The organism is Stenotrophomonas sp. STEN035, assembly GCF_056759935.1.
The window spans coordinates 1-113950 of sequence record NZ_JBRRDY010000011.1 but is presented as its reverse complement, the minus strand read 5'-3'; the positions used below and the strand labels follow the sequence as shown (position 1 = coordinate 113950).

General features: G+C 63.2%; 103 protein-coding genes and 3 tRNA genes (1 of these 106 cut by a window edge). 54 read left to right on the top strand and 52 right to left on the bottom strand.

The window, feature by feature from the left end:
- Window positions 1-1268, top strand: the 3' portion of a protein-coding gene (locus ACVOLL_RS08105) for a nuclease-related domain-containing DEAD/DEAH box helicase (protein ID WP_481512431.1). The gene continues 475 nt to the left of window position 1, outside the view; only the last 1268 of its 1743 coding nucleotides appear in the window; its start codon lies beyond the left edge, outside the window; the stop codon is at window positions 1266-1268.
- Window positions 1269-1476: 208 nt separating this feature from the next.
- Here the strand turns inward: ACVOLL_RS08105 and aceE are convergent, their stop codons facing one another.
- Window positions 1477-4164, bottom strand: a complete 2688-nt coding sequence (aceE, locus tag ACVOLL_RS08100; protein WP_303748745.1) for a pyruvate dehydrogenase (acetyl-transferring), homodimeric type — start codon at window positions 4162-4164, stop codon at window positions 1477-1479.
- 395 nt (window positions 4165-4559) lie between these two features.
- On the opposite strand from aceE, the gene ACVOLL_RS08095 reads away from it, so the two are divergent.
- On the top strand, window positions 4560-5057 hold the full coding sequence (locus ACVOLL_RS08095) for a PadR family transcriptional regulator (RefSeq protein ID WP_481512430.1): 498 nt from the start codon (window positions 4560-4562) through the stop codon (window positions 5055-5057).
- A gap of 87 nt (window positions 5058-5144) precedes the next feature.
- A complete protein-coding gene (locus ACVOLL_RS08090; RefSeq protein ID WP_481512429.1) occupies window positions 5145-5936 on the top strand; it encodes a siderophore-interacting protein in 792 nt (263 codons plus the stop codon).
- A gap of 471 nt (window positions 5937-6407) precedes the next feature.
- Here ACVOLL_RS08090 and ACVOLL_RS08085 read toward each other — a convergent pair whose 3' ends face one another.
- The gene (locus ACVOLL_RS08085; protein WP_481512428.1) at window positions 6408-7169 is read right to left on the bottom strand and encodes a porin family protein; all 762 of its coding nucleotides are present in this window, start codon (window positions 7167-7169) and stop codon (window positions 6408-6410) included.
- 52 nt (window positions 7170-7221) lie between these two features.
- Window positions 7222-8283: a linear amide C-N hydrolase gene (locus ACVOLL_RS08080; protein ID WP_481512427.1), complete on the bottom strand. Its 1062-nt coding sequence runs from the start codon at window positions 8281-8283 to the stop codon at window positions 7222-7224.
- Window positions 8284-8444: 161 nt separating this feature from the next.
- Here ACVOLL_RS08080 and ACVOLL_RS08075 point away from each other — a divergent pair, with 161 nt between their 5' ends.
- The gene (locus ACVOLL_RS08075; RefSeq protein WP_481512426.1) at window positions 8445-8771 is read left to right on the top strand and encodes a hypothetical protein; all 327 of its coding nucleotides are present in this window, start codon (window positions 8445-8447) and stop codon (window positions 8769-8771) included.
- A gap of 114 nt (window positions 8772-8885) precedes the next feature.
- On the opposite strand, the gene dcp is transcribed toward ACVOLL_RS08075, so the two are convergent.
- The 8 genes from dcp to ACVOLL_RS08035 all read right to left on the bottom strand — a co-directional run bounded on the left by dcp (window position 8886) and on the right by ACVOLL_RS08035 (window position 20014).
- Window positions 8886-11045: a peptidyl-dipeptidase Dcp gene (gene dcp / locus ACVOLL_RS08070; protein WP_481512425.1), complete on the bottom strand. Its 2160-nt coding sequence runs from the start codon at window positions 11043-11045 to the stop codon at window positions 8886-8888.
- A 113-nt stretch (window positions 11046-11158) separates the two neighbouring features.
- Window positions 11159-11761: a lysophospholipid acyltransferase family protein gene (locus ACVOLL_RS08065; protein ID WP_481512424.1), complete on the bottom strand. Its 603-nt coding sequence runs from the start codon at window positions 11759-11761 to the stop codon at window positions 11159-11161.
- A 3-nt stretch (window positions 11762-11764) separates the two neighbouring features.
- Window positions 11765-12196, bottom strand: coding sequence for an alternative ribosome rescue aminoacyl-tRNA hydrolase ArfB (gene arfB, locus ACVOLL_RS08060; protein ID WP_481512423.1), 432 nt, complete (start codon window positions 12194-12196; stop codon window positions 11765-11767).
- Window positions 12197-12830: 634 nt separating this feature from the next.
- Window positions 12831-13766, bottom strand: coding sequence for a hypothetical protein (locus ACVOLL_RS08055; protein ID WP_481512422.1), 936 nt, complete (start codon window positions 13764-13766; stop codon window positions 12831-12833).
- Window positions 13763-16123 carry an LTA synthase family protein gene (locus ACVOLL_RS08050; protein ID WP_481512421.1) on the bottom strand — a complete coding sequence of 787 codons (2361 nt, stop codon included), beginning with the start codon at window positions 16121-16123 and terminating at the stop codon, window positions 13763-13765. Before ACVOLL_RS08050 ends, ACVOLL_RS08055 begins: the two co-directional genes overlap by 4 nt.
- A gap of 14 nt (window positions 16124-16137) precedes the next feature.
- Window positions 16138-17415: a YaiO family outer membrane beta-barrel protein gene (locus tag ACVOLL_RS08045; RefSeq protein WP_481512420.1), complete on the bottom strand. Its 1278-nt coding sequence runs from the start codon at window positions 17413-17415 to the stop codon at window positions 16138-16140.
- A gap of 17 nt (window positions 17416-17432) precedes the next feature.
- Window positions 17433-18956 (bottom strand): glycosyltransferase family 2 protein, encoded by a 1524-nt coding sequence (locus ACVOLL_RS08040; protein ID WP_481512419.1) that lies wholly within the window; start codon window positions 18954-18956, stop codon window positions 17433-17435.
- Complete coding sequence (locus ACVOLL_RS08035; RefSeq protein ID WP_481512418.1) at window positions 18953-20014, bottom strand: HEAT repeat domain-containing protein; 1062 nt, start codon at window positions 20012-20014, stop codon at window positions 18953-18955. Before ACVOLL_RS08035 ends, ACVOLL_RS08040 begins: the two co-directional genes overlap by 4 nt.
- A 310-nt stretch (window positions 20015-20324) precedes the next feature.
- Between ACVOLL_RS08035 and ACVOLL_RS08030 the strand changes: the two genes are divergently transcribed.
- Window positions 20325-20849, top strand: coding sequence for a DUF2059 domain-containing protein (locus ACVOLL_RS08030; protein WP_282272241.1), 525 nt, complete (start codon window positions 20325-20327; stop codon window positions 20847-20849).
- Between the two features lie 259 nt (window positions 20850-21108).
- On the opposite strand, the gene ACVOLL_RS08025 is transcribed toward ACVOLL_RS08030, so the two are convergent.
- From ACVOLL_RS08025 to ACVOLL_RS08015, 3 genes are read right to left on the bottom strand one after another with little or no spacing between them, the layout of a single operon-like run.
- Window positions 21109-21852, bottom strand: a complete 744-nt coding sequence (locus ACVOLL_RS08025) for a pseudouridine synthase (protein WP_481512417.1) — start codon at window positions 21850-21852, stop codon at window positions 21109-21111.
- Entirely contained in the window at window positions 21849-23516 is a 1668-nt protein-coding gene (gene ubiB, locus ACVOLL_RS08020) for a ubiquinone biosynthesis regulatory protein kinase UbiB (protein ID WP_481512416.1), read from the bottom strand. The genes ACVOLL_RS08025 and ubiB overlap by 4 nt, the downstream gene beginning before the upstream one ends.
- On the bottom strand, window positions 23513-24163 hold the full coding sequence (locus ACVOLL_RS08015; RefSeq protein WP_481512415.1) for a ubiquinone biosynthesis accessory factor UbiJ: 651 nt from the start codon (window positions 24161-24163) through the stop codon (window positions 23513-23515). Before ACVOLL_RS08015 ends, ubiB begins: the two co-directional genes overlap by 4 nt.
- A 277-nt stretch (window positions 24164-24440) precedes the next feature.
- Here ACVOLL_RS08015 and ddlA point away from each other — a divergent pair, with 277 nt between their 5' ends.
- Window positions 24441-25544, top strand: a complete 1104-nt coding sequence (gene ddlA, locus ACVOLL_RS08010) for a D-alanine--D-alanine ligase (RefSeq protein WP_481512414.1) — start codon at window positions 24441-24443, stop codon at window positions 25542-25544.
- Between the two features lie 75 nt (window positions 25545-25619).
- Here ddlA and ACVOLL_RS08005 read toward each other — a convergent pair whose 3' ends face one another.
- The 4 genes from ACVOLL_RS08005 to oleC form a co-directional block, all read right to left on the bottom strand.
- Window positions 25620-25775: a DUF1328 domain-containing protein gene (locus tag ACVOLL_RS08005; protein WP_282269396.1), complete on the bottom strand. Its 156-nt coding sequence runs from the start codon at window positions 25773-25775 to the stop codon at window positions 25620-25622.
- 101 nt (window positions 25776-25876) lie between these two features.
- Window positions 25877-26863 (bottom strand): 2-alkyl-3-oxoalkanoate reductase, encoded by a 987-nt coding sequence (oleD, locus tag ACVOLL_RS08000; RefSeq protein ID WP_481512413.1) that lies wholly within the window; start codon window positions 26861-26863, stop codon window positions 25877-25879.
- Between the two features lie 260 nt (window positions 26864-27123).
- Entirely contained in the window at window positions 27124-27510 is a 387-nt protein-coding gene (locus ACVOLL_RS07995; RefSeq protein WP_481512412.1) for an endonuclease domain-containing protein, read from the bottom strand.
- A gap of 280 nt (window positions 27511-27790) precedes the next feature.
- Window positions 27791-29434 (bottom strand): olefin beta-lactone synthetase, encoded by a 1644-nt coding sequence (gene oleC / locus ACVOLL_RS07990; protein ID WP_481512411.1) that lies wholly within the window; start codon window positions 29432-29434, stop codon window positions 27791-27793.
- Window positions 29435-29538: 104 nt separating this feature from the next.
- Here oleC and ACVOLL_RS07985 point away from each other — a divergent pair, with 104 nt between their 5' ends.
- Window positions 29539-29970: a YkgJ family cysteine cluster protein gene (locus tag ACVOLL_RS07985; RefSeq protein WP_481512410.1), complete on the top strand. Its 432-nt coding sequence runs from the start codon at window positions 29539-29541 to the stop codon at window positions 29968-29970.
- A gap of 289 nt (window positions 29971-30259) precedes the next feature.
- Here ACVOLL_RS07985 and ACVOLL_RS07980 read toward each other — a convergent pair whose 3' ends face one another.
- The 5 genes from ACVOLL_RS07980 to ACVOLL_RS07960 form a co-directional block, all read right to left on the bottom strand.
- Window positions 30260-30949 (bottom strand): phospholipase D-like domain-containing protein, encoded by a 690-nt coding sequence (locus tag ACVOLL_RS07980; RefSeq protein ID WP_481512409.1) that lies wholly within the window; start codon window positions 30947-30949, stop codon window positions 30260-30262.
- Between the two features lie 367 nt (window positions 30950-31316).
- Window positions 31317-32210, bottom strand: coding sequence for an alpha/beta fold hydrolase (locus ACVOLL_RS07975; RefSeq protein ID WP_481512408.1), 894 nt, complete (start codon window positions 32208-32210; stop codon window positions 31317-31319).
- 236 nt (window positions 32211-32446) lie between these two features.
- Window positions 32447-33463 (bottom strand): 3-oxoacyl-ACP synthase III, encoded by a 1017-nt coding sequence (locus tag ACVOLL_RS07970; RefSeq protein ID WP_481512407.1) that lies wholly within the window; start codon window positions 33461-33463, stop codon window positions 32447-32449.
- A gap of 121 nt (window positions 33464-33584) precedes the next feature.
- Window positions 33585-33902 (bottom strand): DUF4156 domain-containing protein, encoded by a 318-nt coding sequence (locus ACVOLL_RS07965; RefSeq protein WP_481512406.1) that lies wholly within the window; start codon window positions 33900-33902, stop codon window positions 33585-33587.
- Between the two features lie 626 nt (window positions 33903-34528).
- Window positions 34529-37372, bottom strand: coding sequence for a M16 family metallopeptidase (locus ACVOLL_RS07960; protein WP_481512405.1), 2844 nt, complete (start codon window positions 37370-37372; stop codon window positions 34529-34531).
- A gap of 364 nt (window positions 37373-37736) precedes the next feature.
- Between ACVOLL_RS07960 and ACVOLL_RS07955 the strand changes: the two genes are divergently transcribed.
- On the top strand, window positions 37737-38141 hold the full coding sequence (locus ACVOLL_RS07955; protein ID WP_481512404.1) for a hypothetical protein: 405 nt from the start codon (window positions 37737-37739) through the stop codon (window positions 38139-38141).
- Between the two features lie 37 nt (window positions 38142-38178).
- Entirely contained in the window at window positions 38179-38658 is a 480-nt protein-coding gene (gene trmL / locus ACVOLL_RS07950; protein ID WP_481512403.1) for a tRNA (uridine(34)/cytosine(34)/5-carboxymethylaminomethyluridine(34)-2'-O)-methyltransferase TrmL, read from the top strand.
- Window positions 38659-38914: 256 nt separating this feature from the next.
- Here the strand turns inward: trmL and ACVOLL_RS07945 are convergent, their stop codons facing one another.
- Genes ACVOLL_RS07945 through ACVOLL_RS07925 form a run of 5 tightly spaced genes read right to left on the bottom strand, consistent with a single transcriptional unit; the run spans window position 38915 to window position 45707 of the window.
- Window positions 38915-40159, bottom strand: coding sequence for a CaiB/BaiF CoA transferase family protein (locus ACVOLL_RS07945; RefSeq protein ID WP_481512402.1), 1245 nt, complete (start codon window positions 40157-40159; stop codon window positions 38915-38917).
- The gene (locus ACVOLL_RS07940; RefSeq protein WP_481512401.1) at window positions 40156-41553 is read right to left on the bottom strand and encodes an amidase; all 1398 of its coding nucleotides are present in this window, start codon (window positions 41551-41553) and stop codon (window positions 40156-40158) included. The genes ACVOLL_RS07945 and ACVOLL_RS07940 overlap by 4 nt, the downstream gene beginning before the upstream one ends.
- Window positions 41554-41563: 10 nt before the next feature.
- Window positions 41564-42961, bottom strand: a complete 1398-nt coding sequence (locus ACVOLL_RS07935; protein WP_481512400.1) for a phenylacetate--CoA ligase family protein — start codon at window positions 42959-42961, stop codon at window positions 41564-41566.
- Complete coding sequence (locus tag ACVOLL_RS07930) at window positions 42958-44349, bottom strand: MmgE/PrpD family protein (protein WP_481512399.1); 1392 nt, start codon at window positions 44347-44349, stop codon at window positions 42958-42960. Before ACVOLL_RS07930 ends, ACVOLL_RS07935 begins: the two co-directional genes overlap by 4 nt.
- Window positions 44349-45707 carry an MmgE/PrpD family protein gene (locus ACVOLL_RS07925; protein ID WP_481512398.1) on the bottom strand — a complete coding sequence of 453 codons (1359 nt, stop codon included), beginning with the start codon at window positions 45705-45707 and terminating at the stop codon, window positions 44349-44351. Before ACVOLL_RS07925 ends, ACVOLL_RS07930 begins: the two co-directional genes overlap by 1 nt.
- A gap of 134 nt (window positions 45708-45841) precedes the next feature.
- On the opposite strand from ACVOLL_RS07925, the gene ACVOLL_RS07920 reads away from it, so the two are divergent.
- The 3 genes from ACVOLL_RS07920 (at window position 45842) to ACVOLL_RS07910 (ending at window position 48567) form a co-directional block, all read left to right on the top strand.
- Window positions 45842-47086, top strand: a complete 1245-nt coding sequence (locus tag ACVOLL_RS07920) for an acetyl-CoA hydrolase/transferase family protein (protein ID WP_481512397.1) — start codon at window positions 45842-45844, stop codon at window positions 47084-47086.
- Between the two features lie 16 nt (window positions 47087-47102).
- A complete protein-coding gene (locus ACVOLL_RS07915; protein ID WP_481512396.1) occupies window positions 47103-47843 on the top strand; it encodes a GntR family transcriptional regulator in 741 nt (246 codons plus the stop codon).
- Between the two features lie 307 nt (window positions 47844-48150).
- Window positions 48151-48567 (top strand): H-NS histone family protein, encoded by a 417-nt coding sequence (locus ACVOLL_RS07910; RefSeq protein ID WP_481509160.1) that lies wholly within the window; start codon window positions 48151-48153, stop codon window positions 48565-48567.
- A 534-nt stretch (window positions 48568-49101) separates the two neighbouring features.
- Here the strand turns inward: ACVOLL_RS07910 and ACVOLL_RS07905 are convergent.
- The 4 genes from ACVOLL_RS07905 to ACVOLL_RS07890 form a co-directional block, all read right to left on the bottom strand.
- Complete coding sequence (locus tag ACVOLL_RS07905; protein ID WP_481512395.1) at window positions 49102-50463, bottom strand: aminotransferase-like domain-containing protein; 1362 nt, start codon at window positions 50461-50463, stop codon at window positions 49102-49104.
- Between the two features lie 198 nt (window positions 50464-50661).
- Window positions 50662-51228 carry a DUF6436 domain-containing protein gene (locus tag ACVOLL_RS07900; RefSeq protein WP_481512394.1) on the bottom strand — a complete coding sequence of 189 codons (567 nt, stop codon included), beginning with the start codon at window positions 51226-51228 and terminating at the stop codon, window positions 50662-50664.
- Window positions 51229-51263: 35 nt separating this feature from the next.
- Window positions 51264-51548, bottom strand: a complete 285-nt coding sequence (locus ACVOLL_RS07895; RefSeq protein WP_481512393.1) for a hypothetical protein — start codon at window positions 51546-51548, stop codon at window positions 51264-51266.
- A 48-nt stretch (window positions 51549-51596) separates the two neighbouring features.
- Entirely contained in the window at window positions 51597-53009 is a 1413-nt protein-coding gene (locus tag ACVOLL_RS07890) for an aminotransferase-like domain-containing protein (protein ID WP_481512392.1), read from the bottom strand.
- Window positions 53010-53191: 182 nt separating this feature from the next.
- Here ACVOLL_RS07890 and cyoA point away from each other — a divergent pair, with 182 nt between their 5' ends.
- The 5 genes from cyoA to ACVOLL_RS07865 all read left to right on the top strand — a co-directional run bounded on the left by cyoA (window position 53192) and on the right by ACVOLL_RS07865 (window position 57790).
- Complete coding sequence (gene cyoA / locus ACVOLL_RS07885; RefSeq protein WP_481512391.1) at window positions 53192-54091, top strand: ubiquinol oxidase subunit II; 900 nt, start codon at window positions 53192-53194, stop codon at window positions 54089-54091.
- A 5-nt stretch (window positions 54092-54096) separates the two neighbouring features.
- Window positions 54097-56079 (top strand): cytochrome o ubiquinol oxidase subunit I, encoded by a 1983-nt coding sequence (cyoB, locus tag ACVOLL_RS07880; RefSeq protein WP_481512390.1) that lies wholly within the window; start codon window positions 54097-54099, stop codon window positions 56077-56079.
- Window positions 56076-56705 (top strand): cytochrome o ubiquinol oxidase subunit III, encoded by a 630-nt coding sequence (gene cyoC, locus ACVOLL_RS07875; RefSeq protein WP_481512389.1) that lies wholly within the window; start codon window positions 56076-56078, stop codon window positions 56703-56705. Before cyoB ends, cyoC begins: the two co-directional genes overlap by 4 nt.
- A gap of 2 nt (window positions 56706-56707) precedes the next feature.
- A complete protein-coding gene (gene cyoD, locus ACVOLL_RS07870; RefSeq protein ID WP_057627619.1) occupies window positions 56708-57040 on the top strand; it encodes a cytochrome o ubiquinol oxidase subunit IV in 333 nt (110 codons plus the stop codon).
- A gap of 75 nt (window positions 57041-57115) precedes the next feature.
- Entirely contained in the window at window positions 57116-57790 is a 675-nt protein-coding gene (locus ACVOLL_RS07865) for an SCO family protein (RefSeq protein ID WP_481512388.1), read from the top strand.
- Between the two features lie 125 nt (window positions 57791-57915).
- Here the strand turns inward: ACVOLL_RS07865 and ACVOLL_RS07860 are convergent, their stop codons facing one another.
- On the bottom strand, window positions 57916-59283 hold the full coding sequence (locus ACVOLL_RS07860) for an alpha/beta hydrolase (protein ID WP_481512387.1): 1368 nt from the start codon (window positions 59281-59283) through the stop codon (window positions 57916-57918).
- A 159-nt stretch (window positions 59284-59442) separates the two neighbouring features.
- Between ACVOLL_RS07860 and ACVOLL_RS07855 the strand changes: the two genes are divergently transcribed.
- The 4 genes from ACVOLL_RS07855 to ACVOLL_RS07840 all read left to right on the top strand — a co-directional run bounded on the left by ACVOLL_RS07855 (window position 59443) and on the right by ACVOLL_RS07840 (window position 65419).
- Window positions 59443-59877 (top strand): DUF2834 domain-containing protein, encoded by a 435-nt coding sequence (locus ACVOLL_RS07855; RefSeq protein WP_481512386.1) that lies wholly within the window; start codon window positions 59443-59445, stop codon window positions 59875-59877.
- Between the two features lie 318 nt (window positions 59878-60195).
- A complete protein-coding gene (locus ACVOLL_RS07850) occupies window positions 60196-61281 on the top strand; it encodes a GTP pyrophosphokinase (protein ID WP_481512385.1) in 1086 nt (361 codons plus the stop codon).
- A gap of 198 nt (window positions 61282-61479) precedes the next feature.
- Window positions 61480-63615, top strand: coding sequence for an ATP-dependent nuclease (locus ACVOLL_RS07845; protein WP_481512384.1), 2136 nt, complete (start codon window positions 61480-61482; stop codon window positions 63613-63615).
- A 1-nt stretch (window position 63616) separates the two neighbouring features.
- Complete coding sequence (locus ACVOLL_RS07840; protein WP_481512383.1) at window positions 63617-65419, top strand: UvrD-helicase domain-containing protein; 1803 nt, start codon at window positions 63617-63619, stop codon at window positions 65417-65419.
- 635 nt (window positions 65420-66054) lie between these two features.
- On the opposite strand, the gene ACVOLL_RS07835 is transcribed toward ACVOLL_RS07840, so the two are convergent.
- Entirely contained in the window at window positions 66055-67029 is a 975-nt protein-coding gene (locus ACVOLL_RS07835; protein WP_481512382.1) for a GlxA family transcriptional regulator, read from the bottom strand.
- Between the two features lie 104 nt (window positions 67030-67133).
- On the opposite strand from ACVOLL_RS07835, the gene ACVOLL_RS07830 reads away from it, so the two are divergent.
- The 8 genes from ACVOLL_RS07830 (at window position 67134) to ACVOLL_RS07795 (ending at window position 76048) form a co-directional block, all read left to right on the top strand.
- Window positions 67134-67682: a cysteine hydrolase family protein gene (locus ACVOLL_RS07830; RefSeq protein WP_481512381.1), complete on the top strand. Its 549-nt coding sequence runs from the start codon at window positions 67134-67136 to the stop codon at window positions 67680-67682.
- A 20-nt stretch (window positions 67683-67702) separates the two neighbouring features.
- Entirely contained in the window at window positions 67703-68176 is a 474-nt protein-coding gene (locus ACVOLL_RS07825; protein WP_481512380.1) for a hypothetical protein, read from the top strand.
- 303 nt (window positions 68177-68479) lie between these two features.
- Window positions 68480-69391 carry an STM4015 family protein gene (locus ACVOLL_RS07820; protein WP_481512379.1) on the top strand — a complete coding sequence of 304 codons (912 nt, stop codon included), beginning with the start codon at window positions 68480-68482 and terminating at the stop codon, window positions 69389-69391.
- A gap of 22 nt (window positions 69392-69413) precedes the next feature.
- Window positions 69414-70523: an STM4014 family protein gene (locus tag ACVOLL_RS07815; protein ID WP_481512440.1), complete on the top strand. Its 1110-nt coding sequence runs from the start codon at window positions 69414-69416 to the stop codon at window positions 70521-70523.
- Window positions 70516-71331 (top strand): STM4013/SEN3800 family hydrolase, encoded by an 816-nt coding sequence (locus tag ACVOLL_RS07810; RefSeq protein ID WP_481512378.1) that lies wholly within the window; start codon window positions 70516-70518, stop codon window positions 71329-71331. Before ACVOLL_RS07815 ends, ACVOLL_RS07810 begins: the two co-directional genes overlap by 8 nt.
- On the top strand, window positions 71328-72689 hold the full coding sequence (locus ACVOLL_RS07805) for an STM4012 family radical SAM protein (RefSeq protein WP_481512377.1): 1362 nt from the start codon (window positions 71328-71330) through the stop codon (window positions 72687-72689). Before ACVOLL_RS07810 ends, ACVOLL_RS07805 begins: the two co-directional genes overlap by 4 nt.
- A 7-nt stretch (window positions 72690-72696) precedes the next feature.
- The gene (locus tag ACVOLL_RS07800; protein ID WP_481512376.1) at window positions 72697-73542 is read left to right on the top strand and encodes an STM4011 family radical SAM protein; all 846 of its coding nucleotides are present in this window, start codon (window positions 72697-72699) and stop codon (window positions 73540-73542) included.
- Between the two features lie 460 nt (window positions 73543-74002).
- Entirely contained in the window at window positions 74003-76048 is a 2046-nt protein-coding gene (locus ACVOLL_RS07795) for an alpha/beta hydrolase domain-containing protein (RefSeq protein ID WP_481512375.1), read from the top strand.
- A gap of 78 nt (window positions 76049-76126) precedes the next feature.
- On the opposite strand, the gene ACVOLL_RS07790 is transcribed toward ACVOLL_RS07795, so the two are convergent.
- The 4 genes from ACVOLL_RS07790 to ACVOLL_RS07775 all read right to left on the bottom strand — a co-directional run bounded on the left by ACVOLL_RS07790 (window position 76127) and on the right by ACVOLL_RS07775 (window position 79146).
- Window positions 76127-77104 (bottom strand): zinc-binding dehydrogenase, encoded by a 978-nt coding sequence (locus tag ACVOLL_RS07790; protein WP_481512374.1) that lies wholly within the window; start codon window positions 77102-77104, stop codon window positions 76127-76129.
- Between the two features lie 204 nt (window positions 77105-77308).
- Entirely contained in the window at window positions 77309-77719 is a 411-nt protein-coding gene (locus ACVOLL_RS07785; protein WP_481512373.1) for an organic hydroperoxide resistance protein, read from the bottom strand.
- Window positions 77720-77828: 109 nt separating this feature from the next.
- Entirely contained in the window at window positions 77829-78506 is a 678-nt protein-coding gene (locus ACVOLL_RS07780; RefSeq protein WP_481512372.1) for a type 1 glutamine amidotransferase domain-containing protein, read from the bottom strand.
- Window positions 78507-78516: 10 nt separating this feature from the next.
- Window positions 78517-79146, bottom strand: a complete 630-nt coding sequence (locus tag ACVOLL_RS07775) for a TetR/AcrR family transcriptional regulator (protein ID WP_481512371.1) — start codon at window positions 79144-79146, stop codon at window positions 78517-78519.
- Window positions 79147-79793: 647 nt separating this feature from the next.
- Between ACVOLL_RS07775 and aroQ the strand changes: the two genes are divergently transcribed.
- From aroQ to accC, 4 genes are read left to right on the top strand one after another with little or no spacing between them, the layout of a single operon-like run.
- Window positions 79794-80240, top strand: a complete 447-nt coding sequence (gene aroQ, locus ACVOLL_RS07770) for a type II 3-dehydroquinate dehydratase (RefSeq protein WP_481512370.1) — start codon at window positions 79794-79796, stop codon at window positions 80238-80240.
- Entirely contained in the window at window positions 80237-80665 is a 429-nt protein-coding gene (locus ACVOLL_RS07765) for a lysozyme inhibitor LprI family protein (protein WP_481512369.1), read from the top strand. Before aroQ ends, ACVOLL_RS07765 begins: the two co-directional genes overlap by 4 nt.
- Before the next feature lie 54 nt (window positions 80666-80719).
- Entirely contained in the window at window positions 80720-81193 is a 474-nt protein-coding gene (accB, locus tag ACVOLL_RS07760; RefSeq protein WP_481512368.1) for an acetyl-CoA carboxylase biotin carboxyl carrier protein, read from the top strand.
- A 10-nt stretch (window positions 81194-81203) separates the two neighbouring features.
- Window positions 81204-82571, top strand: a complete 1368-nt coding sequence (gene accC, locus ACVOLL_RS07755) for an acetyl-CoA carboxylase biotin carboxylase subunit (RefSeq protein WP_481512367.1) — start codon at window positions 81204-81206, stop codon at window positions 82569-82571.
- Window positions 82572-82834: 263 nt separating this feature from the next.
- Here accC and ACVOLL_RS07750 read toward each other — a convergent pair whose 3' ends face one another.
- Both ACVOLL_RS07750 and ACVOLL_RS07745 read right to left on the bottom strand, forming a co-directional pair.
- Window positions 82835-83194 (bottom strand): hypothetical protein, encoded by a 360-nt coding sequence (locus tag ACVOLL_RS07750; protein WP_481512366.1) that lies wholly within the window; start codon window positions 83192-83194, stop codon window positions 82835-82837.
- Complete coding sequence (locus ACVOLL_RS07745; protein WP_481512365.1) at window positions 83191-84147, bottom strand: hypothetical protein; 957 nt, start codon at window positions 84145-84147, stop codon at window positions 83191-83193. Before ACVOLL_RS07745 ends, ACVOLL_RS07750 begins: the two co-directional genes overlap by 4 nt.
- 146 nt (window positions 84148-84293) lie before the next feature.
- On the opposite strand from ACVOLL_RS07745, the gene prmA reads away from it, so the two are divergent.
- The 7 genes from prmA to purD all read left to right on the top strand — a co-directional run bounded on the left by prmA (window position 84294) and on the right by purD (window position 90833).
- A complete protein-coding gene (prmA, locus tag ACVOLL_RS07740; protein ID WP_481512364.1) occupies window positions 84294-85208 on the top strand; it encodes a 50S ribosomal protein L11 methyltransferase in 915 nt (304 codons plus the stop codon).
- Window positions 85209-85237: 29 nt separating this feature from the next.
- Entirely contained in the window at window positions 85238-86089 is an 852-nt protein-coding gene (locus tag ACVOLL_RS07735) for a DUF3426 domain-containing protein (RefSeq protein ID WP_481512363.1), read from the top strand.
- A gap of 99 nt (window positions 86090-86188) precedes the next feature.
- Window positions 86189-86461: a DNA-binding transcriptional regulator Fis gene (gene fis / locus ACVOLL_RS07730; protein ID WP_057626401.1), complete on the top strand. Its 273-nt coding sequence runs from the start codon at window positions 86189-86191 to the stop codon at window positions 86459-86461.
- A gap of 220 nt (window positions 86462-86681) precedes the next feature.
- Complete coding sequence (gene purH / locus ACVOLL_RS07725) at window positions 86682-88265, top strand: bifunctional phosphoribosylaminoimidazolecarboxamide formyltransferase/IMP cyclohydrolase (RefSeq protein WP_481512362.1); 1584 nt, start codon at window positions 86682-86684, stop codon at window positions 88263-88265.
- 22 nt (window positions 88266-88287) lie between these two features.
- Entirely contained in the window at window positions 88288-89115 is an 828-nt protein-coding gene (locus tag ACVOLL_RS07720) for a hypothetical protein (RefSeq protein WP_481512361.1), read from the top strand.
- A complete protein-coding gene (locus ACVOLL_RS07715; protein ID WP_481512360.1) occupies window positions 89115-89525 on the top strand; it encodes a hypothetical protein in 411 nt (136 codons plus the stop codon). The genes ACVOLL_RS07720 and ACVOLL_RS07715 overlap by 1 nt, the downstream gene beginning before the upstream one ends.
- 21 nt (window positions 89526-89546) lie before the next feature.
- On the top strand, window positions 89547-90833 hold the full coding sequence (gene purD, locus ACVOLL_RS07710; protein WP_481512359.1) for a phosphoribosylamine--glycine ligase: 1287 nt from the start codon (window positions 89547-89549) through the stop codon (window positions 90831-90833).
- 313 nt (window positions 90834-91146) lie between these two features.
- On the opposite strand, the gene ACVOLL_RS07705 is transcribed toward purD, so the two are convergent.
- The gene (locus ACVOLL_RS07705; protein ID WP_481512358.1) at window positions 91147-92142 is read right to left on the bottom strand and encodes an aldo/keto reductase; all 996 of its coding nucleotides are present in this window, start codon (window positions 92140-92142) and stop codon (window positions 91147-91149) included.
- Window positions 92143-92226: 84 nt separating this feature from the next.
- Here ACVOLL_RS07705 and ACVOLL_RS07700 point away from each other — a divergent pair, with 84 nt between their 5' ends.
- Window positions 92227-93144, top strand: coding sequence for a LysR family transcriptional regulator (locus tag ACVOLL_RS07700; protein WP_481512439.1), 918 nt, complete (start codon window positions 92227-92229; stop codon window positions 93142-93144).
- A gap of 91 nt (window positions 93145-93235) precedes the next feature.
- Window positions 93236-95404, top strand: a complete 2169-nt coding sequence (gene yccS, locus ACVOLL_RS07695; protein WP_481512357.1) for a YccS family putative transporter — start codon at window positions 93236-93238, stop codon at window positions 95402-95404.
- A gap of 230 nt (window positions 95405-95634) precedes the next feature.
- Here the strand turns inward: yccS and ACVOLL_RS07690 are convergent, their stop codons facing one another.
- Window positions 95635-96837, bottom strand: coding sequence for an MFS transporter (locus ACVOLL_RS07690; RefSeq protein ID WP_481512356.1), 1203 nt, complete (start codon window positions 96835-96837; stop codon window positions 95635-95637).
- A 97-nt stretch (window positions 96838-96934) separates the two neighbouring features.
- Here ACVOLL_RS07690 and ACVOLL_RS07685 point away from each other — a divergent pair, with 97 nt between their 5' ends.
- The 5 genes from ACVOLL_RS07685 to ACVOLL_RS07665 all read left to right on the top strand — a co-directional run bounded on the left by ACVOLL_RS07685 (window position 96935) and on the right by ACVOLL_RS07665 (window position 100966).
- Window positions 96935-97807 carry a LysR family transcriptional regulator gene (locus ACVOLL_RS07685; protein ID WP_481512355.1) on the top strand — a complete coding sequence of 291 codons (873 nt, stop codon included), beginning with the start codon at window positions 96935-96937 and terminating at the stop codon, window positions 97805-97807.
- 82 nt (window positions 97808-97889) lie between these two features.
- Window positions 97890-99779 carry an MFS transporter gene (locus ACVOLL_RS07680; RefSeq protein ID WP_481512354.1) on the top strand — a complete coding sequence of 630 codons (1890 nt, stop codon included), beginning with the start codon at window positions 97890-97892 and terminating at the stop codon, window positions 99777-99779.
- A gap of 97 nt (window positions 99780-99876) precedes the next feature.
- On the top strand, window positions 99877-100209 hold the full coding sequence (locus ACVOLL_RS07675; protein ID WP_481512353.1) for a hypothetical protein: 333 nt from the start codon (window positions 99877-99879) through the stop codon (window positions 100207-100209).
- Between the two features lie 27 nt (window positions 100210-100236).
- Window positions 100237-100545: a CD225/dispanin family protein gene (locus tag ACVOLL_RS07670; RefSeq protein WP_481512352.1), complete on the top strand. Its 309-nt coding sequence runs from the start codon at window positions 100237-100239 to the stop codon at window positions 100543-100545.
- Between the two features lie 10 nt (window positions 100546-100555).
- The gene (locus ACVOLL_RS07665; RefSeq protein ID WP_481512438.1) at window positions 100556-100966 is read left to right on the top strand and encodes a DUF2752 domain-containing protein; all 411 of its coding nucleotides are present in this window, start codon (window positions 100556-100558) and stop codon (window positions 100964-100966) included.
- A gap of 275 nt (window positions 100967-101241) precedes the next feature.
- Here ACVOLL_RS07665 and ampE read toward each other — a convergent pair whose 3' ends face one another.
- The 5 genes from ampE to ACVOLL_RS07640 form a co-directional block, all read right to left on the bottom strand.
- Complete coding sequence (gene ampE / locus ACVOLL_RS07660) at window positions 101242-102126, bottom strand: regulatory signaling modulator protein AmpE (protein WP_481512351.1); 885 nt, start codon at window positions 102124-102126, stop codon at window positions 101242-101244.
- A 66-nt stretch (window positions 102127-102192) separates the two neighbouring features.
- Complete coding sequence (nudC, locus tag ACVOLL_RS07655; protein ID WP_481512350.1) at window positions 102193-103104, bottom strand: NAD(+) diphosphatase; 912 nt, start codon at window positions 103102-103104, stop codon at window positions 102193-102195.
- Between the two features lie 61 nt (window positions 103105-103165).
- Window positions 103166-103552, bottom strand: coding sequence for an iron-sulfur cluster insertion protein ErpA (gene erpA / locus ACVOLL_RS07650; RefSeq protein WP_481510238.1), 387 nt, complete (start codon window positions 103550-103552; stop codon window positions 103166-103168).
- A gap of 32 nt (window positions 103553-103584) precedes the next feature.
- Window positions 103585-104019: a bactofilin family protein gene (locus ACVOLL_RS07645; protein WP_481512349.1), complete on the bottom strand. Its 435-nt coding sequence runs from the start codon at window positions 104017-104019 to the stop codon at window positions 103585-103587.
- Window positions 104020-104021: 2 nt separating this feature from the next.
- On the bottom strand, window positions 104022-104762 hold the full coding sequence (locus ACVOLL_RS07640; RefSeq protein WP_481512348.1) for a DUF6776 family protein: 741 nt from the start codon (window positions 104760-104762) through the stop codon (window positions 104022-104024).
- Between the two features lie 168 nt (window positions 104763-104930).
- Here ACVOLL_RS07640 and ACVOLL_RS07635 point away from each other — a divergent pair, with 168 nt between their 5' ends.
- The 3 genes from ACVOLL_RS07635 to ACVOLL_RS07625 are packed head-to-tail and all read left to right on the top strand — an operon-like array spanning window position 104931 to window position 109830.
- Window positions 104931-105572 (top strand): DUF4126 domain-containing protein, encoded by a 642-nt coding sequence (locus tag ACVOLL_RS07635; protein ID WP_481512347.1) that lies wholly within the window; start codon window positions 104931-104933, stop codon window positions 105570-105572.
- A gap of 17 nt (window positions 105573-105589) precedes the next feature.
- A complete protein-coding gene (locus tag ACVOLL_RS07630) occupies window positions 105590-107410 on the top strand; it encodes an EAL domain-containing protein (RefSeq protein ID WP_481512346.1) in 1821 nt (606 codons plus the stop codon).
- Window positions 107407-109830, top strand: a complete 2424-nt coding sequence (locus ACVOLL_RS07625) for an ATP-binding protein (RefSeq protein ID WP_481512345.1) — start codon at window positions 107407-107409, stop codon at window positions 109828-109830. The genes ACVOLL_RS07630 and ACVOLL_RS07625 overlap by 4 nt, the downstream gene beginning before the upstream one ends.
- A 16-nt stretch (window positions 109831-109846) precedes the next feature.
- Here ACVOLL_RS07625 and bfr read toward each other — a convergent pair whose 3' ends face one another.
- The 3 genes from bfr to ACVOLL_RS07610 all read right to left on the bottom strand — a co-directional run bounded on the left by bfr (window position 109847) and on the right by ACVOLL_RS07610 (window position 111323).
- Complete coding sequence (gene bfr, locus ACVOLL_RS07620) at window positions 109847-110317, bottom strand: bacterioferritin (RefSeq protein WP_481510232.1); 471 nt, start codon at window positions 110315-110317, stop codon at window positions 109847-109849.
- 113 nt (window positions 110318-110430) lie between these two features.
- Complete coding sequence (locus tag ACVOLL_RS07615; RefSeq protein ID WP_296249808.1) at window positions 110431-110631, bottom strand: (2Fe-2S)-binding protein; 201 nt, start codon at window positions 110629-110631, stop codon at window positions 110431-110433.
- A gap of 80 nt (window positions 110632-110711) precedes the next feature.
- Window positions 110712-111323, bottom strand: coding sequence for an RNA pyrophosphohydrolase (locus ACVOLL_RS07610; RefSeq protein ID WP_481512344.1), 612 nt, complete (start codon window positions 111321-111323; stop codon window positions 110712-110714).
- Between the two features lie 118 nt (window positions 111324-111441).
- Here ACVOLL_RS07610 and ACVOLL_RS07605 point away from each other — a divergent pair.
- The 3 genes from ACVOLL_RS07605 to ACVOLL_RS07595 all read left to right on the top strand — a co-directional run bounded on the left by ACVOLL_RS07605 (window position 111442) and on the right by ACVOLL_RS07595 (window position 111796).
- A tRNA-Met gene (locus tag ACVOLL_RS07605) sits at window positions 111442-111518 on the top strand.
- Window positions 111519-111544: 26 nt separating this feature from the next.
- A tRNA-Gln gene (locus ACVOLL_RS07600) sits at window positions 111545-111619 on the top strand.
- Window positions 111620-111721: 102 nt separating this feature from the next.
- Window positions 111722-111796: transfer RNA gene (locus ACVOLL_RS07595), tRNA-Gln, on the top strand.
- A 368-nt stretch (window positions 111797-112164) separates the two neighbouring features.
- Here the strand turns inward: ACVOLL_RS07595 and rpsI are convergent.
- Both rpsI and rplM read right to left on the bottom strand, forming a co-directional pair.
- Window positions 112165-112557, bottom strand: a complete 393-nt coding sequence (rpsI, locus tag ACVOLL_RS07590) for a 30S ribosomal protein S9 (protein ID WP_057626426.1) — start codon at window positions 112555-112557, stop codon at window positions 112165-112167.
- Between the two features lie 2 nt (window positions 112558-112559).
- Window positions 112560-112988 carry a 50S ribosomal protein L13 gene (gene rplM, locus ACVOLL_RS07585; RefSeq protein WP_282273385.1) on the bottom strand — a complete coding sequence of 143 codons (429 nt, stop codon included), beginning with the start codon at window positions 112986-112988 and terminating at the stop codon, window positions 112560-112562.
- A 206-nt stretch (window positions 112989-113194) separates the two neighbouring features.
- On the opposite strand from rplM, the gene coq7 reads away from it, so the two are divergent.
- Window positions 113195-113839, top strand: coding sequence for a 2-polyprenyl-3-methyl-6-methoxy-1,4-benzoquinone monooxygenase (gene coq7 / locus ACVOLL_RS07580; protein ID WP_481512343.1), 645 nt, complete (start codon window positions 113195-113197; stop codon window positions 113837-113839).
- Window positions 113840-113950 lie beyond the last annotated feature (111 nt).

Here is a 113950-nt window from a genome sequence, read left to right as displayed (position 1 = left end):
GGAGTCTGCAGCGGCATTGGGAAGCCATCTACCAGGACAGGCACGGAAAGGTCCCACCTCGCCCAACGGTTGATGACATCAGGAAGCTCCGAAACCTGCTACGTCCGGATATTGAAACCAGCATCAGCTTGGGGAGCGAGCTCAATGGACTTGATCAGAAGCTCATCCAGCTTACCAACGAGCAGATCCGCGCGTCTCGCCGTATGGCAAGCAACTCCCGGACTATTGTTCGCGGGTCTGCTGGAACCGGCAAGACAATCTTGGCCGTCGAACGGGCCAAGCTGCTTGCAAATGAAGGAAGTTCAGTTCTCTATTTGTGCTTCAATCAGCTATTGGCCAGGCATGTCGCGGAGAATATTTCAGCAAACCAAATCGCCAACGTGCGGGTTCGGCACATTCACTCGTTGTTTCGCGAGGTCATTGCCGCGGCAGGACTTGACGCGCAACTAAACGTCGCCGGCGTGGATGACAGGGAACTGTTCGGAAGAATATTCCCTCAAGTATTTGTAGATGCAGCCCTCGCCCAAGATATCGAAGTTGCTGATGTGCTGGTAGTCGACGAGGCGCAGGATGCGCTCACTCCGGATAATCTCGACGCATTGGACCTGCTAGTCAAAGGCGGGCTACGCAATGGCCGCTGGCATCTCTTCATGGATCCAAAGCAGAATATTTACCGAGTTGAACAAGATGCTACTGAGAGGCATTTGAGTGGCATAAGCATAGCCTTTGACGATCTATTCCAGAATTGCAGAAACACGCAACAGGTGGCACAGCAGACAGCGATCATTTCCGGAATCGACATGGCCACCGAAGGGGCCATCTACGGAATTGCATGCGACTGCTACTTCTACAAAGATCGGGTAGACGCGATTTCATTTGTGGACCGCCAGATATCTCATCTTCTAAAGAGCGAGGTTCGTCCCAACGAGATAATCGTCCTGTCTTCACGAAGACTCGAAAATTCCCTTCTTGCAGGGGTAAAAACGCTTGGAGGTCTTCGCGTGTGCGAATTGCGGATCCGCACGGAGGAAGGCACATGCGATTTCACAACGATGCATGCATTCAAGGGCTTGGAACGGAACATCGTAATCGCGATCGATTTAGACGAATTGGGCGATCGGGAATGGTCGATGCTTCACTACGCCGGATTGTCCCGCGCCAAGACGCTTCTGATCCCTTTGATAGCAGAGTCATCCCGTAGTCGCTACAACGAGCAAGCGGCCCAATTCGGACGGAGAATGGCGAATGCCAATCCGCTAACTGCATAATCGCATTAACACATCAACCGACATTCTGATGGCGATGCTGAGACTAAATGTTTCTGGCGCCTGCCCGCAAAGGAATGCCGAGTTGAATAGAACCTTCAGAACTCTTTCCCTTGGTCCGACTCCAAAATATTGCCCAATGGCAACCCAACGTTAAGCTAAAAGAAAAGGGCGACCGAAGGCCGCCCTTTTCTCCATTTAACTGACTCTATCAAACCCCAACAGGATTAGCCTTCTCCGGATCAATCCCATACTGCTTGATAGCCCGCGCAACATCCTTAGCCGTCATCTTCCCATCCTTGGCAAGCGCCGCAATGGCCGCATGCGCGATGTAATAACGGTCAACCTCGAAGAAGCGACGCAGGTTCGCACGCGTGTCCGAACGGCCGAAGCCATCGGTACCCAGTACCGAATAGGTGGCCGGCACGAAGGCGCGGATCTGGTCGGTATAGGCGCGCACGTAGTCGGTTGCGGCGATGACCGGGCCCTGGCGGCCTTCCAGCAGTTCGGTGACGTACGGCTTGCGCGGTTCGGCTTCCGGGTGCAGGCGGTTCCAGCGCTCGGCGTCGAAGCCATCACGACGCAGTTCGTTGAAGCTCGGGCAGCTCCAGATGTCGGCGGTGACGCCGAAATCCTTGTCCAGCAGTTCGGCCGCTGCAATGGCTTCGCGCAGGATGGTGCCGCTGCCCAGCAGCTGCACGCGCAGCTCGCCCTTCTTCGGCTTGCCTGCGTCGGTGAGCAGGTACATGCCCTTGATGATGCCCTCGGCTGCGCCTTCCGGCATGGCCGGGTGAGCGTAGTTCTCGTTCATCAGGGTGATGTAGTAGTACTCGTCGATCTGGTCTTCCATCATGGCCTTGGTGCCGTGCTGGAGGATGACGGTTACTTCGAAACCGAAGGTCGGGTCGTAGCTGCGCACGTTCGGGATGCCGCCAGCAACGATATGGCTGAAGCCATCTTCGTGCTGCAGGCCTTCGCCGTTCAGCGTGGTGCGGCCGGCGGTACCGCCGAGCAGGAAGCCGCGGGTACGCATGTCCGCTGCCTGCCAGGCGATGTCGCCAATGCGCTGGAAGCCGAACATCGAGTAGTAGATGTAGAACGGCAGCATCGGCACGTTGCTGACCGAGTAGCTGGTACCGGCCGCCATCCACGAGGACATGGCACCCGGCTCGCTGATGCCCTGCTGCAGCACCTGGCCGCTCTGGTCTTCGCGGTAGTACATGAGCTGGTCGGCATCGACCGGCTTGTACTTCTGGCCGTACGGCGCGTAGATACCGATCTGGCGGAACAGGCCTTCCATACCGAAGGTGCGCGCTTCGTCGGCGACGATCGGCACCAGGCGCGGGCCCAGCTCCTTGTCACGCAGGCTGATGTTCAGCGTCTGCACGAAGGCCATGGTGGTGGAATAGGTACGCTCGCCGGATTCCTTGAGCAGGCGCTCGTAGGTTTCCAGCTTCGGTGCGATGAAGGACTTGTCGGCCTTCTGGCGACGCTGCGGCAGGTAGCCGCCCATCGCAGCGCGACGCTCCTGCAGGTACTTCACTTCCGGCGAATCCGGGCCCGGATGGTAGAACGGCACCTGGCCGTCCTTGAGCTGTTCATCGGTGACCGGGATGTTGAAGCGGTCGCGGAAATGGCGGACCGATTCGTCGTCCAGCTTCTTGGTCTGGTGGGTGGGGTTGAGCGCTTCGCCAGCGCTGCCCATGCCGTAGCCCTTGACCGTCTTGGCCAGGATCACGGTCGGCATGCCCTTGGTGTTCACGGCCTGGTGGTAGGCGGCGTACACCTTGTGCGGGTCGTGGCCGCCACGGTTCAGGCGCCAGATGTCGTCGTCGGACAGACCGGCAACCATCGCAGCGGTTTCCGGGTACTTGCCGAAGAAATGCTCGCGCGTATACGCGCCGCCGAAGGCCTTGCAGTTCTGGTATTCGCCGTCGACGGTTTCCATCATCAGCTTCTTCAGGACGCCATTGGTGTCCTTGGCCAGCAGGGCATCCCAGTAACCGCCCCACAGCAGCTTGATCACGTTCCAGCCGCCGCCACGGAACACGCCTTCCAGTTCCTGGATGATCTTGCCGTTGCCGCGCACCGGGCCATCAAGGCGCTGCAGGTTGCAGTTGACGACGAAGATCAGGTTGTCGAGGCCTTCGCGGCCGGCCAGGGCGATCGCGCCCAGGGTTTCCGGCTCGTCCGACTCGCCGTCGCCGATGAAGCACCACACCTTGCGGTCGCTCTTCTCGATCAGGCCACGGTTTTCCAGGTAACGCAGGAACTGCGCCTGGTAGATGGCAGCCAGCGGGCCCAGGCCCATCGACACGGTCGGGGTCTGCCAGTAATCCGGCATCAGCCACGGGTGCGGGTACGACGACAGACCGCCGCCGTCCACTTCCATGCGGAACTTGTCCAGCTGCTGCTCGCTGATGCGGCCTTCCAGGTAGGAACGCGCATAGATGCCCGGGGCGCTGTGGCCCTGGATGAACAGCAGGTCGCCCGGGTGGTTGTCACTCGGCGCGCGCCAGAAGTGGTTGAAGCCCACGTCATAGAGCGTGGCACCCGATGCGAACGAGGCGATGTGGCCGCCCAGGTCGCCCGGCTTGCGGTTGGCGCGCACGACGGTGGCCATCGCGTTCCAACGGATGATGGAACGAATGCGCCATTCCAGTTCCGCATTGCCGGGGCTCTTGGCTTCCAGCTGCGGCTCGATGGTGTTGACGTATTCGGTGGTGGGGGAGAACGGCAGGAACGCGCCCGAGCGACGGGTCAGTTCAACCATGCCTTCCAGCAACTGATGTGCGCGCTCGGGGCCCTCGACATCGATAACGGCCTTCAACGACTCGATCCACTCCTGGGTTTCCAGGGGATTCGTGTCGTTATCAAGCATCTCGTTCAACCAGTTCATTAGCGCTCCCAGTTACTGCACGCACGCGCGCGCTTGTCATTATTTTGAGCCGTAAAGTGTAGCGCACCCGGTACCTTGCCAAGCTGGCTACGCATGCGTATGGAGCGGCAAAAGCCAGTGTCTGCAAGACAGTTCGCGACAGTTCTGATGCGCGGGCATGGACAGCCAGGGACAGGTTCCGCGCCCCCGTGCAGACGCTTAATGGCACTAAACACCGGGCGAAGTTGCCATCGGCAGAGGTCAAGGTGGTGACAGCCAGGTCATGCTGCACCGCAGCAATTGGTGCGGAATGCAAATCCTGCTGGTCTGCACCGTCCCATCGGAGGCGACGGCATTTGCGCCGGAAGAGTTTTCGATATATCGTTTTGCGCACTTTCGATATATCGAAAACCTCAATGCCCAGCCCGGAACCCCGCCGCTCCCCCACCCCGCGCCCCTTGGGCCGTGGCGATCTGCGCCTGTTACTGCTATCGCTGATCGGCGAGCAGCCACGCCACGGCTACGAGCTGATCCAGCAGATCAGTGAGATGTTCGTGCGCGTCTACACGCCCAGCGCGGGCTCGGTGTATCCGCTGCTGGCCGACTTCGAGAAGCAGCGCTGGGTAAGCGCCGAGGAAGACGGCGGGCGCAAGCGCTACCACATCACCAGCCTGGGCCAGTCCCAGCTCAAGCTGCGTGCCGAGGACGTGGAAACCGCGCGCATGCGTGCACGCCACAACTCCCGCGTCATCGCCAGGGAAAGCCTGCCGGCGCCGCTGCGCGATGCCATGCACCAGTTCACCCACTCGCTGATGTTGCGCAAAGGCGATTGGCAGGACGCCGATGTCGCGCGCATTGCCGGCCTGATTGCAGAGGCGACCGCGCTGGTACAGCAGCAGTCGCAGGAAAACTGATTTGCACCACCGTTATTCATTACGACCCAGCCAGAGCGATCCAGCCAAGTCATCCCGGCCTTGCCGACACTGACCCCAGGTACCCCCATGTCACAGCATGAAACCCAATTGATCCGCATGACCCCGCGTTTCTGTCAGCTGCAGGTAGTGCACACGGAACGCCTGACCCCGAACATGCAGCGCGTTGTTGTAGGCGGCGATGCGCTGGAAGGTTTTGACAGCCGCTCACCGGATGACCACGTGAAGCTGTTCTTCGCCAATGCCGAAGGCGAATTTGTATTGCCGGAACTCACCGAGCAGGGCCCGCGCTACCCGGAGGGCAAGCAGCCTTCACCGGCACGCGACTACACGCCGCGTTTCTACGATGCCGATGCAGGCGAGCTGGTGTTGGACTTCGTGCTGCATGGTGATGGCCCGGCGACCAGTTGGGCCGCTGAAGCCAAGATTGGCGACGAGTTGGTGGTTGCCGGCCCGCGTGGTTCGCATGTGGTGGCCGATGACTTCGACTGCTATGTGCTGATTGGTGATGAGACGGCGTTGCCGGCGATTGCGCGGCGCCTGGAAGAACTGCCGGAAGGCGCGGTGGCCGAGGTATTCATCGAGATCCCGGAAGAAGGTGATCGGCAGCCGTTGGAGAGTTCAGCGCAGGTGACCGTGTCGTGGTTCGAGCGCAATGGTTTTGATGCTGCCAGCAGTACCTTGCTGGAGGATGCGCTGGTGGATTTCGAGCAGCCTGATGGCGATACGCATTACTGGATTGCCACCGAGTCCAAGCGTGCGCGGATGATGCGCAAGTTTGTGGAAGGGCATCTGCAGGTGCCGAAGGAGTGGATACGCGCGACCGGGTATTGGAAGGCGGATCCGAACGAAGTGGAGTGAGGCTTGAAGCCTGACCCTTCTCCCCTCGGGAGAAGGTGCCCGGAGGGCGGATGAGGGTTGGTGCGAAGCACCTGCAAAAATGATTGCGGAGGGCTTCGCCCCCTACCCTCTCCCCAACCCCTCTCCCGGAGGGAGAGGGGCTTTCGCGTTCCTTCTCCCTTCGGGAGAAGGTGCCCGAAGGGCGGATGAGGGTTGGTGCGAAGCACCTGAATAAATGATTGCCATGGGGCTTCGCGCCTACCCTCACCCCAACCCCTCTCCCGGGGGGAGAGGGGCTTTTGCGCCTTCCTTCTCCCCTCGGGAGAAGGTGCCCGAAGGGCGGATGAGGGTGCGGCGAAGCTGTAGTGCCGAGCCATGCTCGGCAGAGGCTTTCCCGGTGAGGCTCCAGCCGAGCATGGCTCGGCTCTACAGGGTTAAAAGCTACCCCTCCCTAGCCCTCCCCTTCGCTTCGCAAAAGGGAGTGGACTAAAGCTACAGCCTCTTACCGAACTGGTACGTCACACCCAGCATCGGGCCTGACAGGGACACGTCCAGGCGCTTGCCCTTGTCGCGGTAATCCAGGCTCTGGTGGCGGTAGCCCATCGATACGAACAGCTTGTCCGTTGCCTGGTAGTTGGCCAGCGCCAACAGCTGCCAGGTCGAATCCGAACCCACACCAAAACCGCCTACATCCACATAGGCAATGCTGCTCCAGCGTGGGCTCAGCGTCTGCCGCCAGCGCACACCGGCAATCGGATCGACGAAGGTGGAATCCGAACGCGCCGACACGAGACCCGGTACGTTCACCGCTGCATTGATATCCCAGTAACGCGCGCCGGCCAACAGGTCGATGCCGGTACGCTCGTTCGCCGACCAGGCATAGCCTGCAGTCACGGTTGCCGAGGTCTGCTTCACCTTCACGTTCGCTGCCACGCCGATCGGCAGCGGCGTCGAATCCGAGGTAGATGCGTGGGTGAAATCGGCCTGCAGCACGAAGTTGCCACGGCGCGCGGTGCCGGTGATGAAGGCAGCGGCATCGAGGTTGTCCATCAACTCGGAGAAGGACTTGTGCACGTCCGCCATCGGTGCGCCGCGGAACGGCCTCACCTGGCCTTCCATGCCGCTCATCCACACATAAGGCGTGGCCTGGAAGCGCCAGCTGTCGTCGTTGTCATTGCTCTGTGCGTGCGCGAGCGGCATGCCGCCCATTGCCAACAGCAGGCACAGGTATTTGCGGGTGAATCGGGTTTTCATTGAAGCTCCAGATGGGGCGCACCCGGTTGCCCGGGCACGCCGATTGCTCGCCTTAAATGCCCAGGAAACGGAACGGCTTGGCGTCCTTGAACTGGGCGTTGGCTTCACCCGCGTAGATGGTGCGCTGCTGGTCGCCTAGGTCCAGACGCTTCACTTTGCCGCGCTCGCTGAAATCAATCTTCTTCAGGTCCACCCAGAACACATTGGGTGCCAGCGCGGATTCGAAGTAATAGCGCATGCGCGACTGGTCGGAGACCGTGCGCCAGCGCGTGGAGGAAATATTCGGCTGGTCCGGGGTGGTGATGCCGTAGGGCACCGACACGTTGCGGATCACGCCGAACACGCTGGCGGTGGATTCCACCGGATCGGTCGACTTGGGGATCGCGTCGATATAGAAGGCCGCGCGCGCGAAGCGGTCCGAGGCGCGGTTGGTACCCGGCAACATCACCGTGCCGCCGATCTGCCGCCAGTAGGTTTCCAGTGCCAGCTGCTCCTCGAAGATCGGCGAGTTGGTCATCACCTTGTAGTCGCGGCTGTGATGGATGACCTGCTTGCCCTTGATGTACTCGATGATGGCGCTGTCGCCGCTGGCATCGGAGATGGACAGGTGCAAGGTGGCCAGGCGCTGCTCGCCGGGCGCTGCGTCGCTGACCAGGGTGAAGGGCTCGGTGTTCAACACCTTCACCGCTTCCTCGACGGTGGCGAAGTTGTCGAGCATGTACTGCGTCCACACCGAGATGGCCAGGCCGGGCTTGCCGCTGTTGCGCTCGGGGTATTCGGACTCGGCCAGCCATAACAGGTTGGCGACCAGGCCGGCTTCGTTCATGCCGTCGGTGGTGGAGATGTCGTAGGCACTGGCGATGACGCTGCCATAGCGCGAGGTCCACTTCAGCGTGTCCGGGCCGGTCTCGCCGTTGCGCTGCATGCCGCGCGGGAACATCCACAGATGGGTGCCGGTGTCGATCTTGTAGTCCATCGAACGGCCGGTGAAGATTTCATTGCCGGCACCGTGATAGACGAAACGGGTGCAGGCATCGGCTTGCTGCTGCATGCCGGCCATACCGAACAGCACGGTGGCACAGGCGGCAATGATGGATCGCTTGGCTGATTTCATGGAGTTCGCGTCCTTGGCTTGATCAGATCAGAGATGCAACCGGAACGATCCTAGCAGCCATTCATTGTCCTGCCGCGACACGGTTGGCAGTCCTGAAAAACAGCAACCAGACATTGGGCCGCTGCTATGCTCCGCACATATTCGAACGGAGGAACTGCCCCATGCCTCAAATCACACCGCATCACACTGCCGCCATCCTCCGCCCGCTGCTGGTCGGCGGCCTGCTGAGCATCGCCCTGAGCGGCTGCCTGAGTGCACCGCCGGTTTCCGACGACCCCAACTTCGGCCGCTGCAGCGATACCTCCGTGCAATGGGCTGTGGGCACGGTCAATGACGAAGCCACCGTGCGTCGCCTGAAAAAGGAGAGCGGTGCAGGCCTGGTCAATCCGATCGGCCCGACCACGATTGTTTCCCGCGATATTCGCCAGGATCGCCTGCGCGTCTATACCGATGCCAACAACGTCATCACCAAGGTGCGTTGCGAGTAACACCAGCGCGCTGCGGCCTGCCGCACAACACGCGCACAAACACGAACGGCAGGGTTTCCCCTGCCGTTCGTCGTTTCACACGCTCACAATCGCGAGCGCTTGTTTCAAGGCCGCTTACTTCAAACCGCGGTTGTGCAGCAGCGGCTCGACGCTCGGGTCCTTGCCGCGGAAATCGCGGTAGGCCGTTGCCAGGTCGCGGGTATTGCCGATCGACAGGATCTTGTCGCGGAACACCTGGCCGTTCTCACGGGTCAGGCCACCGTTCTCCTTGAACCACTCGAAGGCATCGTGGTCGATCATCTCCGCCCAGAAGTAGGCGTAGTAACCGGCCGAGTAACCGCCACCCCAGATGTGGTCGAAGTAGCTGCTGCGGTAACGCGGCGGCACCTGTGCCAGATCCACCTTGTAGCGCTTCAGCGCATCGGCTTCGAACTTGTCCACGTCCTGCAGCGGTGCGTCAGCGCCCTGCGTATGCCAGGCCAGATCCAGCAGCGCCGCCGACAGGTACTCGGTGGTCATGTAGCCCTGGTTGAAGGTCTTGGCCTTGGCGATCTTGTCGACCAGCTCCTGCGGCATCGCTGCCTTGGTCTGGTAGTGCTTGGCGTAGTTGGCGAACACCTTCGGGTCCGAAGCCCAGTGCTCGTTGAACTGCGACGGGAACTCGACGAAGTCACGCGGCACGCCGGTGCCAGCCACGCTCGGGTACTTGGTATTGGAGAACATGCCATGCAGGGCGTGGCCGAACTCGTGGAACATGGTGGTCACGTCGTCCCAGCTCAGCAGCGCGGGCTGGCCGGCGGCAGGCTTGGTGAAGTTGCTGACGTTGTAGACCACCGGCTTGGTGCCGGTCAGGCCGTCCTGTTCGACGAACACGTCCATCCAGGCGCCACCGGACTTGCTGTCGCGCTTGTAGAAGTCAGCGTAGAACAGCGCCAGCGGCTGGCCGTTGGCATCGGTGACTTCAAACACGCGCACGTCCGGGTGATAGACCGGCAGATCCTTGCGCTCCTTGAAGGTCAGGCCGTAGAGCTGGTTGGCGGCGTAGAAGACGCCGTTCTGCAGCACATTGTCCAGCTCGAAGTAGGGCTTGATCTGCGACTCGTCCAGGTCGTACTTGGCCTTGCGCACCTGCTCGGCGTAGAAGTCCCAATCCGATGCACTAGCCTTGAAGCCCCCCTTCTGCGCGTCGATCACCTTCTGGATCTCGGCCAGCTCGCCGCGTGCCTTGGCGGTGGCCGCCGGCACGGTGTCGGTCAACAGCTTGAGCGCGTTGGCCGGCGTCTGCGCCATCTGGTCGGTCAGGTTGTAGGCGGCGTAGTTCGGGAAGCCAAGCAGTTTGGCCTTGGCCGCACGCAGCTGGGCCAGGCGCTGGATGATGGCGCGGGTGTCGTTGGCATCGCCGTGCTCGGTGCGGGTTTCCGAGGCCTGCAGCACCTTGGCGCGCACGTCGCGGTCCTGCAGCGAGCCGAGTGCCGGCTGCTGGGTGGTGTTCTGCAGGCTCAGCACCCACTTGCCATCGAGCTTGCGGCCCTTGGCAGCGTCTTCGGCGGCGGCGATATCGCCCTCGGACAGGCCAGCCAGCTGCGCCTTGTCATCGATGACCACGGCACCGGCGGCGGTGGCCGCGACCAGCTTGTTGTGGAAGTCGTTGGACAGGGTGGCTTCTTCGGCGTTGTACTGCTTCAGCGTTTCCTTGTCGGTATCGCTGAGCTCGGCACCGGCCTTGACGAAGCCCTTGTAGGTTTCCTCGACCACGCGCAGCTGCTCGGCGTCCAGGCCGGCTTCGGCGCGGCCGTCATAGATGCTCTTGATGCGAGCGAACAGCTTGGCATCCAGGTGGATGGCATCGCCATGCGCGGCCAGCTTGGGCACCACGTCTTCCTGGATCTTCTGCCGCTCCGGGTTGGTATCGGCCTGCACCACGCTGAAGAACACGCGGCTGACGCGGTCCAGGATGGCACCGGACTTCTCCATCGGAAGCAAGGTGTTGTCGAAGGTGGCCGGCTGGGTGTTGTCGGTGATCTGCTTGATCTCGGCCAGCTGCTGGCGCATGCCTTCCTCGAAGGCCGGCAGGTAGTCGCTGTCCTTGATCTTGTCGAAGGCCGGCGCCTGGAACGGCAGCGAGCTGACAGTCATGAACGGGTTGGTGGAAGCATCGCCCGGCTTGGCGGCCTCCGCAGGTGCATTGGCGGTCACGGGGGCAGTGGACTCCTTGCCAGAACAGGCGGCCAGCGCAAGGCTGATGGCGGCGGCCAGAACAACGGTACGCGACATGAAACGGCTCCTTGGGAACGGGCTTCGAACAGCCCATCACCCTACTCCGTTCCCCTGTGAGCGGCATGTGCCGATGGTGGCGCCGGCCGACACCGGACGTGTCGGCTGGACGCTCAGCTGGAGCTGTGGTTCTTGCCCTGCCACTGCCGGTACCACTGGCGGATGGCGGCCATATCGGCCACATCGTCACCACTGGTATGGAATACCGGGCCGAAGCCGATGACCTTTTCCGGGTAATGGAAATAGGCCGGGATGATCGGTACATCGGCCATGCGCGCGATCTTCAGAAAGCCGCCCTTCCATTCAGTCACCTGCTTGCGCGTGCCTTCCGGCGCCAGCGCGTACCAGATCTGCTCGCTGTCGCGGATCATCGCCACCGCTTGGCCCACCGTGCCCTGCGGCGAACTGCGATCCAACGGCACCACGCCCATCCGCCGCAACACCACGCTCAGTGGCCACCAGAACAGCTTGTCCTTGCCGAGGATGCGTGCTTCCAGGCCCAAGGCCATCTTCGCGGCCAGGCCCCACAGGCCATCCCAGTTGGACGAATGCGGTGCGGCAATCACCACCGCTTTGGCCAGGTCCGGGATGGGCCCACGGATCTGCCAGCCACCCAGGCGCAGCACGCTGCGGCCCAGCCAACGGCTGAAGGCGGCGCCCTTGCGCTGCGGCATGGCAGCGGGAATAGCCGGAATGGTCGGCGGTGTGTTGCTCAAGCACTACTCCCAATTACGTGTTGAACGGCCGCGCTTGACCTGCGCGCGTTCTTTTTTCTGATCCAGCCGGCGCAGCTTGGAGCCGTACGAGGGCTTGGTGGCCACCCGTGGCTTGGGCACGCTCAGGCTGGCCTGGATGAAGCTGGCAAGACGTTCGCGCGCATCCTGGCGGTTACGGTCCTGGGTGCGGAAGCGCTGCGCATCGATCACCAGCACGCCTTCGCTGGTCACCCGGCGGTCGCGGCGGGCCAGCAGGCGCTCGCGCAGTGGTTCTGGCAGGGACGGCGAGCCGGCGATGTCAAAACGCAGTTCCACCGCGGTGGAGACCTTGTTGACGTTCTGCCCGCCCGCGCCGGACGCGCGCACGAAACGCTCGACGATCTCCGTTTCCGGTATCGCCAAGTGTTCCGAGATCTCAATCTGCTCCGTCGCCATCGGCGCATTGTAAGGGCTGTTGCGGTTTTAGCTGCCTCCTGGCGAGAGACGCAGCGCAGCCATCTGCCCCCTCCTTTGCGCATAGCGCAGGGGAGGGTTGGGGAGGGGTGCCTTTCGCGGCCGACGTTGAGTGCTTGCGCTGGTTCTGACTACAGGGTCTTGCGGGCTGGATTTAGCCGAGCGGCTGGAGCTTCAGAAGCACCCCTCCCCAGCCCTCCCCTTTGCTACGCAAAAGGGAGGGGGCTCAAGCAAGAGCACCCCTCCCCAACCCTCCCCTTTGCTACGCAAAAGGGAGGGAGCTCAAGCAAGAGCCCCCCTCCCCAACCCTCCCCCTTTGCTGCGCAAAAGGGAGGGAGCAAAGCGTGCACTCGCTACGTCTGCGGGGACGCAACCACCTGCTCCCTCCCTTGCGCGTAGCGGAGGGGAGGGTTGGGGAGGGGTGCCTTTCGCGGCTGACGTTGAGTGCTTGCGCTGGTTCTGACTACAGGGGCTTGTGGGCTGGATTTTGCCGAGCGACTGGAGCTTTAGAAGCAACCCTCCCCAACCCTCCCCTCCGCTACGCGCAAGGGAGGGAGCTCAAGCAAGAGTACCCCTCCCTGCCCTCCCCTTTGCTACGCAAAAGGGAGGGTTCCATTCATTCCCAATACTGCCCGGCCCAGCGCCGGTAGGCGCGATAGTGATGGATCGCGAAGCCGTCAAATGAGGGCTCGTTGCGCAACGCGCGTTCCACCTTGCGCACTTCCTGCTCAAACACCTTCGGCCCTTCTTCATGGAAGGTGACTTTGTTGATGTCGTTGGACGACACCTCCAATCCAATCACCACCTTCTTGCCAACTTCATTGGCATAGGCAATCTCGCTGGACGCGTGCGACAGGATGCTGTCCCTGCCCTCGGCCTTGTCTCGGTAATCCATCAAGGCGACGTAGTCGTAGATGTTGATGGTGTGCTCGCTGACCGGACGGTGACGGCCATTCCAGTCAACCTCGATGCCGTCCAGCCAGAACGGAATCGCCGGGCCAACCGCCAAAGTCGCGCCACTCTCCTGTTTGATACGCATCACTGCCGCGCTCATGTCCAGGAAGCCCACCAGCAGGTCGGCACGCGTATCGTCATCCCACTCGTCGAGGATATGCGGCTCGATGTCGAGGTTGGCGCCATCAAAACGCGCTGACTCCGGCACCGAGGCGTTGTAGTCCACCACCCGCCGGAACATCGCCTCAGCCTCCTTGCGGTGCTCCGGCAACACGTATTTCTGGGTGCTCAGGTACCAGGAACCCAGCAAGGCATAGACCTTCATGTTCTTGCTGTGCAGGCGCTCGATGAAGGCTCGGTACAGCTGCGGCTGCTCGACGATGAGATTGCGATCCTTGTAGGCGTCGGCATACAGGTACACGGTGTCGATGCGCTGCGACTTGAGGTACGCCACCGCCTCATCGGCGACCGCCGGGTCTTCGATCATCGCGTACGACTCGGCTTCCCAGGTCCAGATCGCGCGGCTGGCCGCTGCCGCCTGCGCGATTGGTGCTGCACATAGCGCGACCAACAGGCCAAGGCCGAACATCCGACTCATTGCGACTTCTCCGCGCCTGCAGCGGCCTCCACCTGCAGGTGGTAACGGCCCTGCCCGATCGCCTTGCCACTGTCCGGGTCGGACGGGAACACCGACACGTAGCAACGGCCACCGCAATCCTGCGGCAGGCGCAGCTGCAACTGCACCTGCTGACTGCCGCCCGGCGGCAGCTGCATTGCCTGCCCATACACTTCCTGCAGTTCGCGGCCATCCTCGGCGGACATCACCGCCAGCGGCACGAACAAGCGGCTTGGTTTGGGATCGCCACTGCTGAACACCGCGGTCAAGCGCACGCCATCGGCGACGGTGGCAAGCTCGGCCGAGGCCAACGACAAACCATGTGCTGCCGGTGCCGCAGCCACTTCGGCAGCAACCGAAGGCGCGCTGTACGCGACCAGCCTGGGCGTCGCACCTTCCGGCGTCAGCGCGTTCTTCTGCATGAAGATCGCATTGGCCTGGGTGTAACGCTGCAGGCGCTGGGTGGCCCAGGCGAGCACGCTGGCATCGTCGGTTTCGGCCAGGTGCATGCCGTCCTGCAACTCGTACAACTTGCCGTCATGCAGCCACCAACGCCCGGCCAGATATTCCGGCGCACTGGTCTTGGTCTGCTTCAACGGGAATTGCTGATTGCTGCGGAAGCTCTCGGCCATGTCCAGGCCAGTGCCCAGCCACGGTGTCTGCGCCGGCCGCTTCAGCCCATAGGTATTGGACAGCAAGGCGATCAACGACGGCGTCACGTCCAGCTGCGAGGACACCGCGCGGATGCGCTTGGGCTGCTTGAGCAGCGGTGAGAAAACGATCAAGGGCACGTGGTAACGGTCCACATGCTCGCCCATCGGGATTTCTGGCAGGCGATGGTCGCCGGTGATGACGAAGATGGTGTTGGCATACCACGGAGTCTTTTCCACCGAGGCGAAGTAGCGGCGCAGCTGCTCGTCGGTGTACAGGATGGTGCTGTAGATATCGGTACTGGCGCGGTAGCTGGCACGCTCCGCCTCAGGTACCTGCAGCTGCTGCAGACGCTGCTCGAACTGCTTGCGGTACACATCCTGATCCGGGAACTCGTAGCTGGTGTGCATCGAGATCGTCTGGATCGCGGTCAAAAACGGCGCCTGCACGCTGTCATTGTCGGCCAGCACCCGCGAGATCAGTTCCTTGTCCGGGTAACCCCAGGCACTGAACGGATTGCGTTGATAGCCCTCGCCGAAGTTGTTCATGTCGACCAGCGTCTGCACCTGCTGGCCCTGCATGTAGGCGCGCTCGTTGTCGAAGCTGGTGTCGGTGCCGTTGTAGAAGGCGGTGTTATAGCCCTGCTGGCGCAGCACGCTGAACAAGCCGGGATGCGCCGGCATGCGGTCACCAAGGCCGGTAAAGCCCTCGTCCGCAAACGGTGCCGAACCAATCAGGGTCGGCAGCACACCGAAGGTGCGCCCCTGGTTGGCGAGGAAGTTGTCGAAGTACAGGCTGCGCCCAGCCAGCTCATCGAGGAACGGGGTGAAACTGCCCAGCGATGCCTGCGGACCGGAGAACGAACGGCCCAGGCCTTCAACCACAATCAGCACGACGTTCGGCGGTCGGCCATCGCTGGTCGGGGAAAAATTGGGACCCAAGGCATCCGGGGTCTGCTCCGTGTGCAGGAACGGGAAGTTCGGATCCAGCGGCGCTTCATCGTTGGCAACGGCGCTGGGTACGACGGCCACCTCTGACTCGCCCTTGAACCAACGCCACACATCGCCGCTGAACCAGGCCAGTTTGTTGCAGGCCAGATCGCGCGAGGCGACATCCTTCAAGGCCACCGCTCCGGCGGGCAGCGGCAGGATCCAGGCGATACCCCCCGCGACCAACAATGCCGTGCTCCACACCGTGGAGCCGCGCGCATCACGCCGCGCCAGCCATAGCAGGCCCAGCCACAACACCAGCAACGGCAAGGCCATCGCCAGCACGCCGCGCAGGCCGAGCGGTGCGCCATCGGCCAGTGTGGTGCGGATCTCGGCAAGGCTGTAGCCGAACAGATCCGCACCCAGCGGCACATGCGCGACCTGGAAATACTGGTCAAGCAGCACCTGCACCACGATGAACAGCGACCACAGCACGCCCAAGGCGATGTAGCGCGGCAAAGCTCGCTTGATTGCCAGCAAGGGTAGCGACAACAGCACCAGGATCGGCACCGAACGCAGCAGCATCAGCAGCGCCTGGGCACCGGCAATACCGGCAATTGCACCGGTCTGCAAGCCACCACCGGCACCTGCAACACCGTTGCTGACCGCCATTGCGACCAGCACCAGCTGCGCAAGCAGCAACACCGGGAAGGCCGAAGAAAAGCGCGCCCAGGCGCCACCGTCATGCGTGGAAATCATCGTCAACTGCTCCGTTACCAGCGCGTATAGATAGAGCCCGACAGGCGCTGCTCTTCAAAGCCACCATCGTCGTCCGCATAACCGGCACCCAGCTTGAAACCCCAGTTGGGTGTGAGCTGATGCCGCCAGGCAACACCGATGGCGGCGTTGCTGTCACGCACGACGCCGCCGAAGCGATCCAGATCGCTGCTGCGGCCGCTGCTGACGCTGACTTCCAGATAGTCGTCGGCATCGCCCTTGTAGTAATTACGCAGCAACACGCGATGGCTCCAGCTGCCCGAACCGACACCCGGCACGTGCTGCAGCTTGTAGCGGCCATACCAGTTGCCGACATAGCGGCCGACGCCGACGCCGTAGAACTCGGTGGTGTCGGAGAAACGCAACTGGTCAACGCTGGCCGACAGTTCCCAGCCATTGCCCACGCCCTGGAACACTTCCACGCGCCAGCTCTGCTTGGGCAGCACACCGCTGGAAGGGCCGCGTTGGTAACGCAGGTTTGCGTAGGCGCGTGACCATAGCGGCGCGTAGCCATCCAGCGCCCAGGCAGTGTCGGAGGTGTTGAAGTGATCGGCGCGCAGCAGTTCCAACCCAAGCGAGCCGCGTGGGAAGTAACGACGCAGGGTCAGATCGTTGTCATTCCAGCTATCACGGCCACCGCTGAAACGGGTGTGATCCCAGCCCAGGCTCGCACCCCAACGATAGCCATCGGCCGCCACCGCATCGGGGTTGGCCATGCGCGGCAACAGGCTCAGGCGCAGCTCGGCGATTTCCTTGGGATCTGCACCCAGCGTGGCGGCAGCATCGAAATCGGCACGCGCCGCAGCGGTCTGGCCGAGTGCACGCAGCTCGCGACCACGCGCGATGCGTGCGGCGGGGTCCTGTGGTGCCAGCTCAACCCAGCGCGAGTACGCATCCGCAGCCTGCTGCGGACGGTCACTCCAGCGGTACATGTCGCCCAGTGCCGACCAGGCGTCGGCATAGGTCGGGCTGTTCTTCACTACCTGCTGCAGATCGGCCTCTGCGGCAGCGTACTGGCCGTCCCAGGCGTAGGTGCGGCCACGCGCCAACAGCACGTCGCCGTTGCCCGGATGCTCGGTCAACAATGCGCTGTAGCGGGCGATGGTTGCCGCACGATTATTGGCCTCGGACTGCTCGCGGATCTGCTGCAACTGCAGGGTCAGGCTGTCCGGTGCTTCCTGGGCAAACGCCAGCAACGGCGCAGCGGCCAGCGCCAACAACAGGCAACGCGACAGCACATGGCGAGGAGCACGGACGGAGTGGTGCTGGGTCATGGAACGGTTCCTGGCAATCATTGGTTGATACTCGATTCGCTTACCACCGACGATGCAACTGCCACCGCCACCGGCACTTCTTCCTTCTGGTTCTGCTGCCAGGAACCATCACGACTGATGCGCCCCCAGCTATGCCGCTTGCGACGGCTGAACATCCAGCGGATCGTGGCGGAGAAACGCCAGATGGAGTTCAGCTGGCGATAGCCGAAGTTCTCCAGGATGGCCACCACGAACAGACGCAGCTGCTGCGCTGGTCGCGAGTACAAGCCGAAGGAGAGCTCTTCCAGCAGCATCGCGTTGACCGAGAGCAGGATGCCCATGCCGACTGCCGCGGCCAGGAAGATCAGGAACACATCCAGCTGCACCAGCCCGCACAGGGCCAGCACGATCATCGAGACATAGCCCACCACTTCGATGATCGGCCCCAGGAACTCAAAGAACAGCATGAACGGGAAGGCGACCCAGCCCGCTGCGCCGCTACGGCGATTGAACAACATGCCGATATTGGTCCATAGGCTTTCGGCCAGACCACGCTGCCAGCGCATGCGCTGGTTGCGCAGTGAAGCCAGATCGGTCGGCGCCTCGGTCCAGCACACCGGATCGGGCACAAACACGATGCGGTAGTCGCGCTTTTCTTCGCGCAGATTGCGATGCAGACGGATCACCAGATCCATGTCCTCGCCGACGGTGTCGGTACGATAGCCGCCGATGGCGATCACCCGCTCCTTGTAGAACACGCCGAAGGCGCCGGAGATGATCAGCAGCGCGTTCATCGGCGACCAGCCCATGCGTCCGAACAGGAAGGCGCGCAGGTATTCCACCAGCTGGAAGCTGGGCAGCCAGCGGTTGGGCAGGCCGATCTTGTCGAGCATGCCGTCGCGCACGGTGCAGCCATTGAGCACACGCACCACGCCGCCGCTGGCCACCACGCGGCTGTCCTCAAGGAATGGCCGCACCACCCGCGACAGGCTCTCCGGCTGCAGGATGCTGTCGGCGTCGACCACGCAGAACAGCGGATAGCGCACGCAGTTGATACCGGCGTTGATCGCGTCCGCCTTGCCGCCATTGGCCTTGTCGACCATGCGCACGCGCGGGCAGCTTGCCGACGCATAAACCCCGTGCACCGGCTCGGTCTGCAGGCGCGTGCGGTAGGCCTCGGGCACGCGTACCAATCCAAACGCCTCGATCAGCGCATCGCGGGTACGATCGCTGGAGCCGTCGTTGACCACCACGATCTCGAACGCCGGATAGCTGGTCTTGAGCAGCGAGCGCACCGAGGAAACCACCGAGGTTTCTTCGTTGTACGCGGGCAGGATGATGCTTACCGGCGGTTGGTAATCGCGCAGACCGGCTGGCAGGTAATTGGCCCGATACTCGCGCATGTAGCGCACGATCTGATAGGCCGAGATGTAATTCAGCAGCAGGTAGGCCAGGTTGATCGCGACGAAGTAGACCATGAAGAACCACTGCAGCGAGTCGGCGATACTCACCCAGGGAATCTGCTGCACGTAGCTCACCAGCATCTGCCAATAAGCGTTCATGTCGCACTCCTCATCGCGTTCTCGGACAGCACCTGTTCGATGATGTCGCGCCCGTAGCCATCACTCTGCCGCGACTGCACTTCACGCAGGGCGTCCGCCCCCATGCCCGGCAGGCCGAACAATGCCTGTGCGGTGCGATAACGCACCCACCAGACGCTGTCTGACAGCAGCGCTTCCAGTCGCCCGGCATCGCCATGCTCGCCGATGCGGCCCAGCGCCGCTGCCGCGTGCATGCGTACATGCCAACGCGACGCCGTGAGGAAACCCATGACGCGCTCGCGATCCTGGCGATCGTTGATCAGCTGTAGGCACACCGAAATGATGTGGTCATCCACGTGCCCTTCCAGCAACTGCCGCACCACCACCGCCGCACGCTGCGGATCGATGTCGGCAAGGAAGCGCACCAGCTTCACGGTGGAATCGGCATTGGCGCGCAGCAGGGCGTTACTGATCTCGCGGGCAGCGCTGCCATCCTCGTTCTCAGCCAGGATCCGCGCCACGCTGCCGGGCACCCAATCCTCGCGCTCGGCGATCATCGGCACGAAGGCGGACATGGCGCGCGGTGGATCCACCTGCGCCAATGCCCGCGCTGCGCACAGCGAGACAATCGGGCTACGGTCGTTGAGAAATTTGACCAGCAGGTCGTATAGATGCCGGTCGCGCAGATGGCCCAGGGCAATGATGGTCATGGCGCGGTCGTGGTAGCTGCCACGCAACATGCGCTGCGCCGCCTCTTCCAGGCCCACACGGTGACCGAGCGGGGTCAGCCGCCGTACCGACGCTTCCGGCAGGCTCTCGCAGATGCTGTTCCACGCTTCAATGAAGCCTATGACCTCATCGCGTTGCAATCGATGCACCGGCACGGTTTCACCGGCCAGCTCGCGCTGCAGCACATCGTTCCAATACTGCCGGGCCTGGGTGTCGCGCTTTTCCCGGCGCTGCGCCCGTACCCGCAGAACAACAATGATCAACAGCAATACCGTGGCCAACAGCAGGGTGAGAATCGCCACCCAACTGGCCACGACAAGTACGGTCGGCCCCTCGAACAGACTGTCCATCGCAGTTCCCTACTTGTTGCGGATACGTGGCTTGCGAGACCACGTACCCCCCCTGGGTACAGCTCCTGGTGCCAAGCATAGATAGAAACGTGATTCCCGTCTCTATTTTCCGCAATTTCAGTAAGGTTTCCGTCATCAAACTATGTTAAGCGTGATCGTAAGAAGTAAATTTTTCATTAAAAACAATGCGCTACCGCGCACTTCGGCAATCGCAACTGTCTTGCCAGCTACCCTCGAATGCCCGAAACCTGTCTTCAGCCCCGACAAGGCCGCGGTTATGCTCAAGCCCAGCCCATCACAAGGACGATCCATGCAGCGCTGCCGCCAGACCCTTCGTACCCGTTGCGCGCCCCTGTTGGTCGCCGCCAGCCTGGCGCTTGCCGGTATCGCGCCGGCATGGGCGGCCCCTGCCACCGATGCCGACGTCAACCGTTTACTGGCCGCCTCCCGCGCCCAGAACATGCTCGACGCGATGCTGCCGCAGATGGAAGCCATGCAGGCACAGCAGTTCGCCGAGATTGCCCAGAAGCAGTCGCTGACTGCCGAGCAGAAGGCGGGACTGCAGCGTATCCAGCAACGCACCTCGCAGACCTTGCGCCAGGCGCTGGCCTGGTCGCAGATGCGGCCGATGTATGTGGATCTATACAAGCAGTCGTTCTCGAAGGAGGACGTACTGGCGATGGCCGAGTTCTACGAGAGCCCGGCCGGCCAGAGCCTGCTCGACAAGACCCCGGCGCTGATGCAGAACCTGATGGTCGCCATCCAGCAGAAGATGACCCCGCTGATGGCGGACCTGCAGAAGGACCTGGAAAAGATCAACAGCGAAGTCAAATAAGCGCCCAACTGTAGTGCCGAGCCATGCTCGGCAAGGGGCGTTACCTATAGAGCCGCCCCGGCTTTTGTAGGAGCGGCGTCAGCCGCGAAGCTGGCAATGCTGGAATCACCGGCATTTCTGCGATCTGATGGTTTGTGGGCTTCGCGGCTTATGCCGCTCCTACAATCCTGCGCGTGCTGATGGGTTGCGGGGAAAGCCTCTGCCGAGCATGGCTCGGCACTACAGGTGAGGCTGCTGCCGAGCATGGCTCGGCACTACCTCAGTCCGGTAGCTTCCAAGCGAACAGGTCCATCGCTTTCTGGAACTCGCGGTCCAGTGGTGCACGCACTTCGATGCGGTGACCGCCCTGTGGGTGCGGGAAGGCCAACCGCTCGGCGTGCAGCAGCATGCGGTGCACGCCCTGCATGCGGAACGTGCGGTTGTGCCGGCCATCACCGTGGCTGGTGTCGCCGATCATGTGATGGAACATGTGCTTGAGGTGCCGCCGGATCTGCCGGAACCGCCCGGTCTGCGGCTGGCAACGCAGCAGCGCATAGCGCGAGGTCGGGAAGCCCGTCGACGGAATCGGCAACTCGCCTTCCAGCAGCTTCTGGAAGTGGGTGATGGCCTGCTTCTTGACCGGCTTGCCGGGGCCGCCATCCAGATCGTGATCGACGGTGAAGGCATCTTCCGCCGGCCAGCCGCGACACACCGCCAGGTAATCCTTCTCCACTTCGCCGCCCATCAGCGTCTTGCCCAGTACGCTGGCACTCTCGCGGTCGAAGGCCAACAGCAGGCAACCACTGGTGGCACGGTCCAGACGATGAATCAGGAAAATCGGCTTGCCCAGCTGCTCGCGCAGACGGTCAGCGAGGAAATCATCTTCGCCACGGGCAAGCTTGCTGTCGTGGACCATCAAACCCGCAGGCTTGTTGACCACCGCCAGCCACTGGTCTTCGTACAACAGCGGCAGCGGTTCAAAAACAACCGGCGCCTCCACTGCGTCATCGACAACATCAGTCATCGACGCAACCACGCTGAAGCGACCGCAATCGCGCCGACCGCGCCCGTCACCCACGACCATAACGGCACCGAGGCGAACTGCGGGCCGCCTGCTTGCAGGCCATACAACAAAGCCGACACCACCATCAAACCGGCACCGGCAACCGCGGTAACCACGCGCCGCTGCATGCGCTGCAGCGTGCCTTCGAGATTGACGATGTCCTGCGAGCGCATCGCCAGCTCATGCTTGCCTTCCACCTGCTGGCGCAGCCAGCTGTGCAGCAGTGCCGGCATGTCCGGGGCCTGGGTCATGATTTCCGGCAGGCGCTTGCGCAGCTCCTTCAACGCGCGACGCGGGCTGTAACGCTCGCGCAGGATGCGTTCCAGCACCGGCTTGGCCACTTCCCAGATATCCAGGTTCGGGTCGAGCTGGCGGCCGACGCCTTCGATGTTCAACAGCGTCTTCTGCAACAGGATCAACTGCGGCTGCAGGGTCAGCTGGTAACGCTGGGCGGTGCGGAACAGCTTCATGAGCACTTCGGCCAACGAAATCTGCGACAGCGGCCGGGTGAAGTACGGTTCACAGACCGCGCGCACGGCAGCTTCCAGTTCGTCGATACGTACCGTGTTCGGCATCCACTGCGCCTGCAGGTGCAGCTCGGCGATGCGGCGGTAATCACGGTTGAAGATGGCCATGAAGTTTTCGGCGAGGTAGAACTGATCCTCTTCCGACAGCTGGCCCATGATGCCGAAGTCCAGCGCGATGAAGCGCGGGTTGTCGCGGCGCGCCGGATCGATATCGACCCAGATGTTGCCGGCGTGTGCATCGGCATGGAAGAAGTTGTCGCGGAACACCTGCGTATAGAACACGCGCACGCCCTTGGCGGCCAGCGCCTTGCGGTCGATGCCGGCCTTGTCCAGCGCGACGATGTCGTCGGAGGGAATGCCCCAGACCCGTTCCAGGGTCAGTGCGCGCTCGGCGGTGTGGCTCCAGATCACTTCCGGAACGTACAGGTCGTCCGAGTTTTCCCAGAAGCGGCGCAGCACGCTGGCGTTGGCGCCTTCGCGCTGCAGGTCCAGCTCTGCCGCCAGCGTGGTTTCGATCTCGGCCACCACTTCGCGCGGGCGGATCTTGTCGGCGCGCGGATGGGTACGCTCGACCAGCGCAGCCAGCGACTTGAGCAGGGCGATGTCACCGGCGATCTGCTTTTCGATATCCGGGCGCAGCACCTTGACCACGACCTGGCGGCCATCGTCCAGCGTCGCTGCATGCACCTGCGCGATCGAGGCCGAGGCCAGCGGCGTGGTGTCGAAGCTGGCGAAGGCTTCGGTGATCGGCAAGCCCAGCGCCTGCTCGACGATCTGCAGCGCGCGTTCGCCGTCGAAGGGCTTGACCCGGTCCTGCAGCAGAGTCAGTTCGGCGGCGACATCCGGCGGCACCAGGTCGCGGCGGGTGGACAGGATCTGCCCGAACTTGACGAAGATCGGACCCAGTTCCTGCAGCGCCAGACGCAGGCGCGCACCGCGCGACTGCGAGGCGATATCGGCACTGGCACGCGGCACGAACGGCTTGGCGACGCTCAGCCAACGCTCGACCGGTGTGTCATCGAGCAGATCATCCAGACGGTAACGCAGGATCACCCGGCCGATGCGGCTGGCGCGGAACATGGCGCGGAGCAGCTTCATGCGGCACCTCCGGCGCGCTGACGCAGGCGCGCGATGCGCGCGGCCATGCGTTCGACGTCATCGCGGATCACGTCCACATCATCATGGAAGGCATCCAGCTCGGCACGGGCAACGACATCACGCGACTCCTCGGTAACGTATTCGGCGGCGGTTTCGGCCAGATCCTTGGCGCTGCGCCTGGCCTGCAGCAAGGCTGCACGCAGGGTCTGCGCGATCTGCACGCCGAGGATCTCGCCAAAGGCTTTGACAAAAGGCTGCTGCCAATCCGGATCAAAACGGGTGGCCAGCTGCTGCAGGCGGCGCGCCAGCTCGGCATCGCCGGAGACCTTGACCCGCCCTGCCGGCGCGCTGTTGCCGCGCCGTGCATTGGCCAGGAATGGAAGCTGCGCCAGCACCCCGCCCAGCGTGCTGCGCACCGCCAGGTCCGGCTCCAGCGACGGGTCCACCGGGCCCACGGTCAGACGTTCACCGGCGACCCCGATCTGCATCGCCAGCGATGGCGATTCCAGGGTCAGGGCGATGCGCTGGCCATCCAGCGAGGTCAGCGCGGTGCGGGTATCCGGGTCCAGCGCCAGCGCGCGGTTCAAGGCCACTTCCAGCGCGCGGCCGGCCAGCGGCTTGATCATTTTGAGGGGAGATGCAGGCATGCCTGGCATTCTACCGGAGGGGCGGGATTGGAGATTGGATGGCAGCGGAGAGCTGATGCCTCGCCAGCACAGGATTTGTTCATGTAGCGGCGCCTTGCGCGTGAAACCGCACTTTCGGTGGCAAGCCGCGCCAGCTGGTCGCCGCGATCAATACGTTGCGAATCCCTAGCCGCCCGTTCCGGCTTGAAAGCAAGCGCCGATCCCTATTCCCGAATCGCGGCGTTTGAGTTCATGCTATGCAGACACCACCAAACACAGCGTCAGGAGCACACAGGCAATGGGCAAGACCCGGGTTGGCATCATCTTCGGCGGTCGTTCGGCCGAGCACGAGGTCTCGCTGCAGTCGGCGAAGAACATCTTCGATGCGCTGGACAAGGAACGTTTCGACGTCAGCCTGATCGGCGTGGACAAGCAGGGCCTGTGGCACCTGTGCGATGCGGCCGGCTTCCTGCTCAATGCAGATGATCCCAAGCGCATCGCGCTGGATACCTCCGGCCCGGTGCTGTCAGTATTGCCCGGCGCCGAGCGCGGCCAGCTGCTGGCTGCCGATGGCCGCGAGGTCCCGCAGTTGGATGTCGTGTTCCCGATCGTGCACGGCACCCTCGGCGAAGACGGCACCCTGCAGGGCCTGCTGCGCACCTTGAACCTACCGTTCGCTGGCCCCGGCGTGCTTGGCGCAGCCGCGGCGATGGACAAGGACATGGCCAAGCGCTTGCTGCGCGATGCCGGCCTGGCGGTGGCGCCGTTTGCCTGCTTCAACCATGTCACCGCTGCACGCGCTGACTACGCTGCACTGGTCGCACAGCTCGGCCTGCCGCTGTTCGTCAAGCCGGCCAACCAGGGTTCATCGGTGGGCGTGAGCAAGATACGCAATGCCGACGAGTTCGCCACCGCAATGGCGCTGGCCCTGTCGTTCGACCACAAGGTACTGGTGGAGTCGGCGATTGTCGGCCGCGAGATCGAATGCGCGGTGCTGGGCAACGACGTGCCCGAAGCCAGCGTCTGCGGCGAAGTGGTGGTGCATGACGACTTCTACGCCTATGACACCAAGTACATCAGCGCCAGCGGTGCGGAGACGGTGATCCCGGCCGATATCGCTGCCGAAGCGCAGCAGCGCATCCGCGAGATCGCCGTGCGCGCCTACCAGGCGCTGGACTGCATCGGCATGGCGCGCGTGGACGTGTTCCTCACCGAAGCCGGCGACGTCGTCATCAACGAACTGAACACCCTGCCCGGCTTCACCAAGATCAGCATGTATCCCAAGCTGTGGGGTGCAAGCGGGCTGGGCTATACCGCGCTGATCACGCGCCTGATCGAGCTGGCGCTTGAGCGTCATGCTGCAGACAAGAACCTGCGCAGCTCCATCAGCACCTCGGTCTGATCGAAACTACCGAAACGACGCGGCCCGCACCCTCGATGAGGATGCGGGCCGTTCTGTTTCTGGCGTCAGAAGTGATCAGCCTTTCTTGCGGAACATCGACACCACCGCAAGGATCAGGAAGACGACGAACAGGATCCACGCAATATTGCTGGCCGCACCGGCAATGCCACTGAAGCCGAGCACGGCTGCAATGATGGCGATGACGAAGAAAACGACGGCGTAATGCAGCATGGGCTGGGTCCTCGGTTGGAATCAGGGTTCCATCCTCGGCAATCGCCGGTCGCGATACGGTGACAGGAACGTTAGCGCCGCATGATGGCGACGCAGTCCATTCAGGAAGCAGCCGCCAATCGCCGTAGCCCTTCCTCAATCGAAACCTTGGGCACGTAGCCGAAATCGCGACGTGCCGGCTCCATCGAATACCAATGCGGCGTGCACAGCTGCTCGGCGAGAAAACGTGTCATCGGTGGTTCGCCAGACAAGCGCAACAGCGGCCACAGCTTTTCGCAGACAGAGCCTATGCGGTAGGCGGTCTTGAACGATATCGACTTATCCACTGCAGGCGCACCAACTGCGGCAAACAGGCGGTTGAGCAGTTCGCGCATCGGCAGCGGTTCGCCGTTGGAAATGAAGTAGGCCTTGCCGGCGCAAGCCGCACCGATCACCAGATGATCGAAGGCATCGAAGTGCGCCTGCGCAGCGTTGTCGATGAAGGTGGTATCGACCTTGTTGCTGCCATCGCCGACAAAACGCAGACGGCCGGCGCGGGCGCGTTCGGCCAGGCGCGGGACGAGTTGGTTGTCGCCCGGGCCCCAGATCAGGCGCGGACGCAGGGCGATGGTTGCCAGATCGGCACCATTGGCGGCCAGCACTTCCTGCTCGGCGATGGTCTTGGTGGCGGCATACGGCGCCTGGAAATCCTCGCCGTAGGGAACCTCGTCTGCTCCCAGGCCTTCGACCGGATGGGTGGCGCGATGGGTGACGCTGGGCGTGGAGGTATAGACCAGGCGGCCGATGCCATGCACCTTGCAGGCGGCCAGCACGTTGCGGGTGCCGACCACATTGGCCTGGAAGTAGCTGTCGTAGCTGCCCCACGCTCCAGCCTTGGCGGCATTGTGGAAGATGGCATCGACACCGGCGGCGGCGTGATGCACGGCATTGGCATCGGCCAGGTCGCCACGGATCTGGCCAACGCCGATTTCCTGCAGGGACGGGTAATGCCCGCGATTGAAGCTCAGCACCTGATGGCCGCGTTCGACCAGGCCACGGCACAAGGCCTGACCGAGAAAACCACCACCACCGGTAACCAGAATCTTCATTCGTTTGATCGCTCTGCTGCTGGGCTTCCGCGCCAACTGGCCGCGTCGGAAGCATTGAGATTTGTCCGTCAGTATCGCAGCAGTAGTGCTCGGGTGCTTTGCCGGGAATGTTGGCGGAGAGCTTTACCCCTCCCCAGCCCTCCCCTCCGCCTTCGGCGCAAGGGAGGGAGCAAGAGCCCCCCTCCCCAACCCTCCCCTTGCCTGCGGCAAAGGGAGGGAGCAACAGCAGCAGCGCTGCGGGTGCGTCGAGCAGCCAGGCTTTAGCCCTCCCTTTCGCGCAGCGAAGGGGAGGGTTGGGAGGGGTGCTCTTCGCCGTGCGCCAAGGCCCGCAGAATGTCCTCCAACACAGCCGGCATCCGCTGCAGAACCTCGTCATTCCAATAGCGCAGCACACGGAATCCCAATCCCTGCAGCACCTCGGTTCGCCGCTGGTCATAGGCAAGCTGCTCAAGATGCTGCCCTCCATCCAGCTCGACGATCAGCATCGCCTCAAGGCAAACGAAGTCGGCGATGTAACCGGCCAAGGGCATCTGCCGACGGAAGCGGAAACCTGCCAACTGGCGACGCCGCAGTTGCTGCCATAGGCGGCCTTCCGCATCGGTTGGTGTGTTGCGCAGGGCTCTTGCGCGTCTTCGCAGCTTGTCCATTGCAGCTCTCCGGTTTTTTGTACGGAAAGCCTGCAATTGCTGGTGAAGGGAGCCTGTCAGGAAACCGCTGGGTTGCGAGCTATCCCTCGACTCGAAGAACACTGCGCTTTACCCCTCCCCAACCCTCCCCTCCGCCTTCGGCGCAAGGGAGGGGGCAGGAGCACCCCTCCCCAGCCCTCCCCTTGCCTGCGGCAAAGGGAGGGGGGCGAAGCGTTAGCCCTCCCTTTCGCGCAGCGAAGGGGAGGGTTGGGAGGGGTGCTCCTGCTTCAAGCTTTCAAGCTCAGCCCAACTGCGCCTGCGCCCACACTGCCAGCTTCTCGCGCCCGATCTTGGCGTTGTGGCGGATATCCACCGGGAAACCCGGGTGACGCAGGAAATGCTCGATACCTGCCAAATCTGGATGACGCAGTGCCATGGCCCGCAACTGCGTTTCGATTTCAGCGAAGTGCTGATCCGGCAGCGGTTCGTAACACAGCACCGGTACCTGCTGACCCAAGGCACCCACACCGACCAAGGCCGTGCGCCGCACGCCAGCCACCGTGTTGAACACCGGCTCCACCTGCTCGGTATACAGCGGCCCTGTCGCCGTCTCGACGCGATGCGTCTTGCGCCCGCAGAACCACAGCCGCCCCTGGGCATCGAACCAACCCACATCGCCCATGCGATGCACGATGCGCTCGCTGCCGTCGGCCAGCACTTCGCGGATCTTGGCTGCAGCCGTTGCCTGCGGTCGATTGAAATAGCTGTCAGTTGTGGTCGGGCCGACCACGGTGATCTCGCCCACTTCACCGGCCGGCAACTCACGCACCCCATTCCAATCAGCAATGGGTTCGTCGGTGATGGCAATGATGCGCACGACATTCGGTGCGACCACGCGACCAACGCAGGTGCCAGCACCGGCCTCGGTGGCCTCACGCGTATCGACCAGTTCGCGACCTTCAATCACCGCAACCGGCAGGCATTCGGTGGCGCCGTATGGCGTCCAGAACTGGCCGCCCTCCGGCATCAGCGAACGGATCCTGGACACGATTTCCGGCGGCACCGGTGCGCCGGCCGAGGTGGCGCGGGTCACCGTTGGCAGCGGCTGGCCGTGCTCGGCCAGTACTCGCATCAGCGCCGGCGAACCGAACAGCTGGGTCACGCCGAAACGGGCAATGGCATCGTGCAGCTTGCGTGGATCGGCGCTACCCGGCCGAGTCGGGTCCATGTCCGGGATCACCGACGTCAGGCCCAGCGCCGGGTCGAACAGGGCGAACGGCGGGAAGGTCGGCAGGTCGATGCCGCCGGGCTGCATGCCGAAGGCGTTGCGCAGCAGTTCCACCTGACCGACGAAATGGCGGTGGCGGTAGACCACACCCTTGGGCACGCCGGTGGAGCCACTGGTGAACAGGATCGCGGCCACGTCGTCGGGCGCGGTGGCAGCCAGCTGACTACCCGCACCGGCACCATCGGCCTCGATCTTCGCCAGAGTGACGCCACCCCAGCACCAGCGCCGACCGACGGTGACCTTGACCCTGGCCGCCTTGGCCCAGCCCAGCAGCACCCGCGCAAATTGCGCCAAGGGGATGCCAATGAAGGCCTGCGGCTGCGCTTCGTCCAGGCACTGCTTCAGCGCGCGCTTATCTATGCCCGGGTCGACCAGCACCGGCACCGCGCCGATCTTGAACAGGGCGAACATCAGCAGGAAGAACTCCGGCCCCGGCCGCACCATCACCACCGCACGCACCCCACGGCCGATGCCGTTCGCCGCCAGACCAGCGGCAATGGCGTCGCTGCGGGCATCCAGCGTGCGGTAATCGAGGGTGACGTCGTAAGCGGCCATGCCGTTGCCGGCGGGCTTGCCCGGGCAGCGGATGGCGATCTGGTCGGGCCGTTCACGCGCCAGCTCGGGCAGGCGCGCGGCGATATTGCAGGTTTCGTTCATCTTCCTATTGTCGCCAATGCAGAAAAATCTTGCGCGCAGGCCGTCACCGTGGAAAATTTCGCACCTTCCTTTTGTCCTAATCCTGCCGCCTAGGCCGGTATCCCATGCCCCATCCCTGCCTGACCTGCGGCGCCTGCTGCACCCAATACCGCGTTGCCTTCCACTGGATGGAATCGGACGAAGTCACCGAAGGCGGCGTGCCCCACCAGCTGACCCAGCGCCTGGATCCGCACCGGCTGTGCATGCAGGGCACCTATTCGGACCCGATCCGCTGCGTGGCGCTGGACTCGGAGATCGGCGTGTACTCACGCTGCACCATCCACCCGAACCGGCCCAGCGTGTGCCGCGAGGTGGACGCCTCCTGGGAATATGGCAAGGCCAGCTCGCAGTGCGACCGCGCGCGTATCGCCCACGGCATGCCGGCACTGACCCTGGCTGACTGGCGTTGGCGCGATGGTGCTGACAATGACGACGACCATCCGGACGACAACGGCAACAGCCCGTCCTCTCCGCCGAATACGCCGATTGCGGCTTGAGGGTGATGCGGTAGCTGTTGGCTTTGGGCTTTGGGCTTTGGGCTTTGGGCTTTGGGCTTTGGGCGTTGGGCGTTGGCGCTTGCCCTTACGCCGTCATTCCCGCGCAGGCGGGAATCGCTCTAGCTGTTGCTCTTCGCCCTTGCCCTGTCCAAAGCCAAGGCAGGAGCCGAAGCAAGAGCTAGAGCCAGAGCGATTCCCGCCTGCGCGGGAATGACGGCAAATAAATCAACGACATAAAAGCAGAAAGCCAGAAGCGAAAGGCGAGAAGCGAAAAGCGAAAGCCCGCCCCTCAAAGCGCCTTGTAACGCCCCCACAACACCTCAAACTGCTGCGCGAAGCTGCGCACCAGATTGCGGTCATTGCTGACCACCAGGTTCTCATCGTTGTGCTCGGTGGCAGTGCGCGTCCAGTTGAAGCTGCCATTGGCCAGCTGCTTGCCATCGAACAACGCGAACTTGTGGTGCATGTGGTATTCGCTGTGGTCCACCCGCACCGGGATACCGCTCTCATTCAAGCGACGGACATCGTTGCCGTCGTCGTAGACCTTGTCGTTGTCGCTGACGATGCGCACCACCACGCCACGTTTGTGCGCATCCAGGATGACACCGCTCAGGCGGTCATCGGAGATGGTGAACACGCAGATATCCAGCGTCTGTTTGGCGCTGGCGCAGAGCGCGCGCAGACGCTGCATGCAGGCATCGCCCGGCGAGAAATAGGTACTGGTCAGGGTTTCGACCGGGCCGGCGTTGACGTCCAGCGTGCGCACCACCTGCTCAACCCACTTCAGCATCGGCAGCGCTTCGGCCGGATTGGCGTTGATCTGCTCACGGGCGATATCGAAGGCGCGATTGCGCAGGAAACGCAGGCGGTCAGGTGATAGCTCCGCGCCAAGCTCGCGTAGTGCGGAGCGTTCCTCGTTGCTCAACGCAAGGTCCTGCGCGCTGTCACGCAGCTGACGGTCCAGGCTGTCGAAATCCATCCCTCACTCCCTGTGCAAAGAAGCACAGAGCTTCGCACACCCCTGCGTGCCTCTGTAGGAGCGCCGTAAGCCGCGAAGCTGGCGCAAAGAGAACGGCCGCAAAAACTACCCCTCCCCAGCCCTCCCCTCCGCCTTCGGCGCAAGGGAGGGGGCAGAAGCAGGCATCGCGCGCGCTCAGCTTTTGTAGGAGCGGCGTCAGCCGCGAAGCTGGCAATGCTTCAGTCCGCGAGAAATCAATCATCGCACGCGGTTTGAGCGAAACGCCAGGCAACGGCTTGCAGGATGCAGAGGTAGCCGTAGCGGATCTATCCCTTGCTTCGCGGCTGACGCCGCTCCTACAAGTGCCCGCGCTCCCACAAGCCCCGGCTCACCCCAGTGGGTTGCGCTCCAGGAAGGCTCTTACCGCCGGCACGATCACTTCGTGCTTGTCTTCCAACACATAGTGGTTGGCATCTTCAAACGTGGTCACTTCGGCCTGCGGCAATGCCTTGCGGAAGCCGGTCAGGAAGTGATGGTCGAAGCAGATGTCACGCAGGCCCCAGGCGATGTACACCGGGCGATCCGCGAACGACGGCAATGCCTGCGCCGCACGCTCCAGCAACGACCAGGCCTTGTCGGCCGGCGACAGCGGGATGTCCTGCATGAAGCGGATGGTGGAAATGCGGTTGTCCCAGTTGTTGTACGGGGACACATAGGCGCGACGCACATCCGCCGGCATGCGTCGGCTCACGCCCAGCCATGAGGCACCGGCGGAGAACGCGTTGAAGGTACGGATGAACCATTCGCCCAGCTTCCAGTGCCGGCCCATGGCGATCTGCCACGGCATCGGCTTCTCCGGCGGCAACGGGAACGAGGCGGTATTGGTGATCACCAGGCGCTTGACCTGATCGTGGTGCGACAAGGCCCAACCGGAGCCGATCATGCCGCCCCAGTCATGCACGGCCAGGGTCACCGGGCCGGTGATGCCCAGGTGCTTGAGCAACGCATCCAGGTCATCCACGCGCGACTGCAGGGTGTATTCGTAGCGGCTGTCATCGGGCTTGTCGGACAGGCCCATGCCGATATGGTCCGGCACGATGCAGCGGTATTTGTCGCTGAGGCCGTTGACCAGGTGCCGCCACAGATAGCTCCACGACGGGTTGCCGTGCAGCATCACCACCACCTCGCCATCGCGCGGGCCTTCGTCGATGTAGTTCATCGACAAGCCGGGACGGACTTCGAAACGGTGGGTCTTGCTCGGGTAACCGGGGAGTTTGTTCATCGGGTTGCACCTGCGGCTGCTAAGCCCCGCTCCCGTCGGGAGAGGGGTTGCGGAGAGGGTTGGTCGGAGTGGAGGAGCGTGGACTACCGCTCGAACTCCAGGCACATGCGTGCTGCGCACGCGTCCCCTCTTCCGCCCTTCGGGCACCCCCGCCTTCGCGGGGGCAGGCCCTTTGTTCCTCCCGCAAGGGGAGAAGGAAAAACATGTGGTCCCGGAGTTCGCGGCAGGGCCGGAACTTACCAGACCACCTCAGCCATCGTGCAGTTCAAGCCCGAGCCAATACCCATCAGCGCGACACGGTCGCCCTTCTTGAGCTTGCCCAGCTGACGCAGCTTGCTCAGCACGATCGGCACCGAAGCCGGGCCGATGTTGCCGTGCTCACCAAAGATGGTCATCACCTTCTTCGGGTCGATGCCGAAGGCCTTGATGAAGGCATTGGTGTGCGGCTGGCTGACCTGGTGGATCACGAACTGGTCGATCTCCTCCACCGCCCAGCCCAGCGCCACGCGCGTGGCCTCGAAAGTCTTGGTGGCCAGTTTGATGCCTTCGATCAGCAGCATGCGGGTGTCGGTGACCATGCGGTCCAGGTTGCCCACGCACAGCTTGTTCCACTGGTTGGCTGCTCGGGTCACACCGCCCTTGTAGCGCGGGGCGTCCGGCACCAGCTCCGAGCGCGCCATCACCATTGCTGCCGCACCGGAACCGGTGGTCAGCGCAGCGACTTCGTCACGCATCTGCTGGGCGGTGATGTCCGGGGACATCATGCGTTCCAGGGTCTTTTCATAGACCAGGTTGGAGGTTTCGCCGTCGACGATCAACGCATAGTCGATGTCGCCGCGCTCCAACATCAGCGCCGCCATGTCCATGCCATTGATGAAGGCAAGGCAGGCGTTGGCGATGTCGAAGGTGACGCACTCTTCGCCGATGCCCAGGTTGCCGGACACGATGGAAGCGGTGGACGGCTCCAGGTAATCACGGCTGACCGAGGTATTGATCAGCAGGCCAACCTTGTCGGCAGTGATGCCGGCATCTTCCAGTGCCTTGCGGCCGGCCATGGTGGCGGCGTCCGAGGCCTGTGTACCCTGGTCCCAAAGGCGGCGCGCATGAATGCCGGCGATGTCGCCAAGCACGTCGGCACGAATGCCCAGGCGTTCCAGCGTGGGCTGGAGCCGCTCGTTGATTTCCTTTGAGGTCAGCGTATGCGGCGCATCAATATGCGCCAGTCCCGCGATCGAGACGTTTTGAAAAGGCATCAGAAAGCGCCAAGACTCAGGCGAAGGGGTCGCCATTCTAGCGCCTGCGCCTTTTTACCGCATCTTTACAAATCGGCGGCCCGGCGTATGGAGCCGCCGGGGCCGTAAGACAGCCTGAAACTCAGCGCGGCGGGCACTGGAAGGCGGCAAAGCGCTGGCTGCCATCAGCCGGCAGTCCTGCAGCCTGCACCGCATTGGCGCCGGCACTGGGGGCTTCGTTGCGGGCCAAGGTTTCCAATTCTTCCTGCACGCGCAGCGGGTTGCGGTTGTAGAAGCCGACCTTGCTCTTTACCGACACCACGATCTCGCCCTTGGTCACGCAACCCGGTGCCACCGGACCGGCTGGCAATACGCGCACGGTTTTGCCGCTGGATTCAATCGGCACCCAGGTGCAGGCGGCGGTGCTGGCGATCAGGGCGGACAAAAGCAGGACGCGCATGGACTATTCCTTGTGAAGATCAGCAGGGATTGTGCCGGGAATGGATGAACAGGTGGTGATCCCTGTGATTTGTTGCGGCAATGTAGTGCCGAGCCATGCTCGGCAAGGGGCTTTACAAGCGGAAGCTGCCCTCACCCCAACCCCCGCTCCACGCCCCGGCCCTTGCGCTAGCGCAAGGGCGTTCGATGGGCAGCGAACCGTTGGTTCGCAAGCTGCCCCTCTCACCCCACATGCGGGAGAGGGGCTCAAGACAAAAACTACCCCTCCCCAGCCCTCCCCTTCGCTGCGCGAAAGGGAGGGGGCGCAAGCGTAGTGCCGAGCCATGCTCGGCAGGGGCTTTACCAGCCAAAGCTAAAAGCTGCCCTCACCCCAGCCCCTCTCCCGTAAACGGGAGAGGGGCTCAAGAAGCCTTCGTTTCGCCCACCGTAGTGCCGAGCCATGCTCGGCAGGGGCTTTACCGGCCAAAGCTAAAAGCTGCCCTCACCCCAACCCCCGCTCCGCGCCCCGGCCCTTGCGCTGACGCAAGGGCGTTCGATGGGCAGCGAACCGTTGGTTCGCAAGCTGCCCCTCTCACCCCGTATACGGGAGAGGGGCTTAGGCGAAAGCGGCGGGCTGCGCCCTGCCGCTTACTTCTTCTCCACCGGCTTGCCGTCGGCGTCGATCACCGTCACTTCGCCCAGCTTCAGGGCTCGTACCGGGGCTTCGGTCTGCTTCAGGTCGCCCACTACCACCCAGGTCAGCTTGGACGGATCCAGGGTCTTGGCTGCCTCGGCAACCTGCGCCGGGGTCATCGCTTCGATCTCGGCCTTGCGCTTGAACACGTAGTCGTCCGGACGGCCGTAACGCACGATGCCACCGATGGTGCTCATCACCGCCGATGCGGTTTCATAGGCACCTGGCAGGCTCAGCGTCTGGATGTTGCGGATGCGGTTGACCTCCGCCTCGGTCGGCGGACGCTGGCCGCTGGCGAACTGGCTGATTTCGGCGTTCATTTCCTTCATCGCCTCACCGGTCTTGTCGATCTGCACCGGTGCAACCGCCATCCACGGACGCTGGCCCAGTGCATTGGAGGCCGACGAACGCGCGCCGTAGGACCAATGCTTGTCCTCACGCAGGTTCATGTTCAGACGCGAGGTGAAGTCACCACCCAGCACGCCATTGGCGATGTCGAAGCGGGTGGTGCCCGAATCCATCGTCGAGGGCGCCACTTGACCTGCGAACAGGTTGGCCTGCACCGCGCCCGGCTGGTCGATCAGGAACACGCGCGATGCCTGCGGGCGGTCCACATTGGTCAGGGCCTCAACCTTCGGCCGTGCACCCTCGCCCTTCCAGTCACCAAAGCTGCGCTCCAGCAGCGGCACGAGGTCCTTCAAGGTGGTGTCGCCGACCACGATCAGGGTGGCGCCTTCCGGACGAATCCACTGCTTGTGGAAGGAGGTCAGGTCGTCGCGGGTCAGCGACTGGATTGCCGCTTCATTACCGCTGCCGGTGAACGGAATCGCATACGGGTGGCCAGCGCCGTACAGCAGCGGCGGCAGCACGCGCATCGCCACCGCGTTCGGCTGCGCCTTCTCCTGCTGGATGCCAGCAATCCAGGTGGCCTTGATGCGGTCGATCTCGCTCTGTTCGAAGCGCGGTGCACGCACCACGTCTGCGTACAGCGCCAGCGACGGCGCCAGGTTTTCCTTCAGTGCCGACAGGTACACGCTGGAACCATCCAGCGAAGCACCGGCGTTGACACTGGCACCCAGGCTTTCCACCGCATCGGCGAACGCCAGCGAGCCAAGCTGGCCAGCGCCTTCGTCCAGCATGCCCATGGTGAAGTTGGCGGTGCCCGGCTTGCGGCCACGGTCGGCGGTGAAGCCACCCGGGAACTCATAGCTGAACTGCACCACCGGAACATCATGGCGCTCGGCCAGCACCACCTGGGTGCCGTTCTTCAGCGTGGCGCGCTGCAGCTGCGGGAACTTCAGTTCCGGGAAGCTGGTGGTCTTGGGCACGCCGGCGCTGCGGTCGACCTGGCTCGGCAGGGTTTTGTACTTGCTGTCCACGGCCGGCACGTTGAACGGCGCCGGCTTGACCGATGGCAGCTCGGCCAAGGCAACGCGCTCGCCCGGCTCGACCACCAGGGTGTGGTCGCCCACGCCCAGCCACTTGGCACCGGCTGCCTTCACGTCTGCAGCAGAAGCGGCGTCCACATTGGCCAGCGAGGTGCGGAAGCAACCCGGGTTGCCTTCGTAGACGGCGCACTGTGCGAGCGCATCGGCCTTGCCACCGAAGCCACCAATACGTTCGATGCCACGCACGAAGCCGGCACGTGACTGCACCTTGGCGCGCTCCAGCTCATCGGCGGTCGGGCCTTCGGCGATCAGACGCTTCAGCTCTTCGTCGATGGCCTTTTCAACCTTGGCCGGGTCCACACCCTGCTTGACCGTCGCCATGATCAGGAAGTTGGAACCGAGCTGCGAGGCATCGGTCATCGCGCTGATGTTGTCGACCAGCTTGTCCTTGTGCAGCAGGCGCTGGTCCAGACGCGAGGACTTGGCGCCGCCCAGCACGTAGGAGAACAGGTCGAGCTGATCGATATCGGTGGTGCCAACCTGGGCCACGTTCCAGGCACGGTAGATACGCGCCTGCGGCACCTTGTCGGTCATCACTTCGCGGGTGGTAGCAGGGCGCTGCGCAACGTTCACCGCCGGCTGCGCCATGGTCGGGCCGGCCGGAATGTCGCCGAAGAACTTGGCGGCCTTTTCCTTGGCGGTGGCCACGTCGATATCACCGGCCAGCACCAGCACCGCATTGTTCGGGCCGTACCAGGTGTGGAACCAGGTTTTGACGTCGTCCAACGAGGCAGCGTTGAGGTCGTTCATCGAGCCGATCACGCCGTGGTGGTACGGGTGACCTGCCGGGTACATGGCGCGGGTCAGCTTGTCCCATACCTGGCCATAAGGCTGGTTCTCGCCTTGACGCTTTTCGTTCTGCACCACACCGCGCTGCTCATCCAGGGCGGCCTGATCGATGGCGCCGACCAGATGCCCCATGCGGTCCGACTCCATCCACAGCGCCATGTCCAACGCGGTGGTCGGCACGTTCTGGAAGTAATTGGTGCGGTCGGTATTGGTGGTGCCGTTCTGGTCGGTGGCGCCGACCTGCTTGAAGGGTTCGAAGAACTCGCCGTCGTGGTTTTCGCTGCGCTGGAACATCAAGTGTTCGAACAGATGCGCGAAGCCGGTGCGGCCGGCCGGTTCGTCCTTGGCACCAACGTGGTACCAGATGTTCACCGCGACGATCGGCGCCTTGCGATCGGTGTGAACCACCACGCGCAGGCCATTGGGCAGGGTGAACTCTTCATACGGAATGTCCACCGACGCAGCGGCGGCAGCCGGCTTGGCCTCCGCAACCAGCGGCACGCCAACAAATCCGCCGAGGGCGGCACTCAGGGCCAGGGTCAACAAGGCGGTACGGGGCATAGCTGCGTTCATTCCATTTCCCTTGGGTATGAAGGTGAACGCTGATCCTAACCGGGCGCCGTCACATCGGCATACGCCATGCGTCATGGGTACCGAAGCAGCTGTACCGGTGTCCGTCCGGTCACTGCGGGCGCGGCAGGTGTCCGGACAGCGGACACTTTCCATAAACAACAACTCTTTATTTATCAATCAGATGCGATTGGCACGCATCCTGCTGCCTATTACTCGCAGCCAGATCAATTCAGACGATAAATGACTGGTTGCTGAACAAATCAAAAAAAGCAAAGAAAGTTCTTGCACTACGAAATTCACTGTACTACCTTACTACCACACCACTGACCACACACACCAAACAGGTCCCGCCATGAACGCAAAGTCTCTCGCCCTTGCCATCGCCCTCGTCGCCAGCACCGGCTTTGTTTCTTCGGTCCAGGCTTCGGATATCGTCACCTTGGACACCGTGCAGGTTCGTCCTTCCGCTGACCAGCTGGTGCAGGCCCAGCACGAAGCCAACAGCAACATCCCGACCCTGGCTGCCGTGCAGGTCCGCCCGACCGTCGGCCAGATCGTCGAGCTGATGGCCGAACAGACCGCCAGCCAGCTGGCCTCCGCCAGCCCGGTCGCCATCGGCACCCGTGCCGGCAATTGGATGGTCTCGCTGCCGGCCATCACCGTCCGCCCGGACGTGGAGCTGGTGCAGTCCATGGCTGCAGAAGCTGCTGCTGAAGCCATCGGCAAGGTCGTCGCACAGGGCATGGTTTCCAACTAAGCCAGCCATGACGCGACACCCGGCGTAAACTGCGCCGATGACTTCTGCCCCTGTTTTCGATGTAGTGCTTTACCAGCCCGAGATCCCGCCGAACACCGGCAATGTGATCCGGCTCTGCGCCAACACCGGCGCGCGGCTGCACCTGATCGAGCCCTTGGGTTTCGACCTCAGTGACAAGCAGCTAAAGCGCGCCGGCCTGGACTATCACGAGTACGCACAGATGCAGGTCCATCCGGACCTGGAAACCGCCTTGGCGCGCATCGCCCCAAAGCGTTTGTTTGCATTGAGTACCCGCTCCAGCGTCCGCTATGACAGCGTGCAGTTCGCCGATGGCGATGCCTTCCTGTTCGGCCCGGAAACCCGCGGCCTGCCGCAGGACCTGCTTGATTCCCTGCCGGATGGCCATCGTCTGCGCCTGCCGATGCAGCCCAACAACCGCAGCCTGAACCTGTCCAACTCGGTCGCAGTTGTGGTGTATGAGGCGTGGCGGCAGCAGGGTTTTCCTGGCGGGGCGTGAGTTGCGCCAGCTGGGTTTAGTTTTTTTGTGGGAGCGGCGTAAGCCGCGAAGCTGGCAATGCGTCGGCTGACGATTGATCGCCAAGAGCACCCCTCCCCAGCCCTCCCCTTGGCTGCGCCAAAGGGAGGGAGCGGAGCGGGTCGCTGCGATCTGACAGATTGCAGGCATGCACCCCCTCCCTTTGGCGCAGCCAAGGGGAGGGTTGGGGAGGGGTAACGCTTCTAGCTTCTAGCTTCTAGCTTCTAGCTTCTAGCTTCTAGCTCTTAGCTTCCGCAGCAACCCCAACCACACCCAACTCCCGCAACACCCGCAGCCGCTCACCATCGAGGGCAAGCACCTCCCCCAACACCTCAGCCGTGTGCTGCCCCAACACCGGCGCAGCCTGCTCATAACGCAACGGCGTTGCCGAGAACTTCAGCGGATTACGCACCATCGCCACGCTACCACCACCGGCATGTGGCAGTTCAATCCGCAAACCACGCGCCTTCACCTGCGGATCGGCAAACACCTGATCAATCCGGTTGACCGGATTGGCCGGCACCACCGCTTTCTCCAGCGCCGCCAACCATTCAGCTGCCGGCCGCGTACTCAGCACCTGCTGCAGATGCGGGACCAACAGTTCGCGGTTCGCAACCCGTGCGTTGTTGCTGGCATAGCGCGGATCGCGCGCAAGCTCGGACTCGCCAATTACTTCGCACAGACGTGCGAACTGGCCGTCGTTGCCCACTGCAAGCATGAAATAGCCATCGGCCGCCGGCATCACCTGGTACGGCACGATGTTCGGATGCGCCGTGCCCTGCCGGGTTGGCACCACGCCGCCAATCAGATAATTGGAGGCTTGGTTGGCCAGCCATGCGACCTGAGTATCCAGCAGCGCCAGATCGATCTGCTGACCAACGCCGGTGCGTTCGGCATGGCGCAACGCGGCCAGGATCGCCGTCGCCGCATACATGCCGGTCATCAGATCGGTCGCCGCCACACCTACTTTCTGCGGGCCAGCACCGGGCGCACCATCCGGTTCGCCGGTGACGCTCATCAAGCCGCCGATGGCCTGGATCGCCGCATCGTAGCCGGCGCGCTGCGCATACGGACCATCCTGGCCGTAGCCGGTGATCGAGCAATACACCAGCTTCGGGTTGATGGCCTGCAGGCTGGTGAAATCCAGCCCGTACTTCTTCAGGCCGCCGACCTTGTAGTTCTCCACCAGCACGTCGCAATGCATGACCAGCTCGCGCAGCAGCGCCTGCCCTTCCCCGGTGGTGAAATCAATCGCCACCGAGCGCTTGCCGCGGTTGGCGCACAGGTAGTACGCGGACTCGCTGCTGTCATTGCCGTCGGCGTCCTGTAGGTAGGGCGGGCCCCAACTGCGGGTGTCGTCACCCACGCCAGGGCGCTCGACCTTGATGACATCGGCGCCGAAATCGGCCAGCACCTGGGTGGCCCAGGGGCCGGCAAGGACGCGCGACAGGTCGAGAACGCGAACGCCGTCGAGCAGATTCATTTCGGCCACCAGGTTTTGCAGGCTTCGGGCAGCGCGGGCTGCCAGCCAATGGCGTGCTGGAAAGCCTCCGCCAGTGCAATCAGCGTAAGTTCGTCGCCGATATTGCCGATCAGCTGCATGCCGGCAGGCAACTCGCCCGCCGCTACCGGCAAGGGCACCGACAAAGCAGGATTGCCGGCCAGGTTGGCATAAGCCGTGAGATCGGCCTGGCTGGCCGGCGCCGGGGTACCGAAGGCGAATGCGCGCTGCGGCGCCGTCGGCATCACCAGCACGTCGCAGCGCGCCAGCCACTGTTGCAGCTGCACCTGCCCGCGATCGGCGAGCTGCGAGGCGGCAGCCAGTTCTGCAGCGCTGCGGCCTTCTGCCCAGGACATCAGTTTGACCAACAGCGGTGAGAATTTGCTGCGGTCGCCGGCCCAGGCATCGGCGTGTTCGACCAGCAGTTCGGCTTCGCTCATCAGCAGGCCGGCGCGACGTGCACGTGCCGACGCAAATGCCGGTGCCGGCAGCGGTTTCAGCTGATGGCCCAAGCCGACCAGCACGCGCAGGCCATCCTCGAATGCCGCCTGCACGTCGGGCGCGATATCGGTTGCATCGAACAGATCCACCACGCCAATGCGCAAACCCTCCGCATCCGGCGCTGTGTATTGGATGAAACGCGACTGCGCGCAGCCGGGATCGAAGCCGGACATCAACTGCAGCAATAGACGCAGATCGCGCGCCGAACGCGTCAACGGGCCGATGTGATCCAGCCGCCTGCACAGGGCAACGGAGCCACGCGTGCTGATCGCGCCCCAACTGGGCTTGAGCCCGACCACACCGCAATAGCTGGCCGGAATGCGCACCGAACCCATGGTGTCGGTGCCCAGCGCCGCCGCGCACAAGCCTGCGGCCACCGCCGCACCGCTGCCGCCGCTGGAACCGCCCGGCGTATGCCCATGCCGATGCGGGTTGTGGCAGGCGCCATAGAACGGGTTGTCATTGTCGGCGCCCATCGCCGCTTCGTGCATGTTGAGCTTGCCGACGATCACAGCGCCTGCCGCGCGCAATGCGGCCACGGCCGGATTGTCGGCACTGGCCGGCGCGCTGTGGCGGCGGGTTTCCATGCCGGCGGTGGTGACCAAGCCCGCAACGTCGATATTGTCCTTGACCGCGATCGGCAGGCCTTCCAAAGGCCGCGCCAGGCCGCGCTGGCGGCGTTGCTGGGATTGCGCGGCTGCAGCCAGCGCAGCTTCCGGATCGACGTGGATATAGCTGTTGATCTGCGCCTGGCTGGCGGCGATTGCCGCCAGCTGCTGCTCGATCAGCTCTGTACAGCTGACTTCACCAGCGGCCAGCAAGGCCGCCTGCGCCGTCATATCCAAGCTCAACAACTGCGCATCGGCCTTGCTCACGCGGTTTTCCTCAAGCGAAACGTTTGTCGATCAGTCGCACCGGCTTCTGCCGTACCTCGATACCGGTCAGCGCCGCCAGTTCACCTGGGGCCGCCAGCACGATGCTCATTTCAACACCGAGCCGCTGGCGCAGCAACGCGGCGAACTCCGCGGCCAGCTGTGCGTCGTCCAGTGCACCACGGGTTTCCACGTGCACGGCCAGATCATCGCGGCCACCATCGTCGCGGCTGGCGACGCAGATGAACTCACCGGCGAACGATGCATGTTCTTCCAGCACCGGCGCCATCGCCTGCGGGAACACATTGATGCCGCGGATCTTGACCATGTTGTCGCTGCGGCCGAGGAAGCCCTCGATGCGACGCAGGTTCATGCCCAGCGGTGACGGCGTGGTCAGCACGCGAGTCACGTCGTGGGTGTTGAAGCGGATGATCGGGTAGATGTCGTCCTTGTACAGGCAGGTCACCACCATGTCGCCGGTGCCACCATCGGCCACCAGTTCACCGCTGTCCACGTCGAGGATTTCGACATACTGCGCGTCTTCCATCAGGTACAGACCGTCTTGGTCCGGGCCCTGCCCTGCAATCGCGCCGGTGTCACCCACGCCATACCAGTCATACAGTTCGACGCCACCCCAGGCCGCCGACAACGACTCGCGCGATTCGCGCCCCAAATGACCGCAGATCATCCGCACCGGGATATCCTTGCCCGGCACCAAGCCATTCTCGCGGGCCACGTCGGCCAGCTTCTTGATGTAGTCGGCAAAGCCAACAATCACGTTGGCGCCCATGTTCTTCATCAGCTGCACCTGCTGCGCCGAGCGCATCTCGATGCCGGTGCCGGCCGAACAGAACAGTGCCTGCGTGTAATGCGTCACCGCCTCACGCACATAGTGGCCGCCGTTGATCATGCCGTGGCCATACACCGAGTGCACCACGTCGCCGGGCTGCATGCCCTGCCAGCGGTACAGGCGGGCAAGCAGCAGGCTCTGCACTTCGCGCGAATGCGGCGAGAACACCAGCGGCTGCGGGCGACCGGTGGTGCCGGAGGTGGTGTGGAAGACCAGCGGCTTGTTGCCAGCGTCGGTGCCGTCCTGCCAGCCGTGGAAGTCGCCCAGCGGTGGGTTGGCCTCGACCGAGGCCATGATTTCGTGCTTGCCAAACACCGGCAGTTTGGTGATGTCGTCCAGGCTCTGGATGTCACCCGGGGTGATCCCGGCATTGCCCCACAGGCGCTGATAGAACGGAATCTGCCAGGCGCGGGCTACGCAGCGCAGGAACATCGCATTCTGCTCGGCGCGCAGTTCCTCGCGGCTGATGGTCTTGAACTTGTCGGTGAAGGCCTGGTCCAGCGGGAATTGCTGAAGCAGCTCCTTGACATCGAAGGATTCGAAATAGGTGGCGTAGGTCATGGGGTCTCGACAATCAGCAGGTCGACCAGCTTTCTGACATCGTCGATGTCCTGCAGATGGTCGAAGTGGGAGATCAGGGCAGCACGGTGGCCGGCATCGAAGGGAAGCGCGGCGTGGTCAAGGCAATGGTGGAACTTTTCCAGTTGCTGGGCGCGCGACAGCGGCCGTTGCGGTGAGCCGATGGCGGCATCGCGATGGTTGTGCAGCACGCTGCCGTCACGCAGGGTGACCGTCATCGATTGCGGCACCAGCGCGTTGGGATCGTCGCAGTCGTTCGGCACCAGGCGAACCTGGTTGGCGAACGCGGCCAGCTGCGCATCGGCGAGCTTGTCCGGCGCATAGGCGGACAAGCCGACCTTGCCATCGAGCAGCACGGTACCCAGCAGGAACGGCAGGCACAGCCGGGCGTAACTGGTTTCCATTGCGGGCTGATAGCTGCGGCCAACCAAGCGGCGCACCAGCGGCGGCGCCTGCAGTTCGATGCTGGCGACGTTGTCCAGCTTCAGCCCGTGCTGCTGGCGCAGCTCCATCAGCATGTCCTGCGCGGCATGCGCGGCGCCACCGGTGGGGAACACCTTGTGGCTCACGGAGAGTATCTGCGCTTCGCGCGCGGCCAGTTTCCGCAGCGACGGTCCGACGTCGAATTCGCCCTCGATCAGCGGCAGATAGCCGAAGGGCCCTTCCAGCATCTCGCGCGGCGCCGGGAAGCCATTGCGAGCCAGTTCCCAGCAGCTCAAGGCAGCGCGCGAGTTCAGTGCGACCTGCAAGGCCAGCGTCGGCGAGCCTTCCACATGCGCCTGCATGGTGCCGGACAGGTGGCTATAGGTCAGGCCGAGCGCGCGGCGAAGCAGTTCCTCGTCCGCACCATGCAGGTGGGCGATGCCAGCTGCTGCACCGAGTGCACCGCACATCGATGGCCGGAAGAAGCGCATAGCCGCGCGGCCGCTGATGCCAATCAGTGTTGCCACATCAACGGCAACATTGAGCGCGGTGATCAGGGCTTTGCCATCTACCGGAACACCATCGACGTTTGCCCGTTGCTCGGCAGCGGCAATCAAGGCCGATTGAATAACCGCCAATGGATGCACCACTGCCGGCATATGTACGCAATCAAATTCCTGGCTGTGGATCTGGTAGCCGTTGACCATCGCCGCACTGGCTGCAGGCAACGTTTCGCCGGTCACCCAGACCCGCGCGGCATTGCCCACACCATAGCTGGCGGCACTGCGGTGCACCGTCTGAGTCAGCGGCACCTGCGGACCGGAACCGGAAAGCCCCACGGCCGCCGAATCCATCACGAACACCTTCGTGGCCTCGATCGCCTCGGCGGAAAGGTCTTCAAAACGCAGCGTGCTTGCATGCTGCAACAGCGCTTCAGTCAATCGCATCAGGCCACCCGCGCCAACATGGCGTTCAAGGCGTCCAGACTGCCGCCATTGGCCAGCGCCTGCACCTGCCCAAAGAGGGGTTGCGCCAAGCCTGCGGATACGCCACCCCATTGCGCCAACGCAAGCGCCTTGGCCAGCACATCGTCGGCCGACATCGGGCATTCCGGGTCGCCCCAGGCATCGATGCGCTCGGCCTGCATGCTGCGGCCATCGGCCAACCACAGCTGCACGCTGGCGCCGTAGTGCGTTGGGAAACGCTGGCTGCAGGCTGCATCTTCGATCAGTTTGATGCGTTGCCGCCACGGCGCCAGCTCGGCATCGCTGCAGGCTTCGGCGGTGTAATGCTCAAGTTGCGGCCGGCCATTGACCAGGATCGAGGCCAGCGCGTGCTGCAGGCTGAATTTGGCCTCCAGCTCGGTCTGTGGCTGGGCGCGGTCGCAGAAGCGCAAGGCCTCGGCATAGGTGCGTACTTCGATGCGTTCAATCTGCGCGGCGTCAGTGGAATCGAGCTGCGCCAACGCTTCCAGCATCGCATCGATGGCCGGATGCGCATGCCGACACGCCGGCCACGGCTTCAGGCTGGTGCTGTGGATCAGCCAGTCCTCTTCGTCGGCAACCACCAGTTCCGGCACGGCATCCGGCGCGGTGGCGGCAAACAGACCCTGCTCACCTTCCAGTATCCTGCGCGGCCCACGCATGCCCGCCAGCGCCAACTGCGCCGCCAGCCAGCCACTGCGTGCGGCTTCAGCGTTATGCAATGACTTGGTCGGCACCGGCTCGTGGCGCATCTGCCACAGCCCGCCAGTACGGCTGCCGGCATTGCCCAGCGCATCAGCCACCGATTCGGCCGGCAGGCGCAGCACCGCTGCAGCCGCAGCGGCAGCGCCAAACGCGCCAGCGGTCGAAGTGGGATGCCAGTAGCGGTAATGCGCCTTGCCCAGCGCCCGGCCGACACAGATGGTAGCTTCGTAGCCGCGTACGATCGCGTCGAGCAGCGCCGTCGCATCCGCGCCTTCAGCCTGTGCCGCAGCCAGCGCGACCGGGATGACTACCGGGCCGGGATGCAGGATGGCAGCGCGGTGCACATCGTCCATTTCAAGCACATTGCCGAGCGCGGCATTGAGCAGCAAGGCATCGGCGGCACTGCGCCGGCCAGCACCCAGGGCGACCACATTGCCACTGGCCTGTGCCTGCACCACCGCGCGCAGCTGGTTGGCAATCGGGTAGCGCAAGGCCGCCAAAGCGCAACCCAGCCAATCCACCAACAGCAACGCGGCGCGGTGCCGGGCGGCGGTATCGACTGGCCGTTGCAGGCGCTGGGCGAGCTGTTCGGTAAGGCTGGCAGCAGGCGTGGTCATCGCGCGATGAGGTCTCGGTGCAGGCCCGCAACAGCGGGTTCGGGTGGTGGGAACGGCAAACGCGTAAAAAGAGCATAACCGAGTTTGTCCGGACATATCATATGATCCGTCTCCCGAACGCCGCAATCAGCCCCATGCCCCGAATTCTGGATGCCGACACTTTCTTCGATTACCTCGCGCAGGGACCCGAGGTCTACGCGCCCGGCTGTGCCGGCCATTCACTGCTGTTCGAACACTGGCTGCGCAGCGGCGCCGAGCGCTGCGGCGGGCTGCGCTTCACCGGCGTGCACATCCCCACCGTCAACACCTTCGATTTTGCCGGACTGCACCCGCAGGCCCGCCAGCGCACGATCTTCCTGAGCGGCGATCTGCGCAGTTCGTGGCTGGATGGCCGCGTCGACTACCTGCCGATGACCTATACCGCCACCTGGCGCTGGCTGCGCGAGAGCGTGGCGTTCGACACCGTGCTGGTGCAGGTGGCACCGCCGGACGAGGACGGCAACTGCTCGCTGGGCATTGCCTGTGACTTCACTCCGGCAGCCTGGCCGCGCGCGACCCGCATCCTGGCGCATATCAACCCGCGCATGCCGCGCACGCGCGGGCCATCCATTCCCTTGTCGCGTATCACCGCCGCCATCGAGCAGGATGCGCCGCTGCTGGCTATTCCCGATCCGCCTGCCGATGCCGCAATGGATTCGGTTGCGGCACAGGTCGCTACCCTGGTGGAGGATGGCGCGACACTGCAGCTTGGCCTGGGCCGCCTGCAATCGGCGGTGCTGCGCGCGGTGCGCGAGCGGCGCAATCTGCGCATCCACAGCGGCATGGTTTCCGATGGCCTGCTTGGCCTGCTCGAATCCGGCGCGCTGTCGGCAGCACCGGATGCTGTGGTGGCCGGCGTCGCGCTGGGTACACAGGCGCTGTACGACATCGCCCCGCGCAGCATCAGCTTCCGCGAAGTTGGCCACACCCACGACCACAACGTACTGGGCGGTATCCCGCGCCTGACCGCCATCAACAGCGCGTTGTCGGTGGACCTGCTGGGCCAGGTGAACGGCGAGTTCCTGTCTGGACGCCAACTGAGTGGTGTCGGCGGCCTGCCTGATTTCCTGCAAGGCGCTCGCCAATCGACCGCTGGTCGCGGCATCATTGCACTCCCTGCCAGTACCCCCAAGGGCGAAAGCAGGATCGTGCCGATGCTAGCCGCCGGTCCCGTAAGCCTCACCCGCGTAGATGCCGACTGCATCGTCAGCGAACATGGCGTAGCCGATCTACGCCATCTCGACGTCCATGCACGGGCCCAGGCCCTGATCGCCATCGCCGCACCCGAACACCGTGAACCCCTGCAGCGCAGCTGGCAGGAACTCTCGCTCAGACTTTGAACAAGGATCTGTACATATGACTGGTACGCGACGCAGCAAGCCCCGCTATGCCGAACTGGGCGACTTATTGCAGGCGGCAATCGAAAAGGGCGAGTACGCCGTTGGTACCTTGCTACCCACCGAGCTGGAGCTGTGCGAACGCTTCAGCGTCAGCCGCCACACCGCACGCGCGGCCTTGGCGCAGTTGATCAGCGCCGGCCTGGTGCAGCGCCGGCCCGGCGCTGGCACACGGGTGATCGCACAGAACTCGGCAATGCGTTACGAACACGAGATCGACACTGTCGACCTGCTGATGCAATACGGCAACAGCACCCGCCTGCAGGTGCTGGAGGCCGAGCGCAGGCTGGCCGACCCGCTGATGGCACAGCGCCTGGATATCCACGAAGGCAAGGAATACCTGCGCCTGCACTGCCTGCGCCTGGAAGAACAGAGCCGCGAACCGATCGCCGTCACCGAGATGCTGATCCCGGTGCGCACCGGTGTGCCGACCGAGAAGCTGCTGGAAGTGGCCGGCGCCGCGCGTGCGCTGGCCAAGTTCCTCGACCCGACCAAGCTGTCGCGGGTGGAGCAGGTATTCGACGCGGCCTCGTTCGAAGCGGCCGATGCCAAACTGCTGGACATCAAGAAGAGCGAGCCGGCAATGCGCGTGCAGCGCCGTTACCGTGATGCCAACGGTCGTCTGCTGCTGGTCGCGACCAGCCTGCATCCGCCGGGCCGGTTTGCGTACTCGATGGTGCTTTCGCGCAATCACCGCTGATCGAAGCCAACCACGTTTGCGCCACCCGAGACCCGATGTCAGATCCCTGTCATCGGGTTTCTTATATGCGAGGCCGCCAAAGAGGCAGCCCAGGTAAGCGCAGCGCACCCGGGGCATTTGGCGGCAGGCAGCAGGCGGCAACATCACCGACACCGATTCCCCGGGTGCGCTGCGCTTACCCGGGCTACACCGGCCGAGCAAAGCAGTCCCCTTCGGCAGCGGTCCAAGCCTCGCCTACTGAGCTGCCAATGCCCGCAATTCACAGCGGCGGCTTGACACCCCGCAGCCAAGAACTGACGCTTACGCCATGAGTATCGACCTTACCCCCCTTGATCTTCGAGAGCTCAACACTCTCATCCGCGCCGCACAGGACAGGCACAAAGCGCTCACCCAACGTCAACCTGCGGAAAAGGTCAGGCGCAAACTCACCGCATTGGCCAAGCAGACCGGCTATACGATCGAGGAACTGTTTGGCCCCGGCGCAGATGCCGTCGCAGCCAAGAGCAAGCCTGCCCGGCGCAAGGGGCCGAAGGTAAAACCGAAGTACCGCGACCCGGAAAACCGTTGGAACACCTGGACCGGGCGCGGCAAGATGCCGCTCTGGCTGGCCTCCAAGATCCGTTTCGGTCAGACCGCCACTGATTTCCTGATCCCCGGCGTGGCCAAACTCACCCCCTCGGAAAAGGTGCTCACCGGCAAGCGCAAGGTGTTCAAGGCGGGCTGAAAGCAGCGGACCAGCGATTGATGTCGCTCTTGTAGGAGCGCCGTCAGCCGCGAAGCTGGTGGAGATTGAACTGTAGGGTTGCGAGCGACGCAGCGGCTGCTGGTTTATCTGCTTCGCGGCTTACGCCGCTCCTACAACCGCAGCGCCGCTTCTGCGGCAATGCTTGTAACGCTCCTGCCGAGCATGGCTCGGCACTACAGGCTTACGCCTCTCCTGCAAATGGCTGGCGATGCACGGCTCTTGCCCCCTCCCTTTGCCGCGGGCAAGGGGAGGGCTGGGGAGGGGTGCAGTGCGCTGTTGATTTGCGGTTGATGCATCGGTTGTTTCGCGGCTTACGCCGCTCCTACGGCATTGCTTGTAAGGCCCCTGCCGAGCATGGCTCGGCACTACGCCTTTGCCCCTCTCCCGCGAGCGGGAGAGGGGTTGGGGTGAGGGCAGCCTTTCCCTGGCAATGCCTCTGCCGAGCGTGGCTCGGCACTACAGTTGCAGCATTGCCTGTAAGGCCCCTGCCGAGCATGGCTCGGCACTACAGGTTCACGCCGCTCCTGCAAACGCGCTGGGGGCGTCGACCAGCTGGTTGATTCGGCGCAAGGCGCTTTGCAGTTGGCGTCTATTGCCTGCCTGCCCCAATGACAGCCTGAAGCCGCGGCTGCGTTGTGCGCCGTCCGGCCTGAAGGCCGAAGAAGGCGATATAGCCAAACCCTGCAGTTGAGCGGCGCGCACAAACCCTGCATCGGTCCAAGGTTCGGGCACGCTGCACCAGGCGTGCAATCCAGCCGTCTGCACTTTCAATGCAGGCACCAGTAGATGTGCAGCCAGCGCGGTGCGCTCGCGTGCTTCTGCCAACACCTGATTCAACAATGCAGTCGCCGAACCATCCAGCAGCAGTTGGCTCACCAGCGCCATCACCAGCGGGTGGCCCATCAGACAGATCGAGCGCAACGCCGTCGCCAGCGCTTCGGCATGCTGCTCCGAAGGACATCGCACGAATGCCGTGCGCAAACCGGGGCTGATCGCCTTCGACAAGGTTGATACGTAATACACATGCGCCGGTGCCAACGCCGCAATCGGCGCTGGCTTTTCAACAGCATGATGCCAATACGGATCGTCCTCGATCGCCAGCAGATCCAATCGCTGCAGCACACGCGCCAACTCAACCCGACGCGGCGACGGAATTGTCAGCGCCGTCGGGTTATTGCAGGTGGGATTGAGGTAAACCACGCGTGCCCCACTCTGCCGCGAGGCACGCTCAAGCGCGTCCGGGCACATCCCTTCCGCATCGCCATCGACCGGCAGCAAGCGTCGTCCCAATGATCGTGCCGCCTGCAGAAGCCCCGGATACACAAGGTGATCGCAAAGAATCACCTCGCCTTCCTGGGTCTGGCTGATCAGGATCGAGGCCAGCGCCGACTGTGCACCTTCGGCAACCACCAGACCTGCATCGGCAATATCGCCCAGCATCGGCTGCAGCCAGCTGATCGCCGCATGCCGGTCGGTCGGGCTGCCACCGGCGAGGTGATACGTCATCAGGTTGGGCGCATTGCTGCGTGCAAGCACGGCGGCTGCACCGCGGCGCAAGGCATCGTTCAAAGCCAAGGCATCCGGCACCGGCGGCACGTTCATGCTCAGGTCCACCGGTTGGCCGAAGGCTGCTTTCGGCGGTGCGATGAAGCTGCCCTGCGGTCCGCGCGCTTCGATCAGTCCGCGTCTGCGTGCTTCATCGAAGGCGCGCGTAACAGTAGTCAGGTCGATGCCGAGCTGCTTGGCCAATGCGCGCTGCGATGGCAGGCGATGGCCGGGCACCAGCTCGCCGGTGTTCATGCTGCGCTCGATGCTGTTGACGATGCGCAGGTAGATCGGGCCATTACTGCGCAGCGCGCTGTCCATCCAGTTCATCGCCAAACCCCATGTTTAACGGCAAAAACTGCGACATCCTGTCGCACCATGTATGGACGATGTAGCCACGTATTGTTTACATCAGCGGCGGGTGCCTGCTCACAACCATCGGTCGGTTGGAGCGGGTGCCCGCTGTTTTTTTTGCGCGGACAAAACGTCCACGCATGCTGGCGCGCATGCAGACTCATCAGCAGCGGATCAAGGTTTGCCTTGCCAAGCGCAGTAACAGCCCACCGCCAGCAGTCCACGCGGGCGCACCGTCTGTCCATCGACCAGCTTGTCGAGGATGGGCTCGACAAAACTATTGGCCGAATTGCAGACCATGCCGATGCTGTAGGGGCCTGCGTAGGCCAGATGCCCTGCCCTGTCCCAGATCGCAACCGCAGGGCTGGCCGGGATATGTTCGGCGCCTTCAATCGTCGGCAGTTCCGTCAGACGACCACGCAGATACTCGGGCAGCTCACCTGTCGTGCCCGGGCGGCGCACCGCATAGAAATCAATGTTGGCGCGGCGGTACATGCTGATCAGGTAGCTCAGATGCGCGCCGGTTTCGCGGTTGCAGACCTTGCAGGCCGGGTCCCAGAAATGCACGACGCGGATGCGCCCGTTGGCGCCGGCCAGTTCCGGCGGCAGCTTGAGTTGGGTGTCGTCGAAGACGATGGCCTGCTCGGCGAACGTAGCCTGCTCGCTGAGGCCGAAGTACTGCCACAACGCTATCGCGATACCGGCCATCAGCACACAGCCGGCTGCAATCCACAGCCGCATCCCGCGCCTGCGCGGCGATGCGCCGTTGGGCGGGCTCACGAGGCGGCGTCCGCGCCGAACTTGTGCTCGTACTGTTCCAGCATCTCGGCGCAGGAATCGGCCTGGGCGCGTCGGTAGATCTCGGTGCGCTCCGGTGCGCGGCTGCGTTGCAGGCACTGGTCGATGGCCGCGCGCTCACTGGCCTGCACATCGGCGGTCTGCGGCCGCGAGCAGACATAGACCAGCGACGCCAGCGCCAGCACCACGAAGCCGGCGCAGCCCAGCATCACCAGATGAAACTTCAGCTTGTCCCGACGCACAGCAGCTACCCGCATATCCATACAAGATATGCAATGTATCACTTTTGTATGGATATGACCGGAGGCCGGTTAAACGATCGCCTGCGTCCGCGTCTCAGGCGCAGCCGAGATGACCTCGGTCAGCTTGGTCAAAGCCACCGCCAGGCTGTGCTGGTCCACCGCCCCGCCCAGGGACAGGCGGATGGCATTGCCGGCCTGCTCCTCGATGCTGAAGGCCTCCGAGCTGGCGATGCCCAGGCCCTGCGCCTGCGCGGCCTGGATCAACCGGTACTGGTCCAGCCTTGGCGGCAGCGGCAACCACACATGCAGGCCGGACGGGTGCGCCTGATAGGGCTTGGGCAGGATGCGCGCGGCGATCTGCTGGCGCTGGCGCAGCTCCTGCTGGAAGCGGCGCACCATCTCATCGGCCTGGCCGCTGCGGATCCAATGCGAGGCCACCGCCACCATCGACTGGGTCGGCATCAGCGCGATGGAGCGCAGGGCGTCCAGCAGCGGCTCCATCGGCTCGCCCGGCGGCACCACCAGATAGGCGGTGCGCAGGCCCGGCGCGAGGCACTTGGACAGGGTGGACACGTAATAGACCGGGGCGTCCGGGTGGCTATCCACCGCCAGCGGCGGCGCCGCGTCGGCGGCCAGCAACCAGTACGGATCGTCCTCGACCACCGCCACGCCATGGCGGCGCGCAATCGCCAGGATGGCGGCGCGACGGGCCTGCGACATGGTCGCGGTGGTCGGGTTCTGGATGGTCGGGATCAGGTAGATCAGGCTGAGTTTGCGCTGCTGGCAGGCGGCTTCCAGCGCGTCAGGCAGCATGCCTTCGGCGTCCATGGCGATGGAGACGATGCCCCGCTGCAGCACGCGTGCGGCGGCCAGCAGGCCCGGATAGGTCAGCTGTTCGGCGGCGATCAGGTCACCCGGCTGGGTCTTGGCCAGCACGATGGCGCATAGCGCGGCCTGCGCGCCGGGGCAGATCACCACCCGCTCGGCGGAGACGCTGCCGAGGATCGGCGCCAGCCACTGCACGGCGGCGGCGCGGTCATCGCGGGAGCCGGCGCCGACGTGGTAACTCATCAACTCGCCCTGCCCCAGCTGCTGGCTGAGCTGCTGGAAGCCGCGCTCCATGCTCTGCGCGAACGGGCTGCTGCCCAGCAACGGCGGGATGTTCATGCTCAGGTCCACCGAGGTGGTGCTGTTGCCGGCCGACATGGCGATGAAGGTGCCGCCGGCGCCCTGCGCATCGAGCAGGTCGGACTGGCGCAGCTCGGCGTAGGCGCGGGTGACCGTGGTCAGGTCCACGCCCATCAGCTGGGCCAGGTCGCGCTGCGGCGGCAGGCGATCGCCGGGCTGCAGCACGCCATCGTCCACGGCATCGCGTACCTGCTGGGCGATCTGCAGGTAGAGCGGACCGGCGCCCTCGGCGAAGGGACGGACCCAGGTCCGGTTGGGCTTTTTCAGGCGTCGGCCTGCGGTTGGCTGCTGCATCGGGTGAACCTTCCCTGCTTTGTACGTGCACCAACCCATACAATGATGTATCTTGTATGGACTTGACTGGATCGGCAATCCTTTTGTAGGCACCGCCGTACGGACAGTGTAGCCGCTCCCGGCCCATGCGCCGGGCATCGGCGGTCCCCGCTCAAGAGCTCCTTCAACAGGGTCGACCTTCAATGAATATCTGCTGGAAACGCATCCGCCCAGCGCTGGCCGCTTTGGCATGCGTGGGCCTGTCTGGCTGCAACTGGGTACTACTGGACTCCAAGGGCGACGTGGGCATTGCCCAGCGCGACCTGATCATCATCTGCATCGCGCTGATGCTGATCGTGGTGATACCGGCCATTGTGCTGACCTTCGTCTTTGCCTGGCGCTACCGCTCCGGCAATACCAAGGCCAAGTACATGCCCGATTGGGCGCACTCCACCAAGGTGGAAATCGTGGTCTGGGGCGTGCCCCTGATCATCGTTGCCGTGCTTGCGGTGATCGTGTGGAAATCCACCCACGAGCTTGACCCTTACAAGCCGCTGGATATCCCCGGCGAGCCGCTGCACGTGGAAGTGATCGCCACCGACTGGAAGTGGGTATTCGTCTACCCGGACCTGGGCATCGCCACGGTCAACCAGCTCAACTTCCCGGCCAGGCAGCAGCTGGCCTTCGACATCACCTCCAACTCGACGATGAATACCTTCTTCATCCCACAGCTGGGCGGGCAGATCTATGCGATGGCCGGCATGCGCACGCAGCTGCACCTGGTGGCGAACGAGCAGGGCAAGTTCGACGGCATGTCGGGCAATTACAGCGGCCATGGCTTCTCCAACATGAAGTTCGTCGCCACCGCGATGAGCCAGCCGCAGTTTGATGACTGGGTTGCGCAGGTGCGGCAGTCGCCGGATCAACTGAGCTTCGACGAATTCAAGCGTCTGGCCGCACCCACCCGCAAGGAACCGGTGCGCCACTTCGCCAGCGTCGAGCCGCTGCTGTTCAAGAAGGTCATCGACCAGTTCATCGGTGTGGGTGAGAACACCGCGGCCACGCCCGGCCACAACGCAGAACCCAAGGCCTCCCAGGAGTAATGAGCATGTTCGGTAAGTTGACGTGGGACGCCGTGCCGTTGCACGACCCGATCGTCGTGGTGACATTGTTGGGCATGGTGCTGGGCGGCGTTGCGCTGCTCGGCGCGGTGACCTATTTCAAGCTGTGGGGCGTGCTGTGGCGCGACTGGTTCACCACGGTTGACCACAAGAAGATCGGCATCATGTACATCGTGGTGGCGCTGGTGATGCTGGTGCGCGGCTTTGCCGATGCACTGATGATGCGCGCACAGCTGGCTGCGGCCGGCCCGGGCAGCGATGGCTTCCTGCCACCGGAACACTACGACCAGATTTTCACCGCGCATGGCGTGATCATGATCTTCTTCGTGGCCACACCGTTCGTGGTGGGCCTGATGAACATCGTGGTGCCGCTGCAGATCGGCGCGCGCGACATGGCCTTCCCCTTCCTCAATGCTTTCAGCTTCTGGATTTTCGTAGTCGGCGCTGCGCTGATGATGATCTCGCTGGGCCTTGGCGAATTTGCGATGACCGGCTGGGTGGCGTATCCGCCGTTGTCCGGCATCGAGTTCAGTCCAGGCGTCGGTGTTGATTACTACATCTGGGCGTTGCAGGCCTCCGGTATCGGCACCCTGCTGACCGGCGTCAACCTCTTCATCACCATCCTGCGCATGCGTGCGCCGGGCATGACCTTGATGAAGATGCCGGTGTTCACCTGGACCGTGCTGGTCACCAGCGTGATCATCATCGCCGCGTTCCCGATCCTGACCGTCGCCCTCGGCGCGCTCACCCTGGACCGCTACCTGGACTTCAACTTCTACACCAATGACCTGGGTGGCAACCCGATGATGTACGTCAACCTGGTGTGGGCCTGGGGCCACCCGGAGGTGTACATCCTGGTATTGCCGGCGTTCGGCATCTTTTCCGAGATCACCGCCACGTTCTCGCGCAAGAAACTGTTCGGCTACAAGTCGATGGTGGGTGCAACGCTGGCGATCGGCATCCTGTCGTTCGTGGTGTGGCTGCACCACTTCTTCACCATGGGCTCCGGTGCCAGCGTCAATGCCTTCTTCGGCATCATGACGATGATCATCGCGATTCCGACCGGCGTGAAAATCTTCACCTGGTTGTTCACCATGTACGGCGGCCGCGTCGAGTTCAGCGTGCCGATGCTGTGGACCATCGCCTTCCTGGTCACCTTCACCATCGGCGGCATGACCGGCGTGCTGCTGGCCATCCCGGGCGCGGACTTCCTGCTGCACAACAGCCTGTTCCTGGTGGCCCACTTCCATAACACCATCATCGGTGGCGCGCTGTTCGGCTACCTGGCCGGCTTCGTCTACTGGTTCCCCAAGGTGTTCGGCTTCACCCTCAACGAGCGCCTGGGCAAGTGGTCGTTCGCCTGCTGGATCATCGGTTTCTACCTGGCCTTCATGCCGCTGTACATGCTCGGCTTCATGGGCATGACCCGGCGCATGAACCAGTATGACAACCCGGCGTGGACGCCCTACCTGATTGCCGCCTTCGTCGGCGCACTGTTCGTGCTCGCAGGCATCGTGCTGATGCTGGTGCAGATCTACGTCAGCATCCGCGACCGCAAGCAGAACCAGGACATCACCGGCGACCCGTGGAATGCGCGCACGCTTGAATGGCAGACGCCTTCGCCGCCGCCGTTCTACAACTTCGCCGTGGTGCCCAAGGCCGACACGCTGGACGCCTTCCACGAAGCCAAGAAGCAAGGCCTGCCCAAGCCGCCCAAGCACTACGCGCCGATCCACATGCCGCGTAACACCGGCGTGCCGCTGATCCTCAACATCTGGATCCTGGCGCTGTGCTTCGCCTTGATCTGGCACATCTGGTGGCTGGCCGGTGCGAGCTTCGTGGCGATGATCGTTACCTTGATCGTGCGCTCCTACGACGAGGACGTGGATTACTACGTCAGCGCCGAGGAAGTGGCCGCCATCGAGAACCAACACCAGAACAAGCTCAAGCAGCACAGGGTGATTGCATGAACATCATGTCCAATGTCGCCGTAGACAACGCACAGGCGGCCGAGCACAGCCATGACGACCATGGCCACGACCAGGGCAGCATGAAGGTCTTCGGCATGTGGGTTTACCTCATGTCCGACCTGGTGCTGTTCGGTTCGCTGTTCGCCTCCTACGCGGTGCTCAGCAACGCGTATGCGGGCGGCCCGACCGGTGCCGAGCTGTTCTCGCTGCCGTTCGTGCTGGTGGAGACCTTCCTGCTGCTGGTCTCCAGCATCACCTACGGCCAGGCCGTGCTGGCGATGCACCGCCAGGACAAGCGCGCGGGGCTGACCTGGCTGGGCGTGACCTTCGCACTCGGTGCCGGCTTCATCGGCATGGAAGTGTATGAGTTCAACCACCTCATCCACATTGGCGCCGGCCCCACCACCAGCGCCTACCTGTCCGCGTTCTTCGCACTGGTTGGCACGCACGGCCTGCACGTGGCCAGCGGCCTGATCTGGATGGCGGTGGTGATGCACCAGGTGAAGCGTCGCGGGCTCACCCCGACCAACGTCACCCGCATCTCCTGCCTGAGCCTGTTCTGGCACTTCCTGGACCTGGTCTGGATCTGCGTCTTCACCTTTGTCTATCTGATTGGAGTGTTCTGAACATGTCCGACAACGACACCTCCCGCGCCGGCAGCGGACATGGCTCCACCAAGTCCTACCTGATCGGCTTCGTGATCTGCGCCGTGCTCACCGTCATCCCCTTCATGCTGGTGATGAACCCGACGCTGTCGCGGCCACTGACGATGGCCCTGCTGGTCGGCTTTGCCGTCGTGCAGATCATCGTGCAGCTGGTGTACTTCCTGCACATGAACCGCTCCTCGGAGGGCGGCTGGAACCTGGCCAGTTTTGTTTTCACCCTGGTCATTCTTTTCATCGTGGTAGCGCTCTCCATCTGGATCATCTGGAGCATGCACTTCCACATGATGGTCAACTGACGCACGCCACGGGCCGGCACACACTGCCGGCCCGTCGCGTGCAGTTCGGCTGTCCGTCCTTCATCGACCATAGCCATGTCCCGCACCAACACCCCCGCCACCGGCCTCGCCGCACTGGCCCGCAAACTGCACCTGTCCACCATCGCGATAAGCGCCGCCACCTTGCTGCTGGTCGCCTGCGCCGCAAAGCCCAAGGTGGATTTCTACGGCAAGGACATCGCCTGCGAAGCGCTCGGCCAGCAATGGACAATGCCCGACAGCACAGGCGTAAGCCGCAGCCCGGCCGACCTCAACGGCAAAGTGACCTACCTGTTCTTCGGCTTCACCAGCTGCCCCGACGTCTGTCCCACCACCATGGTGGAGTTGAACCGCGTAAAGCACCTGATGGGCTCGGACGCCGACAAACTGCAGGTGATCTTCGTCACCGTGGACCCGGCCCGCGACACGCCTGCTGTTGCCGAGACTTATGTGAAAGCGTTTGACCCGACTGCGACCGCGCTGGTGGGTGACGATCAGCAGCTGGCAGCGATGGCAGCATCGTTCAAGGCGTTCTATGACCGCGAAGAAGGCAAACACACCGGCGCCTACTCGATGAGCCATACCGCAGGCGGCTATGTCTTCGACCGCGAAGGACGGCTGCGTTTGTTCGCGCCCTACGGCATGCCGGTGGAGCAGTTGTTCTCGGATGTACAGCGACTAACGCTGGAGCCAACAAGGCCGCACGCGACAACCTGTCAGACAACCGGATAGCCCCAACCCCGCATGACCAAAGCCCCTCTCCCTCCGGGAGAGGGGTTGGGGTGAGGGCAGATCGAAGGCAGCAATGCCTCACCTCCAGCACCTCAACCAAACTCAGCAGTAAGACCCAATCAACGTCACCGCTCAACACACCTACCACCAACCTCCCCACCCGCAACAAACGCCCCAACCGCCTCAACAAAACACCCAGGCGCAAAGTAAGACAGCAAATGCGCCCCACCCTCCACCGTGCTAAAGCTCACCTCCCCAGCCTTGCCCAGCACAGCCGCATGCTCCACCGCCCCCGCATACGCCGTATTCGGATCCAAAGTCCCATGCACAACCAAGGTCCTGGGTAACGCACCAGGCGACTTCCCAAACCAAGCATCCTTGGCATAAGCAGGCACAGGCGCCCCCACCAGAAACCCCGGGATCGCGCTGACAAACAAAGCCCCAGCAGCCTCCTGCTCCACCAGCTCGCGGGTAAGCCCCGGCCGCGCATTGTTCTCCGACGCCGAGATCAACATCACCAGCGGCAACGAAGGCTGGTTGTTACCGCCCTGCCCCATCCCGGCCATCGCCGTCTTCAACTCCGCCACCGTCGCCAGCAGCGCGGACGTATCGTCCACCGCCAGCCCATCAACGATGTCCGGAATACGCGCACGCAGCGCCGGGAAGTTCAGCAGCGAGCCCAGCAACCGGCGCAGATCTCCACCCGGCACCTCGTCCTTCCATGGCGCCGTCGGCGCAGCGACCAGCACACGCTGATAGACCGCCACCTTCTGCTCGCCCAGCACCGCACGCCCCACCGCATCAACCAGCGCCGTGCGCCGGCTCAGATCCCACTGCTCGGTGGTCTCCAGCGGCACCAGCCCATCCAGGATCAAACCGTCCAGCGGCATCGGCGCAACCTGCAGCGCACGCAAGGCCAACTGTGTGCCATACGACACCCCGTACAGATAGGTCGGCCCACTGCCGCGATAGCGCGACATCAGCAACGCAAGATCCTGCGCCGCCTCGGTCACCGAGAACGCCTGCGTGCGCGCCGCATCCGCATACATCGCGCCAATGCAGCCACCCCACTCGTCCCCAGCCAGTGCAACACCATCCGCGCTGTCCGCCGCCTCCTGCACCGGGCAGATACGCTCCGACCGGCCCACGCCACGGTGGTCCGGAATCACCAGGTCATAACCGGGAAACGCACGCCGGAAGGTCGCAACCACCGGATACAAGGACGCCCCGGACTCACCAGGCCCACCAGCCAACAACCAAACCTCCCCGCGCCGCTCCGCCGTCTCGGCAGGAAACCACCGCACGAACAGCTTCAGCGAACCATCGCCCGGCGACGCATGCCGCAGCGGAACATGGGTGGTGACACAAAGGCTGCCCTTCAGCGCAGGAGACGCATCCGCATCAGCGCAGGCCACCGGCGCCTCGAAAGCCAGCTCCGCGCGCGCGGGAAGCGCTGCAAACAGTGCAGCCGCAAGAACAACAGATCGGAACATCGACTTTCATCCCCTGATGAGCAGGCGACAGAATGCCAGTGAGTTGGGGTGTCGGGAATGTCCATCGGTAATGGGTGATTGGGGGCTAAGCCCGCCTAAGTGCTGTTTGGTGCCGCCGGGCTCTTACGGGCTTCGGAAACAATGGCGGATTGGACTTCCTTGATCGCACTGAAACTCCCGAGCTCGCTGCTCAATAAGGCCCAGGATTCCTTGGTTCAAGCGATAATCCACGCAAGAGATAGCCAATCGAATCAGCCGGAGAGCAACATGCGGTTTGTTTACCTACTTCTCTGCATCGCAGGCACCGCCCTGCCCCTCGCGCAGTTTGTGCCATGGCTATCCGCCAACGGCCTCAATGTGCCGCTGCTGCTGCAGCATGCGACGTCCAGCAACATTGCAGCATTCGCCTGGGCGGATGTACTGATCTCGGGGCTTGCGACCATTGCGCTTATCTGCGTCGAGGGACGCAAGCTAGAGATGCGTCGTTTGTGGATGCCGCTGTCCAGCATCGTGATTGGTCCGTCCTTGGCACTACCTCTGTTTCTTTATCTCAGGGAGCGGCATCTCGCAGAAAAGAAGGAAGAGGCCAGATAGTGTGCGATAGCCGGGGATCAGGGCTGCAACCACCAACTCAACTCATTGGACTGCTGGGTGAGAACGCAAGTAATTTCGAAAGCACGCGGCAGGCGTCGAGTTCCAAAGCAAGGCAGGAAGCACCCATAGCAGACATCGGTATGTCGGCTGGATGAGGTGGCTTCGCCAAACTTCTCTACTTTTGGATGGCAAAAAAATGGGAGGTGGTCACCTTGCCTTCTTCAAAATCAACTCGTATTGTTGGAAGAGAATGCAATTCGAGTTAAATCTGTTCGGAAAAATACACAGCTCATACCCGCTTTCCTCTAGACCATACATATGACTATTGATGACCACGTGCAGGCGTTCGAGACTCGGCGTCCGATGCAAGCTAGCTTCACTAAGAAGTTGGACTCTCTCGTTCGTGATTTGATGATTGCCGGTGGTCATGGCTTTCATATCATTGAATCTCGTACAAAGGATATCCAGAGTTTTCGCGACAAGGCGTCCCGCTCAACGAAATCATACATAAACCCCTTGGAAGAAATTACGGACCTATCAGGGGTCCGCATAATTTCTTATTATCAAGATGAAGCCGAGCTGGTAGGGAAATTGATCGAGTCAGAGTTCGTAATTGACGTTGATAACTCTGTTGTTCATAGGCCAGAAGGGGCCGAGTTCGGGTATCTATCGAGACACTACGTCGTCAAACTATCGCCCAATCGGGCCACCTTGCCGGAGTGGTTAGCCTTCGCTGGATTGAAAGCGGAAATACAAGTGCGCACGGTATTGCAACATGCATGGGCCGCCGTCTCGCATAAGCTGCAGTACAAGCGCGAGGAAGATGTCCCGGTTCAACTTCGTCGAAAGCTATTCAGATTGTCCGCATTGTTTGAACTTGCTGACGATGAATTCATTTCGCTGAGGGCCACCTCCGGTGAAATTGCAGACTCTATAAAAATGCAGCTCAGCTCAGGAAACACACATCTACAGATCGATTATTTCTCATTGGCTGAACTATTGCGATCTTCGAATGTGGTGGAGGCGATTGAGGTCGAGGCAAAAAAAATTGGGTATAGCTTTGATAGTCCTTTAAAGAGCTACTCTTCTGAAGAGGATGACTATTCCAACTCGGTTTCGGGGCTTGTCAGTCTTTGTTCATTGACAGGGGTTCAAACGATTCAGGCGCTTGCGTCAATATTCGATACTGCGCAACCTTGGATGAGTAAATATCTTAGAGCGCAATTATTAGCGGGAGGTAGAAATCATGGTTGGTACGTAACTACACCATTCATTTGCCAGCTGATACTAATCGGCGCAAAAATCGAGAATATTCGCGAGGAGGATCTATACGGTCTTCAGTGGAGTCAAGAGGTTGCGGACCGAGTAATTCAAGTTGCCCGAAACGAGCAACGTAGTCGGTAATATGGACCTGGAAGGTCTAGATTGTCATTGAACGACTGCTCCTGGCGGAAAGCGGACGTCAGCGGGGCAAGGGATTAGGAAGATTTATCGGGGTATGGAAGCGCGGCTTTTGGCTGTCAAGCTACGGGAGCGCACAATGCTCCAGCTCAATTTGACAGGCTAAAATAATGAGCTACGGCCAAACAGGGGACGTTATTCGTGCACATTTCAAGGTTACAACTCGTCAACTACCGGAATTTTGAATGCGCGAATGTAGTATTCAATAAGGGCGTTAACACGATCATCGGCGAGAATGGATCAGGTAAGACAAACCTGTTCCGGGCGTTGCGTCTTTTGCTAGACGATACGCTGCTGCGCGCGGCATATAGACTCGACGAGAAGGACTTCCACCGGGGCCTTGGCGACTGGCGCGGTCACTGGATAGTCATTAGCCTCGAATTCGATGAGGTATCCCAGGACGAGGCGATTCAATCCCTCTTTCTCCACGGGACCGGTAACATCGCCGACGGCGCGATCGGCAAGGCGACCTACAACCTTATTTTTCGCCCTAAGGTGGCAGTTCGGCGGACCCTGGCCGACCTTGCCGCTGGTGATGCCGTAGGACTCGCCGAGGCACGTTCGAAGGTCACCATTTCGGATTATGAAACGATCTTCACCGGCAAGAGCACCGCAGACTTCCTGGACCCCGAAACCTATAGGCAAATTGTTGGCGACTTCGATGCGGTAATATTTCCCCAAGAACTGACACACCCCTCTATCGGGGGCGTCATCCCGGGCATGCTCTCGATCTCGCGCGAAGTGTGTTTCACCTTCGTGCAAGCACTGCGCGATGTGGTCGCCGACTTCCAGAACAACCGCACAAATCCCCTCCTAACTCTGCTCAAGTGTCGAAGCGGTGAGATCGATCCGCGGAGCTTCGAGCCGATCACCGCGCTTGTCAAAGGCCTCAACGATGCAATCGAGGGCCTACCAGATGTAGTAACCATCCGCACCGATATTCGCGACACCATTACCGATGCGGCAGGCGAGACCTACTCCCCACGTTCACTTTCGATCCGCTCGGATCTGTCCGACGAGGCCGACCGCCTGTTCCAGTCGCTTAAGCTGTTTGTGGGCGAGAACGAAGAAGCATATGAGGGTGCTATTCATGAGTTGAGCTTGGGCGGTGCAAACCTCATCTACCTGACGCTGAAGCTGCTTGAGTTCAAATATCAGAAGCAGAAAGAGTCCTTCGCCAACTTCCTCGTGATCGAGGAGCCAGAGGCGCACATCCACACGCATATCCAGAAAACGCTGTTCGACCGACTGAACTTTGATGACACCCAGATCATCTATTCGACCCATTCGACCCACATATCCGAAGTGAACAACGTCGTGAACATCAACATCCTCGGCCGCCGGGACGGACGATGCGAGGTGTTTCAGCCGTCTACTGGACTTGACCCCGTCCAGATTGGAAATATCCAGCGCTACCTTGATGCGGTCCGCAGCAATCTCCTCTTCGCCAAGAGCGTGGTTCTAGTCGAGGGCGACGCCGAGGAGATCCTCATCCCAATCCTGGTTAAAAAAGTGTTCGGGCTCAGCCTGGACGAGCTGGGGATCAGCTTGATCAACATCCGCAGTACCGGCTTCGAGAACGTTGCGGTGCTTTTCCATAACGAGCGCATCCGCAAGCGCTGCGCGATCATCACCGACCTTGACCGCGCGTTTATCGATACGACCAAGGATATTCTAGACAGTGACGATGAGGCGGCCGCGAAGAAGAAAGCGCTAGGATCACAGATCGCTGGACTCCAGCGCGAAGCAGCACTCAAGGAGTTGTGTGACGGGAATCCCTGGCTGACGGCGCACTTCGCTGACCACACCTTCGAGGTTGATTTCGTCTCCGCCGGCAATGTCGATACTGTCGTTTCGGTGCTGGGCGACGTCTATAAAGATAGCGGCACCATCGCGACGTCTAAGATGGAGCTGGAATCGGGAGATATCACCCGTTTCGGAGCGCGCGTGCTGACGATGGCACGTTACGCCGGAAAGGGGTGGTTCGCCATCATCCTGGGGCGAATGATCACGCCAGAAACTTCCATTCCAGATTACATCCTCGACGCCATCTTCCAAGCGCATTTCCCGATATCCATCCAGACATGGGCGCGTGTGCTGGACTATCGGGTGTCGATCCATGCCGCTTCGCAACTACACTCACCAGGAGACATCGACGCGATGCGCGCGCAAATCAGACGCTACTATCGCGGCGAGATCGACTTTGCAGGTATCCGCGTCGAAATGCGACGGGCATTTCCGGCAGACGGCATCAACACCATTCTGGCGAGCTTCTAGAATGTTTGTCTGGGACAGGAAGGATCTGAACGACGCCCAAGTCGCAGCCATCGAGCATCCAGGCAGCGTATTCCTTGTTGCCTGCCCGGGGAGCGGTAAAACAAGGACACTTACCTACAAGATCGCTCGCCTGTTGTCGGAGCTTAAGTCGGACAAAAAGCGCGTCGTCGCAATCACCTACACGCACCGGGCTGCGGATGAGATTCACGAACGGATCGAACAGCTTGGCGTCGATACGAGACAGCTTTGGATTGGCACGATCCACTCCTTCTGTCTCGAATGGATATTAAAGCCTTACGCAATCTATCACTCGGAGCTCAAGCACGGTTTCCGGGTGATCAATGCCCATGACACCGAACGAATGCACGACGAGCTCTGCCGTTCGGTGCAGGACACTAAGCTCAGCAGCTTCGACTGCTCATATTATTTCACGCCGAACGGCCATGTCCTGACGTGCAATAAGAGCAACAAGCATGAAGCAATTGAGGGAGTGTTACAGGCATATTGGAAGGCGCTTCGCGCTGAGCGACAGGTCGATTTTGAACTGATCCTTTTCTATGCCTATCAACTCATCGAGAGTAATCCATCGATCAGTGTGCTGCTAGGTTCGATCTTCGAGTGCGTGCTCCTCGATGAGTTTCAGGATACGCGGGAAATCCAATATGCGATCCTCGCTTCGATCCTGAAAGCGTCTAAAGGCGACACATCCGCCTTCGTCGTGGGCGATCCTAATCAGGCAATCTATGGCTCGCTTGGCGGCTATGCAATCACGGCGTCTGCCTTTGGGACGCAGTGCGGCATCGCCTTCAAAGAAATGGAGCTATCAGACAATTACCGGTCGTCATCGCGTATTGTGAGCTACTTCGGCAATTACAACGTCTCGCCTTCGAAGATCGAGGCGGTCGGAAAAAACAAGGGCTACGCGAGCGTTGTGTCGTTCGATCACCAGACGCACCGCGATGCGCTAGAGGAAGAGCTTGTAAGACTCATCAAATTCAACGTCGAAACGCTCGGGATCGCCCAGCATGAGGTCTGCATCGTTGCGCCTTGGTGGGTTCATCTCGCGAGCATGACACGCCAGCTGGTCGCAGCGCTTCCGGCGTATTCATTCGATGGCCCGGGCATGGTGCCCTTCGCGCGCGACGTCGATAATTTCTGGTACAAGCTTGCTCGGATTATTCTGACGGAGGCGTCCCCACAGCTCTATGTACGCCGGATGCGATGGGCGGGAGAGGTAGTCGCCGACCTCAACGATGCGGGCGTCGCGGTTCCAGATTTGGACCGCAGGACATTGCTGCGCGCCTGCAACGCTATCACCATCACCATCACTGAGACCGATGGCTTGCTCTTCCTCGCGGCGTTCTTCGAGCAGCTATGTTTGACTTTCGGGATTGATCGCTATGCCTACGCGACACTTCAAGAGCATCACGACGCTTTCTTTGAATGCTCGCAGAGGCGCATCGATAAGCTCATCAAGGAAGGCGTCGAGGAGATTGCTGAATTGGCGATGTTCAGGAAAGTCTTTGCGGACCGGACTGGTGTCACCGTATCGACGATCCACGGGGTCAAGGGCGCCGAATATGACGCGGTGATCGCCTATGGCCTGCTAGAAGGGATGGTTCCCCACTTCAGCGATCCGAACCAGGCCGAGACAGCGAACAAGCTCATGTATGTGGTGTCGTCGCGGGCCAGAAAGAACCTACATCTGATCTCTGAACGGGGCCGCAGTCGAGGCTGGAGCGGAGACTATCAACCAACCGACGTACTCGCTGGATGTGCATTCCGGTACGACCAGTTTTCTTGACGGGAAAGAATCTAGTCACAAATGACCGCTCCTAGCCGCGAGGCGTCATACGACTCATAGCGATCACCTGCTGTCTAAGAACATATGGGCGATTCACAGCCCCAAGCTCGACGGTACCAAGAAGGCTCTGAGATTCCTGCAGAGGGCACGCGACACTGCCACGGAAGCAGCGGCAGCAGGACTTCTCGTCCAAAAAGAAAATTGGATCGAAATTAGATCTACAGACATCTCCAAGCAGCTCAACGACCTTAGGCAGCAGGCGATTGATGCCCTCAACGCAGAACTCCGCAGAAGAGACCTGGAAGAGCTGGATTTCTCGTTGAGGTCTTAGCGCACCTCGCATTGCCTCAGCTGCTTCTACGACTTGGAGTTCCTGGCAGTAGCGTTGGTGCAGGCTGGATGCGAATGGATAATGGAAATCAACGCCACTCCTTTCACAGCCTTGTCAGTCCCGCCCCATAGCCAGTCGCAGATGTTCTGCTTTCTTCCAACCCTGATTAAGCACTCAAATCGTTCTGGGTGTTGAGACAGCCCAACGTCCGCTTCTGGCCGAAAGCGATCGAATGAGTACAAGGAAGCTGCCGCCAAGAGCATCAAGAATAGAGCGAATTTTTGTTCTACTCACCACTACTAGATCACCGCCCACCAAACCGCCTCCGATACTCCCCCGGCGACAACCCCACAATCCGGCTGAACACCTTCCGGAACGAACCCGGGTCGCTGTAACCCACATCCCAGGCAATCCGCTCCAGCGGCACATTGCTGGTCTGTAGCATCTCGCGTGCACGGGCCACGCGTACGCGTTGGCAGTATTCGGTGGCGGTCATGCCGGTGGCTTTCTGGAAGCGGCGCAGGAAGGTGCGCTCTTCCAGCCCTGCGCGTTGTGCGAGTTCGGCGGATGCAACCTGTTTGGCATGGGTGTCGTGCAGCCATTGCTGCACGGCCAGCACCGCGGCGTCGCCGTGCGTCAGGCGTGGCGAGAAACTGCTGTAGTAGCGCTGTTGGCGGCCGGGTGGATCGATCAACAGCGTGCGTGCGACATCCAGCATCACGGCCGCGCCGAGGTAGCAGTCTACCAGCCGCAGGCCGAGGTCAGTCCAGGCCATGGCGCCGCCTGCGCTGAAGATGTCGCCGCCGTCTATGAGCATCTGGTCCACGTCCAGCGCCACGTCCGGAAAGCGTGCGGCGAGCAGTTCGGCGTATTGCCAGTTGGTGGTGATGGTGCGGCCGGCCAGGCGCCCGGTTTCGGCCAGCAGAAACGCGCCGGCGCAGACCGATGCGAGCGTGGTGCCGTCGTCGTGCAGTGCGCGCAGCCAGTCCAGGTAGGGCGCGGCGGCTTCGGGCGAAATCGGCGGCTGCATGCTGGGCGGCAGGATCATTACCTGCGGTGTGCCGGATGATTGCTGGCTTGAGCTGTAGACGGCCTTCGGCGCTTGGCCGGGCGCTTCGATGCGCCAATGCGTGACCTGCAGTTCTGGGGTGGCGGGGGCTGCGCGTTCACTGGCGAGTCTGCCGGCCAGGGCGAACAGGTCGGTCAGGCCGAGCACCGCCGCCAGCTGGGCGCCGGGATACAGCAGGATTCCCACTTGGATGTGACCGTCGGTGCGCATCTGTCGGTACCGCCCTCGAGAATGTCGGTAGCGCCTCTTCGTGGTGGCAGGCCGGTCGCGGAGACTTCTCCCACACCATTCAACCACCCATGAGGGAGCCATACATGAGCAAGCGCGCCATTATCGTCGTCGATCTTCAGAATGAATACCTTGCCACCGGCAAGCTGCCCTTGGTGGGCATTGATGCCGCCACCGCCAATGCGGTGCGCGTGATTGCCGATGCGCGGACCAAGGGCGTACCGGTACTGCATGTCCGCCATGAATCCGCCAGCAATGATGCGCCGATCTTCGTGCCGGGCTCGGACGGGGTGCGGATCATGGCCGCTGTCGCGCCTATCGGCGATGAGCCGGTGATCGTCAAAAACCACGTCAATTCGTTCCGCGATACCGATCTGAAGCAGCAGCTTGAGGCGCGCGGAATCGAGGACGTAGTGGTAGTTGGTGCGATGAGCCATATGTGCGTGGATGCGGTGGTGCGTGCGTCCGCCGATATGGGCTATGCGGTCACCGTGCTGCACGACGCCTGCGCTACCCGTGACCTGGAGTTCAACGGCGTTGTGGCGCCGGCTGCGCAGGTGCATGCAGCGATGATGGCGTCGTTTGAGTTCGGGTATGGGCGGGTGCTTGCTACGGATGCGTATCTGGCGGTGTGATCGCGCCGGTGGCTTTGGCGATGGCTTTCAACTGGGTGGGTCTGGTACAACGCGGCACGGCGTTGCGGAGCAACGCTGGCCCGAACTACTGGACTTACACAATGCGATTCAAACCATCTCACTTGGCTCCCCTTCTTCTGCTGGGCGTTGCTGCGCCGGCTTTTTCCCAGACGACCATCTGCAAAATCGAAGGTGATTCGATTGGCCCGGAGTTGATCTCCTGGGACACCAAGACGCAGCGGGCGCAAGTGAAGCTGCTGGGCGAGGACTTGCAGGGGAAGATGACCTGGAAGCGGAAGCATGATGATCTTGGTGACAAGGTCAACTTGAGCTTTACGCCTGCTGATCCGCTGTTTGGGGATGAGTATGAGTTTGTGGTGTTCCCTACCGAGAGTGGGCATCGGGTGATGGGGGTTGGGTACAAGTACTACAACGGGGTTAAGTATTTGAATATCAGCCAGGGGAACTATGTGGCTGTTTGTAGTTCGATGTAGTTCTGAAGCTGGTTGTTTGGTTTTGTGGGAGCTGCGTTAGCTGCGAAGCTTGGGATGCTTGATCTGCTGGATTGCTGCGAAGAGCACCCCTCCCCAGCCCTCCCCTGCGCTGCGCGCAAGGGAGGGGGTTGGGCTGGCTTCGCTTGTTTCTTCTGCTTGCTTGTTTGCGCTTGATTGCTGCGTTAGCACAGGATGATTACGGAATGGCTAAGGCTGTACGCGTTCCATCGAACGTGATGCATTGCTGCCAGCATTCGCATCCTCTCGGTTATGCTACGGCACCCATTCCGGCAAGGACGTACCGTGACCATTGGCGAATACACGCAGGTTTATCGTGGCAAGAAAGTCGTTGACTTCAAGATGGGTGGCTCGGCCGTAGCCGGCGATGTCGCTTACCGCTTGATGCAGGAATACGACAGCGACGAGAGCCAGGAGGAACTGCTGGCCAACTTCTTCGAGCAGGTTGATCCGAAGTCGATTGAAGTGCTGGTCATCGGTGCATGGGATGAGGCTTCCAGTGACGGCCCGCAGGGCCTGATCGATGGGCTGATTGCGCGCCGTGCCGAGCTGGGCAACCTGAAGGCGCTTTTCGTGGGCGACATGACCTACGAAGACTGCGAGATGTCGTGGATCAACCAGATCTCCTACAACCCGCTGCTGGAAGCCTTCCCGGGCCTGGAATCACTGCGCATCCGTGGCACCTCCGAACTTGAACTGCAGCCCTTCACGCATGCGTCGCTGCAGGAGCTGGCGATCGAGAGCGGTGGCCTGCCGAACGAGATCGTCATTGCCATCGCCAACTCCACGCTGCCGGCCCTGCGCCATCTTGAGCTGTGGCTTGGCGATGACGGTTATGGCTTCGATGGCGATGTGGCGGTCTACCAGCGCCTGCTGCTGGCGATCGGGCCGGAGCGCCTGCAGTACCTGGGCCTGCGCAACGCCATGATCAGCGACGAACTGGCGGTGTGGCTGGCCGGCGAACCGTGGCTGGGCACGCTGCAGACGCTGGACCTGTCGCTGGGCACCATCGGCGACGTCGGCGCGCAGGCGCTGTGCGAGAGCCCGAACCTGGGCAGCCTGCAGCGCATCGACCTGAGCCATCACTACATTTCCGCAGCCTGGCAGCAGAAGCTGCAGGCGCTGCCGTGCACGGTGGTGCTGGACGATCCGGAAGAAGAAGACGACGGCGACCGCTACGTGGCGGTGTCTGAGTAAGGCGAAGATGGCCAATTGGCTGTTGATCGGCCCGCGCGGCAGCCGCCGTATCGGGTGGTTGCAGCGTGCCCTGCACGATCAGGGCGCGCCTGCCGCGCATGTGCTCGATTACGAAACCCTGCTCGCCGAGCCTGCGCGCCTGCTTGAGGCACTCGCGCAGGCTCCCGGCGCCATCGTCAAGCTGGAGTCACCCGGCGAAGCGCCGGCGCTGCATCAGGCCTTGGTGCTGCGTGGCTGGGAGTTGTCCGGCGCTGCTGGTGATGCGCCCTTGCCTGCCGCGCATGGCGAGCTGGTGCATCAGCAGTTCTGGTATGCCGGCTTTGCCGATGTGCTGGCGTCGCTTCCGGCGGGGCCGCGCTACCTCAATGCACCGGCCGATCTTGCCTGCATGTCAGACAAGCTCCGCTGCCAGCACCTGCTGGCCGACGCAGGTGTGGCGGTGCCGCCCTTGTTCGGGGAGATCAGCGGCTACGAGGATCTATGCGTGCGGCTGCGCGATGCGGCCTGTGAGCGTGTCTTCATCAAGGCTCGCTACGGTTCGTCCGGTGCTGGCGTGCTGGCTTACGCGCGCAACCGCGATGGCCGCGAGGTCGCCTATGGCTCTGCGGAGCTGGTGGGACAGGACGGCCGCTGGCGGGTGTTCAATTCGTTGCGGCAACGTCGTTACGACCAGCACCGCGATATCGCACGATTGGTGGACTTGCTGGCCGAGCAAGGTGCCTACATCGAACGCTGGATTCCCAAGCCCACCGTGCCGGGCAGCGATGGCCGCCGCTATGACGTGCGCGTGGTCGCGCTCGATGGCCAGCCGCGGCAGCGGGTGGCGCGGATGAGCGCGGGCGCGCTGACCAACCTGCACCTGGGCAATGCGCGCACGCAGCTGGAAGCACTGCTGGATGCCGATGCCATCCGCCATCTACAAGCTGCCACGGTGAAGGCCGCGGCTGCATTCCCCGCCAGCCGCATGATCGGCTTCGACCTGATCGTGCGCGGCACGCGTAGCTGGGTGCTGGAAGCCAATGGCTTCGGCGACCTGCTGCTGGACCTGCGCCATGACGGGCGCACCACCTACGAAGATCAGGCGCTGTTGGCGCCTGCGCGTTCTGCCATCAACGAGTACGCCCATGCTTGAGACCCGCTTGCCCGACATGCACCGCATCGTCGGCAGCCATGACGTGGTGATGATCACCCTGGACGCCCTGCGTTTCGATGCGGCCCAGCGCTGCTTCGAACGCGGCGAGCTGCCAGTGCTTGCGCCGCACCTGCCGGCCGATGGTTGGGAGCTGCGGCATACGCCGGGCAGCTTCACCTACGCGGCGCACTCGGCGTTCTTTGCCGGCTTCCTGCCCACGCCTGCGCGGCCGGGGCCGCATCCACGCCTGTTCGCGCTGGAGTTTGAAGGCAGCGAGACCATCGTGCCGGAGACCTTTGTGTTCTCCGGCCGTGCCGATATCGTCGGCGGCTTCCGTGACCAGGGCTACCGCAGCATCTGCATTGGTGGCGTTGGCTTTTTCAACCGTCGCAATGCGCTTGGCTCGCAACTGCCGGGTCTGTTCGAGGAAAGCCACTGGCAGCCCGAGCTCGGCGTGACCGCGATCGACTCCACCGAGCGCCAGGTAGCACTGGCCTGCGAGCGCCTGCAGGCAGCGGGCGACCAGCGCTGCTTCCTCTTCATCAATGTCTCGGCCATCCACCAGCCCAACCGGCATTACCTGCCCGGCTGCGACGCGGATGGACTGGACAGCCACTGTGCCGCGCTGCGCTACGTCGATGGCGAGTTGACGGCATTGTTCGCGGCTTTGCGCGCGCGTGGGCCGTCCTTCGTGATCCTCTGTTCCGACCATGGCACCGCTTACGGCGAGGATGGCTTCCACGGCCATCGCCTCGCCCACGAGACGGTGATGAACGTCCCCTATGCGCACTTTGTGTTGAGCCCATGACCGCCCATCGTTTGTCAGAGCTGTTGCGGCTCGAGCCCTATCAGGCCTATTCCTACTCCTACCCGCACAAGTCAGCGTACCGGCCGATCACCCAGCCGCCGCTGCTTGCCGATGCCTGGGCGAGTGAACCGCGTGATGCGTTGTTCCTGTACCTGCATGTGCCGTTCTGCAGCTACCGTTGCGGCTTCTGCAATCTGTTCGCAATGGCGCGGCCGGCACCGGCGCAGGTGGAGGCCTATCTGGCGCAGATGGAAAAGCAGTTGCGGGTGACGGCCGACGCCTTGGGCGAGCACCGCTTCGTGCGCTTCGCGCTGGGCGGCGGTACGCCTACCTATCTGGACGCGTCGCAACTGCGGCGGCTGTTCGACTTCGTGCAACGCCACGCCAACATCGACCTGCATTCGATTCCTGCGGGCATCGAGGTATCGCCGGAAACCGTGGACGCGGCGAAGATGAAAATCTGCCGCGACGCCGGCATCGACCGCGTCAGCATGGGCATCCAGAGCTTCAGCGATGCGGAAGTGCGCTCGCTGGTGCGGCCGCAGCAACGCGCGGTGGTCGAAGAAGCCATCGCGCAGATACGCGCGGCGGGCATTCCAACGCTCAACCTGGACCTGATCTACGGCATTGCCGGGCAGACTGTGGCCAGCTTCCTGACCTCGATCGACAGCGCCCTCGCCTTCCAGCCGGAAGAGCTCTACCTCTACCCGCTGTACGTGCGGCCGCAGACTGGGCTGGACCGTATCGGTGCGAAGGAAGGCGGCAAGCGCTCCTTCGTCATTCATCCCGAGTCGGTGGACAACCGCCTGGCGCTGTATGAAGCCGGTCGCGAACGCCTGCTTGCCGCGGGCTATGAGCAGGTATCGATGCGCATGTTCCGCGCGGCGAACGCGCCGGACTCCGGCGGGCCGGCCTACTGCTGCCAGAGCGATGGCATGGTCGGCATCGGCTGCGGCGCCCGCTCGTATACCAGCGGCCTGCACTACTCCAGCGAGTACGGCGTCAGCCGCCGCTCGGTGGCGGACATTCTTGCGCACTACCTGGAGCGCGATGAGACCTCCTTCGCCCGCATCGACTACGGCGTACGACTGGATGAGGACGAGCGCCGTCGGCGCTTCGTGATCCAGTCACTGCTGGCGCAGCCGGGCCTGGATCTTGCGCAGTACCGTGAGCGCTTCGGTACGGAGTGCTTCGACGATCTGCCGCAGCTGGACGAGTTGTTCGAGCAAGGCCTGGCGACGCGCGAGGATGCACTGGTGGCGTTGAATGACACCGGTCTTTCCCGCGCCGACACCATCGGCCCGTGGCTCATCTCAACCGGCGTGGCCGAGCGCATGCGCGACTATCAATTGGATTGAGCCGCGCATGCATCTTTCCATCCTCTATCGCGGCCGCTTGAGCAGTTGCAACTACGACTGCCCGTACTGCCCCTTCGCCAAGACCTACGACACCCGCGCCGCCCTGCGCCGCGATGCCGAGGACCTTGCACGCTTCGTCGACTGGGCGGAGCGGCAGACGATGGAACTGTCGGTGTTGTTCACGCCGTGGGGCGAGGGCCTGGTGCGCCGCCACTACCGCGATGCGATGGTGCAGCTGAGCCATATGCCGCATGTCCGCCGGGTGGTGATACAGACCAACCTGTGCATCGGCACGCGCTGGCTGGACGAGGTCAACCTCGACAGCTTCGCGCTGTGGTGCACCTATCACCCGGGACAGGTAACCCGCGCCGCCTTCCTCGCCCGCTGCAATGAACTGGCGCGGCGCGGCGTGCGCTACACCGTTGGCATGGTGGCGATGCGTGAGCACCTGGAAGAGATCCAGCTGCTGCGCGGGGAGCTGCCAGAAGAGGTGCCGATGTGGATCAACGCCTACGACGAGCGCCCGCCCGGTTATTACAGCGATGCGGAGATCCAGCAGCTGCAACGCGTGGACCCGCACTTCCTGTTCAACCTCCAACCCTCGGCCAGCCTGGGAGCACCGTGCTTCACCGGCGAGAACGTGGTGTCGGTGGATGGCGACGGCAACGTCAAACGCTGCCACTTCGTCGCCGAGCCGCTGGGCAATCTGTACGACGGCAGCTTCGCAGCCCAGCTGCGTCCGCGCAGTTGCCCGAATCAGCGTTGTGATTGCTACATCGGTTATGCGCACCGCAAGGATCTGCCGTTCCAGCGGGATTATCCGGCGGGGGTGCTGGAGCGCTTCCGGGGATAAGAAACCGGGGTCAGCGTGGGCTGATAGGCCATCAGTCATGGGCTTTGGCATATTGACGGCCTCGAATTACCTGTTATGGTCAACTACAACACCAACTCACATTGAGTGCTGAAGAAATCCATACAACCGCAATGCCTACCGTGCTCCGGCATCCACCACTCGCTCCCAGTACAGGGCGCTGGCAGATTCGCATTCGATTACCAGCCAGTCGAGCAGAAAGCCCTGTAGTGCCCTGCTTTAGGCTTCCGGCTGCATCGCGGTTCACCTGGACGCTTTCAAACAAACCCGCGGAGCAACGTAGGCCTGTTTGTCCTGCGCCTGCTGCGTAGAACCACACTTCATCCGCGTCGACTTCGGGCCACTTCGTACAACACCGCCTACCTCTTCTCGCCAGCCATACCGGCCGTCGTTATAGATCCCATGTGCCTGCGATTCCTGCATTCAATCAAACGAGATCATCATGCTGAAGTACGTCGCATTGCTTGCCAGCATCCTTGCCACACCGCTGGCACGCGCAGAGGTCGTATCGGTCGAGGTTGTCAGCCGGCAGCCGTGGGCGAATGGAGAAACGTTCGGCCAGGTTGGCGCGTATGAAGTGCTGCAGGGCGTTGTTCACTACGCGATTGATCCCCGTGGTACCGCGGCGCGCGATGTCGCCGACATCCGCCATGCGCCCCGCAATGCTCGTGGCCTGGTCGAATACTCCGGTCCGTTTGTGATGATTCGCCCGGTCGACGCCGCGCGTGGAAATCACACCACGCTGGTGGAAGCAAGCAATCGCGGCCGGACTGAAATGGACGGCCTTTTCTTTGAAACCGAAGAAGGGCTGGATTTGATGTCGCCCGACAAGGTCGAGAAGTTGGCGGACGCGACGTTCTTCAAACTGGGTTATTCGCTGGCATGGGTGGGATGGCAGGCCCGCTTGGATGCGGATCAGTTTGGCCTGCAGGTTCCGGTGGCACGTGTGCACAGCACTGCACGGGCTACCTTCGCTGCTGACGAGATGGAGGCCGATCACAAAACCTTCCATCTCACAGCCAACGGCTTTTATTGCGCTTACGACGCCAAGCAAGCCAAGGCCGTACTGCGCCTGCACGAGAGCTTCGACGATCCAGGAACCATGGTGCCACGTGATGCATGGCGTTTTGGCGCTGCAATCAGCGACGCAACAGCCGATGCACGCTGCTCCATCGCACTGAACACCCCCGCTGCGAATGACGCCTACTTCAGCCTTGTGTACGAAGGCGAGAACGCGCCTGTGATGGGGCTTGGCCAGGTTGCGTTTCGTGATTTCGCCGCGCACCTCAAGAACCGCGAGGTTCGGTCCGAACTGAACAATCGCGCCGATGATGCTGCAGCGGTCTTCGCCTATGGCTACTCACAAGGCGGCCGCTTCCTGCGGGACTTCATCTATCGCGGCTTCAACACCGGCACAAGCGGCCAGCGCGTGTTTGACGGGATGCTGATCACCACCGCCGGCGCGGGACGGGGCTCTTTCAATCACCGCTACGCATTGCCAGGCGAGGCCGGAAGCTCGGTGATGAGCAATCTGCGCGCGGTTGATCTGTATCCGTTTGCAGACACGCCAACGCCGGACATCGACGGCAGCGGCCATGCCGGCCTGTTGGATCGTGCGGTACACGACAACACCGTGCCGAAGATCATCTACATCATCAGCAGCTCCGAATACTGGGCACGCAACGCCTCGCTGCTGCAGACCACCACGGATGGCAGCCAGCCGGTCGCGTTGGGCGCTGACAGTCGCCTGTATTTCTTCGCGGGCGCTCCGCACGCACTACGCACACCAGGCACGTTTACCAAGCCCGGCAAAGAGGCCGCCTACCCTTACAACGCCAATGTCGACCTCGCCGACGGCATGAATGCCCAGCTCGAAAATCTCAGGACCTGGACACTCGAAGGGCGTGCTCCGCCAGCCTCGATTGCACCGGTTCCGGGCGCTGGCTTGGTTGCAGCAACGCAGATTGGGTTCCCCGCCATCCCAGGTATCCGCGTACCAAGCAGTCCGCCGCCGCTTTGGCAGATCCAGCTGGGTGCTGACTACGCAAGCAAAGGCATCATCAGCGAGCCGGTCCGCGTCGGCCGCGCGTATCCGCTGCTGGTGCCTGCCGTTGATAGCGACGGCAATGAACTGGGCGGCTGGCGTGGCGCCATGTCGTCGGTGCCGCTTGGCACCTTCACCGCATGGAACTGGAAATCTCCCGAACTTGCACGTTTCGGCTACATCTCCGGGCTCAATGGCGCATTCATCCCATTTGCGCGGACACGTGCGGAGCGCGTTGCGGCAAATGATCCACGACTGTCCGTTGAAGAACGCTATGGCAACCGCGATGGTTTCATGAAGGCCACGGCCGCTGCCATCGACAACGCCATCGAGAAGCGATTCCTGCTGGCAATGCAACGCGAGGACATCCTGGCAAAGATGAGCAGGAACTGGGACGAGGTGATGGCGTTTGATTGGTACCTGGGAAAACGCAGAACGGAATGACATCGCCCCCCCCCTGATAGCCAAAGGCCTCGCACTGTGATGCGAGGCCTTTGCTTATCTACCTTCAATACTGCCTTCTCAAGGCTTCAACAGAACCTTTCCGTTCTTGCCCGGCAGCAAGCTGGCTGTAACCGCCTCGGCGACATCACCCAGCCCGTAGATCGCCTGTACCGGCAGTTTCAACTCGCTACTCAGCACACGCTGCAGCAGCTCGCCGACCAAGCGTCGCTTGTTCTCCACCGACATCTGCTGGCTGACCTTGCTGCCCCAGAAGCCCTTGACCGTGGCTTGCTTGAAGATCAGGTCGCCGGAGGGAATCTGCATGGCTTCGCCGGCCATGGTGCCGAACGACACCAGCGTGCCGTTGTCGCCGAGCAGTGACACCAGATCCGCGCTGGCCTGGCCACCGATGGAATCGACTGCGGCGTGTGCGAGCGTGTCGCCAAGCAATGCCTGTGCGCGCGACTGCCAGTCCGGCTGTGTTGTCGACAGCACGTTGTTGATGCCTAGTGCTTTGAGTTCATCGACGCCGGCATCGCGACGCACGAGCCCGAGCACGTGCACGCCGCGTGCGGCAGCGAGCATGGCCAAGGTTTTGCCGACGGCGCCATTGGCCGTGTTCTGCACGATCCATTGGCCGGGTTCGGCCTGCAGGAATTCCAGCAGCATCAGTGCGCTCAGCGGCATGGCGATCAGTTGTGCTGCCGCTTCATCGGCGATGCCGTCCGGCACCGGGATGACCATGCGCGCGGGGGCAATGAAATATTCGGCCCAGGTGCCATGTACCGAGGCGGCCATGACGCGCTGGCCGATGGTGATGCCCTGCACGCCCTCGCCCAATGCTTCGACGATGCCAACTGCTTCGCTGCCGCCGATTGCCGGCAAGCTGGGCTTGTAGCCGTACTTGCCGCGCACGGTCCACAGGTCGTGGTTGTGGATGGGCGCAAGCAGGGTCTTGATCCGTACTTCGCCGGGGCCGGGCTGCGGGATGGGACTGGCGCCCAAGGCCAGCACGTCGGCCGGTTCACCGAAGGTGGTGTGGATGGCGCTACGCATGTTTGTCTCCTGTTGCGAGGGGGAGAGCCGTGGTCGCAGCTCTGGCATCAGCTTTGCTTTTTGTGGGAGCGGCATGAGCCGCGAAGCACGTACATCTTCAGATGACGCGGATGCTGTTCGCCTGAGCAGCATCGGCTTCGCGGCTCACGCCGCTCCCACAAGTACTTGCCAGCGCTGCGCACTGACCCGGCGTTGGTTCGTGAATCAGGCCACGGATACGTGCAGGCGAACATCCACATTGCCGCGCGTGGCGTTCGAATACGGGCAGATCTTGTGCGCGGCTTCGACCAGACGCTGGGCGTCGGCTTGTTCCAGGCCCTTCACTTCAACGTGCAGGTCGATATCCAATGCATAGCCGCCTTCGGCGGTCTGGCCGATGCCGACTTCCACCGAGGTGGCGGTGCCGGCCGGCTGCAACTGCAGCTGCTTGGCAGCGACCGGCAATGCGTTGTCGAAGCAGGCGGCGTAGCCGAGGGCGAACAGCTGCTCGGGGTTGGCGCCTGCCTTGTTGGAACCCGGCAGGGCCAGATCCAGGGCGAGGCTGCCGTCGTCCAGTGCGGTGCGGCCGGCGCGGCCGCCGGTGGCGGTGGCGCGGGTTTTGTAGAAGATCTTCATTACCGATTCCTTGTAAGGGTGCGTTGGGTACGTCGGTTGAAAGCGGATGTGGTGCCGTTTGTTGACTGTTTGTTTCCCGGGTGCGCTTCGCTTACCCGGGCTACGGAGTTCAGGCCAGTTGTGCGAGCAATGCCTTGGCCACGGCTTCGGAGCTGGCGGGGTTCTGGCCGGTGACGAGGTGGCCATCGCTGAGCACGTAAGGCGCCCAATCCGGGCCCTTGCTGTAGTTGCCGCCGAGGCGGGTGAACTCATCTTCGATCAGGAACGGCACCACCGCGCTCAGGCCGACGGCGTCTTCTTCGCTGTTGGAGAAACCGGTGACCTCGCGGCCAGCCACCAGCGGCTTGCCGTCGGCAGCGCGTGCGGCGATCAGCGCACCGGGGGCATGGCAGACCAGGCCCAGCGGCTTGTTGGCGCGGTCGAAGGTTTCGATCAGGGCGATGGAATCGACATCGCGGGCCAGATCCCACAGCGGGCCATGGCCGCCGGGGTAGAACACCGCGTCGAACTTGCTGGCATCGATCTGCTTCAGCGGCAGCGTGGTGGCCAGCTGTTGCTGCGCGTCGCGGTCGCTGCGGAAGCGGTCAGTCGCCGGGGTCTGTGCATCGGGCTCATCGCTGCGCGGGTCCAGCGGCGGTTGGCCGCCGGCCGGCGATGCGAGGGTGATGGTGGCCCCGGCATCCTTGAACACGTAATACGGTGCGGCGAATTCCTCCAGCCAGAAGCCGGTCTTGTGCCCGGTGTCGCCGAGCTGGTCGTGCGAGGTCAGTACGAACAGAACATTCATGGCAGTGCCTTCAATTGGTGGGGGTGGAAAGTGCGACGGTGTTGCCGCACAACAGCAGGTGTTCGGTGGCTTCGCGTGCCTGTTGCAGCGGCAGGCGGTCCTGGCTGAGCTTGGACAGCAGGGCCGCGCCCAACCACATCTGGTACAGCACGCGGGCGACATCCAGTGCCGGCTTGCCGTTCGGCAGCGAGCCGTCGGCGCGGCCTTCTTCGACCAGCGCGGCGATGCGCCGCAGCAGGCGTTGCACGCCCTGGTCGAGCACGCGGCGCATGTCTTCGGAAAGGTCGGACACCTCGGCGGCCAGCTTCACCACCAGGCACTCCTCGGCCCAACCCTGCGCCGGATCAGCCGGGTCACGCGCCCAGGCATCCCAGTAGCGCATCAACCGCTCGCGGCCGTTGCCGGGTTCGGCCAGCAGCTGCTCGAGCTTGCACCCGTAGCCGTCTACGTACTGTTGCAGCAGCTCGCAGCCGAACACTTCCTTTGACGCGAAGTAGTGATAGAACGAGCCCTTGGGCACGGCGCAGGACTTGAGGATTTCCTGCAGGCCGAGGGCGGCAAAGCCCTTCTGCAGGACCAGCCGGTAGCCGGTGTCCAGGATGTGCTGGCGGGTGGCTTGGGCTTTTGGGGACAGGTTCATAGGGTGGAGCTTACTCCGAATAGACCGGTCGTCTATTAATGGATAATTACTAGGGGGGGGAGCAGGCTGGATGCGGCCATCCCTTTTCCCGCATGCGGGGTTAAGAACAGGCGTTTACGGGCCGTAGGCACGTGACTGTTCGTACGCCCCGCGTGCTACGCGGGGCCGGGGCGCGGAGCGAGGTACCCCGAAGGGGCGGATGAGGGGAGCTTTGGCTTTGGCTTTGGCTTTGGCTTTGGCTTTGGCTTTGGCTTTGGCTTTGGCTTTGGCTTTGGCTTTGGCTTCATCGCTTAAAGCCAGGCCCGGATGGCTTCCTGGAAATCCAAGATTGCTGCTTCGTTCTGCCCTCACCCCAACCCCTCTCCCGTGAACGGGAGAGGGGCTCTTGTCGTCGTGGGTCTCGGGGAAGGCCCAACTTCGCTTATTTCCTCGCAAGTGCCGCGCATCGCGCAGGTGCGGCACTCTTGGCCAGGCTGCTGCAACTGCCCCCAAGGCTTACCAAGAGGGCGCTGAAGCACCGCACCGCAGGCGGTCCCAGCAAAGCCTCAATTTTCAAACAAACGATTAAAACACTGCTAATTTCGCCGAACTGGACAGCATTCGCCGCTTCCCTCACACTGCCGCCCTTCCCCGCCGACCCTTGGCACATGGCAAAACTGCTGGTCCTTCACGGCCCCAACCTCAACCTGCTGGGCACCCGCGAGCCCGACGTCTACGGCCACACCACGCTGGCCCAGATCGACGCTGCGCTGGCCGCACAGGCACAGGCACAGGGGCACCAGAGCGAACACCTGCAGTCCAACGCCGAGCATGTGCTGGTGGACCGGGTGCAGGCTGCGCGCGCCGATGGAACCGCTTTCATCCTGATCAACCCCGCCGCCTTCACCCATACCTCGGTGGCCCTGCGCGACGCGCTGGCCGCAGTGGCGATTCCGTTCATCGAGATCCACCTGTCCAACCCGCATGCGCGTGAGCCGTTCCGCCAGCACAGCTACCTGAGCGACAAGGCGGTGGGCGTGATCTGTGGCTTCGGCGCCGACAGCTACCGCTATGCGATGGACGCCGCCCTGACCCGCGTGGGAGCTGCCGCGTGAACACGCTGCCGCGGTTGCTGACGGGTATGGCCGTGGTCTGCCTGCCGCTGGCGGCTGCCCATGCGCAGAACCTGGATCGTGCCGCCGAAGGTATCGACTGCGCGAATGCAACCAGCACGATGGAAAGCGACCTGTGCGCATCCGATCGTGCTGCCGAGGCCGATGCGGTTTTGAACACAACTTACAAGCTGGCCCGCCGCCAACTGCAGCAGCAGGCCGCCGATGGCAGCTGCACGCATTGCGGCGCTGCCGAACAGCAGTTGATCGAGGCACAGCGCGCCTGGATCCAGCTGCGCGACAAGGACTGCGACGCGGTCTACGCGTTCCACGCTGATGGCACCTCGCGCAATGGCGCGAAGATGCATTGCCTCACCACCCACGCGCAGGACCGTACCCGGCAGCTGCGCGACTTCTACGAACTTTGACCCGGGCGCACCGCGCCTTCTCCTTACTGACTTACTGCAACCAAAGAGGCCCTCATGGATCTGCGCAAAATCAAGAAGCTCATCGACCTGCTGGAAGAGTCGAACCTGGCTGAAATCGAGATCAAGGAAGGCGAAGAGTCCGTCCGCCTGTCGCGTAACCCGGTTGGCACCTATGTCGCCGCGCCGGCACCGGTCTATGCCGCTGCCCCGGCTGCTGCCCCGGCCATGCCGATGAGCGGCCCGACCGAAGCTTCCACCGGCGGCACCGCCAAGCCGGGCAACGCCCTGCCGGAAGGCCACGTGCAGCGCGCACCGATGGTCGGCACCTTCTATTCCTCGTCCTCGCCGGACAAGCCGGCCTTCGTCAGCGTTGGCCAGACCATCAAGGCCGGCGAAACCCTGGCCATCATCGAAGCGATGAAGATGTTCAACCCGATCGAGGCCGAAGTGTCCGGCACCGTGGTGGCCATCCTCGGCGAGAACGGCAGCCCGGTTGAATTCGACCAGCCGCTGTTCGTGATTGCCTGAGGCGCCGGCCATGCTGGATAAAGTCGTCATCGCCAACCGGGGTGAAATCGCGCTGCGCATCCTGCGCGCGTGCCACAGCCTCGGCATCCGCACGGTCGCGGTGCATTCCACCGTTGACCGCAATCTCAAGCACGTGGCCATGGCCGACGAGTCGGTCTGTATTGGCCCGGCACCGTCGTCGGAAAGCTACCTCAACATCCCGGCGCTGATCGCCGCGGCCGAGGTCACCGACGCCCAGGCCATCCACCCGGGTTACGGCTTCCTCTCCGAGAACGCCGACTTCGCCGAACGCGTGGAGCAGTCCGGTTTCATCTTCATCGGCCCGCGTGCGGAAACCATCCGGCTGATGGGCGACAAGGTGGAAGCCATCCGCGCAATGAAGGCCGCCGGCGTGCCTTGCGTGCCCGGTTCGGGCGGCCCGCTGGGCGAAGACATCGTCGCCAATACCAAGATCGCCCGTGAGATCGGCTACCCGGTCATCATCAAGGCCTCCGGTGGCGGTGGCGGCCGCGGCATGCGCGTTGTGCATGCCGAAGGCGCATTGAAGGCCTCCATCGAGACCACCAAGTCCGAAGCCAAGGCGGCATTCGGCAATGGTGAGGTCTACATGGAGAAGTACCTGGAAAATCCGCGCCACGTGGAAATCCAGGTGCTGGCCGACGGCCAAGGCAACGCCATCCACCTGGGCGAGCGCGACTGCTCGATGCAGCGCCGCCACCAGAAGGTGGTGGAAGAAGCACCGGCACCGGGCATCACCTCCGAACTGCGCGAGCAGATCGGCAAGGTCTGCGTGGAAGCCTGCATCCGCATCGGCTACCGCGGCGCCGGCACCTTCGAGTTCCTGTTCGAAGACGGCAAGTTCTACTTCATCGAAATGAACACCCGCGTGCAGGTGGAACATCCGGTGACCGAGATGGTGACCGGTATCGATCTGGTTGCCGAACAGCTGCGCATCGCCTCCGGCCAGAAGCTGACCATCAAGCAGAGCGACGTGGTGCTGCACGGCCACGCGATCGAATGCCGCATCAACGCCGAGGACGCGGAAACCTTCATTCCCAGCCCCGGCCTGATCACCGGCTTCTATCCGCCGGGCGGCCCGGGTGTGCGCGTTGATACGCACATCTACGCTGGCTACAAGGTGCCGCCGAACTACGACTCGATGATCGGCAAGCTGATCGTGCACGGCCCGGACCGCGAAACCGCCATTGCCCGCATGCGGGTGGCGCTGAGCGAGATGGTGGTGGACGGCATCAAGACCAACGTCGCGTTGCAGCAGCGCATCATGCGCGACCAGGGCTTCCAGGCCGGTGGGCAGAACATCCACTATCTTGAAAAGCGCTTGGCCGAGCGCAAGACCCGCTCGATCGCGTTGACCTGATCGAAGGTGGTTGCCGGGCTTTGCCCGGCAGCTGCTTCCTGTAGTGCCGAGCCATGCTCGGCATGAATGCCAAAGAGCTTACCCCTCCCCAACCCTCCCCTTCGCTGCGCGAAACGGAGGGAGCAGGAATGTAGTGCCGAGCCATGCTCGGCAGAAGCTCTACCGGTAATGCCCATGCCGAGCATGGCTCGGCACTACAGAAGCAATCAGGCACAAAAAAGGCGGGAATCCCCGCCTTTTTTGTGCCTGATGGAAACGCCGGTTTACTCGGCGTCCACCGCGCTGCCCTTTAGCGGCTCGGTGCCCAACGGCGAGGACGGGTCAACCACCGTCACCGTTTCCACCGAACCATCCGGCCATACGATCTGGAAGCTGCTGCCCGGCTGCAAAGTGTTGAACGGCATGCCGCTCTGCGCGCGATACACCGCCGCCGCCTGGGTGGCGCCAGCACGACGCAGATCCGCATCGGACTTGACGCTGGTCAACTTGATCTTGGACAGCGTTCGGTAGCGGTCTTCGTAGGTATCGATCAGCACCACACCAACCGCGCCTGCCGAATAGGCCACGAACAACACGACCCAGACCCAGAACTTCGCACCGTGCAAGAAACGTCGGTAGTTCATCGCACACCTCGCTGCGCCTTGCGCAAGCTGTTGACCATTTCGTTCATCTTTTCCACACCCTGCCGCGGTACCGCAGCGTCGTAAACGAATGACTGAAAATCCTGCCGGTGATCACGCGAACAGATCCCGCCATTGGCGCAATAGGCCACCATCAAGGCACTGCTGGGCCCACACGCCAAGCCGAGCTGGCAGGCAGCCACCTGCCAGGCCAGCTGACTGAACTGACTGCCGGCAACCATGCCCTTGTAAGCATCATCGCCAGCGGCTGCAGTACCCATCGCACCGGAGATGGCCAGGAAGGCCTCCGGATCCTGCGAGGACTGCACCCGCTCCACCAGCTCACGCCGGTATTTGGGGGTCTCATTCAGCGGTGCACCCATCGACAGCAGTGCCGCTTCCGCCGCCAGATTGCCGGCCTTGGCCGAAGCCAGCCGTTGCTGCAGCAGACGCGCGCGACCCAATCCATCGGCAGCGGTAAAGCCTGCGCAACCCTGACGCACCCTGCCGCGGGCGGCCAGCATCGCGGATATGGCATCCAGGTCCATGCGCTGCAATGCGGCGCTATCCAGCGCGTAGCCCGACGGGTCCATCGCGAACACGCCGCAGTAATCGTAAATGCGGCTGGCCACCCAGCCAGCCTCTGTATTGCCTGCATCCGCGGCAGCCTGCAGCTGCTGGGCATAGGCGAACAGATCGCTACCGCTCTCGAAGGCTGCGCGCAGATCGAGCGGCAGGCCCGCTGCGACGGCGGTGGATTGCTCAGACACCGGCGCAGTCGTGGCAGCACTCAAGGTCGGCGCGCCCAGTTCGGCGGGACTTGCGTCACTGGCTGCGGCAACTTCCGCAGTATCACCATGCAGGAGGTTGCCACTGCGAACACCCAACGCAGCCATCAGCACTGCCGCAGGCAGCACCAATAGATACCAGGGTTTTCTGGCCAGCAACGAAAGCATGGGATCCGGCAGTCTATGGCGCGGGTACAAGGTGTCAATCATATCAAGACCCACTGCCCAGCCGGATGAACCACCCAGCTGAACGCGCAATTGGGGCTCGCCTCGTCTAGGATGCGTGCCCTGTCCCGCCGTTGCCGTACGCCGCCATGCCCTTCCTCGAATTGACCCTGCGCTGCACTGAAGCCACCCAGCCCCGCTACGAGAACGCCCTCGATGACGTCGGCGCACTGGCGGTGACCATGCTCGATGCCGACGCTGACACCAGCAACGAGCGTGCGATCCTGGAGCCCGGCGTGGGCGAAACCCCGCTGTGGAACGAGCTGACCCTGACCGCGCTGTTCCCGGCCGACACCAACGCGCTGGCGCTGCTGGCCGCGCTGGAGTCGTTCGACCCTGGTCTGGAATGGACCAAGGCCAGCTTCCGCGCCGTCCAGGACGAAGATTGGGAACGCGCCTGGCTGGACCAGTTCCAGCCGATGCAGTTCGGCCAGCGCACCTGGATCGTGCCGTGGAACCATGAGCTGCCGGAAGCCGCGCAGGCGGCCGATGCCGCCATCGTGCGCCTGGACCCAGGCCTGGCCTTCGGCTCCGGCACCCACCCGACCACCGCGCTGTGCCTGCGTTGGCTGGACCAGCTTTCGGCCGAGGGCAAGCTGGCCGGCAACACCGTGCTCGATTTCGGCTGCGGCTCCGGCATTCTTGCCCTGGCTGCACTGAAGCTGGGCGCCGCCGCAGCTGTTGGCGTGGACAACGACCCGCAGGCCCTGATCGCCACCCACGACAACGGTGAGCGCAACGGCGTGCATATCGCCGCCTACCTGCCGGAAGACGAACCGGTCGCCACCTACCCGGTGGTGGTCGCCAACATCCTGGCCTCGGCACTGGACGCACTGGCCGAGCTGCTGGCCGCGCGCGTCGCAGCGGGCGGACAGATTGCCCTGTCCGGCATCCTGCACGGCCAGGAAGGCGAACTGCTGGAGCGCTACGCAGTGTGGTTCGACCAGCTTGAAGCCACCCAGGATGGCGACTGGATGCGCATCACCGGCGTGCGCCGTGCTTGAATGGGGCCAGTGCCTCAGCCAGCCCAGCCATGACTGACGAAACCACGCCTACCCAGCCTTCCCTGGCCACCTTCCTGCAAGCTCCGGCCAGCAGCACGTCCAAGCCAGGCTCGCCCGAAAGCGCGCCTGCGGCGTCGGCGACCGATGACACGCAAGCCACACTCGCACTGGACCTGCCTTTGCCGGCAGATCCAGCCGACGTGGTGCCGGCTGACTTCGCGCAGGCTGAAGTCGAGCACTCTGAAGCGTCGCAGCCCGGAGCAGCGCAAGCCGAGCTCGTCATGCCGGAACCCGCGGTCATCAGCGACAGCGCCGGCATCGAGGACGCAGAGCAGGCGGAAGACAGCGCAGCGCCAGCTGCAGCCGCGCCCAGCTTTGCGCGCCAGAACAGCGCGCATGCAACACCACCGGCTGACACGCCGCGCTGGCAATGGGGCCTGGTGCTGGCACTGGCATTGCTGCTCGGCCTGCAGATCATTCTTGCCGACCGCGCCAGACTCGCCGCCGATGCAGGCACCCGGCCATTGGTCAGCGGCCTGTGCAGCGTGCTGCGCTGCTCATTGCCGGCATGGCATGAGCCCAGTGCGTTCAGCATGCTCAGCCGCGATATCCGCCCGGTTCCCGGGCAGGCCGGCGCCCTGCAGGTGCAGACCAGCTTCCGCAATGACGCCCGCTGGGCGCAGGCCTGGCCGGCGCTGCGCTTGTCACTATCCGATGCCGATGGCCGGGTGATTGGCCGGCGTACCCTGCAGCCGGCCGAATACCTTGGCCCAGGCGCTGATCCGCTGGCGCGACTTGAGCCAGGACAAAGCGCGCAGGTGTCATTCCGGCTGCGCGAACCAGCCGCTGCCACGGTCGCCTTCAGCTTCGAATTTCAGTAAACGCGGGACAATGGCGTGGCAGGCCGACGGCCCACGCGCTAGACTCCCTCCCCCATGCCGGGCCAACGCGCCCGACTTTGCTGAACCCGGGAACTTTCCTTGAACGCTGCCCCCACCCGTCCTGACACCAGTCGTGGCGCTCCCAAGCCGCCGCTTCGCGAACACGTTGCCCAGTCCGTGCGGCGCTACCTGCGCGATCTGGACGGCTGCGACGCCGACGACGTGTACGAGATCGTGCTGCGCGAGATGGAAATCCCGTTGTTCGTGGAAGTGCTGAACCACTGCGAAGGCAACCAGAGCCGCGCTGCGGCGTTGCTGGGCATCCACCGCGCCACCCTGCGCAAGAAGCTGAAGGAATACGGGCTGGCGTAAGCCAGGCGTGCCCTTGGTAGAGCCGAGCCATGCTCGGCTGAAGCGTTACCGGTGATCCCTGCCGTCGTGCATTGCTGGGAAGGCCCTTGCCGAGCATGGCTCGGCACTACAGTTGCATTGCTGGGAAGGCCTCTGCCGAGCATGGCTCGGCACTACACCCTGCTTCTCTGTGACCGCGCGGCTACAATATGGGCCCGCTTCCGCTTCCCCCTGCCTCCCCATGTCTTCTGATCTGCTGCCCGTACGCCGGGCTCTGCTGTCCGTTTCCGACAAGACCGGCCTGATCGATCTGGCCCGTGCCCTGGCTGCCCGCAACGTCGAGCTGCTGTCCACCGGCGGCACCGCCAAGGCGATCCGCGAGGCCGGCCTGCCGGTCAAGGACGTGTCCGATGTCACCGGCTTCCCGGAAATGATGGACGGCCGGGTCAAGACCCTGCATCCGATGGTGCACGGCGGCCTGCTCGGCCGCGCCGGCACCGATGACGCGGTGATGGCAGAACACGGCATCGCGCCGATCGATCTGCTGGTGCTGAACCTGTACCCGTTCGAATCGGTCACCGCCAAGGCTGATTGCACGCTTGCCGACGCAGTCGAGAACATCGACATCGGCGGCCCGGCGATGCTGCGCAGCGCCGCCAAGAACTTCGCCCGCGTCGCCGTGGCGACCAGCCCGGACCAGTACGACGCACTGTTGGCCGAACTGGCCAGCAACGACGGCAAGCTGTCCGCCGCCAAGCGTTTCGAACTGTCGGTGGCAGCGTTCAACCGCGTCGCCCAGTACGACGCGGCGATCAGCAACTATCTGTCGGCCGTGACTGACACCAGCGCTGCGGTGCCGGTGCGTAACGAATACCCGGCGCAGATGAATTCCTCCTTCATCAAGGTCATGGACCTGCGTTACGGCGAGAACCCGCACCAGAGTGGCGTGTTCTACCGCGACCTGTACCCGGTACCGGGCACCCTGGCCACCTTCGTGCAGCTGCAGGGCAAGGAACTGAGCTACAACAACCTGGCCGATGCCGATGCCGCATGGGAATGCGTGCGTCAGTTCGAGGTGCCGGCCTGCGTCATCGTCAAGCACGCCAACCCGTGCGGCGTTGCAGTGGCTGCCGATGTCGGCGCCGCTTACGAAATGGCCTACAACACCGACCCGACCAGCGCGTTCGGCGGCATCCTCGCCTTCAACCGCACCCTGGACGCGGCAACCGCCAAGGCCATCCTCGACCGCCAGTTTGTCGAAGTGCTGATCGCACCGGACTACGAACCGGCCGCGCTGGACTACGCCACCAAGAAGGCCAACGTGCGCGTGCTGCGCATTCCGGCCGGTGATGCGCGCAACAACTACGACACCAAGCGTATTGGCTCGGGCCTGCTGATCCAGAGCGCCGACAACCGCGGCATGAGTGCTGACGAACTGAAGACCGTCACCCAGCGCGCGCCGACTGCGGCGGAGACGCGCGACCTGCTGTTCGCCTGGCGCGTGGCCAAGTACGTCAAGTCCAACGCGATTGTCTACGCCAAGGACGAGCGCACCATCGGTGTTGGTGCTGGCCAGATGAGCCGTGTCTACTCGGCACGCATCGCCGGCATCAAGGCGGCGGATGCAGGCCTGGTGGTACCGGGCTCGGTGATGGCATCGGATGCGTTCTTCCCGTTCCGCGATGGCCTGGACGCTGCTGCCGAAGCAGGCATTACCGCGGTGATCCAGCCGGGTGGTTCGATGCGTGACAACGAAGTGATCGCCGCTGCCGACGAACATGGCATCGCCATGGTATTCACCGGCGTGCGCCACTTCCGTCACTGATTCCCTCACAGAGAGCTGGCACATGGCGACCAGGGTTTTCCCGCGTTTGATTTCCCTGCTCGCCGTCGCCCTGTTGGCTTCGTGCCAGCAGGGCACGCCCGCACCGGGCGACGCTCCAGCAGCAAAGCCCAAACTCAGCTATGAGGCCGGGGTGATGGCCGTGCTGCAGGAGCGCTACGGCAGCGCCGTGCAGTTGCAGGGGCAATGGGCGCAGCAACTGAGTGATGCCAATCTGGGTCAGGCGCGGCCGGTGCATCGCGATATCTGCGCCGACCAGAGCATCAGCGTGCAGAACGGCAACTACCGGATGCTGGCAATCTGCACCACGTACGACGACGCCAGCCCGATTGAACTGGGCAGCACCGATTTCATCGTCCTGCGCCGCGCCGCCGATGACGGCGTCAGCGTCGCCGCCGAACTGCTCGGCCAGGGCAGCGGCACCGGCGGCAAACCGGGCAGCGTCAGCACGCTGCAGATGGGCGCAAACGCCTGGAGCTTCCAGGTCGACGACGAACTGGTTGTGGTGGGCGCAGCGATGCGCAACCGTGCCTGGTATGTATTCGACGGCGACAAGACGCTGTCCAGCGCAGGCTGGCTGCGCAGCCACCTGGATGATCGCAATGCCATCGACTGCAATGCATCGGGCAACTGTTCGCACGGCCGCCTGGACCTGAATTTCGACGCAGCTCCTGACAACAGTCAGCCACAGCTCGCTTACTGGCCGCTGCGCGTGCAGGAGAAAGGCCGGGGTTGCGCCGGTGCGGTGAACAAGCGCCATGACATCGCCTACGACAGCGCGCAGTCGCGCTATCTGATTCCTTCCACCATGCAGCTTGAGGCTTGCAACTGATGCGCAACGCCATCCTCGCAGTCACAGCCAGCCTTTGCCTCGTCCTGCTCGCAGGCTGCGGAAGCAGCGCGCTCAACGATGCCCAGCGCACTGCGCTTGCCACCCTCGGCAAGCAGTTTCCTGCTCCCTACCGCGATGGCCTGATCATCGACTCGGCACATCGCCATGCGGACGACATCGTGTTCATGGTGCGCTTTCCCGATGCCAGCGTCGCCATGGCCAAAGCCAAGCCCGAATTGTTCGAGGCATTGCACCGCGATGAGGCTGAAGCCATTGCCCAGCTGTGCGCCGAGCCGGCGATGAAGCCCGTCTATGCCGCTGGCGGCGGTGCGCGCCGACGCTTTGTGGATGCCAATGGCGCGGTCTTCTTCGAAGTCACGCTGAAAGCCTCCGACTGCACTCCCCATTGATGCCCCACAGGAACTGACCCCATGAAAATCCTCGTCATCGGCTCTGGCGGCCGTGAACACGCACTTGCCTGGAAGTTGGCGCAATCGCCGCGCGTAAGCGAAGTGATCGTCGCCCCCGGCAATGCTGGCAGCGCCACCGAAGGCAAGTGCCGAAATGTCACGATCAAGGTCAACGACATCGAAGGCCTGCTGAAGCTGGCACAGGACGAGGCCGTGGGCCTGACCGTGGTCGGCCCGGAAGTGCCGCTGGTGCTGGGCGTGGTGGATCGCTTCCGTGAAGCCGGCCTGCGCATCTTCGGGCCGACCGCTGCTGCCGCGCAGTTGGAAGGCAGCAAGGCCTTCGCCAAGGATTTCCTCGCCCGTCACGGCATTCCTACCGCGTACTACGCCGTGCATACAGAAGTGGACGCGGCGCTGGCCTATCTGCATGAGAAGGGCGCGCCCATCGTGATCAAGGCCGACGGTCTTGCCGCCGGCAAGGGCGTGATCGTGGCGATGACGATGGAAGAAGCAGAAGCCGCCGTGCATGACATGCTCAGCGGCAACGCCTTCGGCGATGCTGGCGCACGCGTGGTGATCGAGGAATTCCTCGAAGGCGAAGAAGCGAGCTTCATCTCGATGGTCGATGGCCGCATCGCATTGCCGATGGCTACCAGCCAGGACCACAAGCGCGTTGGCGATGGCGATACCGGCCCGAACACCGGCGGCATGGGCGCTTACTCGCCAGCACCGGTGGTGACGCCGGACGTGCATGCCCGGGTGATGCGCGAGGTGGTGGAACCGACCGTGGCCGGCATGATTGCCGACGGCGTGCCGTTCACTGGCTTTCTTTATGCCGGTTTGATGATTGATGACGCTGGCGCACCGAAGGTGATCGAATTCAACGTGCGTTTCGGCGACCCGGAAACCCAGCCGGTGATGCTGCGCCTGCAGTCGGATCTGGTGGATCTGGTCGAAGCGGCAATTGATGGCGCGCTGGCTGGCGTGGAAGCGCAGTGGGACCCGCGTCCGTCGCTGGGCGTTGTGCTGGCTGCAAAGCCTTACCCGGAAACGCCGATCACCGGTGATGTGATCAGCGGCTTGGGCGATGTACCGGCCAGCGCCAAGGTGTTCCATGCAGGTACGGCGCTGGATGCTGACGGCAATGTGGTCAGTGCTGGCGGCCGAGTGCTGTGTGTTGCTGCATTGGGTGACAGCGTTGGCGATGCGCAGAAGCATGCGTACGCAGGCGTTGCAAAGATCCACTGGGCCAACGAGTTCCACCGCAACGACATCGGCTGGCGCGCGATCGCGCGCGAGCAGCAGTAAGCGAAACGCAAACGGTAGTGCCGAGCCATGCTCGGCAAGGGGCTCTACCACTAATGCCGCAGAGCTACCCCTCCCCAACCCTCCCCTACGCCTGCGGCGCAAGGGAGGGAGCGTAGTGCCGAGCCATGCTCGGCAGGGGGCTTTATCGGCAATGCCGCAGAAGCTACCCCTCCCCAGCCCTCCCCTACGCCTGCGGCGCAAGGGAGGGAGCGTAGTGCCGAGCCATGCTCGGCAGGGGCGTTATCGGTAAAGCCTCAGCCGAGCATGGCTCGGCTCTACATTCAACAGCGCGGCATGGCCGCGCTGTTGAGCATCAGCGATGCACGCTGCCGATACTCGCCGCCGGGTAACGCAAACCCGCCGCCGCATCCACCGGGAACACGGCATCAATCCGCGCCAAGTCCTCGGCACTCAGAACCACATCCAACGCTCCCAGATTCTCCTCCAGATACGGCAGACGCTTGGTGCCCGGAATCGGCACCAGGTCGTCACCCTGCGCCAGCACCCATGCCAACGCCAACTGCCCTGGCGTCACGCCCTTGTCGGCGGCAATCGCATTGACCTGCTCCACCAGCGCCAGGTTCCGATCGAAGTTCTCGCCCTGGAAGCGCGGCGAGTTGCGCCGGTAGTCACCGTCCTCGAAATCGGCCGGGCTGCGGATCGCACCCGTCAGGAAGCCACGGCCCAACGGCGAGTACGGCACGAAACCAATACCAAGCTCACGCACCGTCGCCAGCACATCGTTCTGCTCCGGCTCGCGTGACCACAGCGAATACTCGGTCTGCAGCGCGGTGATCGGATGCACCGCATGCGCGCGGCGGATCGTCTCCGGCGCTGCCTCGGACAAGCCCAGGTAGCGCACCTTGCCCTGCTCAACCAGCCGCGCCATCGCACCCACGGTGTCCTCGATCGGCACCTGCGGATCAACACGGTGCTGGTAGTACAGATCGATGTGATCCACGCCAAGTCGCTGCAGGCTGACCTCGCAGGCCGCCTGCACGTATTCCGGACGACCATCGACACCGCGCGCCTGCGTATCCTTGGCATCCAGCCGCACCCCGAACTTGGTGGCCAGGAACACCTGCGCGCGACGGTCGGCAATCGCCTTGCCAACCAGCACTTCGTTGGTATGCGGGCCGTACATGTCGGCGGTATCCAGCAGCGTCACGCCACGCTCCAGCGCGCGGTGGATCACCGCAACCGAGGCGGCATCATCACCACGGCCGCCATAGAACGCACTCATGCCCATGCAGCCCAGGCCAAGTGCGGAAACGACGGGACCATTGCGGCCCAGAACTCGGGTTTTCATCGGCGACTCCAAACGGGGGAAAGGTCGGAGGCAACTGTAGGCCCTCGCCACTATGTCGATAAAGGCGGATACTCCACATTGACCATGAAGCCTGACTTCACAGTAGATCCAGCCCTGTTACCGGCCCTGGCGGCCTTCGCCTGCGTGGCCAGGCATGCCAGCTTCCGTCAGGCGGCCATCGAACTGGCGGTTTCGCCGTCGGCCCTGTCGCAGACCATCCGCAACCTGGAGCGCCGTCTCGGCACCCGTCTGCTGCAACGGACCACGCGCAGGGTTGGGCTGACCGAAGCTGGCCAACGTCTGCTGCTCGATACCGCCCCGGCGCTGGCCCGGATCGGCGAGGCGCTGCATGCGGTGGAGGCCAACCGCGATGTCGCCACCGGCCAGCTGCGCATCACCGCGCCACGCTTCGCCATCGAATATCTGCTGCTGCCACACCTGCCCGCCTTCCACGCCGCCTACCCGCAGGTGGAAGTAGAGCTGTCGATGCAGGCGGCGCTGGTCGATGTGGTCGGTGAAGGCTTCGATGCCGGCATCCGCCTGGGCGAGGCGCTGGCCGATGGCATGATCGCGGTGCCGCTGGGGCCGCCAATGCGCTGGACGGTGGTCGCCGCGCCGGAATACCTGCAGCGGCATGGCACGCCGCAAACGCCTGAAGCGTTGATCGGCCATGCCTGCATCCGTCACCGCAACAGCAATGGCCGGGTGATGCCCTGGGAGTTCAGCCGTGATCACCGCGACTTCACCCTCGACGTCAGCGGGCCACTGCTGTTCAACGACAGCACCCTGGCCTTGCAGGCAGCGCGCGACGGGCTTGGCCTGCTGCAGATATTCGAAGCCATCGCCCGCGCCGACATCGACGCAGGTCGCGTGCATGGACTGCTCGATGACTGGCAACCGCCCTATCCCGGCTTCCATCTCTACTACCCATCGCGCGAACAGCTGGCACCCAAGCTGCGCGTGTTCCTCGATTTCATGCGTGCGGCCAATGCCGCAGGCTGATTGCCGCGTACTTGCAGACGGATCGCGCTTGCCTGCATCGCCACGGCAACGCAAGCTGACAGCCTGATCCCCGCGAGTCCACGCTTCCGGCATGCGCCGCCTCGACCGTCACCTCGGCCAACTCTGGGCCCACGAAAAAGCCAGCTACGGGCTGCGCGTGTTCATCGCGCTCACTGCCGCCATCGCCTATGGCTGGTACGACGGCCACCTTGAAGCCATCCCCGGCCTGTTCCTGGGCATCATCGCCAGCGCCATCGCCGAGACCGACGACAACTGGTGGGGCCGCACAAAATCCGTGCTGTTGTCGCTGCTGTGTTTCGTCGCTGCCGCGGCGGCGGTCATCGCGCTGTTCCCCTACCCCGTCCCCTTCATCAGCGCGTTGGCGTTGACCGCCTTCGGCCTGACTCTGCTCGGTGCACTGGGCGAGCGCTATGCCTCCATCGGCCAAGCCACGGTGACACTGGCCATCTACGCGATGATCGCGATGGACCAGCACCACAACGTCAGCCAGCAGCAGGCGCTGCGCGAGGTGATCCCGCTGCTGGTTGGCGCCGCCTGGTACGGCCTGCTGTCGATCCTGTGGACGGCGATGTTCGCCAACCGCCCGGTGCGCGAACGGTTGGCGCGCTTGTTCTTCGAACTCGGCCATTACCTGCAGCTCAAGGCCGACCTGTTCGAGCCGGTGCGGCAAGGCAATCTGGAAACACGGCGGTTGGCTCTGGCCGAGCAGAACGTGCGCGTGGTGCAGGCACTGAACATCGCCAAGACCGCCATCCTTAGCCGCTTCGGCCGCTCCGGCCGGCCCGGCGTGCAGTCAGGCCTGTACTTCCGCCTGTACTACATGGCGCAGGACTTCCACGAACGCGCCAGCTCCTCGCACTACCCATATGAAGCCTTGGCCGACGCCTTCTTCCACAGCGACGTGCTGTTCCGCTGCCGACGCTTGCTATCGCTGCAGGGCAAGGCCTGCCAGACGCTGGGTGAGGCCATCCGCCTGCGCCAGCCGTTCGACTACGGGGAACGCACCCGCGTTGCCGGCCAGGACCTGCAATCGTCATTGCAGTACCTGCGCGAGCAGCGCAATCCGCAATGGACGCGTCTGCTTGGCTCGCTACAACTGCTTGCCGCCAACCTGACCAGCATCGAGCGGCAGCTGTCCGAGGCTGCATTGGCGGATACACCACTGGAAGGCATCGATACCCGCCTGCGCGATTCCTCGCCGCACACCTTGCGTGAGATGGGCACGCGCCTGCGCCAGGCACTGACGCCGGGTTCGCTGCTGTTCCGCCATGGCGTGCGCATCGCGTTGGCGCTGATCGCCGGTTACGCGCTGCTGAAGGTGGTGCACCCGGAGAACGGCTACTGGATCCTGCTGACCATTGTCTTCGTCTGCCGGCCGAACTTCGGCGCCACCCGCCTGCGGCTGGTACAGCGCATCGCCGGCACCCTGCTCGGCCTGGGCGTGACCTGGGCGCTGATGCAGCTGTTCCCCGGCACCGGCCTGCAACTGCTGCTGGCGCTGGCAGCGGCACTGCTGTTCTTCATCACCCGCACCGACCGCTACCTGCTGGCCACGGCGGCAATTACGGTGATGGCACTGCTGTGCTTCAACCTGATCGGCAACGGCTTCGTGCTGATCTGGCCGCGCTTCCTGGACACCTTGATCGGCTGCGTCATCGCCGCCATCGCCTCGCTGCTGATCCTGCCCGACTGGGAAGGCCGGCGCCTGCACAAGGTGATGGCACAGGTGATTGCGACCAGCACCGCCTATCTGGACGAGGTGCTGGGCCAGTACCGCAGCGGCATGCGCGACGACCTGCCCTATCGCATCGCCCGCCGCGACATGCACAACGCCGACGTCGCGCTGTCGGTGGCCTTGGCGAACATGCTGCGTGAGCCAGGTTACGCACGCGGCAATCTGGATGCGGGCTTTCGTTTTCTTGCCCTGTCCAACACCTTGCTGGGCTATCTGTCGGCCTTGGGTGCGCATCGCGCGCAGGCTGATGCGGTCAATGAAGATGAGTTGGTTACGGGTGGACACCGCCAACTGCAGCAGTCGCTGGCTGCATTGGCTGCAGCCTTGGGCAGGCGCCAGCCGGCGGAACCGCAGGAAGACGAAGTCGCACTGGCCGATGTGCTGGAGCAGATGCCTGACGAAATCGATGAGAAGTCGCGGCTGGTGCGCACCCAGCTGGCCTTGATGCTGAGGCTGTTACCGAAGCTGAGGGCAGCGGCGGAAGAAGCGATGCTGCCAGCGTAGCGGCTGTGGCTGTCCCTTCCCCCGCAAGCGGGGGAAGGTGCCCGGAGGGCGGATGGGGGGACGCTTTGGCTTTGGCTTTGGCTTTGGCGTCAGGCCTCAACCACCGATTTACAGCCCCGTGCGCTGACGATCCGTCAACGGAGAGATTGCCAGCTTCGCGGCTTACGCCGCTCCTACAAAAGCCTGGCATGCACGCCCTTCGGCGAAGGTGCCGCAATTTGCTTCGCGGCTTACGCCGCTCCCACAACAGCACGGCGCACTGGCATGAAATACACCAGCAGGCCGATCGCTGAGACCGCACCACCCAGTACGCAGACGCCCGTCCAGCCATAGCGCGCCCAGGCCACCGTACTCAGCACCGAGCCACTGGCACCGCCAATGAAATAGCAGGTCATATAGGCCGAGGTGATGCGGCTGCGGGCGCTTTCATCCAACTGGTAGATCACGCTCTGGTTGTTGATGTGCACCGCCTGCACGGCGATATCCAGCAACAGCACGCCCACCACCAGGGCCGCCAGCGACACCGGCGCAAATGCCAGCACCACCCACGACAGCAGCATCATCAACAATCCGCCAACCGCCACCGCGCGGCCATGACCACGATCGCTCAGCTTTCCGCCGCTGCTGGCAGCCAGCGCACCGGCGGCGCCGATCAGACCAAACAAGCCGATCGTGGCGATCGAATAACCATAGGCGGGGCCGGACAGCAGGAATGCCAGCGGCGTCCAGAATATGCTGAAGGCCGCGAACGACAACGCTCCCAACAGCGAGCGCTGACGCAGCAGCGGCTCGTCACGCAGCAGCACCAGCACCGAACCGATCAGACGCGGGTAAGACAGCGTGGCGCTGGGCTGATGGGCGGGCAGCAGCCGCGCCAGCACTACCGCCAACACCAGCAGCGACACGCAGGCCACCCAGTAAATGCTGTGCCAGGAGCCCAGACCGGTCAGTACACCGGAGGCGGTACGCGCAAGAAGAATGCCCAGCAGCAAGCCGGCCATGATGGTGCCGACAACCCGGCCACGTTGCTCCGGTTCGGCAAGACCCGCCGCGTGCGCCACGATGATCTGTGCCGCCACCGCGCTGAGCCCGGACAGCGCCGTACCCACCAGCAACTGCATGAAGTGCGTCGCGGTCGCGCTGATCGCCAAACCCACCGCGGCCAGCACGAACAGCACCACGATCAGCCGACGCCGCTCCAGCCTGTCGCCCAGCGGCACGATCAGCATCAGCCCAACGGCATAGGCCAACTGCGCCACCGTCACCGCCCAGCCGGCCTCCTCGGCACTGATCTGGAACTCCTGCGCAAGGATCTGCAGCAAGGGCTGCGCGTAATAGTTGCCGGCCACGATCAGGCCGGTGGCTGCGGCCAGCAGCAGCACCTGGGCCTGGCTCAAGGGGCGGTTGTGGGATGGGGATGCGGGGGTATTCATGGGGGAGACCACGGCGGGAACAGGGGCAAGTCTGGGCCGCTGCCATCAATGACGCCAATGTATTGTTTTCATCCCATCCATCTGTTTCAGTGATGGCATGTTTACCCTGCGCCAGCTCGAGTTCGCCGTCGCCGTGGCCGAGGAAGGCGGTTTTACCGCTGCGGCGGCCCGCTGCCACACCGTGCAATCGGCGCTGAGCCATCAGATCGCGCGGCTGGAAGATGCCTTCGGCACCCGCCTGTTCGAGCGTAGCCATCGCCAGGTACGGCCCACCGCCGCCGGCGAGGTGTTCCTGCACAACGCCCGGCTGACCCTGCAGGCGGCAGCACGCCTGCAGGAGGAGATGGCGCTGACCCTGGGCACGGTGCGCGGCCGCATCAACATCGGCCAGATCACTTCGCTCAATGTGGTCGATGTGCCGGCACTGCTGGCTGCATTCCGGGCCGCGCACCCTGCCGTCGAGGTACACCTGAAAGCCGGCATGAGCGATGTGCTGCTGGCCGAACTGGAACAAGGCAGCCTGGACGTGGCGCTGGTCGGCGTTGGCCCGCAGATCACCCTGCCGCCGCAGCACCGTCTGTTGCATGAGGAAGGCCTGTCGCTGGTGATGCCCATCGATCATCCGCTGGCCAGTCTCGCGGCAATCCCGCTGCAAGCACTGCAAGGCCTGCCCTTGGCTGCCCTGGTGCCCGGTGCCGGGGTGCGGCGCATGCTGGATGACGCCCTGCGCGAACGTGGCATCCAGGCCCAGCTGCAATACGAGGTCACCCATAGCGAACTGCAGCAGCAACTGGTTGCCGCCGGCCTGGCGGTGGCGGTGGTGCCGGACAGCATGGCCGCGCGCATGCAGCGCACACTTGTGCGGCCGCTGGCAGAGCAGTTCCGTTTCCGCACCTGCGCGGTGTGGCGGGCCGACCCGACCCCGGCTGCGCGTGCACTGCTGGGACTGCTACCCGCAAGCGCCAGTTGAGAGAGATCTGCAATGCAAGCTCGGCTTGACCAATAGCGCCACGCGGTTCTGCTAATGTGCCGCGCAGCACCGAGGAGTCACGATGTCCGGCCACAACCAGTTCGCCCTGCTCAAGCAGCGCCGCTTCCTCCCGTTCTTCATCGTCCAGGCGCTGGGTGCGTTCAACGACAATATCTATCGCCAGGCGATCATCGGCCTGCTGTTCTACTTGGGCGTCAGCAGCGAAGAACGCACGCTCTACACCAATCTGGCGCCGGCATTGTTCATCCTGCCCTACTTCCTGTTCTCGGCACTTGCCGGGCAGATCGCCGAGAAGCTGGAAAAGCAGAAGCTCATCGTCATCACCACCACCATGGAAATCGTGGTGATGTCGCTGGCGGCAGTCGGCTTCCTTACCCAGAACATGCCGGTGCTGCTGGTCGCACTGTTCTGCACCGGCCTGCAATCCACCTTGTTCGGCCCGGTCAAATATTCGGTACTGCCATCCATCCTCAAGCCCGAGGAGCTGACCGGCGGCAACGGTCTGGTGGAAATGGGCACCTCCATTTCCATCCTCACCGGCATGATCGCCGGCGGCATGATCTTCGCGTTGGCCGGCGCCTATGGCCCGATCGTTGCCGCCGTTGCCATCATCGCGCTGGCGCTGATCGGCAACGTCACCGCACGCATGATTCCGCGCGTGGATGCCGGCGCACCGGAACTGAAGATCAACTGGAACCCGATCAGCGAATCGCTGGTGGTACTGCGCCTGGCCAAGAAGCAGAAGGCGGTACGCAACGCCATCCTTGGCGTGTCCTGGTTCTGGTTCTTCGGCACCGTCCTGACCTCGCAGCTACCAACCTATGCGGTGGTGAATCTGGGCGGCGACGAAGTCCTGTACATCTTCGCGCTGGCGCTGTTCTCGCTGGGCACCGGCGTCGGCTCGCTGCTGTGCGAGAAGCTATCCGGGCGCATCGTCGAAATCGGCCTGGTGCCGCTGGGCGCGTTCGGCATGAGTGCCTTCCTGCTGGATCTGTACTTCGCCCGTACCGGCGCGGTGACCGCAGCCGGACTGGATGTTGCCGGCTTCATCCAGCAGCCCGGCAGCTGGCGCATCATCATCGACCTGCTCGGCATCGGCCTGTTCACCGGCTTCTTCGTGGTGCCCTTGTTCGCGCTGATCCAGAGCCGCACGCCGAAGTCGGAAATGTCACGCGTGTTCGCTGCGCTCAACATCCAGAATTCCGGCTTCATCGTGCTGGCAGCGGTGCTGGGCCTGTTCACCCAGAGCGTGCTCAAGTGGAGCATCCCGCAGCTGTTCCTGGCGCTGGCCATCGCAAATATCGTGGTCGCGGCCTACATCTTCAGCATCGTGCCCGAGTTCCTGATGCGCTTCCTCAGCTGGGTGATGGTGCGCACCTTGTACCGGCTGCGGGTCAAGGGCGTTGAGGACAATGTGCCGGACGAAGGTGCCGCGCTGATCGTCTGCAACCACGTCAGCTACATGGATGCGCTGATCCTGTCAGCGGTGATCCCGCGCCCGGCGCGCTTCGTCATGTACTACCGGATCTTCAACGTGCCGGTGATGCGCTGGATCTTCAAGACCGCCAAGGCCATCCCGATCGCCAGCCCCAAGGAAGATGCCGCGCTGATGCAGCGTGCCTTCGACGAGGTGGATGCGGCGCTGGCCGAAGGCGAGCTGGTCTGCATCTTCCCCGAGGGTGCCTTGACCAAGGACGGCGAGATTGCCGCCTTCAAGTCCGGGGTGGAGAAGATCCTGGCCCGGCGCCCAGTTCCAGTGGTGCCGATGGCGCTGAAGGGCATGTGGTCCAGCATGTGGAGCCGCCGCGATTCCCGGCTGGGGCAGATGCGGGTGCCGCGGCGCTTCCGCGCGCATATCGAGGTTGTCGCCGGACCGCCAGTGGATGGCGCCCATACCGATGCCCCACAGCTGGAAATGCTGGTCCGCAAGTTGCGCGGTGATGAAGCCTGAGTAGGTGAAACCACTTTCCAGAAATGGGACAAGTGGCTAGGCTAGCCCCGTATGTGCCTGCCGGGGACCGCAGCACAGTTCAGGAGCAAGGGGATATATGGACAACGCCACGCCATCATTGCCAGCTGTACCGCCTGCGCCGCCAACCGCGCCGCAGCAGGTGCACCACTACTATCACCCGCAGAAATCCGGCGGGATAGCAGCGTTGCTGGAAGTGCTGCCGGGGTTTTTCCAGGTTTTCGGCATTGGCCACCTGTACGCGGGCAACGTCGCTACCGGGCTGATCATCATGTTCGGCTACTGGGCAATTGCCTTCGTCAACTTCCTGCTGTGCTTTGTCTTCATCGGCGTCATCACCTGGCCTCTGTGCTGGATCGCCACAATGATCATCTCGTCGCTGACTGCGGCGAATGCCTGCAAGTCCAAGTAACCCCCTGTTGTCCTATCGGAGAAATGGATGAACGCCGTCAACACCAACACCAGCATTCCCAATCACCTCGCGTGGTCGATCATCGCCACTGTTCTGGCTACCTGCCTGTGCTGCCCACTGGGCCTGGTAGGCATCGTTGCGATCGTGTTCTCCAGCAAGGTCAACACGCTGCTGAACCAGGGTGACCTGGAAGGCGCCCGTCGCGCTTCCAACAACGCCAAGACCTGGTGCTGGGTTGCTACCGGCATGGCCATCCTCGGCCTGCTGATCAACATCGGCTACTTCGCCATGGTCGGCAGTGCCGGTTACATGGAAATGCTGCAGCAGTACCAGTAATACCTTGGCGCTGACGCTTAAAACCGGCCACAAGCTTGCACTGGCCGGGATGGCTGTCGCCGTCCCGGCGGGTGCATGGTTGTTATGGAAATTCGATCCAAATGCTGCGGGCAATCCGTTTCCGCCCTGCATGTTCTACGCCTTCACTGGGCACTACTGCATTGGCTGCGGCTTGACCCGTGCACTGCATGCATTGGCCCACGGCGATGTAGTCCGGGCGTTCTCGATGAACCCCCTCGGCCTCATCACGCTGGCGTTGATTCCGCTGATGACCCTGTGGTCGGCGGGCTGGCAGCCGCGCTGGTTGAATCCACTGATGCGTGTGGTGATGGAGCCAAAGCTCTGGTTGATTTTGTTACCTTCGTATTGGATTGCACGCAACCTGCCGTGGTTTCCTTTCACCCTGCTCGCGCCAACCTGAAAGCCCTTTCAGGCGGTTGGTTCAGCTGCGCGCTGCGGCGCGCCGCAGCGCCTGCACGCCCAACGGCCTGCGTGGCGCGGATTGCACGCAACCTGCCGTGGTTTCCTTTCAACCTGCTCGCACCAACCTGAAAGCCCTTTCAAGCGGTTGGTTTAGCTGCGAGCGACGGGGGTGTGCCGGTAAGGCCTCTGCCGAGCATGGCTCGGCACTACGTGCAAACAAGAAACCCGGCTGTTGGCCGCAACCCTGCTCGCCCAAGCGGGCAGTCTACTGGCTCACCCCACCCAGCCGGCAATGACCAGCAGCGCCAGCAAGGTCATCCACAGCAGCAACATGCGCCAGACCAGGCTCATCGCATCGCGCAGTTCCGGGTAGCGTTCGTCTGCCGGCACCTGCCCTGCCAACCGCACTTCTTCGGCCTCCTCGACCAGCTCGGCGCCAACGCTGGCGCGTGCGGCCTCGGCCAGAAAACCAAGCTGCAGCGTCCAGCGATTGCCAGCAGCGCGACGCCAGGCCGAAAACACCGTGTCGAAATTACCCACCAAAGCCATCGACAACGTCATCAGCTGCGCCACCGGCCACTCCAGCAAGGCAAGCAGCAAATCACCGGCACGTCGCTCTTCAGTGGACAGCAGTTGTGATTGCAGACCTTGCGAAGACTGCGCCAGCAGCCGGTACAACACTGCGCCCAACGGCCCCAGCAACAGGAACCAGAACAGCGGTGCGAACCAGCGCCGCAGTGCATTGACTGAGGTCGCCTCAACCAGACCCGCGGCGTCCTCGCGCATGCTGCCGCCAGCGGCCTGCAGCCTGGATACCGCCAACGCAGCAGCAGCCTCGTCTTCGGCATCGATTACTGCTTCGACATCACGATCAAGATCGCGTGGCCCCCAGCACAGCGCCAGTACCGCAATGCCGAACAGCAAGGCGGGCAGACCGAACAGACGCTCGGCCAAGGCCCATTGCAGCAAGCCGATCAACAGTACGCAGGGCGCAATCAGCAGCAACACGCTGTAGCCTGCGGCCGATTCGCCCAGCTGTGCACGCAGCCAGCCCAGGCAACGCCCGAACCAGCGCCAATCCCGCAACGTCGCCAGCAGCGTGGGGGCCAGGTGGCCGAGCACCAGTGCTGCGATTACCGCTACCAAGGTTGTGAACATGCGATCCCTCCGGCCTGTGATTGTAGGCCCTGCCAACGTTGCAACGGCTGGCAACCCGTGCGGCGATCAATCCTCACGGCGCTGACTCTGGTACCACTGCTCGATCAGGGTGCGCGCTATCGACAGCTGCGGCGGCAGCAGGATCCCCTGCCCATCGTCGTTGCTCTCGCGCTGCAGCGCCGCGCCAACCTCCTCGACACTGAACCAGCGCGCGTCTTCCAGCTCACCATCCACCGTCGGCACGTCATCGTGCGCGCTGGCGCGGAAGCCCACCATCAAGGCGCCCGGGAACGGCCACGGCTGGGTGCCCTGGTACTGCGCCTGGATCACCCGCACACGCGCCTCTTCAAATACTTCACGGGCCACGGTCTGCTCGAAGGTTTCGCCAGGCTCGACAAAACCGGCCAGCACCGAATAGCGGCGCGCGACCCAGCTGCTTTGCCGGCCCAGCAACAGGCGGCCATTGTTTTCGACCGCGACGATCACCGCCGGGTCCACACGTGGATAGTGCTCGGTGCGGCATTGGTCGCAATGACCAATGAAACCGAAGCGACCAAACCGCACCGGCGAGCCACAGACGCCACAGAATCGATTGCGCGAATGCCAGTACGACATCCCGCGCGCATAGCAGAACACGTCGGCCACCTCGGCCGGCCAGGTCACCGCGGCCTGGCGCAGGTCCATGCGCTGCGGTGCACGCACGCTCAGCGTCGCCGCCTCGGCAACAAACCAGGCACGGCCTTCGCGCAGGCCAAGGAAGATCGCCGTACCCGGGCCGCCGCCCAGATCGTTGCCACTGAACAGCGCCGGTTGCCGATCATCATCGGCAAACGCGGTGCCATCGGTGTCCAACACCAGGATCCGGGCCGTTGGCCACAACGCGGCCAATGCATCGGCGTCGCCACGCAGGGTATCGGCACGGTCCAGGGGCGCACCGACAAAGGCGTGCCCGGCAAAGCGGGATTCAGAATTCAGCATCCGCCAGAGCCTGACGACAAAGCCGCACAAGCGCAACCAGCCGCAGTACGGCCGGAACGGCTTAGACCGAGAAGCTGCTACCGCAGCCGCAGGTGGTGCGGGCGTTGGGGTTGCGGATCACGAACTGGGCACCGGTCAGGCTTTCGCTGTAATCCACCTCGGCACCCATCAGGTACTGCAGGCTCAGCGGATCGACCAGCAGGGTCACACCTTCGGTGACCACGGCCAGATCGTCCTCGGCACGGTTTTCATCGAACTCGAAGCCGTACTGGAAGCCGGAGCAGCCGCCGCCCTGGATGTAGACGCGCAGGGCGAGCGCAGCGTTGCCCTCGTCCTGGATCAGCTCACGCACCTTGGAGGCAGCCGCCGGAGTGAAGTTCAGCGGACGGTCCAGGGACTGGTAATCAGGCGCCGGCTGCGCGCCGGGCAGGGAAACTAAGGTGCTCATGTCGCTCAGGATGGGGGCGGCAAGCCCCTGTTTCAAGCCGCAGTGGCTTCAGCTTTCTTGGACTTCTCAACGGCTTTGGCGTCCGGTGCCGGCAGCGCGGCCATCGCCGCGGTATGCAGCAGGCGGCCGTTGAGCTGTGCACCGGCGCTCATTTCCACCACGGTGTAATGCACGTTGCCGGTGACACGGGCGCTGGGGGTCAGCTCGATGCGTTCGCTGGCATGAACGTCGCCCTCCATGCTGCCACTGAGCACCACCACGGCGGCCCGTACCTCGCCTTCAATGCGGCCGTGTTCCGCCAGGGTCAGCATGGCCTTGGCGCCTTCCTCGGCAATCACCTTGCCGATGATGCGGCCTTCCACATACAGGCTGCCGCTGAATACCACGTCGCCGCGGATTTCCACCTGGGAGCCGATCAGCGCATCTACGGACAGGTCGGTATCGTGCTTGGATTTGCTTTTGAACATGTTTATTCCCCTCTGCCGTTGCCAGCGAGTTTCCAATCGAATGTCTGGTTGGAGCCCCCCCCGGATCCGGACAGGGAGACTCGCACACGTTGCGGTGTGAAATCCCGGGGCAGCATCACGCTACCGTCCAGTTGTTGAAAATAACGGAAGGAATAATCCTGCCCGGGCACGCCTTTGCGCTGATGTAGGTCATCCCAGCTGACGGTTGTCAGCTTTCCGTCCTTCACGCCCTCAACCGAGAACCGCATCTGGCCCTGGCTGATGGCACCGCGATTCAGGTTCTGGGTCAGCACCACGCTGTAATGCCAGGTGCCGGCCGCTTCCGGGGTGAACTCCACCGAATGGGTATTCAGCCCCTTGCGCTGGCTGGTGGAACCGACCAGGCGTTCATAGAAGGCAACGTCGGCGCGCAGGCCGGCAATCTCTTCGTCGCGCTCGGCCAGCGAGGCCTGCACTTCGCTGTTGGCGGCGCGACTGATTTTGTCCGATGCCTCCAGTGTGGCCTGGCGCTGGCGCAGCTCCTCCAACTGGCTGCGCTGCTGGCCTACCAAGGCTTCGCTCTGGCGCAGCTTCTCGCGCATGCCACCGGCGTCGGGAGAGGCGTAGCGCGCCGCCAGCCAGCCGACCAGCAGCAGCGACAGCAACCATACTGCCGCCAGAACAGCGATAGGCACCCAGCCTGGGCGCGGGGTCGCACCACCACGCGGGGTGATCTTGAAACGTGAAGACGGTCGGTTGGTCATGGCAGGCTCCAGTGCTCCCGGAAGGGCGACACCCGTGCTCGATCTGGAACGACGGGCCAGTGTAAACGACAGCAATGCACACGCGCTTGCGCTGTGGCGGCTGGCATTCACCGCAGGCATGCTCGATAGTTGTGGCCCTGCTCACCGTACCCCGGCCGGACTCTCCCCATGACCGAAGCCCACGTGTTCGTCATCGGCATCTTGCTGGCCTGGCTGGCCGGCATCCGCGTCTACCTGACCGTGTTCGGCGTTGGCATGGCCGGGCTGATGGGCTGGGTAGACCTGCCACCGGCATTGCAGGCCACCGAATCCTGGTGGGTGTTGGGCACCTCCGGCGCCCTGGCCGTGGCCGAGTTCTTTGCCGACAAGATCCCCGGGGTGGATTCGATCTGGGATCTGCTGCAGACGTTGGCGCGGGTTCCGGCCGGCGCCTTCCTCGCTGCTGCCACCCTGTCGCCCAATGGCGAACTGAGTACCGGTGTATTGGCCGCGGGCGCCGGCATCGCGCTGACCAGCCATGGCCTGAAAGCCGGCACCCGTGCCCTGCTCAATACTTCACCGGAACCGGCCAGCAACTGGGTGGCCTCGTTTGCCGAGGACAGCGTGGTGATCGGCACCTTGGCCCTGGCATTGGCGCACCCGTGGCTGGCGCTGATCTTCGTGCTCAGCGCCAGCATCATCGGCGCGCTGACGGTATGGCTGGTGTGGCGCATGCTATGGCGAGGGCTCAAGCGCATGTTCGCCAGCACCGACACGCCAGCTTCAGCAATGTCCAAGCCAGGTGACCACTCGCTGCCACCTGCCCCGTGACCACATAATTCCCCTCGATGGCCAGCAACGACACCCTTACCGCATCCAACCGCCCGCTGCGCGCGGAAACCCCACCGGCCGACTACTGGCAGCGTTGGAGTGTGCGCAATGCGCCACCCACCGAGGCCGTACAGGCGCAGCTCAAACCAGACGCCGACGCAGCTGCGGCAGCCATGGCCAGCGATGTCGGCGATGACACGCCCTACCGCGTGCTGATCGTCGAGGACAACCGCTCGCAGGCACTGTTCGCACAAAGCGTGCTGCATGGCGCCGGCATGCAGGCCTTCGTACAGATGGACGTGGAAGGTGTGCAGCAGGCCATCAGTGAACACCGCCCGGACCTGATCCTGATGGATCTGCACATGCCCGGGCTCGACGGCATGCGCCTGACCGCGATGATCCGCCAGCAGCCGCACCAGCAACTGCTGCCGATCGTGTTCCTGACCGGCGAAGCCGACCCGGACCGCCAGTTCGAAGTACTCGACTGCGGCGCCGACGACGTGCTGGTCAAACCGATCCGGCCGCGCCACCTGGTCGCCGCCGTCGCCAACCGCATCCGTCGCAACCGCATGCAGTCGCTGGGCAAGGCCGACGCCGGCCCATTGATGAACAACCCCGAGACCGGCCTACCCACCCGTCACAACGTGATGCAGCAGCTGCAAACTGCCATCGCCGAGCGGCAACCGGCCGGGCTGATGTTCATCGAGATCGCCAGCGCACTGGGGCTGCGCGAGCGCTATGGCTATGCCAGCTACGAGCGCTTGATGGTGCAGGCGGGGCAACGCCTGGCCGAAAACCTGCGCCCGCACCAGTTGGCACGGCTCAATGACAACAGTTTCCTGCTGCTCAGCCGCGGCATCGAAGAAGCGGCAGTGCCGGCCTTGGCGCAGCAGGTCCGTGATGGCCTGTCCGCGCAGCCGTTTGCACCACGCGAGGACGAATCGGTTTTCCTGCGCTGCGTGGTCGGCCACGCCAACCTGTCGCAGGACCTGAACGATGCCGACACCGCGCTGGAAGCAGTGGAGCGCACCGCCCTGCAGGCGCGCCTGAGCAGCACCGGCATTGCGGCCTACGAAAGCAACGACGTCGCCATCAACAACGAACATCTGGCCTTGCTCGATGGCCAGATCGAACTGGCCTACCAACCCATTGTCGCCGTCGCTGGCGGCGACACCGCGCAGTACCAGCTGCTGCTGCGCCTGCGCCAGAGCAACGGCACCTTGCTGTCCGCCGGCCAGGTGATTCCCGCGGCCGAAGCCGCCGGGCGCATCGCCGACCTTGACCAGCAGGTCGTCGAACACGCGCTGGGCCTGCTGCACCTGTACCAGTTCGCGCAGCCGCCGATGCGCTTGTTCGTCTCGCAGTCGCTGCGCTCGCTGTCGCGCAGCGCCTATGCCGAATGGCTGCTCAATGCGCTGCAGGAGCGACAGGTAGCCGGCAATGGGCTGGTCATCGATGTGCGTCTTTCCGACGCATTGGTACATGCGGTAAGCCTGCAGCAGTTCTGCGCGCAGCTGATGCCGGCCGGCGTGCAGTTCTGCCTGAGCCAGTTCGAACCCGGCGCCGAAGCCAACGCCCTGCTGAGCCAGCTGCCGCTGAGCTTCGTGCGCATGGCCGCTCGCTACGCCGAAAGCCATACCAACCAGAAGCTGCGTGACGAACTGCGCGGCACCATCGACCTTGCCCACCGCGCCAACCTGCAGATCATCGGCCAGCAGATCGAAGATCCGCAGGCTGCTGCTGCGATGTGGATGGGCGGTATCGACTTCATCCAGGGCAACGTGGTGCAACGCGCTGGCAGCGAGCTCAACTTCGACTTCCAGAACGCGGTGCTGTGAGCGCGGCCACGTCGGGCACTGCGCGCGGTTGGGCACTGCTGGCAGCAGGCTGCGCCGCTGCCGCGTGCGTGATCAGCTTCATTCCCGCTGTCCCTGCCATCGCCGCCACTGCCAGTGCTGGCGTCGCAGCGGTCGCAGCGCTGCTGGCAGCCATCGGCGCCAGCCGGCAACTACGGCAGGCGCATGCCCTGCAACTGCAGCTCGAAGAACGAGCACTGGAAAACACCCGCCTACGTGCTGCCGCGCAGGACCACAGCACACTGCAGGAAGCATTGCTGCAAGCCAAACAGGCCGCCGAAGCCGCCACCCTGGCCAAGGGCGAATTCCTGGCCACGATGAGCCATGAGATCCGCACGCCCTTGAACGGCATCCTGCCGATGCTGGAACTGGTGGCACAAGGCCCGCTGAGCCTGGACCAGCGCAACATGCTCGATACCGCCACCGACAGTTCACGGCAGCTGTTCCGCATTGTCGACGACATCCTCGATTACTCCAAGCTGGAAGCGAACCGCTTCGAGCTGGAAATCACCACCTTCAACCTGCGCGAAACCCTGGACGGGATGTTGCGGCTGATGCAGCGTGCCGCCGAGCACAAAGGCCTGCGCCTGTCGCTGCACATCGACCCTGCGGTGCGCCTGTCGGTGCGTGGCGACCCGGTGCGGCTGCGGCAGATACTGGGCAACCTGCTGGTCAATGCGATCAAGTTCACCGAACTGGGCGAAATCAGCATCCACGTAAAGCGCCTGGGCGAAACCGCTGCGCAGCATCGCCTGCGCTTTGAAGTACGCGACACCGGCATCGGCGTGGATACCAGCCAGCAACAGCGGCTGTTCAACGCCTTTACCCAGGCCGATGCGTCCACCACCCGCCTGTACGGCGGCACCGGGTTGGGGCTGGCGATCTGCAAGCGCATCGTCGACCTGATGCACGGCAGCATCGGCGTGCACTCCGAGCCCTTGCGTGGCTCCACGTTCTGGTTCGAAATCCCGCTGTTGAAAGTCATCGGCGACCTGCACCAGCCCGACCACCTGCGCAAAGTGCGCCAGATTCTGCTGGTCACCCCCGAGCAGCGGCTGCGCCAGCGGCTGCAGTTGATACTGCCGAACTGGGGCTACCAGCCGGTTGTCGCCAACAACCTGCAGGAAGCGCTGGAACGCCTGCGCAAGCCCACCGTGTCAGGTATTTTCCATGCCGTGATCGGCGACCTTGAGCCACTGCGTAACAGCGCCCCGGCCCTGCAGCGCGCGGTCGAACGCATGGATCAGAGCCGGCCACGGCTACTATGGCTATATGGCGACGCCCCGATCGCCGACGCACTGCGCGATGGCGCCACCCTGCTGCCGCGCCAACTACCCGATACGCAGTTGCGCAATGCCCTGGCCGAACCGTTACAGCTTGCACCCAGCCCAGCGCCTGCGTTCCTGCCGAGCAACGCCTTTGCGGCTGCGATAGCGCCTGTTGCAACAACGTCCACTTCGACAGCGGCAACAATTGCACCTGCAGCCCTCCCCGCAAGCGCACAAAGCAAGCCGGTGACAGCGCCAGCCGCAGTCACCAGCAACGCAAACACGAGCGCTGACCTGGCCGGCATGTTGGTGCTGTTGGTCGAGGACAACTCGGTCAACCTGATGGTCGCGCAGAAACTGCTGAAGGTCCTCGGCGCCAGCACCGAAGCCGCCGAGAACGGCGCCATTGCCCTCGACAAGATGCACGCCAAACGCTACGACGCGGTGCTCATGGACTGCCAGATGCCGGTACTGGACGGCTTTGCCGCCACCGGCCGTTGGCGCGAGCACGAAGCCAGCAGCGGCGCCAGCCAGCGACTACCGATCATCGCCATGACCGCCAACGCCATGGCTGGCGACCGCCAGCGCTGCCTGGACAGCGGCATGGACGAATACCTCTCCAAACCCATCTCCCGCGCACAACTCCTGAACTGCCTGCTGGCCTTCAAGCCAGCATCCATCGCAACTGCCGATCCGGTTACCAGCATGCCCAGCCCCGACCTCTCCGCCAATGCATTGGCCGCCGCCTCCACCGCCCATACCGATGGCATCACCGCCTCGATACTGGAGCGCAGCGTGCTGGATGAACTGTTCGAGATTGCCGGTGACGAGATCAACGCCATCATCGACGTGTTCCTGGACGAGACCCCGCAACTGGTGCGGCATCTGCAGGAAGCAGCGGTGATGCCCGACCTGAAGCGTCTGGGCGAACTGGCGCACAGCCTGAAATCTTCAAGCGCCAATGTCGGCGTACTGGCCTTGTCTGAAGCCGCGCGCCGGCTTGAGCACGGTGCGCGCAGTGGCACACTGGAGCGGCCCACCGTGATGGTGGCGCTGATCGTTGCCGAGTTTTCGCGTGCGCGCATGGCGCTGGCCGGCTATCAGGCCGATCAGCGCGCGCAAGCGCAGGAATGATCCCGCTGCGGCGGGATCAGTCTTCCAGCTTGGTGAGCAGGTAGTTCGGCTCGCCGATACGCTCGATCAGATCAAGCTGGGTTTCCAGCCAATCGATGTGCTCTTCCTCGGAATCGAGGATCTTCACGAACAGTTCGCGGCTGACGTAATCACTGATCGATTCGGCATAGGCGACTGCATCGCGCAGCACCAATGCCGCCTCATTCTCCAGCGCCAGATCGCACTTGAGGATTTCGGTGGGGTTTTCGCCGATGCGCAGCTTGCCCAGTGCCTGGAAATTGGGCAGACCTTCGAGGAACAGAATGCGATCGGAGAGCACGTCGGCGTGCTTCATCTCGTCGATCGACTCTTTGTATTCGTGTTCGGCCAGCTCGTTCAAGCCCCAGTTCTTCAGCATCTTGGCGTGCAGGAAGTACTGGTTGATGGCGGTCAACTCGTTGTAGAGGACCTTGTTGAGAAATTCGATGACCTTGGCGTCGCCTTTCATGGCGCTGACTCCGACTAGAGGAACGAGCGCACTTTACCGGTTGCCGGCAGACAATGAAGGAACGCGAATCGTGATCATTAGCCACCGCCGTAGGCGGTGGCGGCAAGGCCTGTTCAGGCCGCCCGCAGCAGCGGTAAGGGCAGCTCGCGGGTAGCGCGTGCCTGCTCCAGCAGACCGGCCGCCATGTCCAGGCAGGAACCGCAGTTGGAGCCGCAACCGGTACGCATGGTCAGCTCAGACACCGTGTCGCAGCCGGCAAGCGCGGCTTCACGGATCTGGTGATCGGTAACTCCATTGCAGATGCAAACGTACACGGCTTGACGCCCCTGAACCCGGCACGTATCGGCCGTGTCAGTATTCAATCGCAAATGCGAATGGTTGTCAATTTCGGGCGTTAATCATTATTAATCTTCTTCCCTCGCCAGACCCCTGGACGCCGCGGGCGCTTGCGCGGCCGCTCATGGCCAGCACTGCTACCCGGCATCCACGCCTCCTGTGCGGACGCCGGCATCGCCTGCACACCCTGGCCTGCGATGCCGCGCGCCAAAGGCGCCAGATGGCGCAGTGCACGCGCGTAAACGCCACGCTTGAAGATGACCACGTGCTCGACCGGATACCAGAAGTCGACCCAACGCCAGTGGTCGAACTCCGGCGTATCGGTTTCATCCAACCGCACATGCGCTTCGTCGCCGGTCAGGCGCAGCAGGAACCAGACCTGCTTCTGACCGATGCAGACCTGCTTCTCGGTGTGACGGATCGCCCGCGGAGGCAGCCGGTAGCGAAGCCAACCGGGAGTCGCCCCCAGGACTTCAACGTGTTCAGGCAGCAGGCCGGTTTCTTCCTGCAATTCGCGATACATGGCCTCGACCGGGGTTTCATCGGTATTCATACCGCCTTGCGGGAACTGCCAGCCATCCCGGCGCACGCGTCGTGCCCAGAACACCTGCCCGTCTTCCCGCATCAGCACTATGCCGACGTTCGGTCGATAGCCGTCCGGATCGATCACGATGCGGACTCCTAAAATTTCTACTGCCGAGGACTCTGCCATGGCTGCTGTCATGCCACAAGCACAGAAATACCTGTTGACAAAACGGCACGACACCACCAGAATTACCGGCTCCCAAGGCTATGTAGCTCAGCCGGTTAGAGCACAGCACTCATAATGCTGGGGTCGGTGGTTCGAGTCCACCTATAGCCACCATGGGACGCAGGTTGAACCTGCACTACAGCCCCGTCGCCAAGCGGTAAGGCATCTGACTCTGACTCAGACATTCGGAGGTTCGAATCCTTCCGGGGCTGCCAAACATGAAAGGCCTGATCGAAAGATCAGGCCTTTTTTCTATTCAGGACCTTCACACCCAGACCAACCAACAGGCCGGGTGTGCGATAATCGTCACGCACCATAGCCCCGTCGCCAAGCGGTAAGGCATCTGACTCTGACTCAGACATTCGGAGGTTCGAATCCTTCCGGGGCTGCCATTTATAAAAAGGCCAGATCGAAAGATCTGGTCTTTTTTTGTGCCTGAAGTTCCGGGCCATGCACGACCTCATGCCTCGGCTTCAGCACCTGCCCCAGCCTTTGCTCATATGCCGTCATTCCCGCGCAGGCGGGAATCGCTCTGGCTCCAGCCCCGGCCCTGGCTCTTGCATTTGTCACCAGCCATGCAGACCCAAGGCCAGAGCAAACGACAAAAGACCCACAACCCAAGAGCGATTCTCGCCTGCGCGGGAATGACGGCATACAGCGAAAGCCAAACCAGAAACAAAACCCCAAAACGACAAAAGCCCGGCCAAGGCCGGGCTTTTGCTTTCCCAGTGGGATTCCGAAGAATCCCACCCCGAAGCGATTAACGCTTGGAGAACTGGGTGGCGCGACGTGCCTTGTGCAGGCCGACCTTCTTACGCTCGACTTCACGGGCGTCACGGGTCATGAAGCCAGCCTTGCGCAGCTCGGACTTCAGGGTTTCGTCGTATTCGACCAGCGCACGGGCGATGCCCAGACGGATCGCACCGGCCTGGCCGGTGGTGCCGCCGCCGGCAGCAGTGACAAGAATGTCAAAGCTTTCGGTGTTCTGGGTCAGTTCCAGCGGCTGACGCACGATCATGCGTGCAGTCTCACGGCCAAAGAACTCGTCCAGCGGACGGCCATTGACGGTGATGTTGCCAGTGCCCTTGCGCAGGAACACGCGAGCGGTGGAGGACTTGCGGCGGCCAGTGCCGTAGTTTTGAGTGATAGCCATGATTAGATATCCAGAACCTGCGGCTGCTGTGCTGCGTGCGGATGCTCAGTGCCTGCATAGACCTTGAGCTTGCGGTACATCTGACGACCCAGCGGGCCCTTCGGCAGCATGCCCTTCACAGCGGTCTCGATGACGCGCTCCGGGTGACGCTCCAGCGCCTGCTCCAGGGTTTCGGTCTTCAGGTTACCGATGTAGCCGGTGAAGCGATGGTACTTCTTGTCCTTCAGCTTCTTGCCGGTTACAGCAATCTTGTCGGCATTGATGACGACCAGGTAATCACCGGTGTCAACATGCGGGGTGTAGACCGGCTTGTGCTTGCCACGCAGGCGGCGAGCCAGCTCGGTGGAAAGACGACCCAGCGTCTTGCCGGCGGCGTCAACGAGGTACCAGTCGCGCTGGACGGTCTCGTTCTTTGCAGTGAAAGTGCTCATAAAGAACTCAGGTAGGTCGGGCTGGTTACGGCGAGATGAACCACCGGAACTTTGCCACGCGTTGTGAAGGTGAAACAGAAGAGGCGGGATTGTACTGGCCGTACGCCCCCAGCGCAACTCAGCCCCTGAACAGGCACCTCGCCCCGGCCTTGGCAGGCCGCGGGCCAGCGGCGAGAATCGGGCATACCCCACTGCACTGCCCCGCCATGATCACCGCCCGCGTACATACGCCATTGGACCACCTGCTGACCGAAGCCCAGCGCGCCCTGGACACGGTGTTCGGCAACCCGCCAGCCGCCCGCCCCAATCCGGCCGGCGACACCCCCGAGGTGGTACTGGAACCGACCGAGGCCCGCCACGCGGCCGGGCTGATGCGCATCAACCACGTCGGCGAAGTCTGTGCGCAGGGGCTGTATTTCGGCCAGGCAGCGGTCGCCCGCGACCCGGCCACACGTGCACATCTGCTGGAAGCCGCGCAGGAAGAGACCGATCACCTGAGCTGGTGCGCCGACCGCCTGCGCGAGCTGGACAGCCGCCCCAGCCTGTTCAACCCGCTCTGGTACGCCGGCAGCTACACCATCGGCACCCTGGCCGGCCTGCGCGGCGACGGCTGGAACCTGGGCTTCGTGGTGGAAACCGAGCGTCAGGTGGAAGCACATCTGGACGAGCACCTGCAGACCCTGCCGCCGGCCGACCAGCGCAGCCGCGAGATCCTCAAGGTGATGAAGCTCGATGAAGCCCGCCACGCCGAGCACGCCGAACATGCCGGCGCGCGCAAGCTGCCGTTCCCGATCCCGTCGGTGATGGCACTGGCCTCCAAGGCGATGAAGGCCGTGGCTTACCGGGTATAACGCTCCACCTGTAGAGCCCACCCCAGCGCGCGGGGGGGCCGAGCGGGGTAGTCACGGGCGCGCCTGGGGGGGGGGGTCAAGGGGGGGGGCTTTGGATAATCGGCCCTCGGC

Excerpts from the sequence above, each read along its gene's own strand:
- ACVOLL_RS08085 (WP_481512428.1), bottom strand. The coding sequence starts at position 7,169 with ATGAAAACCCGATTCACCCGCAAATACCTGTGCCTGCTGTTGGCAATG.
- ACVOLL_RS07835 (WP_481512382.1), bottom strand. The coding sequence starts at position 67,029 with ATGCGCACCGACGGTCACATCCAAGTGGGAATCCTGCTGTATCCCGGC.
- ACVOLL_RS07780 (WP_481512372.1), bottom strand. The coding sequence starts at position 78,506 with ATGAATGTTCTGTTCGTACTGACCTCGCACGACCAGCTCGGCGACACC.
- ACVOLL_RS07705 (WP_481512358.1), bottom strand. The coding sequence starts at position 92,142 with ATGAAAACCCGAGTTCTGGGCCGCAATGGTCCCGTCGTTTCCGCACTT.
- ACVOLL_RS08045 (WP_481512420.1), bottom strand. The coding sequence starts at position 17,415 with ATGACCCAGCACCACTCCGTCCGTGCTCCTCGCCATGTGCTGTCGCGT.
- oleD (WP_481512413.1), bottom strand. The coding sequence starts at position 26,863 with ATGAAGATTCTGGTTACCGGTGGTGGTGGTTTTCTCGGTCAGGCCTTG.
- ACVOLL_RS07775 (WP_481512371.1), bottom strand. The coding sequence starts at position 79,146 with ATGAACCTGTCCCCAAAAGCCCAAGCCACCCGCCAGCACATCCTGGAC.
- ACVOLL_RS07975 (WP_481512408.1), bottom strand. The coding sequence starts at position 32,210 with ATGAACAAACTCCCCGGTTACCCGAGCAAGACCCACCGTTTCGAAGTC.
- ACVOLL_RS07680 (WP_481512354.1), top strand. The coding sequence starts at position 97,890 with ATGTCCGGCCACAACCAGTTCGCCCTGCTCAAGCAGCGCCGCTTCCTC.
- rplM (WP_282273385.1), bottom strand. The coding sequence starts at position 112,988 with ATGAGCACTTTCACTGCAAAGAACGAGACCGTCCAGCGCGACTGGTAC.
- ACVOLL_RS07735 (WP_481512363.1), top strand. The coding sequence starts at position 85,238 with ATGACTGACGAAACCACGCCTACCCAGCCTTCCCTGGCCACCTTCCTG.
- ACVOLL_RS07905 (WP_481512395.1), bottom strand. The coding sequence starts at position 50,463 with ATGAACTGGATGGACAGCGCGCTGCGCAGTAATGGCCCGATCTACCTG.
- ACVOLL_RS08030 (WP_282272241.1), top strand. The coding sequence starts at position 20,325 with ATGCAGCGCTGCCGCCAGACCCTTCGTACCCGTTGCGCGCCCCTGTTG.
- cyoB (WP_481512390.1), top strand. The coding sequence starts at position 54,097 with ATGTTCGGTAAGTTGACGTGGGACGCCGTGCCGTTGCACGACCCGATC.
- ACVOLL_RS07985 (WP_481512410.1), top strand. The coding sequence starts at position 29,539 with ATGCCCCATCCCTGCCTGACCTGCGGCGCCTGCTGCACCCAATACCGC.
- ubiB (WP_481512416.1), bottom strand. The coding sequence starts at position 23,516 with ATGAAGCTGCTCCGCGCCATGTTCCGCGCCAGCCGCATCGGCCGGGTG.
- ACVOLL_RS08005 (WP_282269396.1), bottom strand. The coding sequence starts at position 25,775 with ATGCTGCATTACGCCGTCGTTTTCTTCGTCATCGCCATCATTGCAGCC.
- ACVOLL_RS07685 (WP_481512355.1), top strand. The coding sequence starts at position 96,935 with ATGTTTACCCTGCGCCAGCTCGAGTTCGCCGTCGCCGTGGCCGAGGAA.
- ACVOLL_RS08050 (WP_481512421.1), bottom strand. The coding sequence starts at position 16,123 with ATGATTTCCACGCATGACGGTGGCGCCTGGGCGCGCTTTTCTTCGGCC.
- ACVOLL_RS07945 (WP_481512402.1), bottom strand. The coding sequence starts at position 40,159 with ATGAATCTGCTCGACGGCGTTCGCGTTCTCGACCTGTCGCGCGTCCTT.
- ACVOLL_RS08075 (WP_481512426.1), top strand. The coding sequence starts at position 8,445 with ATGCCTCAAATCACACCGCATCACACTGCCGCCATCCTCCGCCCGCTG.
- ACVOLL_RS08035 (WP_481512418.1), bottom strand. The coding sequence starts at position 20,014 with ATGGACAGTCTGTTCGAGGGGCCGACCGTACTTGTCGTGGCCAGTTGG.
- ACVOLL_RS08015 (WP_481512415.1), bottom strand. The coding sequence starts at position 24,163 with ATGCCTGCATCTCCCCTCAAAATGATCAAGCCGCTGGCCGGCCGCGCG.
- ACVOLL_RS07955 (WP_481512404.1), top strand. The coding sequence starts at position 37,737 with ATGAACGCAAAGTCTCTCGCCCTTGCCATCGCCCTCGTCGCCAGCACC.
- ACVOLL_RS08025 (WP_481512417.1), bottom strand. The coding sequence starts at position 21,852 with ATGACTGATGTTGTCGATGACGCAGTGGAGGCGCCGGTTGTTTTTGAA.
- ACVOLL_RS07810 (WP_481512378.1), top strand. The coding sequence starts at position 70,516 with ATGCTTGAGACCCGCTTGCCCGACATGCACCGCATCGTCGGCAGCCAT.
- ACVOLL_RS07715 (WP_481512360.1), top strand. The coding sequence starts at position 89,115 with ATGCGCAACGCCATCCTCGCAGTCACAGCCAGCCTTTGCCTCGTCCTG.
- ACVOLL_RS07670 (WP_481512352.1), top strand. The coding sequence starts at position 100,237 with ATGAACGCCGTCAACACCAACACCAGCATTCCCAATCACCTCGCGTGG.
- ACVOLL_RS07805 (WP_481512377.1), top strand. The coding sequence starts at position 71,328 with ATGACCGCCCATCGTTTGTCAGAGCTGTTGCGGCTCGAGCCCTATCAG.
- ACVOLL_RS07970 (WP_481512407.1), bottom strand. The coding sequence starts at position 33,463 with ATGCCTTTTCAAAACGTCTCGATCGCGGGACTGGCGCATATTGATGCG.
- prmA (WP_481512364.1), top strand. The coding sequence starts at position 84,294 with ATGCCCTTCCTCGAATTGACCCTGCGCTGCACTGAAGCCACCCAGCCC.
- ACVOLL_RS07925 (WP_481512398.1), bottom strand. The coding sequence starts at position 45,707 with ATGACCACGCCTGCTGCCAGCCTTACCGAACAGCTCGCCCAGCGCCTG.
- ACVOLL_RS08090 (WP_481512429.1), top strand. The coding sequence starts at position 5,145 with ATGTCACAGCATGAAACCCAATTGATCCGCATGACCCCGCGTTTCTGT.
- ampE (WP_481512351.1), bottom strand. The coding sequence starts at position 102,126 with ATGTTCACAACCTTGGTAGCGGTAATCGCAGCACTGGTGCTCGGCCAC.
- ACVOLL_RS07915 (WP_481512396.1), top strand. The coding sequence starts at position 47,103 with ATGACTGGTACGCGACGCAGCAAGCCCCGCTATGCCGAACTGGGCGAC.
- ACVOLL_RS07865 (WP_481512388.1), top strand. The coding sequence starts at position 57,116 with ATGTCCCGCACCAACACCCCCGCCACCGGCCTCGCCGCACTGGCCCGC.
- ACVOLL_RS07795 (WP_481512375.1), top strand. The coding sequence starts at position 74,003 with ATGCTGAAGTACGTCGCATTGCTTGCCAGCATCCTTGCCACACCGCTG.
- ACVOLL_RS07750 (WP_481512366.1), bottom strand. The coding sequence starts at position 83,194 with ATGAACTACCGACGTTTCTTGCACGGTGCGAAGTTCTGGGTCTGGGTC.
- ACVOLL_RS07965 (WP_481512406.1), bottom strand. The coding sequence starts at position 33,902 with ATGCGCGTCCTGCTTTTGTCCGCCCTGATCGCCAGCACCGCCGCCTGC.
- ACVOLL_RS07630 (WP_481512346.1), top strand. The coding sequence starts at position 105,590 with ATGGCCAGCAACGACACCCTTACCGCATCCAACCGCCCGCTGCGCGCG.
- yccS (WP_481512357.1), top strand. The coding sequence starts at position 93,236 with ATGCGCCGCCTCGACCGTCACCTCGGCCAACTCTGGGCCCACGAAAAA.
- ACVOLL_RS07920 (WP_481512397.1), top strand. The coding sequence starts at position 45,842 with ATGCCCCGAATTCTGGATGCCGACACTTTCTTCGATTACCTCGCGCAG.
- ACVOLL_RS08080 (WP_481512427.1), bottom strand. The coding sequence starts at position 8,283 with ATGAAATCAGCCAAGCGATCCATCATTGCCGCCTGTGCCACCGTGCTG.
- aroQ (WP_481512370.1), top strand. The coding sequence starts at position 79,794 with ATGGCAAAACTGCTGGTCCTTCACGGCCCCAACCTCAACCTGCTGGGC.
- purH (WP_481512362.1), top strand. The coding sequence starts at position 86,682 with ATGTCTTCTGATCTGCTGCCCGTACGCCGGGCTCTGCTGTCCGTTTCC.
- arfB (WP_481512423.1), bottom strand. The coding sequence starts at position 12,196 with ATGGCGACGGAGCAGATTGAGATCTCGGAACACTTGGCGATACCGGAA.
- oleC (WP_481512411.1), bottom strand. The coding sequence starts at position 29,434 with ATGAACGAAACCTGCAATATCGCCGCGCGCCTGCCCGAGCTGGCGCGT.
- ACVOLL_RS07640 (WP_481512348.1), bottom strand. The coding sequence starts at position 104,762 with ATGACCAACCGACCGTCTTCACGTTTCAAGATCACCCCGCGTGGTGGT.
- ACVOLL_RS07890 (WP_481512392.1), bottom strand. The coding sequence starts at position 53,009 with ATGCAGCAGCCAACCGCAGGCCGACGCCTGAAAAAGCCCAACCGGACC.
- accB (WP_481512368.1), top strand. The coding sequence starts at position 80,720 with ATGGATCTGCGCAAAATCAAGAAGCTCATCGACCTGCTGGAAGAGTCG.
- trmL (WP_481512403.1), top strand. The coding sequence starts at position 38,179 with ATGACTTCTGCCCCTGTTTTCGATGTAGTGCTTTACCAGCCCGAGATC.
- ACVOLL_RS07960 (WP_481512405.1), bottom strand. The coding sequence starts at position 37,372 with ATGCCCCGTACCGCCTTGTTGACCCTGGCCCTGAGTGCCGCCCTCGGC.
- coq7 (WP_481512343.1), top strand. The coding sequence starts at position 113,195 with ATGATCACCGCCCGCGTACATACGCCATTGGACCACCTGCTGACCGAA.
- cyoD (WP_057627619.1), top strand. The coding sequence starts at position 56,708 with ATGTCCGACAACGACACCTCCCGCGCCGGCAGCGGACATGGCTCCACC.
- ACVOLL_RS07790 (WP_481512374.1), bottom strand. The coding sequence starts at position 77,104 with ATGCGTAGCGCCATCCACACCACCTTCGGTGAACCGGCCGACGTGCTG.
- ACVOLL_RS07745 (WP_481512365.1), bottom strand. The coding sequence starts at position 84,147 with ATGCTTTCGTTGCTGGCCAGAAAACCCTGGTATCTATTGGTGCTGCCT.
- ACVOLL_RS07930 (WP_481512399.1), bottom strand. The coding sequence starts at position 44,349 with ATGCGATTGACTGAAGCGCTGTTGCAGCATGCAAGCACGCTGCGTTTT.
- ACVOLL_RS07675 (WP_481512353.1), top strand. The coding sequence starts at position 99,877 with ATGGACAACGCCACGCCATCATTGCCAGCTGTACCGCCTGCGCCGCCA.
- ACVOLL_RS07830 (WP_481512381.1), top strand. The coding sequence starts at position 67,134 with ATGAGCAAGCGCGCCATTATCGTCGTCGATCTTCAGAATGAATACCTT.
- ACVOLL_RS07785 (WP_481512373.1), bottom strand. The coding sequence starts at position 77,719 with ATGAAGATCTTCTACAAAACCCGCGCCACCGCCACCGGCGGCCGCGCC.
- aceE (WP_303748745.1), bottom strand. The coding sequence starts at position 4,164 with ATGAACTGGTTGAACGAGATGCTTGATAACGACACGAATCCCCTGGAA.
- ddlA (WP_481512414.1), top strand. The coding sequence starts at position 24,441 with ATGGGCAAGACCCGGGTTGGCATCATCTTCGGCGGTCGTTCGGCCGAG.
- ACVOLL_RS07800 (WP_481512376.1), top strand. The coding sequence starts at position 72,697 with ATGCATCTTTCCATCCTCTATCGCGGCCGCTTGAGCAGTTGCAACTAC.
- purD (WP_481512359.1), top strand. The coding sequence starts at position 89,547 with ATGAAAATCCTCGTCATCGGCTCTGGCGGCCGTGAACACGCACTTGCC.
- ACVOLL_RS07935 (WP_481512400.1), bottom strand. The coding sequence starts at position 42,961 with ATGACCTACGCCACCTATTTCGAATCCTTCGATGTCAAGGAGCTGCTT.
- ACVOLL_RS07995 (WP_481512412.1), bottom strand. The coding sequence starts at position 27,510 with ATGGACAAGCTGCGAAGACGCGCAAGAGCCCTGCGCAACACACCAACC.
- ACVOLL_RS07910 (WP_481509160.1), top strand. The coding sequence starts at position 48,151 with ATGAGTATCGACCTTACCCCCCTTGATCTTCGAGAGCTCAACACTCTC.
- ACVOLL_RS07850 (WP_481512385.1), top strand. The coding sequence starts at position 60,196 with ATGACTATTGATGACCACGTGCAGGCGTTCGAGACTCGGCGTCCGATG.
- ACVOLL_RS07635 (WP_481512347.1), top strand. The coding sequence starts at position 104,931 with ATGACCGAAGCCCACGTGTTCGTCATCGGCATCTTGCTGGCCTGGCTG.
- ACVOLL_RS07900 (WP_481512394.1), bottom strand. The coding sequence starts at position 51,228 with ATGCGGCTGTGGATTGCAGCCGGCTGTGTGCTGATGGCCGGTATCGCG.
- ACVOLL_RS07980 (WP_481512409.1), bottom strand. The coding sequence starts at position 30,949 with ATGGATTTCGACAGCCTGGACCGTCAGCTGCGTGACAGCGCGCAGGAC.
- ACVOLL_RS08040 (WP_481512419.1), bottom strand. The coding sequence starts at position 18,956 with ATGAACGCTTATTGGCAGATGCTGGTGAGCTACGTGCAGCAGATTCCC.
- dcp (WP_481512425.1), bottom strand. The coding sequence starts at position 11,045 with ATGTCGCGTACCGTTGTTCTGGCCGCCGCCATCAGCCTTGCGCTGGCC.
- cyoC (WP_481512389.1), top strand. The coding sequence starts at position 56,076 with ATGAACATCATGTCCAATGTCGCCGTAGACAACGCACAGGCGGCCGAG.
- ACVOLL_RS07840 (WP_481512383.1), top strand. The coding sequence starts at position 63,617 with ATGTTTGTCTGGGACAGGAAGGATCTGAACGACGCCCAAGTCGCAGCC.
- ACVOLL_RS07700 (WP_481512439.1), top strand. The coding sequence starts at position 92,227 with ATGAAGCCTGACTTCACAGTAGATCCAGCCCTGTTACCGGCCCTGGCG.
- nudC (WP_481512350.1), bottom strand. The coding sequence starts at position 103,104 with ATGCTGAATTCTGAATCCCGCTTTGCCGGGCACGCCTTTGTCGGTGCG.
- ACVOLL_RS07860 (WP_481512387.1), bottom strand. The coding sequence starts at position 59,283 with ATGTTCCGATCTGTTGTTCTTGCGGCTGCACTGTTTGCAGCGCTTCCC.
- rpsI (WP_057626426.1), bottom strand. The coding sequence starts at position 112,557 with ATGGCTATCACTCAAAACTACGGCACTGGCCGCCGCAAGTCCTCCACC.
- ACVOLL_RS07895 (WP_481512393.1), bottom strand. The coding sequence starts at position 51,548 with ATGGATATGCGGGTAGCTGCTGTGCGTCGGGACAAGCTGAAGTTTCAT.
- accC (WP_481512367.1), top strand. The coding sequence starts at position 81,204 with ATGCTGGATAAAGTCGTCATCGCCAACCGGGGTGAAATCGCGCTGCGC.
- ACVOLL_RS08055 (WP_481512422.1), bottom strand. The coding sequence starts at position 13,766 with ATGAGTCGGATGTTCGGCCTTGGCCTGTTGGTCGCGCTATGTGCAGCA.
- ACVOLL_RS07720 (WP_481512361.1), top strand. The coding sequence starts at position 88,288 with ATGGCGACCAGGGTTTTCCCGCGTTTGATTTCCCTGCTCGCCGTCGCC.
- ACVOLL_RS07825 (WP_481512380.1), top strand. The coding sequence starts at position 67,703 with ATGGCTTTCAACTGGGTGGGTCTGGTACAACGCGGCACGGCGTTGCGG.
- ACVOLL_RS07645 (WP_481512349.1), bottom strand. The coding sequence starts at position 104,019 with ATGTTCAAAAGCAAATCCAAGCACGATACCGACCTGTCCGTAGATGCG.
- erpA (WP_481510238.1), bottom strand. The coding sequence starts at position 103,552 with ATGAGCACCTTAGTTTCCCTGCCCGGCGCGCAGCCGGCGCCTGATTAC.
- bfr (WP_481510232.1), bottom strand. The coding sequence starts at position 110,317 with ATGAAAGGCGACGCCAAGGTCATCGAATTTCTCAACAAGGTCCTCTAC.
- ACVOLL_RS07690 (WP_481512356.1), bottom strand. The coding sequence starts at position 96,837 with ATGAATACCCCCGCATCCCCATCCCACAACCGCCCCTTGAGCCAGGCC.
- cyoA (WP_481512391.1), top strand. The coding sequence starts at position 53,192 with ATGAATATCTGCTGGAAACGCATCCGCCCAGCGCTGGCCGCTTTGGCA.
- ACVOLL_RS08095 (WP_481512430.1), top strand. The coding sequence starts at position 4,560 with ATGCCCAGCCCGGAACCCCGCCGCTCCCCCACCCCGCGCCCCTTGGGC.